Source organism: Streptomyces guryensis (assembly GCF_021261325.1).
GTDB classification, from domain to species: Bacteria; Actinomycetota; Actinomycetes; order Streptomycetales; family Streptomycetaceae; genus Streptomyces; species Streptomyces guryensis.
Genome location: NZ_JAJSBI010000012.1, coordinates 113,758 through 227,064, shown reverse-complemented (window position 1 = coordinate 227,064; position 113,307 = coordinate 113,758). Strand labels below are relative to the sequence as shown.

104 protein-coding genes and 1 pseudogene (2 of these 105 cut by a window edge) are annotated in these 113,307 nt (G+C 70.3%); 33 read left to right on the top strand and 72 right to left on the bottom strand.

All coding sequences use genetic code 11. The annotated features are described in order from the left end of the window. The 4 genes in view from LJ657_RS24690 to LJ657_RS24675 are tightly spaced (at most 50 nt apart) and all read right to left on the bottom strand, a layout consistent with a single transcriptional unit that may run on beyond the window. Window positions 1–210, bottom strand: partial view of an ABC transporter permease gene (locus tag LJ657_RS24690; protein WP_232650921.1) — the 5' end (the start) only. 714 nt of this gene lie to the left of the window's left edge; the window shows 210 of its 924 coding nt (coding positions 1–210); it begins with the start codon at window positions 208–210; its stop codon lies beyond the left edge, outside the window. Further along, on the bottom strand, window positions 210–1,361 hold the full coding sequence (locus LJ657_RS24685; RefSeq protein ID WP_232650920.1) for an ABC transporter ATP-binding protein: 1,152 nt from the start codon (window positions 1,359–1,361) through the stop codon (window positions 210–212). Before LJ657_RS24685 ends, LJ657_RS24690 begins: the two co-directional genes overlap by 1 nt. A 5-nt stretch (window positions 1,362–1,366) precedes the next feature. Continuing rightward, a complete protein-coding gene (locus tag LJ657_RS24680) occupies window positions 1,367–2,614 on the bottom strand; it encodes an ABC transporter substrate-binding protein (protein ID WP_232650919.1) in 1,248 nt (415 codons plus the stop codon). A 50-nt stretch (window positions 2,615–2,664) separates the two neighbouring features. Further along, window positions 2,665–4,200 (bottom strand): gamma-aminobutyraldehyde dehydrogenase, encoded by a 1,536-nt coding sequence (locus tag LJ657_RS24675; protein WP_232650918.1) that lies wholly within the window; start codon window positions 4,198–4,200, stop codon window positions 2,665–2,667. A gap of 211 nt (window positions 4,201–4,411) precedes the next feature. Here LJ657_RS24675 and ybiA point away from each other — a divergent pair, with 211 nt between their 5' ends. Continuing rightward, a complete protein-coding gene (gene ybiA, locus LJ657_RS24670; RefSeq protein WP_232650917.1) occupies window positions 4,412–5,017 on the top strand; it encodes a riboflavin biosynthesis intermediates N-glycosidase in 606 nt (201 codons plus the stop codon). Between the two features lie 49 nt (window positions 5,018–5,066). Here the strand turns inward: ybiA and LJ657_RS24665 are convergent, their stop codons facing one another. Beyond that, complete coding sequence (locus LJ657_RS24665) at window positions 5,067–5,813, bottom strand: DUF4190 domain-containing protein (protein ID WP_232650916.1); 747 nt, start codon at window positions 5,811–5,813, stop codon at window positions 5,067–5,069. A 112-nt stretch (window positions 5,814–5,925) separates the two neighbouring features. Here LJ657_RS24665 and LJ657_RS24660 point away from each other — a divergent pair. Together LJ657_RS24660 and LJ657_RS24655 are read left to right on the top strand one after the other, a co-directional pair. Further along, window positions 5,926–7,085: pseudogene (locus LJ657_RS24660) on the top strand (adenosine deaminase); the annotation flags it as partial. Window positions 7,086–7,119: 34 nt separating this feature from the next. Then, complete coding sequence (locus LJ657_RS24655; RefSeq protein WP_232650914.1) at window positions 7,120–7,806, top strand: glycerophosphodiester phosphodiesterase; 687 nt, start codon at window positions 7,120–7,122, stop codon at window positions 7,804–7,806. Between the two features lie 4 nt (window positions 7,807–7,810). Here LJ657_RS24655 and LJ657_RS24650 read toward each other — a convergent pair whose 3' ends face one another. From LJ657_RS24650 to LJ657_RS24625, 6 genes are all read right to left on the bottom strand, one after another. Further along, the gene (locus tag LJ657_RS24650) at window positions 7,811–9,490 is read right to left on the bottom strand and encodes an RNA polymerase sigma factor (RefSeq protein WP_232650913.1); all 1,680 of its coding nucleotides are present in this window, start codon (window positions 9,488–9,490) and stop codon (window positions 7,811–7,813) included. 246 nt (window positions 9,491–9,736) lie between these two features. Then, on the bottom strand, window positions 9,737–10,261 hold the full coding sequence (locus tag LJ657_RS24645; RefSeq protein WP_232650912.1) for a hypothetical protein: 525 nt from the start codon (window positions 10,259–10,261) through the stop codon (window positions 9,737–9,739). 47 nt (window positions 10,262–10,308) lie between these two features. Beyond that, entirely contained in the window at window positions 10,309–10,767 is a 459-nt protein-coding gene (locus LJ657_RS24640) for a hypothetical protein (RefSeq protein ID WP_232650911.1), read from the bottom strand. After that, window positions 10,751–11,242 (bottom strand): RNA polymerase sigma factor, encoded by a 492-nt coding sequence (locus LJ657_RS24635; protein WP_099931608.1) that lies wholly within the window; start codon window positions 11,240–11,242, stop codon window positions 10,751–10,753. The genes LJ657_RS24640 and LJ657_RS24635 overlap by 17 nt, the downstream gene beginning before the upstream one ends. Before the next feature lie 100 nt (window positions 11,243–11,342). Beyond that, window positions 11,343–11,963: a class F sortase gene (locus LJ657_RS24630; RefSeq protein WP_232650910.1), complete on the bottom strand. Its 621-nt coding sequence runs from the start codon at window positions 11,961–11,963 to the stop codon at window positions 11,343–11,345. Beyond that, on the bottom strand, window positions 11,960–12,337 hold the full coding sequence (locus tag LJ657_RS24625) for a Tat pathway signal sequence domain protein (RefSeq protein ID WP_232650909.1): 378 nt from the start codon (window positions 12,335–12,337) through the stop codon (window positions 11,960–11,962). Before LJ657_RS24625 ends, LJ657_RS24630 begins: the two co-directional genes overlap by 4 nt. Window positions 12,338–12,557: 220 nt before the next feature. Here LJ657_RS24625 and LJ657_RS24620 point away from each other — a divergent pair, with 220 nt between their 5' ends. The 3 genes from LJ657_RS24620 (at window position 12,558) to LJ657_RS24610 (ending at window position 15,623) form a co-directional block, all read left to right on the top strand. After that, on the top strand, window positions 12,558–13,217 hold the full coding sequence (locus LJ657_RS24620; protein ID WP_232650908.1) for a YceI family protein: 660 nt from the start codon (window positions 12,558–12,560) through the stop codon (window positions 13,215–13,217). A gap of 252 nt (window positions 13,218–13,469) precedes the next feature. Next, window positions 13,470–15,212: a hypothetical protein gene (locus LJ657_RS24615; protein ID WP_232650907.1), complete on the top strand. Its 1,743-nt coding sequence runs from the start codon at window positions 13,470–13,472 to the stop codon at window positions 15,210–15,212. 81 nt (window positions 15,213–15,293) lie between these two features. Then, window positions 15,294–15,623 (top strand): hypothetical protein, encoded by a 330-nt coding sequence (locus LJ657_RS24610; RefSeq protein WP_232650906.1) that lies wholly within the window; start codon window positions 15,294–15,296, stop codon window positions 15,621–15,623. Between the two features lie 350 nt (window positions 15,624–15,973). On the opposite strand, the gene LJ657_RS24605 is transcribed toward LJ657_RS24610, so the two are convergent. Next, a complete protein-coding gene (locus tag LJ657_RS24605; RefSeq protein ID WP_232650905.1) occupies window positions 15,974–17,650 on the bottom strand; it encodes a multicopper oxidase family protein in 1,677 nt (558 codons plus the stop codon). A gap of 802 nt (window positions 17,651–18,452) precedes the next feature. Between LJ657_RS24605 and LJ657_RS24600 the strand changes: the two genes are divergently transcribed. The 3 genes from LJ657_RS24600 to LJ657_RS49030 all read left to right on the top strand — a co-directional run bounded on the left by LJ657_RS24600 (window position 18,453) and on the right by LJ657_RS49030 (window position 21,184). Continuing rightward, complete coding sequence (locus tag LJ657_RS24600) at window positions 18,453–19,118, top strand: response regulator transcription factor (RefSeq protein WP_232650904.1); 666 nt, start codon at window positions 18,453–18,455, stop codon at window positions 19,116–19,118. Continuing rightward, complete coding sequence (locus LJ657_RS24595; protein WP_232650903.1) at window positions 19,115–20,419, top strand: sensor histidine kinase; 1,305 nt, start codon at window positions 19,115–19,117, stop codon at window positions 20,417–20,419. The genes LJ657_RS24600 and LJ657_RS24595 overlap by 4 nt, the downstream gene beginning before the upstream one ends. A 189-nt stretch (window positions 20,420–20,608) precedes the next feature. Continuing rightward, window positions 20,609–21,184: a LysR family transcriptional regulator gene (locus tag LJ657_RS49030; RefSeq protein ID WP_372487962.1), complete on the top strand. Its 576-nt coding sequence runs from the start codon at window positions 20,609–20,611 to the stop codon at window positions 21,182–21,184. A gap of 846 nt (window positions 21,185–22,030) precedes the next feature. Here LJ657_RS49030 and LJ657_RS24585 read toward each other — a convergent pair. Together LJ657_RS24585 and LJ657_RS24580 are read right to left on the bottom strand one after the other, a co-directional pair. After that, window positions 22,031–23,221 (bottom strand): polyamine ABC transporter substrate-binding protein, encoded by a 1,191-nt coding sequence (locus LJ657_RS24585; RefSeq protein WP_232650902.1) that lies wholly within the window; start codon window positions 23,219–23,221, stop codon window positions 22,031–22,033. A 208-nt stretch (window positions 23,222–23,429) separates the two neighbouring features. Continuing rightward, complete coding sequence (locus LJ657_RS24580) at window positions 23,430–24,869, bottom strand: gamma-aminobutyraldehyde dehydrogenase (protein WP_232650901.1); 1,440 nt, start codon at window positions 24,867–24,869, stop codon at window positions 23,430–23,432. A gap of 176 nt (window positions 24,870–25,045) precedes the next feature. Here LJ657_RS24580 and LJ657_RS24575 point away from each other — a divergent pair, with 176 nt between their 5' ends. From LJ657_RS24575 to LJ657_RS24545, 7 genes are all read left to right on the top strand, one after another. After that, window positions 25,046–25,564 (top strand): Lrp/AsnC family transcriptional regulator, encoded by a 519-nt coding sequence (locus LJ657_RS24575; RefSeq protein WP_232650900.1) that lies wholly within the window; start codon window positions 25,046–25,048, stop codon window positions 25,562–25,564. 19 nt (window positions 25,565–25,583) lie between these two features. Beyond that, the gene (locus LJ657_RS24570) at window positions 25,584–26,948 is read left to right on the top strand and encodes an aspartate aminotransferase family protein (RefSeq protein ID WP_308117080.1); all 1,365 of its coding nucleotides are present in this window, start codon (window positions 25,584–25,586) and stop codon (window positions 26,946–26,948) included. A 197-nt stretch (window positions 26,949–27,145) separates the two neighbouring features. Continuing rightward, window positions 27,146–27,886 (top strand): ABC transporter ATP-binding protein, encoded by a 741-nt coding sequence (locus LJ657_RS24565; protein ID WP_232650899.1) that lies wholly within the window; start codon window positions 27,146–27,148, stop codon window positions 27,884–27,886. Then, complete coding sequence (locus LJ657_RS24560) at window positions 27,868–29,229, top strand: hypothetical protein (RefSeq protein ID WP_232650898.1); 1,362 nt, start codon at window positions 27,868–27,870, stop codon at window positions 29,227–29,229. The genes LJ657_RS24565 and LJ657_RS24560 overlap by 19 nt, the downstream gene beginning before the upstream one ends. A gap of 95 nt (window positions 29,230–29,324) precedes the next feature. Then, window positions 29,325–29,732 (top strand): VOC family protein, encoded by a 408-nt coding sequence (locus tag LJ657_RS24555; protein ID WP_232650897.1) that lies wholly within the window; start codon window positions 29,325–29,327, stop codon window positions 29,730–29,732. A 38-nt stretch (window positions 29,733–29,770) separates the two neighbouring features. After that, the gene (locus LJ657_RS24550) at window positions 29,771–30,892 is read left to right on the top strand and encodes an LOG family protein (protein WP_232650896.1); all 1,122 of its coding nucleotides are present in this window, start codon (window positions 29,771–29,773) and stop codon (window positions 30,890–30,892) included. Window positions 30,893–31,053: 161 nt separating this feature from the next. Further along, a complete protein-coding gene (locus LJ657_RS24545) occupies window positions 31,054–31,734 on the top strand; it encodes an LAETG motif-containing sortase-dependent surface protein (RefSeq protein WP_232650895.1) in 681 nt (226 codons plus the stop codon). Between the two features lie 62 nt (window positions 31,735–31,796). Here the strand turns inward: LJ657_RS24545 and LJ657_RS24540 are convergent, their stop codons facing one another. The 11 genes from LJ657_RS24540 to rpsB all read right to left on the bottom strand — a co-directional run bounded on the left by LJ657_RS24540 (window position 31,797) and on the right by rpsB (window position 43,110). Further along, entirely contained in the window at window positions 31,797–32,585 is a 789-nt protein-coding gene (locus LJ657_RS24540) for a maleylpyruvate isomerase family mycothiol-dependent enzyme (RefSeq protein ID WP_232650894.1), read from the bottom strand. Window positions 32,586–32,635: 50 nt separating this feature from the next. Next, the gene (locus LJ657_RS24535; RefSeq protein WP_232650893.1) at window positions 32,636–33,655 is read right to left on the bottom strand and encodes an ABC transporter ATP-binding protein; all 1,020 of its coding nucleotides are present in this window, start codon (window positions 33,653–33,655) and stop codon (window positions 32,636–32,638) included. Next, window positions 33,656–35,257, bottom strand: coding sequence for an ABC transporter permease (locus LJ657_RS24530; RefSeq protein ID WP_232650971.1), 1,602 nt, complete (start codon window positions 35,255–35,257; stop codon window positions 33,656–33,658). A 44-nt stretch (window positions 35,258–35,301) separates the two neighbouring features. Next, on the bottom strand, window positions 35,302–36,378 hold the full coding sequence (locus LJ657_RS24525; protein WP_232650892.1) for a thiamine ABC transporter substrate-binding protein: 1,077 nt from the start codon (window positions 36,376–36,378) through the stop codon (window positions 35,302–35,304). A 218-nt stretch (window positions 36,379–36,596) separates the two neighbouring features. Beyond that, the gene (gene rlmN / locus LJ657_RS24520; RefSeq protein ID WP_232650891.1) at window positions 36,597–37,703 is read right to left on the bottom strand and encodes a dual-specificity RNA methyltransferase RlmN; all 1,107 of its coding nucleotides are present in this window, start codon (window positions 37,701–37,703) and stop codon (window positions 36,597–36,599) included. A gap of 99 nt (window positions 37,704–37,802) precedes the next feature. Beyond that, entirely contained in the window at window positions 37,803–38,252 is a 450-nt protein-coding gene (locus LJ657_RS24515; RefSeq protein ID WP_232650890.1) for an SRPBCC family protein, read from the bottom strand. A gap of 143 nt (window positions 38,253–38,395) precedes the next feature. Continuing rightward, complete coding sequence (locus LJ657_RS24510) at window positions 38,396–39,532, bottom strand: phosphatidate cytidylyltransferase (RefSeq protein ID WP_232650889.1); 1,137 nt, start codon at window positions 39,530–39,532, stop codon at window positions 38,396–38,398. Beyond that, window positions 39,532–40,089 carry a ribosome recycling factor gene (frr, locus tag LJ657_RS24505; RefSeq protein ID WP_030943211.1) on the bottom strand — a complete coding sequence of 186 codons (558 nt, stop codon included), beginning with the start codon at window positions 40,087–40,089 and terminating at the stop codon, window positions 39,532–39,534. The genes LJ657_RS24510 and frr overlap by 1 nt, the downstream gene beginning before the upstream one ends. Window positions 40,090–40,233: 144 nt before the next feature. After that, complete coding sequence (pyrH, locus tag LJ657_RS24500) at window positions 40,234–40,995, bottom strand: UMP kinase (RefSeq protein ID WP_232650888.1); 762 nt, start codon at window positions 40,993–40,995, stop codon at window positions 40,234–40,236. A 185-nt stretch (window positions 40,996–41,180) separates the two neighbouring features. Further along, a complete protein-coding gene (gene tsf, locus LJ657_RS24495; RefSeq protein ID WP_232650887.1) occupies window positions 41,181–42,017 on the bottom strand; it encodes a translation elongation factor Ts in 837 nt (278 codons plus the stop codon). Between the two features lie 157 nt (window positions 42,018–42,174). Next, window positions 42,175–43,110 carry a 30S ribosomal protein S2 gene (gene rpsB, locus LJ657_RS24490; RefSeq protein ID WP_232650886.1) on the bottom strand — a complete coding sequence of 312 codons (936 nt, stop codon included), beginning with the start codon at window positions 43,108–43,110 and terminating at the stop codon, window positions 42,175–42,177. A 269-nt stretch (window positions 43,111–43,379) separates the two neighbouring features. On the opposite strand from rpsB, the gene LJ657_RS24485 reads away from it, so the two are divergent. Then, window positions 43,380–43,958 (top strand): M23 family metallopeptidase, encoded by a 579-nt coding sequence (locus LJ657_RS24485; RefSeq protein ID WP_232650885.1) that lies wholly within the window; start codon window positions 43,380–43,382, stop codon window positions 43,956–43,958. A gap of 169 nt (window positions 43,959–44,127) precedes the next feature. Here the strand turns inward: LJ657_RS24485 and LJ657_RS24480 are convergent, their stop codons facing one another. The 18 genes from LJ657_RS24480 to proS all read right to left on the bottom strand — a co-directional run bounded on the left by LJ657_RS24480 (window position 44,128) and on the right by proS (window position 58,992). Next, window positions 44,128–44,685 (bottom strand): TetR/AcrR family transcriptional regulator, encoded by a 558-nt coding sequence (locus tag LJ657_RS24480; RefSeq protein ID WP_232650970.1) that lies wholly within the window; start codon window positions 44,683–44,685, stop codon window positions 44,128–44,130. 74 nt (window positions 44,686–44,759) lie between these two features. Next, window positions 44,760–45,602, bottom strand: a complete 843-nt coding sequence (gene whiG, locus LJ657_RS24475; RefSeq protein ID WP_232650884.1) for an RNA polymerase sigma factor WhiG — start codon at window positions 45,600–45,602, stop codon at window positions 44,760–44,762. Between the two features lie 271 nt (window positions 45,603–45,873). Continuing rightward, a complete protein-coding gene (dprA, locus tag LJ657_RS24470) occupies window positions 45,874–47,034 on the bottom strand; it encodes a DNA-processing protein DprA (RefSeq protein WP_232650883.1) in 1,161 nt (386 codons plus the stop codon). Further along, window positions 47,031–48,656 (bottom strand): YifB family Mg chelatase-like AAA ATPase, encoded by a 1,626-nt coding sequence (locus LJ657_RS24465; RefSeq protein ID WP_232650882.1) that lies wholly within the window; start codon window positions 48,654–48,656, stop codon window positions 47,031–47,033. Before LJ657_RS24465 ends, dprA begins: the two co-directional genes overlap by 4 nt. Continuing rightward, window positions 48,656–49,060, bottom strand: coding sequence for a YraN family protein (locus tag LJ657_RS24460; protein ID WP_232650881.1), 405 nt, complete (start codon window positions 49,058–49,060; stop codon window positions 48,656–48,658). The genes LJ657_RS24465 and LJ657_RS24460 overlap by 1 nt, the downstream gene beginning before the upstream one ends. 87 nt (window positions 49,061–49,147) lie before the next feature. Beyond that, complete coding sequence (locus tag LJ657_RS24455; RefSeq protein WP_003965949.1) at window positions 49,148–49,456, bottom strand: DUF2469 domain-containing protein; 309 nt, start codon at window positions 49,454–49,456, stop codon at window positions 49,148–49,150. A 56-nt stretch (window positions 49,457–49,512) separates the two neighbouring features. Further along, window positions 49,513–50,046 carry an NUDIX hydrolase gene (locus LJ657_RS24450; RefSeq protein WP_232650880.1) on the bottom strand — a complete coding sequence of 178 codons (534 nt, stop codon included), beginning with the start codon at window positions 50,044–50,046 and terminating at the stop codon, window positions 49,513–49,515. Next, on the bottom strand, window positions 50,036–50,812 hold the full coding sequence (lepB, locus tag LJ657_RS24445; RefSeq protein WP_232650879.1) for a signal peptidase I: 777 nt from the start codon (window positions 50,810–50,812) through the stop codon (window positions 50,036–50,038). Before lepB (LJ657_RS24445) ends, LJ657_RS24450 begins: the two co-directional genes overlap by 11 nt. A gap of 91 nt (window positions 50,813–50,903) precedes the next feature. Then, window positions 50,904–51,911 carry a signal peptidase I gene (gene lepB / locus LJ657_RS24440; RefSeq protein ID WP_232650878.1) on the bottom strand — a complete coding sequence of 336 codons (1,008 nt, stop codon included), beginning with the start codon at window positions 51,909–51,911 and terminating at the stop codon, window positions 50,904–50,906. Further along, window positions 51,799–52,911 carry a signal peptidase I gene (lepB, locus tag LJ657_RS24435; RefSeq protein WP_232650877.1) on the bottom strand — a complete coding sequence of 371 codons (1,113 nt, stop codon included), beginning with the start codon at window positions 52,909–52,911 and terminating at the stop codon, window positions 51,799–51,801. Before lepB (LJ657_RS24435) ends, lepB (LJ657_RS24440) begins: the two co-directional genes overlap by 113 nt. Further along, the gene (lepB, locus tag LJ657_RS24430) at window positions 52,904–53,599 is read right to left on the bottom strand and encodes a signal peptidase I (RefSeq protein WP_232650876.1); all 696 of its coding nucleotides are present in this window, start codon (window positions 53,597–53,599) and stop codon (window positions 52,904–52,906) included. Before lepB (LJ657_RS24430) ends, lepB (LJ657_RS24435) begins: the two co-directional genes overlap by 8 nt. Before the next feature lie 81 nt (window positions 53,600–53,680). Continuing rightward, window positions 53,681–54,031, bottom strand: coding sequence for a 50S ribosomal protein L19 (gene rplS, locus LJ657_RS24425; protein ID WP_030041016.1), 351 nt, complete (start codon window positions 54,029–54,031; stop codon window positions 53,681–53,683). A gap of 133 nt (window positions 54,032–54,164) precedes the next feature. Further along, entirely contained in the window at window positions 54,165–54,998 is an 834-nt protein-coding gene (gene trmD / locus LJ657_RS24420; protein WP_232650875.1) for a tRNA (guanosine(37)-N1)-methyltransferase TrmD, read from the bottom strand. Then, window positions 54,998–55,540 carry a ribosome maturation factor RimM gene (gene rimM / locus LJ657_RS24415; protein ID WP_232650874.1) on the bottom strand — a complete coding sequence of 181 codons (543 nt, stop codon included), beginning with the start codon at window positions 55,538–55,540 and terminating at the stop codon, window positions 54,998–55,000. The genes trmD and rimM overlap by 1 nt, the downstream gene beginning before the upstream one ends. 94 nt (window positions 55,541–55,634) lie before the next feature. Further along, window positions 55,635–55,874 (bottom strand): RNA-binding protein, encoded by a 240-nt coding sequence (locus LJ657_RS24410; RefSeq protein WP_003973401.1) that lies wholly within the window; start codon window positions 55,872–55,874, stop codon window positions 55,635–55,637. Window positions 55,875–55,876: 2 nt separating this feature from the next. Then, window positions 55,877–56,296, bottom strand: a complete 420-nt coding sequence (gene rpsP, locus LJ657_RS24405; RefSeq protein WP_232650873.1) for a 30S ribosomal protein S16 — start codon at window positions 56,294–56,296, stop codon at window positions 55,877–55,879. Between the two features lie 422 nt (window positions 56,297–56,718). Next, window positions 56,719–57,315, bottom strand: a complete 597-nt coding sequence (locus tag LJ657_RS24400; RefSeq protein WP_030943152.1) for a hypothetical protein — start codon at window positions 57,313–57,315, stop codon at window positions 56,719–56,721. Window positions 57,316–57,576: 261 nt separating this feature from the next. Beyond that, window positions 57,577–58,992, bottom strand: a complete 1,416-nt coding sequence (gene proS, locus LJ657_RS24395) for a proline--tRNA ligase (RefSeq protein WP_232650872.1) — start codon at window positions 58,990–58,992, stop codon at window positions 57,577–57,579. Between the two features lie 199 nt (window positions 58,993–59,191). On the opposite strand from proS, the gene LJ657_RS24390 reads away from it, so the two are divergent. After that, window positions 59,192–60,058, top strand: a complete 867-nt coding sequence (locus tag LJ657_RS24390; protein ID WP_232650871.1) for a class I SAM-dependent methyltransferase — start codon at window positions 59,192–59,194, stop codon at window positions 60,056–60,058. Between the two features lie 12 nt (window positions 60,059–60,070). On the opposite strand, the gene ftsH is transcribed toward LJ657_RS24390, so the two are convergent. The 6 genes from ftsH to nsdA all read right to left on the bottom strand — a co-directional run bounded on the left by ftsH (window position 60,071) and on the right by nsdA (window position 69,659). Continuing rightward, window positions 60,071–62,008, bottom strand: a complete 1,938-nt coding sequence (gene ftsH, locus LJ657_RS24385; protein WP_232650870.1) for an ATP-dependent zinc metalloprotease FtsH — start codon at window positions 62,006–62,008, stop codon at window positions 60,071–60,073. Between the two features lie 50 nt (window positions 62,009–62,058). After that, on the bottom strand, window positions 62,059–63,612 hold the full coding sequence (gene ffh / locus LJ657_RS24380) for a signal recognition particle protein (protein ID WP_232650869.1): 1,554 nt from the start codon (window positions 63,610–63,612) through the stop codon (window positions 62,059–62,061). Window positions 63,613–63,707: 95 nt separating this feature from the next. Next, the gene (locus LJ657_RS24375) at window positions 63,708–66,155 is read right to left on the bottom strand and encodes a [protein-PII] uridylyltransferase (protein WP_232650868.1); all 2,448 of its coding nucleotides are present in this window, start codon (window positions 66,153–66,155) and stop codon (window positions 63,708–63,710) included. 24 nt (window positions 66,156–66,179) lie between these two features. Then, the gene (locus LJ657_RS24370; RefSeq protein ID WP_232650867.1) at window positions 66,180–66,518 is read right to left on the bottom strand and encodes a P-II family nitrogen regulator; all 339 of its coding nucleotides are present in this window, start codon (window positions 66,516–66,518) and stop codon (window positions 66,180–66,182) included. Then, window positions 66,515–67,855, bottom strand: a complete 1,341-nt coding sequence (locus tag LJ657_RS24365) for an ammonium transporter (RefSeq protein WP_232650866.1) — start codon at window positions 67,853–67,855, stop codon at window positions 66,515–66,517. Before LJ657_RS24365 ends, LJ657_RS24370 begins: the two co-directional genes overlap by 4 nt. Window positions 67,856–68,168: 313 nt before the next feature. After that, window positions 68,169–69,659: a transcriptional repressor NsdA gene (gene nsdA, locus LJ657_RS24360; RefSeq protein ID WP_232650865.1), complete on the bottom strand. Its 1,491-nt coding sequence runs from the start codon at window positions 69,657–69,659 to the stop codon at window positions 68,169–68,171. Between the two features lie 447 nt (window positions 69,660–70,106). Here nsdA and LJ657_RS24355 point away from each other — a divergent pair, with 447 nt between their 5' ends. Next, the gene (locus LJ657_RS24355) at window positions 70,107–70,763 is read left to right on the top strand and encodes a bifunctional DNA primase/polymerase (RefSeq protein WP_232650864.1); all 657 of its coding nucleotides are present in this window, start codon (window positions 70,107–70,109) and stop codon (window positions 70,761–70,763) included. 264 nt (window positions 70,764–71,027) lie between these two features. On the opposite strand, the gene ftsY is transcribed toward LJ657_RS24355, so the two are convergent. Beyond that, window positions 71,028–72,230 carry a signal recognition particle-docking protein FtsY gene (ftsY, locus tag LJ657_RS24350; RefSeq protein WP_232650863.1) on the bottom strand — a complete coding sequence of 401 codons (1,203 nt, stop codon included), beginning with the start codon at window positions 72,228–72,230 and terminating at the stop codon, window positions 71,028–71,030. A gap of 106 nt (window positions 72,231–72,336) precedes the next feature. Between ftsY and LJ657_RS24345 the strand changes: the two genes are divergently transcribed. Continuing rightward, window positions 72,337–73,308 (top strand): LLM class flavin-dependent oxidoreductase, encoded by a 972-nt coding sequence (locus LJ657_RS24345; RefSeq protein WP_232650862.1) that lies wholly within the window; start codon window positions 72,337–72,339, stop codon window positions 73,306–73,308. 53 nt (window positions 73,309–73,361) lie between these two features. After that, window positions 73,362–73,739, top strand: a complete 378-nt coding sequence (locus LJ657_RS24340; RefSeq protein ID WP_232650861.1) for a hypothetical protein — start codon at window positions 73,362–73,364, stop codon at window positions 73,737–73,739. Between the two features lie 108 nt (window positions 73,740–73,847). On the opposite strand, the gene LJ657_RS24335 is transcribed toward LJ657_RS24340, so the two are convergent. The 4 genes from LJ657_RS24335 to LJ657_RS24320 form a co-directional block, all read right to left on the bottom strand. Beyond that, a complete protein-coding gene (locus LJ657_RS24335) occupies window positions 73,848–75,266 on the bottom strand; it encodes a sugar porter family MFS transporter (protein ID WP_232650860.1) in 1,419 nt (472 codons plus the stop codon). A gap of 222 nt (window positions 75,267–75,488) precedes the next feature. Beyond that, entirely contained in the window at window positions 75,489–79,088 is a 3,600-nt protein-coding gene (gene smc, locus LJ657_RS24330) for a chromosome segregation protein SMC (RefSeq protein ID WP_232650859.1), read from the bottom strand. A 213-nt stretch (window positions 79,089–79,301) separates the two neighbouring features. After that, the gene (locus LJ657_RS24325) at window positions 79,302–79,505 is read right to left on the bottom strand and encodes a hypothetical protein (protein ID WP_031041227.1); all 204 of its coding nucleotides are present in this window, start codon (window positions 79,503–79,505) and stop codon (window positions 79,302–79,304) included. 383 nt (window positions 79,506–79,888) lie between these two features. Next, entirely contained in the window at window positions 79,889–80,170 is a 282-nt protein-coding gene (locus LJ657_RS24320) for an acylphosphatase (protein WP_232650858.1), read from the bottom strand. A gap of 167 nt (window positions 80,171–80,337) precedes the next feature. Between LJ657_RS24320 and LJ657_RS24315 the strand changes: the two genes are divergently transcribed. Beyond that, complete coding sequence (locus tag LJ657_RS24315; RefSeq protein ID WP_232650857.1) at window positions 80,338–81,447, top strand: CAP domain-containing protein; 1,110 nt, start codon at window positions 80,338–80,340, stop codon at window positions 81,445–81,447. 68 nt (window positions 81,448–81,515) lie between these two features. Beyond that, entirely contained in the window at window positions 81,516–81,917 is a 402-nt protein-coding gene (locus LJ657_RS24310) for a winged helix-turn-helix transcriptional regulator (RefSeq protein ID WP_232650856.1), read from the top strand. Here LJ657_RS24310 and mutM read toward each other — a convergent pair. From mutM to LJ657_RS24270, 8 genes are all read right to left on the bottom strand, one after another. Continuing rightward, on the bottom strand, window positions 81,890–82,750 hold the full coding sequence (gene mutM / locus LJ657_RS24305; RefSeq protein ID WP_232650855.1) for a bifunctional DNA-formamidopyrimidine glycosylase/DNA-(apurinic or apyrimidinic site) lyase: 861 nt from the start codon (window positions 82,748–82,750) through the stop codon (window positions 81,890–81,892). The two genes, LJ657_RS24310 and mutM, sit on opposite strands and share 28 nt — an antisense overlap. 123 nt (window positions 82,751–82,873) lie before the next feature. Further along, on the bottom strand, window positions 82,874–83,710 hold the full coding sequence (rnc, locus tag LJ657_RS24300) for a ribonuclease III (RefSeq protein WP_232650854.1): 837 nt from the start codon (window positions 83,708–83,710) through the stop codon (window positions 82,874–82,876). 7 nt (window positions 83,711–83,717) lie between these two features. After that, window positions 83,718–83,891 carry a 50S ribosomal protein L32 gene (rpmF, locus tag LJ657_RS24295; RefSeq protein WP_007493396.1) on the bottom strand — a complete coding sequence of 58 codons (174 nt, stop codon included), beginning with the start codon at window positions 83,889–83,891 and terminating at the stop codon, window positions 83,718–83,720. Between the two features lie 2 nt (window positions 83,892–83,893). After that, a complete protein-coding gene (locus tag LJ657_RS24290) occupies window positions 83,894–84,556 on the bottom strand; it encodes a YceD family protein (RefSeq protein WP_232650853.1) in 663 nt (220 codons plus the stop codon). A 132-nt stretch (window positions 84,557–84,688) separates the two neighbouring features. Then, complete coding sequence (locus LJ657_RS24285) at window positions 84,689–85,768, bottom strand: F0F1 ATP synthase subunit B (protein ID WP_232650852.1); 1,080 nt, start codon at window positions 85,766–85,768, stop codon at window positions 84,689–84,691. 58 nt (window positions 85,769–85,826) lie between these two features. Continuing rightward, entirely contained in the window at window positions 85,827–86,306 is a 480-nt protein-coding gene (coaD, locus tag LJ657_RS24280; protein ID WP_232650851.1) for a pantetheine-phosphate adenylyltransferase, read from the bottom strand. A gap of 26 nt (window positions 86,307–86,332) precedes the next feature. Beyond that, window positions 86,333–86,920 carry a 16S rRNA (guanine(966)-N(2))-methyltransferase RsmD gene (gene rsmD, locus LJ657_RS24275; RefSeq protein ID WP_232650850.1) on the bottom strand — a complete coding sequence of 196 codons (588 nt, stop codon included), beginning with the start codon at window positions 86,918–86,920 and terminating at the stop codon, window positions 86,333–86,335. A gap of 161 nt (window positions 86,921–87,081) precedes the next feature. Continuing rightward, complete coding sequence (locus LJ657_RS24270; RefSeq protein WP_232650849.1) at window positions 87,082–90,303, bottom strand: helicase-related protein; 3,222 nt, start codon at window positions 90,301–90,303, stop codon at window positions 87,082–87,084. Window positions 90,304–90,470: 167 nt separating this feature from the next. Here LJ657_RS24270 and LJ657_RS24265 point away from each other — a divergent pair, with 167 nt between their 5' ends. Both LJ657_RS24265 and LJ657_RS24260 read left to right on the top strand, forming a co-directional pair. Then, complete coding sequence (locus LJ657_RS24265; RefSeq protein ID WP_232650848.1) at window positions 90,471–92,300, top strand: HSP90 family protein; 1,830 nt, start codon at window positions 90,471–90,473, stop codon at window positions 92,298–92,300. Continuing rightward, the gene (locus LJ657_RS24260) at window positions 92,300–95,227 is read left to right on the top strand and encodes a tetratricopeptide repeat protein (RefSeq protein WP_232650847.1); all 2,928 of its coding nucleotides are present in this window, start codon (window positions 92,300–92,302) and stop codon (window positions 95,225–95,227) included. Before LJ657_RS24265 ends, LJ657_RS24260 begins: the two co-directional genes overlap by 1 nt. A 668-nt stretch (window positions 95,228–95,895) precedes the next feature. Here LJ657_RS24260 and LJ657_RS24250 read toward each other — a convergent pair. Further along, a complete protein-coding gene (locus LJ657_RS24250) occupies window positions 95,896–97,593 on the bottom strand; it encodes a DAK2 domain-containing protein (protein WP_232650846.1) in 1,698 nt (565 codons plus the stop codon). Between the two features lie 253 nt (window positions 97,594–97,846). On the opposite strand from LJ657_RS24250, the gene rpmB reads away from it, so the two are divergent. The 3 genes from rpmB to LJ657_RS24235 all read left to right on the top strand — a co-directional run bounded on the left by rpmB (window position 97,847) and on the right by LJ657_RS24235 (window position 102,397). Then, window positions 97,847–98,032 carry a 50S ribosomal protein L28 gene (gene rpmB / locus LJ657_RS24245; protein WP_009190838.1) on the top strand — a complete coding sequence of 62 codons (186 nt, stop codon included), beginning with the start codon at window positions 97,847–97,849 and terminating at the stop codon, window positions 98,030–98,032. Window positions 98,033–98,145: 113 nt separating this feature from the next. Beyond that, window positions 98,146–101,142: an AfsR/SARP family transcriptional regulator gene (locus LJ657_RS24240; RefSeq protein WP_232650845.1), complete on the top strand. Its 2,997-nt coding sequence runs from the start codon at window positions 98,146–98,148 to the stop codon at window positions 101,140–101,142. Between the two features lie 34 nt (window positions 101,143–101,176). Continuing rightward, entirely contained in the window at window positions 101,177–102,397 is a 1,221-nt protein-coding gene (locus LJ657_RS24235; protein ID WP_232650844.1) for an FAD-dependent monooxygenase, read from the top strand. Here LJ657_RS24235 and thiD read toward each other — a convergent pair. Both thiD and LJ657_RS24225 read right to left on the bottom strand, forming a co-directional pair. Beyond that, window positions 102,372–103,178: a bifunctional hydroxymethylpyrimidine kinase/phosphomethylpyrimidine kinase gene (gene thiD, locus LJ657_RS24230; RefSeq protein WP_232650843.1), complete on the bottom strand. Its 807-nt coding sequence runs from the start codon at window positions 103,176–103,178 to the stop codon at window positions 102,372–102,374. The two genes, LJ657_RS24235 and thiD, sit on opposite strands and share 26 nt — an antisense overlap. Beyond that, a complete protein-coding gene (locus tag LJ657_RS24225) occupies window positions 103,175–104,140 on the bottom strand; it encodes a thiamine-phosphate kinase (RefSeq protein WP_232650842.1) in 966 nt (321 codons plus the stop codon). The genes thiD and LJ657_RS24225 overlap by 4 nt, the downstream gene beginning before the upstream one ends. 206 nt (window positions 104,141–104,346) lie before the next feature. Between LJ657_RS24225 and LJ657_RS24220 the strand changes: the two genes are divergently transcribed. Continuing rightward, window positions 104,347–104,580: an Lrp/AsnC family transcriptional regulator gene (locus LJ657_RS24220; RefSeq protein ID WP_003997603.1), complete on the top strand. Its 234-nt coding sequence runs from the start codon at window positions 104,347–104,349 to the stop codon at window positions 104,578–104,580. Window positions 104,581–104,600: 20 nt separating this feature from the next. Continuing rightward, window positions 104,601–105,092 (top strand): DUF3515 domain-containing protein, encoded by a 492-nt coding sequence (locus tag LJ657_RS24215; protein ID WP_232650841.1) that lies wholly within the window; start codon window positions 104,601–104,603, stop codon window positions 105,090–105,092. 106 nt (window positions 105,093–105,198) lie between these two features. Here LJ657_RS24215 and LJ657_RS24210 read toward each other — a convergent pair whose 3' ends face one another. From LJ657_RS24210 to LJ657_RS24200, 3 genes are read right to left on the bottom strand one after another with little or no spacing between them, the layout of a single operon-like run. Continuing rightward, window positions 105,199–106,356 carry a D-alanine--D-alanine ligase family protein gene (locus LJ657_RS24210; RefSeq protein WP_232650840.1) on the bottom strand — a complete coding sequence of 386 codons (1,158 nt, stop codon included), beginning with the start codon at window positions 106,354–106,356 and terminating at the stop codon, window positions 105,199–105,201. 59 nt (window positions 106,357–106,415) lie between these two features. After that, window positions 106,416–107,426: an NAD(P)H-dependent glycerol-3-phosphate dehydrogenase gene (locus LJ657_RS24205; protein ID WP_232650839.1), complete on the bottom strand. Its 1,011-nt coding sequence runs from the start codon at window positions 107,424–107,426 to the stop codon at window positions 106,416–106,418. Then, entirely contained in the window at window positions 107,423–108,187 is a 765-nt protein-coding gene (locus LJ657_RS24200; RefSeq protein ID WP_232650838.1) for a lysophospholipid acyltransferase family protein, read from the bottom strand. The genes LJ657_RS24205 and LJ657_RS24200 overlap by 4 nt, the downstream gene beginning before the upstream one ends. Window positions 108,188–108,343: 156 nt before the next feature. On the opposite strand from LJ657_RS24200, the gene cofC reads away from it, so the two are divergent. Continuing rightward, the gene (gene cofC, locus LJ657_RS24195; RefSeq protein ID WP_232650837.1) at window positions 108,344–108,982 is read left to right on the top strand and encodes a 2-phospho-L-lactate guanylyltransferase; all 639 of its coding nucleotides are present in this window, start codon (window positions 108,344–108,346) and stop codon (window positions 108,980–108,982) included. A 206-nt stretch (window positions 108,983–109,188) separates the two neighbouring features. After that, the gene (locus LJ657_RS24190) at window positions 109,189–109,392 is read left to right on the top strand and encodes a hypothetical protein (protein WP_232650836.1); all 204 of its coding nucleotides are present in this window, start codon (window positions 109,189–109,191) and stop codon (window positions 109,390–109,392) included. An 80-nt stretch (window positions 109,393–109,472) separates the two neighbouring features. On the opposite strand, the gene LJ657_RS24185 is transcribed toward LJ657_RS24190, so the two are convergent. The 4 genes from LJ657_RS24185 to leuC form a co-directional block, all read right to left on the bottom strand. After that, the gene (locus LJ657_RS24185; protein WP_232650835.1) at window positions 109,473–110,129 is read right to left on the bottom strand and encodes an HU family DNA-binding protein; all 657 of its coding nucleotides are present in this window, start codon (window positions 110,127–110,129) and stop codon (window positions 109,473–109,475) included. Between the two features lie 137 nt (window positions 110,130–110,266). Continuing rightward, window positions 110,267–110,497, bottom strand: a complete 231-nt coding sequence (locus LJ657_RS24180; RefSeq protein WP_232650834.1) for an SCO5555 family protein — start codon at window positions 110,495–110,497, stop codon at window positions 110,267–110,269. A gap of 265 nt (window positions 110,498–110,762) precedes the next feature. Then, window positions 110,763–111,356 (bottom strand): 3-isopropylmalate dehydratase small subunit, encoded by a 594-nt coding sequence (gene leuD, locus LJ657_RS24175; protein WP_232650833.1) that lies wholly within the window; start codon window positions 111,354–111,356, stop codon window positions 110,763–110,765. A 5-nt stretch (window positions 111,357–111,361) separates the two neighbouring features. Then, entirely contained in the window at window positions 111,362–112,792 is a 1,431-nt protein-coding gene (gene leuC / locus LJ657_RS24170) for a 3-isopropylmalate dehydratase large subunit (protein ID WP_232650832.1), read from the bottom strand. Between the two features lie 188 nt (window positions 112,793–112,980). On the opposite strand from leuC, the gene ndgR reads away from it, so the two are divergent. Next, on the top strand, window positions 112,981–113,307 hold the 5' portion of the coding sequence (gene ndgR / locus LJ657_RS24165; RefSeq protein WP_010984119.1) for an IclR family transcriptional regulator NdgR. Its footprint extends 390 nt past the window's final position; 327 of the gene's 717 nt are visible here — the first part of the coding sequence; it begins with the start codon at window positions 112,981–112,983; its stop codon lies beyond the right edge, outside the window.

Genomic DNA, 113,307 nt, shown 5'->3' with positions numbered 1-113,307 from the left:
GGCGAAGTGCCAGGTGACCTTGTAGCCCTCCTCCAGGGAGCCCGTCTGCACGGACGTGGAGGCCTGGTAGATCATCGGCAGCGCGAAGAAGACGATCAGCCACAGGATGCCGGGCAGCAGCAGCCAGTACGGCACCAGGCGGCCCCGCTTGCGCGGGGGCTTGGTCTCGGGGGCGGGCGCCAGGGGTGGCGCCTCGGTGACGGCGGCCATCAGGCGGCGTCCTCCTCGACCTCGGCGACACCGGCGTCGATGTCCTGGGCCGCGTCGAGGCCGAAGGTGTGCGCCGGGTTCCAGTGCAGGACGACCTCGGCGCCGGGCACCAGCCGGGCGTCGCGGTCGATGTTCTGCGCGTAGACCTCGAACTCGGGGCAGACGGGGCTGTCGATGACGTACTGCGTGGAGACGCCGATGAAACTGGAGTCGGCGATCCTGCCGGTGATGCGGTTGCGGCCCTCGGCGATCTCGCCCGCTTCGTCGGCGTGGGTGAGGGAGATCTTCTCGGGGCGGACGCCGACCAGGACCTTGCCGCCGGTCGTCGTGGGAGCGCTGCAGCGCGCCTCGGGCAGGACCAGCTTGCCGCCGCCCGCCTTCAGGACGATGTCGTCGCCGTTCTTGGTGTCGACCTCGGCCTCGATCAGGTTGGAGGTGCCGAGGAAGTTGGCGACGAAGGTGGTGTCCGGGTTCTCGTAGAGGTCGGTGGGCGAGCCGAGCTGTTCGACGCGGCCCGCGTTCATCACGGCGACGGTGTCGGCCATGGTCATGGCCTCCTCCTGGTCGTGCGTGACATGGATGAAGGTGATGCCGACCTCGGTCTGGATGCGCTTGAGCTCCAGCTGCATCTGGCGGCGCAGCTTGAGGTCGAGGGCGCCGAGGGGCTCGTCCAGGAGGAGCACCTTGGGGGTGTTGATCAGCGCGCGGGCCACGGCCACGCGCTGCTGCTGGCCGCCCGACAGCTGGTGCGGCTTCTTGCGTGCCTGCTCGCCGAGCTGGACCAGTTCCAGCATCTCCTCGACCTGCTTCTTCACCGACTTGATGCCGCGTCGGCGCAGACCGAAGGCGACGTTCTCGAAGATGTCGAGGTGCGGGAAGAGGGCGTAGGACTGGAAGACCGTGTTCACCGGCCGCTTGTACGGCGGCAGATGGGTGACCTCCTGCTCGCCGAGATGGACGGTGCCGCCGCTGGGCTCCTCCAGGCCGGCGATCATGCGCAGGGTGGTGGTCTTGCCACATCCGGAGGCGCCGAGCAGGGCGAAGAAGGACCCCTGGGGCACGGTCAGGTCGAGCGGGTGTACGGCGGTGAAGGAACCGTAGGTCTTGCTGATTCCGGAGAGGCGGACGTCGCCGCTGTGTTCTGTCGTCATCTTCGTCACGCCCCTGTGAGCTTTGCGAACTTCTGCTGGTAGGCCGTCTCTTCCTTCGAGCTCAGCGAGCGGAAGGCATGGGACTTCGCCTGCATGGCCTGGTCGGGGAGGATCAGCGGGTTGTCCGCCGCCGACTTGTCGATCTTGGCAAGGTACGGCTTCACCCCCGCGACCGGGCTCACGTAGTTGATGTACGCGGCGAGTTCGGCGGCCGGCTCCGGCTCGTAGTAGTAGTCGATGAGCCGCTCGGCGTTCGTCTTGTGGCGTGCCTTGTTGGGGATCAGCATGTTGTCGGTGGACGTCATGTAGCCGCTGGCGGGGATGACGTAGCCGACATCCGGGTTGTCCGCCTGCAGCTGGACGATGTCGCCGCCCCAGGCGACACACGCGGCGAAGTCGCCCTTGGTGAGGTCGGACGTGTAGTCGTTACCCGTGAAGCGGCGGATCTGGCCCTTGTCGACGGCCTTCTGGAGGCGGGCGATCACCGCGTCGTAGTCGTCGGTGGTGAACTTCGCCGGGTCCTTGCCCATGTCGAGCATCGTCATGCCGATGCTGTCGCGCATCTCGGTCAGGAAGCCGACGCGGCCCTTGAGCTTGGGGTTGTCGAGCAGGTCGGAGACCGACTTCACCTCGACGCCGTCGAGCGCCTTCTTGTTGTAGGCGATGACGGTCGAGATGCCCTGCCAGGGGTACGAGTAGGCACGGCCCGGGTCCCAGTCGGGGCTGCGGAACTGGTCGGACAGGTTGGCGAAGGCGTGCGGCAGGTTGGACGCGTCCAGTTTCTGGACGTAGCCGAGGCGGATCATGCGGGCGGCCAGCCAGTCGGTGAGCACGATGAGGTCGCGCCCGGTGTCCTGGCCCGCGGCGAGCTGCGGCTGGATCTTGCCGAAGAACTCGTCGTTGTCGTTGATGTCCTCGGTGTACTTGACCTGGACGCCGGTCCGCTTCGTGAACGCGTCCAGGGTCGGGCGGTGCTTGCCGCTGTCGTCCACGTCGATGTACTCGGGCCAGTTGGAGAAGTTGATCACCTTCTCCTTCGCCGAGTGGTCGTCGGCGGACACACCGCCCTGCGACTTGCCCGCTGCGGGGATGCCGCAGCCGGTCAGCGCCGCGAGGCCACCGACGGTGAGCGCGCCGCCCGCGGAGGCGCGCAACAGGGACCGCCGGGTCATCGCCGCCCTGCCGTTGCTCAGGCTGCGCCGCATCGCGGCCGCCACGGCCGGCGTCGGGCGGTCGGGCTCGTACTGCTCCATGCGCGTGGTGCCCTTTCGGAGTGTGGCCGCCGGTCGTGCGGCCGGTTCGGCTAGCGGTCCCCGAAGACGGTGCGGTGCCAGTCCTTCCTGGCCACCGCCGTGTTGTCGAACATGACGTGCTTGATCTGCGTGTACTCCTCGAAGGAGTACGCGGACATGTCCTTGCCGAAGCCGGACGCCTTGTATCCGCCGTGCGGCATCTCGCTGATGATCGGGATGTGGTCGTTGATCCACACGCAGCCCGCCTTGATCTCGCGGGTTGCGCGGTTCGCCCGGTAGACGTCGCGGCTCCAGGCGGAGGCGGCGAGGCCGTACGGGGTGTCGTTGGCGAGCCTGATTCCGTCGTCATCACCGTCGAACGGCAGCACCACCAGAACCGGCCCGAAGATCTCCGACTGGACGATCTCGCTGTCCTGGGCGGCGTCCGCGACGAGGGTGGGCCGGTAGTAGGCGCCGTTCTCCAGATCTCCCTTGGGGACCTCGCCGCCGGTCACCACGCGCGCGTAGGCGCGTGCCCGGTCGACGAAACCGGCGACGCGGTCGCGCTGGACGTGCGAGATGAGCGGGCCGAGGTCGGTGCCGGCAGCGAAGGGGTCGCCGAGCCGGACGGTCTCCATGAGGGCCGCGGTCCGCTCGACGAACGCCTCGTAGAGCGGGCGCTGCACGTACGCGCGCGTGGCGGCCGTGCAGTCCTGCCCGGTGTTGATGAGCGCGCCCGCGACCGCGCCGTTGACGGCGGCCTCCAGGTCGGCGTCGTCGAAGACGACGAAGGGGGCTTTGCCGCCGAGCTCCAGGTGCAGGCGCTTGACGGTGGCGGTGGCGATCTCGGCCACGCGCCTGCCGACGGCGGTGGACCCGGTGAAGGAGGTCATGGCCACGTCGGGATGCCCGACGAGACGCTCACCGGCCTCCCTGCCGGTCCCGGTGACGATGTTGATGACACCGTCCGGGATACCGGCGTCGGTGGCGGCCTGCGCGAACAGCAGTGAGGTGAGCGGGGTCAGCTCGGCGGGCTTCAGCACGATGGTGTTGCCCGCGGCGATCGCCGGGAGGATCTTCCAGGCGGCCATCTGGAGGGGGTAGTTCCAGGGCGCGATCGATCCGACGACACCGATGGGTTCACGGCGTACGTACGAGGTGTGGTCGCCGGAGTACTCACCGGCGGACTGCCCCTGAAGATGCCGGGCGGCGCCCGCGAAGAAGGCGGTGTTGTCGATGGTGCCGGGGACGTCGAACTCCCGCGTCAGCATCAGCGGCTTGCCGCACTGCAGGCTCTCCGCCCGGGCGAAGTCCTCGGCGCGCTCGGCGAGTACGGCGGCGAAACGGTGCAGCGCGTCGGAGCGTTCGCCGGGGGTGGTGGCGGCCCAGCCGGGGAAGGCCTCGCGCGCGGCGGCCACGGCCGCGTCGACGTCGTCGGAGCCGGCCAGTTCGTAGGTGTACACCTCCTCGCCCGTCGCCGGGTCGACGACCGCGTGCGTACGGCCGGAGGTGCCCTTCGTCAGGCGGCCCGCGATGAACTGCGCGCCCTCCGCGAAGCGGTCCTGTGCGGGGAATCGTTCCGGGGTGGCGGTGCCCGGGTTCTGCATGTCGCTCTCCTCCGCCGTCGCCCCGCGGCTCCGGGGGGCGGGTGGCGTAGCTCCAGCTCGATTTGAGTGCCGATCCTGACAGAGCTATGGCACTCCTACAAGGGATTCCGTTGTTGCCTTTCGGTTACGCAACGGAATCTGTCGACCAGGTGTCGAGTGAGCTCGGAAAAGGGGGGACGGAGTGTCAGTGGTGGCTGCGAGACTCGCATGCATGGAAAAGATCACGGGGGAGATCACGGAGGAGCCGGTGCAGGAGATCACGGGGAGGATCGACTCCCGGGAGGCGCTGGTCAGGGCCGTCCGCGCCGGAGTCCGGGTCAAGTACCTGCACTTCTGGGGTCACCGGCCGCGGACGGACGGCCTGGTGGGGCCGAGCTGTCTGAGCCAGTGGTGGCCGTCGCCGTTCGCGGTGGAGGGGTCTGCCTACGCGACCGCCGAGCACTGGATGATGGCGGCCAAGGCGCGGCTGTTCGACGACGCGGAGGCGGAGCGGCGGGTGCTGGCCGCTGAGCATCCGTCCCAGGCCAAGAAGGCGGGGCGGCTCGCGCGCGGCTTCGACGAGGAGATATGGAAGCGCGAGCGCTTCCAAATCGTGCTGGAGGGCAGCGTCCACAAGTTCGCCGCGCACCCGCAGCTGCGTCAGTTCCTGTTGAACACCGGGGACCGGGTGCTGGTCGAGGCGAGCCCCGTGGACCGGGTGTGGGGCATCGGCCTGGCGGCGGACGACGAGGCCGCCGCCGATCCGGAGCGGTGGCGGGGTCCGAATCTGCTGGGGTTCGCGTTGATGGAGGCGCGGGAGCGGTTGCGGGCGGAGTAGCGGGCCCGCCCGCGCGGGGCGGGGTGCCCCGGCGGACGGGCGGGTGGCGTCAGCCGCCGGCCACCAGCGGTGCCGCCGCGCTGGGGGCGGAGTTGTAGGACGGCTCGGTGTCCACGGTGTTCTTCTTCTCGTTCACGGCGGCCACGATGACGAAGACCATCAGGACGATCACCGCGACGCCGAGCACGATCCCGACGATGCCGGTGATGAAGCCCGCCTGGGCCTGGCCGCGGTTGGTGGCCTCGCCGCGGTCCGCCCGCTGCTTCCCCTTGACGCCGAAGACGACGGCGAGGACGCCGAGGACGAGGGAGACGATGCCGTAGACGCAGAACATGCAGCAGGACAGGATGCCCAGCACCATCGCCGCGGTGCCCATGCCGTTCTGCGGGAACGGCTGCATACCGGGCCAGCCGTAGCCCTGCGGGTAGGCCGGGTAGCCGTATCCGCCGGGGGCCGCCGGGCCCTGCGGGCCGCCCGGGCCGGTGGGCGCGATCGGTGGGGGCGGTACGGCGGACTCGGACCAGCCGCCCGGGGCAGGGGGCACACCGGGCGGGCCGTAGCCGGGTCCGGGCGGGGCGAAGCCGTCGCCCGGCAGGGACGTCACCGTGGCCTGGTCGTGCACCAGAGGCGGCTGCGCCGAGGGCTGGAGGTGTGCGGGCTGCCGGTCCTGCGGGTGGGGCTGCTGCCCGGACGCGGCAGGCTGTCCGCCCTTCTCCAGCGACGTCTTGCGCTCGGGTGGCGCCCAGGGGTCGTGGTCTGCTCCTGCGCCCCCGCGCGGCTCTGTCTGGTCCGCCACGTTCCGTGTCCCCCTCGGTCGATCGTCACGCCATCGTATAAGCCCTGCCCCGGCGGTCCCGCCGCCCGGTCGGTCAGCAGTTCCCACTCCGGCGGCACCGCCGCGTCCGGGCCCGGCCTACGATGATCCCGACCCACCGATCAGCCGATCACCCGCGTCCCGCCCGGCCGAGCCACCGCCCCGGGACGCCGCTTTGGGGAGGAACCCTTGACCGAGCACCTCGGCGCCTTCGCCGCCGCTCCGCGCGACCTGCACGCCTTCATCGCCGGACTGCCCAAGGCCGAACTGCATGTGCACCACGTCGGCTCCGCCTCCCCCCGGATCGTCGCGGAGCTCGCCGCCCGGCACCCCGACTCCAAGGTGCCCACCGACCCCGAGGCCCTGGTCGACTACTTCACCTTCACGGACTTCGCCCACTTCATCGAGGTGTACCTGTCGGTCGTCGACCTGATCCGCACCCCGGAGGACGTACGGCTGCTGACGTACGAGGTGGCCCGGGACCTGGCCCGGCAGCAGGTGCGCTACGCCGAGCTGACCATCACCCCGTGGTCCTCGACCCGGCGCAACATCGACGAGCGCGCCTTCATGGACGCCATCGAGGACGCGCGGAAGGCGGCCGAGGCCGAGTTCGGGACGGTGCTGCGCTGGTGCTTCGACATTCCCGGCGAGGCCGGTCTTGAGGCCGCCGAGGAGACCACGCGGCTCGCCACCGACGACCGGCTGCGGCCGGAGGGGCTGGTCTCGTTCGGGCTCGGCGGGCCGGAGATCGGGGTGGAGCGGCCGCAGTTCAAGCCGTACTTCGACCGGGCGATCGCGGCGGGGCTGCGCTCCGTGCCGCACGCCGGTGAGACCACCGGCCCGGAGACGGTGTGGGACGCGCTCACCCATCTGCGGGCCGAGCGCATCGGGCACGGCACGAACTCCTTCCAGGACCCGAAGCTCCTCGCGCACCTCGCCGAGCACCGGATTCCGCTGGAGGTCTGCCCGACCTCCAACATCGCCACGCGCGCGGTGCGCAGCCTCGACGAGCACCCGATCAAGGAGTTCGTGAAGGCCGGCGTCGTCATCACGATCAACTCCGACGATCCGCCGATGTTCGGCACCGATCTCAACAACGAGTACGCCGTCGCCGCGCGCCTGTTGAAGCTCGACGCACAAGGACTCGCCGACCTGGCCAAGAGCGCCGTCGACGCCTCCTTCCTCGACGAGCCCGGCAAGGCCGGGATCCGGAACGAGATCGACTCCTACACCTCGGCGTGGCTCGCCCCCTGACGTCCTCCACAAGGACGCCCTCCACAATGGGGCCATGCAGAACGTGACCGCCGTGGCCCATCGCGGCGACCCCTACCGCGTCCGCGAGAACACGATCGACTCGCTGCGTTCCGCGCTCCGACAGGGCGCGGACGCGGTCGAGATCGACGTACGGCTGACCAGGGACGGCGTCCCCGTGCTGCTGCACGACGAGACGCTGAAACGGCTGTGGGGGCACGAGCGACCCCTTCGCTCGCTGTCCGCGGCCGAGGTGCGCGGTCTCACGGACGGCGGAGTGCCGACACTCGCGGAGGCGCTGGCCGCCACCGAAGGCACCCGGCTGATGCTGGACCTGCCGGGGATGCAGGACGTTCGGGCGGCGCGCCGCATCGTGGACACCGTACGGGAGGCCGGGGCCGCCGACCGCGTCCACTACACCGCCGACGCCACCGCGATGCTCGCCGTCCGCGCCGCAGACACGTCCGCCGAGATCGCCCTGACCTGCACCAGCCTGGCACCGCCGCGCCCCGCGCTGCTCGCGGCGCTGAAGCCGCGCTGGCTCAACTACCGCTTCTCCCTGGTGGACCGGGACCTGGCCGCCCGGGTCCGCCACGACGGATATCTGCTGTCCGTCTGGACCCCGGACACCCGCCGGTCCATGCGCCGCCTCATCGCCCTCGGCGTCGACTCGATCACGACGAACCGCGTCGACGTGCTCCGCGCCCTCCGGGACGGCGGCTGACGGGCTACACCTGTGAGCGTTGGGCCACCGTCGCCGGATCGGACGGGGTGGCGCGGGTGACGTACTGCGGGACCGGGGTGTCGTCCCTGCCGGTGTCGCGGACCAGTCCGTAGCGGATCGCGCCCTGGGCGGGGCCGGTCATGATGTCCCTCTCCGCCGCGTCCCAGGTGGTCGGGAAGACGTTCAGGTTGTAGTCGGCGCCGCGTTCGTTCACGGTGAGGGTGACGCTGCCGTCCACGTAGAAGTACTCGTTCTGCCACATCTGCTGGGTGCCGGGCGGCAGGACGTCGAAGCCGGTCGCCTTGCTGCCCATGCCGGTGGCCGTGGGGTCGGTGCTGCTGACGCGGTCGTCCATGCGGCGGCCGCCGCCCGAGGCCACGTGGAAGAGCTTGCCCTTGAGGCCGGTCCAGCTCGGCGGCACCAGGCCGCCGGGCCGGTACTGCGCCTCGATCTGCCAGCGGACCAGGACATAGCCCTGGCCGGTGAGGGTCACGCCGTCGCCGCGGTGGGTCATGGTGGCGTGCGCGCCGCCGGTGCTGGTGATGCCGGACGCGGGCCGGTGCGGGAGCGCGGCGGGGCGCCTGTCCGGGGCGGGCGCCTTGTCCACGGCGTCGATGACGCTGCCGTAGAGCTCGGTCTTCTGCTTCGTCACCGAGGGGGACGGGGAGGGCGTGGGTGTGGGCGTGGCTGACGGGGGCGGCGGGCGGTGGGTGCTCGACGCCGTGGGGGCGCTGGAGGCACGCGGGGGCGGGGTGGCCGGGGTCTGTGTGACGACGTAGGCGCCGCCCGCGACGATGGTGGCGCTCGCCGTGACGGCGACGACGGGCTTGGTCAGGACGCCGAGCACCTTGGCGGACCAGCCGGCGGAGGTGCCGGCCACGGCCGTCTTGCCGCCGAAGGCCAGCGAGAGCGTGAAACCGACCGGGACCGGGACCAGCGCGATCCCGACCAGGAGCCGCTCCGCCGGTACGACCGACTCGCGTGCGTCCGAGCAGTAGGCGCAGCCCCTGAGGTGCCGGGCCAGTCGCTTGCGCCAGACCGAGTCGGGCCGCCCGTCCCAGCGGCCGGTCAGCTCCCGCAGCTCCGGGCACGCGCCGTCCAGTGCTCGCACGATCCCGCGCGAGGTCTCCAGGCGCTCCTTCATCCGCTGGACGCGTACGGCGGCGTGCTGCCGGCTGATGCCGACGGCCGCGGCCAGTTCGCGCCGGGTCAGCTCGCCCGCGACCTCCAGCCACCACAGCGACAGCAGCTGCCGGTCCTCGTCGTCCAGCCAGCGCACCGCCTCCGCGACCTCGCGCCGCTGACCCTCCAACTGGAGCCGCAGCACGGTGAGTTCCGCGAAGTCGGTGGCCTCCCGGGCGGCGCTCTCGTCCAGCTGCTGAGGGGACCTGCGGCGCGCCCGGTCCCGTATCTGCCGCATGGCGATCGCCATCAGCCAGGACCGGAAGCTGTCCGGGTCGCGGAGCGAGCCCAGGTTGCCGACGGCGCGCAGCATGGTCTCCTGGACGACGTCGTCGACGTCGGCATGACCGTTCAGGGCACGGCCGACGACGTTGTAGACGAGCGGCAGCCAGCCCGCGACCAGGTCGTCCAGCGCCTGCCGGTCACCGGCCTGTGCGGCCGCGATGGTGGAGCGCCACTGCTGCCCGGCCCTCTCGTCCACGTGCGTCCTCTCCCAGGTCATACGCCGTCCGACCGCACCTTCTCAGCCCCACCGGGGGTGGTGGCTATGTCGGAGATCACAGTGGGCGCCGGGTGCGGGCGGGGCATGGAGGGCTCCCGGGTGTGGGGGGAATGGGGGACGCGAGAGGAGACGCGGTGGAGACGAGCGGGATAACACTTTTTCGGCGAGCCCGGGCCGACGGTCGGCGCCCGCCTCCGTCGGCGGCACCGGGAGCAGGTGGTGCGGCAGCGCGGGCGGGCACCTCGCTCAAGTAGCGAGCGCCGGGGCGTTGTCCGGGACGGTGAGCGACTCCAGCTGCTTGATCCTCTTCCGTACGGCGTACAGCGGGATCACCCCGAAGACCCCGAACGACATGTCGATCACCGACCACCAGAAGGGGATCCCCCGGATCGGCCCGCAGATCAGGGCGAGCGGGATGATCCCGGCGCAGGCGATCATCGCGAACTCGACGACCCAGATGTTGCGTACGGGATCGCGGTAGGGCCCGTAGAAGGCGACGGCGATGACGAGGTGGGCGAAGGCGAGCCAGTCCGTGCCGTAGAGCAGGAAGGGGTGGTCGGCGTCGGCGGTGTCGAGTCCGTGCCGGACGCGCTCGATCCAGTCCATGAGGGCGGGGACATGGTCCGGCACGGGCAGGGACCTCAGCAGGTCCTCGGTCCAGCGCAGTTCGTGGACCAGGGGGAACGCCGTGGCGCCGCTGAGCACCAGGCAGACGACGAAGAAGACCAGCCAGGCGCGGATGCCCTTGAGCAGGGCGGCTCTGTCGCTCATGGCAGCAGCGTACGCCCGCTGTTGAACGTGTTCAAAACTGGTTTCGTTCACCTGCGTGAGGGGGTGCCGCCTCCGGCAGGGACCGCCGACTGGGCGACCGTGGGGACGGAGCCGGCCGACGGCCTGGCCGGCCGGGAGCCCGGTGCCCGGGTGGGGGTTGTGCTGGGGGTGGGACTGGCGCTGGGGGCGGGAGTGACGGGCGCCGGTGCCGTCGTCGGCGGCGGCAGCGTCGCGGGGCTGCTCGCGGGCGGCGGGGCGAGGGGGACCGCCGGGGAGGCGGGTCCGCCGGAGGCGGTCAGGTGCAGGGGCAGCACTACGAGTGCGGCAACACCGCAGGTCAGGGCCGCTCCGGCGGCCGCGCGCAGGAGACGGCGGCGGGACGCGCCGCGGCGGATCTCCTGGTACCGGCCGACGGGTGCGCCGAGGTACTCGGCAGGGGGCCGAAGGAGGACGGTGAGGGGGTCGTCGGGGTCGAAGTCCGGGCCCTCGTCAGAGTGTGTGATCAAGGCTTCTCCTCAGGTGGGCGCGGAGCAGTTCGCGGGCCGTGTGGAGGTCGGCCTTGACGGTTCCTTCCTTGCGTCCGGTCAGCACGGACACCTCCCGGATCGGCATGTCAGCGTAGTAGTGCAGCAGGATCGGGACGCGCAGTCGTTCCGGGAGGGACTGCACGAGCAGCCGTACCGAGGGGTCGGCCTGTTCGGGATGCGGGGCCACCGCGGCCTCCGTGGTCGCCCGGCGCACGGCCCTGCGTTCGCGCTCCAGCTTGCGCCAGTGGTCCCGGACGAGGTTGGCCGCGGTGACGTAGAGGAAGCCGCGCGGTTCCGCGACGGAGGTCCAGCGGGCCCAGAGCCGGGTGAACGCCTCCGAGGCGATCTCGTGGGCCGTCTCGTCGTCGTCGACCAGCCGGCGGCACCAGCCGGCGAGACGCGGATAGAGGGCGGCGAACAGCTCGGACGCGGCCTTCTCACGGGACCGTTTCAACGTTCTCCAGGGTCGTGGGGGCACTCGCAGGGGGCGCTCGTGGAGGAAGAGCCAGGGCCGACGGCGTACGTTCCGCCGGCCCGGACTCCGAGTGGCCGGGTCAGGGGCTCGCGGAGCTCAGCGCCGCGAACACGATCACGTTGTCGAGGTATCCGGCACCGGTCCGCTTGCCGCCGCAGGTGATGAGCCGCAGCTCCGGCCGGTTCACGTTCCCGTACACCTCGTCCGACGGGAAGTCGGCCTTGGCCACCGTGCGTACGTCGGTCACGGCGAACACCGCAGCCGTGCCGTTCTCCAGGCGTGTGACGATCTTCTCGCCCCGGTGCAGCTCCGCCAGGTGCCGGAAGACTCCGTCCCCGTAGGCGCCGACCGTGACATGGCCGAGGAACACCGACGGTCCTCTCCGGCCCGGCGTCGGGGAGTGCTCGTACCAGCCCGCCCGGTCGTGCGCCGCGATCGGCGGCACCTGCACGCTGCCGTCCGCGGCCAGGCCCAGCTTCATCACCGGGGTGTCGACCCCGATGGCCGGTATCCGGAGCCTGACCGGGGTCGATCGCCCCACCGCGGGCACCGACTTGGCAGCGGGCGGCACGGAGGACGACGGCGTGCGCGCGGGGGTGCCGCCCGCGGAGCTGCCGGACGTTGCGCCGGGGCCGCCGCAGGCGACGAGCAGTGCGGCCAGCGCCGCGGCGGCGAGGGCACGCCCGGAGAGCGGGCTCATGCCCCGTTCGCCTGCCGGCGGCGTACGAGGAAGACGGCGCCGCCACCCAGGACGACGGCCGCGGCGGCGCCCCCGCCGACAAGGGCACCCGTGTTCGAGGAGTCCGAAGCGGGCGGCACCACACCGGTGTTCGGCGCGCCACTCGGCACGACCGAGACCTGGCCCGAGGACGGCGCCCGGGTCGGGGCCGCGCTCGGCACGGCACTCGGGGCGGTGGAGGCGCTGGGCGTGGCGCTGGGGGCCGAGCTGGGCGCCTGGGTGGCGGTGGGGACGGGGCTCGGGGCCGTCTTCGCCCCGTCGGCGAACGCGGGCAGCGCGCCCGCCAGCACGGCGGTGCACGCAAGTGCCATGGCACTGAGGCCGGTTCGGCGCATGAATCGCTCTCCTTCATCGGTCCGCCCGGTGGTCGACCGGCGGACTGTGTCACTGATCGAGCGGAGAGACGAGGCAGCGGCGGGGCGGGTTGTAAAGAGTCGGCAAAGTCGCGCGGGCCGCGGGATCCGGCCCGTCGATCGGGGAGATTGGTGACGACCGTGTGCGCGGGTCTTGAAGGTGACTTGCGGCTGTTCTTGTCATGACGTAAGTACGTGAATCATGAACCTCTTCACCCGTGCTGCGTCTCTGCGCCGCCCGGCTCCCCCCACCGCCCCGCAACGCCCTCTCGAAGCACCGGCGTTCGCCCCCACGGCGAGCCCTCAGGATCCCGCTCTCGCGGCGCTGACCGGAGAGTGGCTGATCGACCCGGCACACAGCCGTATCGGCTTCTCCGTCCGCCATGCCCTGGTGACGACCGTGCGCGGGGCCTTCAACGAGTACCAGAGCCGGCTCTACTTCGACGGCCGCGACCCCTCTCGCTCACGGGCCGAGATCGTCCTGTCCACCGCGTCCGTCGACACCGGTGTGGAACAGCGCGACGCGCATCTGGTCGGCCGTGACTTCCTGGACGCGGCGAACCATCCGCGGATGCGCTTCGTCAGTACGACGGTGCGGCTCGTGGGCAGCGACGTCTACCGCATGGCCGGCGAGCTCACCATCAAGAACACCACCCGCCCCGTCGACCTGGAGCTGACCTACATCGGGCACGTCGTCGACGCGTTCGGGGACGAGCGGGTGGGCTTCGACGGCACGACCACGATCAACCGTTCCGAATGGGGCCTGACGTACAGCCAGAAACTGGCCGAGGGCGGCGCCATGGTGAGCGAGAAGGTGCGCCTCCAGTTCGACATCGCCGCCATCCGCACGCTGGCCGCCTGACGGGGGGCGGCACCTCGGCACCGCTGGTCGCAGAGGAGGCGCCGGGCAGCGCGTACCGGCGCCCCTTGGGCCAGGTCGGCAGCCTTGACCTCGATCATGTCGACGCCCCGCCGGATACCCGATGTATCGGTAAGTCATTTTTTGCAAAATATCCATCCAGTATTGAGCAAAGAGTCACTTCCGTCTGGTAGGGGCAGTTGATAGTTGTTCGTGCTTCAAGGGGGCGCACGATCGGGGGAAGAATTGAAAACGTTGAGTACCGCCCTTATTGCGCTGTTGGTGGTTGCGTTATTTCCGTTCGGCGCGACATACGGCTGGCATGCCGTAACCCTTAAGGTGGTCGCGTCGATGGCTATTTTCCTGCTGGTGTGCATCGCTGGGCGTAGATACGAATTAAGGAAAGTCAAGAGCACCGTCGTCGCGCGCAACTCGTATCATGCCGTTCCGGACCGGCAGGCGCGAGTGTTGCAGAATGTCGCGGGGAGAATTCAACCGCTGGACGCCTTCCAGGCCATGGTTTTTGCCCTGTCCATTGTGCAGCCAAGCGAACTCAGGCAGCGGATCGATGAGACGTATATTTCGGATCAACGAACGCTCAGACAGTCAGTGACCATCGATTTTCGCGTTCCCAGCGAATTGCGTGAGAAGCGAGAGGAGGACTTACGCAAGAAGCACAGGGGACTGGACGAGGACCAACCGCCGGATCCGTGGATCTTCGTTCCTTTCACGTTGGCACGGAAGGGGGTGTACCTTGACAACTTCAAGGTCTGCAACGGAGATGGTCAGGCACTCTCGGTCCTCTCGTATCGTGAATCCCTGCTGCTGTCGGCGAGCGCCCTACGTGTGCTGATCCACCAAGCGCTTAATATCGACAATGCGGACCAGGCCTTGCCGGAAGATGTCGCGGAAGCCGAGCGGCTTGCGCTGTCCGCGATCATTGAGCGCAATAATCCAGATGTGGAGAAAGCCGAGGGCGGCATCAAGAGTGTGACCGCCGAAGAGGCACGGATCGCACTCTGGAAGATGCAGAACATCGCTGACGCGTCCTCTCGCAACCTGCTGGTGCTGCTGGTGGAGAAACTGGCGTCGAACTACCCGCTCGTTGCCTCCATGCCTCTGTCCGCCGACGGCAGGGCGATCATTCGCTACGAGCAGACCATCATTCCGAAGCTCGATCTCGTACCCGAAAAGGTCACCAGCCGGCTGGGTGCGAGGGCCGCCGAATTGAAGCGCTGGCTCAAGGGAGCACTGAGGGTCCTCCTCGGCAGCAGGCCCGCGAGTCTTACCGTCTCCCTGGACAATGCTCACACGTGCCAGAGTTTTCACGTGCGTGTGCAAAGTCCGGAAGGCCTGTATCTCGCTCGCCAGGAGCTGAGGCGCGCCAAGGACGACGAAGGTTACCTCGAACGGCGTCAGTACAATGCGCCGACTCCTCCGCACTACAGGTTCCGCAGGCGACTCGGGCAATCGTATGCACACTTCTACGGGAGATTCTTTCCCAGTCCCAAGAATTCCGAGAGTACGCCCACGCTGGAGTTCCAGTTCTATGAGACGCCACCCGGATCTGCATTCCGGGCGGCCGTCGCGGCCGGCACCTGCTTCCTACTTGTCTGGGTCGTGGGTCTGGCCATTTCCATAAAGGGAGACCCGCATACCGATGCACCGGCCTTCCTCCTGGTCTTCCCGGGTGTCGCTGCGAGCTGGCTGGGATTCGATGCTGCCCCGCGAGGTCTTTTCGAGTCCACACTCGTGTCGCGCGTATCCCTATTCACCACGACGGTCCTGTCCATGGCTTCCAGCGGGCTCTACATGATCAACGTGTCCGGCGTTCGAATGCCCATGCATCCGAGTTTCTGGAACTTCGGCTTCCTGGGAGTCACTCGCCTCCCGTGGATAACTCTTGTCGCGATGGCGCTGATCAATGCGGCGTGGGTTTCATACAAATGGGTGATCCAGGCGGCCGCGTTTAAATATCTGGCGGGAAGGGAACAATAAAATCTGCTCCAGAGGCCTGTCACGGTAAGTGCAGATACGCAAGAAACGAGGGGGGAAGAAATGAAGGGACGATCTGTCGCCATGGAGGACGCCACAGAGGAAGAAACTGGCGACGAAGGCCAGAGGACACGCAAAGCAAGTGTGTTCCGTCGCCTGTTCGGCGACGGCGGGGAAGACAATCAGAGTGGTCGTCGAACCGGGTACTACGTGGCACCACACGGCTGGATGGCCGACGACAACAGTGTTCCCACGCCGCCGCGCGAAGAGCTTTACCGCGTGCTCACCGGTATGGCGGACTACTACGACGCAGCCATGCAGAGCCTCAAGCAGGTCGAGGTCCCGGAGGACACGGCCGATGCCGTTGCCGCAGAGGACGACACTGAGCCCACCGGAACCGCGACACCAAGCTGACGGCCTCTCACATCAGCGGCCAGGCTCGTAGGTGAGCTCTTTGACCTGGCGCACAGTGAGGGCGGTCTCGATGGAGCGGACTCCGTCGAAGGCACCGATCTTTTCGCTGGGCTCCAGCGGTGACCAGCGGACCGGCCGTGATCATGAGGCGCGCCGGGACCCGTCGCGTCAAAGGCCCGACCACCACCCCGACGAGCAGACACACCGCCGACACCGACAGCATCCGGTACGCCGCGCCGAGGGTGTCGAGGCGCTGGACCATGCCCGACGCGGCCCGAACCACGTGCATCGAGGTGATGTGCCTGACGATGATCACCGGAGGCCGCCGCCGGTCGGCGCTGACGTGCTGCTCAGCCCGTGCTGCCGGCAGCAATGACGTTCACGTAGCCCATCATTCCGTTGTCCTCGTGTCCAGTGATGTGGCAGTGAAACATCCATATCCCGGTGAAGTCCGTAAAGCGGATCCGGATCACTACTTTGCCGGCTTTTCCATTGACTGCGTGGGGAACGCTCACGGTGTCCATGTAGTCGGCGGGAGGTTGGGCAACGCCGTTCACACTGAGGACCTGGAACGGTGCGATATGGAGATGGAACGGATGATCGTGGCCACTCGTGTTGGTGAGCGTCCATTCTTCGACCGTTCCGAGTGTGGCCGGTTTCTTGAAAGTCGGCTGCTTCATGTCGAACAGCTTGCCGTTGATCCAGAAGTTGTTGCCGCCGTCGTCACTCAGGGCCACGCTTCGGGACTGGGCGATGGGTTCTTCGGACAGATCGGGTTCGGATCCGGGAAGCGGTCCGGCGATCTGGGGCGAGGTGGCCATGCCCGACGGTCCCCCAGTGGCAGCTGACCCCGCGCTCCCGCTGCCGTGTTGGACATTGACCTTCATGAGGGTGGTGTTGGGGTAGGAGTCTCCGTCGCCCTCCGGCCCGGTCTTGTGGGCGAGGGTTCTGAGCCAGGTTGATCCGGGGGCTCCGGCAGTCACCAGGACGTCGAAGCGTCCGCCGGGCGGAATCAGGAGGTGTTTCACCCGAGTCGGCGCTGCGGAGGGATTCCCGTCCTGGCCGACGACCGTGAAGCTGCCGCCGTCGAGCTGGAGGTCATAGAAGATGGCGTAACCTTCGTTGGCTATTCGCCACAACTGGGTTTCGCCGGCTTTCACGTTCAGCGTGGGTCGGTACTGCCCGTTGACCAGGCGCACCGTCGGTGATGCGGGCTCGAGTACCCCGTCCGGGTAGACGATCGAGCTGGTTCCGCTGATCTGGGCGTCCTTGAGTGCCAAGGTATGAGCGGTGATCCCGCGGTAGGCCGGCGGCAACGATGCGCGACTGTCCCCGACAATGATCGTTCCCGACAGCCCCGCCCCGATCTGGCTCTCAGTGCCATCGCAGCGAGCGTTCGCTGGAGCAGAGGACATCTGCATCCCCGGCATCGACTCGCCGTCCCTGGTGCACATTTCATGGTCGTGGTACCAGTACGTCCCGGGTGCCTGGTTTGCGGGAATGTCGAGATGGTAGGTCAGAGTCTGGCCAGGCTGAGCGGACAGCATGATGTTGTCCGCGCTTCCCCTCGGGGACAGGTGCATCCCGTGGAAGTGCAAGTTGGTCGCCGTGCCAAGTTTGTTGGTCAGTTTCAAGGTGACCCGCTGGCCAGGAACCACGTGAAGGGTCGGCCCGACGAGGCTTCCGTTGTAGGTCTCCGCGAGCACCTTCTTGCCCGAGATCATCACCTCTTTCTCAACCGTCGTCAGCCCGACCGTCAGGTCCTCAGGGGTTGCCTTGTTGAGTTCCGGCGGTTCCACCAGCGCAGCGCCGGGAACCATGCCGGCCGCCTGCTTCTGGGTAGTCGGAAGTGGCTTTCCAGTAACCGCCGAGTTCGATTTTCTGCCACCAGCCGCCGAGTTTGGGTTTGCGCCCCCGTAGCCTGCGAAGCAGGAAAACAGGAGAGTGACCCCGACGACGAGGACTCCGAGAAGGGTGATGGGCGATCGACGTACCGCCCGTAGCCTCCGTCCTTCGGCCTTCACCACGCCCGCTCCCCACCCTGCGTGCTCCACTCGTACACAAACGACCGCACGATCCGCACCCCTCCTCTGCTCCATTCCATGACGGCCCTGGAGACTTCCTGAGGAACCCTGAGGATTTGATGAGGGCGGACTGCGCGCGCCGTCCGCGGCCCGGCTGTGACGCACAGCCGCGTGCGAGCAGTGGTGGCCAGGGATGACCCGGTGCGGCTCCACGGACCTGATCCGGCCGGGCTGCGGAGCCATGCTTCGGCAGCGGCCGGGCCCCGGGCGCGTCGGGCCGGATTGCCGGCTCTCGCACTGGCGGCGACCCTGGCGGTCGGTACCGCAGCCGGGCAACGGCGGACTCGGGCGTGCGGCACCACCGGCTCACCACGCTCCCCTGCCCGGATGACGCGAGTCGCGCGATGGGCCCGGTGGGTCGGCGTCCAGGGCGGCGGCGGCAGGCGAAGGCGGCAGAGCTCACCGAAAGCTCAGGTTTCCCCTGTGATGATCGTGCGTGTCGGCAGCAGCGGCCTCCGGTCCCCCACGGGCGGAGAGTCGCGCCGCCGACACCTTCGGTCCGGAGCCGTTGGCGGTCGTGGGCCGATGAGTGGCGGTGTCTTCCGAGGAGACGTCCCCCTGGTCATCGGAGAGGCACCGCCACCCCGCCCCATGGTTCGACGTGGGCGGGGAGACCCGTCGATGGTGGAGAGGCTCGGCGGTGACGACAGGGTTCACGGGGGACGACAGGAAGCCACCGGAGCCTGTGAGCGCATTCATGTCCTCGCCGACGCCCCAGCACCTGTCGACGCCTATCCTGGCCGACATGCGCGTACTGGTGGTCGAGGACGACGATGACCTGCGGTTCGCCGTGGCCGCCGCACTGCGCGGCGGAGGGCTGGCCGTCGACGAGGCCAGGGACCTCCCCGCCGCCGACGAGGCGCTGTACATCACCGGCTACGACTGTGTCGTCTTCGACCGGATGCTGCCGTCCGGCGACTCCGCGGAGTACGTGCACCGGATGAGGGCGGACGGCAGCACCGTACCGGTCCTCTTCCTCACGGCGCGCGACTCCGTCGCCGACCGCGTCGAGGGCTTCGCCACCGGCGGCGACGACTACCTGGTCAAGCCGTTCGCCGTCCCGGAGCTGGTCGCCCGGGTGCGGAACCTGTGCCGGCGAACCACCGCGGTCCGGCCGTCGGTGGTCCGCTGTGGCGGACTGGAGGTCGACTCGGCCCGCCGCACGGTCCACCGCGACGGCGTCCTGCTGACGCTCACCGTCAAGGAGTTCGCCGTGCTGGAAGTTCTCGCCGCCCGGCCCGGCGAGGCCGTACGGCGCACCGAGCTCACAGAGCGCTGCTGGGACGAGCTGACCGAGCCGAACTCCAACGTGGTCGAGGTCCTGGTCTCCCAGCTGCGTCGCAAGCTGGGCGATCCGCCGCTGATCCACACCGTGCGCGGGATCGGGTACCGGCTGGAGCCCCCGGCATGAGACTGCGCGTGGCGGCGGGCCGGACACGCCGCCGGACGCCGCCGACGCCGACCGGCCGGATCCACCGGATGCGACGACGCATCACCCTGCTCTTCACCCTCGTGAGCGCACTCGGCCTGATCGGCATGACGGTCTTCGCGGTGCACGCTGACGGCGCGTCCTGGCGCGACCAGGTCGACTCCGACCTGCAGACGCGGACCAGCGATATCGCCGCCGGCCTCACCCCTGATGAGGACGGTGTCCTTGCATACCCGACCCCGAAGGACGGTGGGTACGACTGCCCCCCGGTGACCCTGTTCACCGCTGGTGGGGGGCACGTGTCCCGCGTGGTCTCACCGCGCCGGCCCTGCCTGGCCGTCCCCGCCGAGGCCCTGCAGGAGGCCGCTGTCGAGGCCGCCCGGGAGGAACACGGCGCCTTGAGCACCGCGACCACGCCGAAGGGCCGCCGGCTGCGCCTGTCCGCCGAGCCCGTCACCGGACCGGCCGGCACCACGGACGCCGTGGTGGTCGCGGCCGTCGACACCTCCGGGCACCTGGACAGCCACAGGCGGCTGACGCTGTTCCTCACCATCGCCTGTGCGGTCCTGGTAGCCGTTTCGGCCATGGCCGGCCGCTGGCTCGCCGGACGCGCCGTGCGGCCGGCGCTCACGGCACTCGCCCAGCAAGAGGCCTTCTTCGCCGACGCCGCCCACGACCTGCGCACCCCCGTCACCTCGATGCGGCTGCTCGCCGAGACCGGCCTGCGCGGGGAGGCGGACAGCCACGAAGTGCTGCGCCGCACACTGCGCCAGTCCACCCGGATGAGCGAGCTGGTCGACGACCTGCTCACCCGCGCCCGGCTGATGGCCGGCGCCGTCCCGCTGGAACGGGAGCCACTGCGGCTCGACCAGCTCGTCGATGCCGTCGTCGCCGACACCCCGGCGCACGGGCACCGGGTGGCCGTCCGGGCCGAAGCCGTGGTCGTCCTCGCCGACGCGGGACTGCTGCGCCGTGCCGTCGCCAACCTGCTGGGCAACGCGCTCACCCACGGCCACACTCCGGGTGAGCCCGCCGACGTCGAGATCACCGTCACCGCGGACGGCACCGTCACGGTCGACGACGCGGGCCCCGGCATACCGCCAGGCCAGGCGAAGTCCCTGTTCGAACGCTTCCACAGCGGTTCCGGTTCCAGCGGCCTCGGGCTGTCCATCGCCGCCTGGGTGGCCCACGCGCACGGCGGCTCGCTCACCGTCGTCCCCGGCGCCCGCGGCGGGTCCCGGTTCCTCCTGAGCGTGCCCGTCCGGGACCGGACGCGGCCCTGACGCGGCGTCCGTGCCCTGGTGGGGACGCCTCACCGAATCCTCAGGTTCCTCCGGGCAGACTTCCCGCGGCCCCCCGAACAGCAGGCAACGAGCAAAGGACGTGCGCCACCGGTTCTACGGGACCGGTCCGGAGGCGCGCGGAGCGGGGAATCGGTTTCCTGGCCCGGATGCGGGAACACATGGTCGGCGATGTGGTGGCCGAGCGCTTCGAACCCCTGGTGCGGCTGGGAGCCGACGGCATGGCACGGTGTGGCGGGCCCGCGACCTCGTAGGCGGGATTCCTCCCGGAGAGCATCTGCGGGGTTGGCGCACCTGAACGGGCACCGTCACGACGCCGTGATCTGGTCGCTGCTTCGGCGGTCCTGCACGACGTCGTCCACGAACCGAGCTCTCGTCAGTTCTTCGCCCCTGAGGATGATCCGGGCCATCGATGATGCCGGAAGCGTGACCAGAGCGGCGGACCGCCTGGGACTGGCGCAATCGGCGTTCTCCAGCCGGCTGAAACGGATCGAAGCCGCCGTGGGCGGGAAGCTCTTCGAGCGGGGCCGGGAAGGCGTACAGCCGACCCCGCTGGGTGTTCTGGTGCTGGAGCGGAGCCGAGTTCCGCTGCCTGCGATGCGTCAACTGCAGGAGGACGCCCTGCGGTTCGCGACCGCGGCGCGCGAGGACAGCGAACTGCACTTGGGGGCGACCCACGGTCCCTTCCTGGGCGCACTGGTCGACCGACTGGCGACAGCCCGGCCCGAGCTGGCTGGCGTCAGCTGATGTGCCGGCGTCCGCATGCCTCGGCGCGCCACGCGGACGAGTTGCTCTGCCATGCCAGAGCGGCACACGCGGGGGCGGCGGTTCCAGCCCGTCAACCCGATACTCAGGCCTACGGCCTGACCCTGGCCACCGGTTGATCCAGTACCGGCTGATACTCCAGCAGGAGTTCCCGTCGCAGGTAGTGACGGCGGCGTGCGACCGCTTGGCGTGGACGGCGCCCGCTCGACCAGCTCAGGGAGCGGTATCGCCCCCGGTGGCCACCAAGGTGAGGCGGTCGGGGACGACAAGCTGCCAGAAGCCGCCGAACCTCCGCGACTGTGAATTCGATCGCACCGGCTGTCCCACCGGTGCCGCCCCCCTTTCTCGGACCCGGCGCGCCGTGGCGGGCGGCCTCTCCCTCCTCATCCACCACGAGATCGACCGCCTCGACGACCTGCCGTGCACCGCTCGCATGCGAAACGGCGTCGATCGATCTCACCCCGGTCCGCCGACCTCGTCACGGCATGGTGGGCCCCGCTCGAACGAGACACCCGCCGCCAATTCGGTGACGCACTGCGCCACTCGTACCGCCGCGACTCACTGCCGTACGAACTCACCGGCCTCGACGTCATAGGAGAGCCCGGCCGCATCGACGCCCGGATCCGCTTCCACGCGGACCCGCCTACCCCACCCACGGCCGGCGGCCCGAGAACTTCCCGCGTGTTCACGCCAAGCCGGGAGTCCCGTCGAAGCACCGCAACAACGCCGGCGGCGACCTCTGCCTCTGGTATCCGCTCGACCCGGAAGAGCGGCGCCGGACGAGTTCTGGGACCGATCAAACGCCGCTGGAGCCGTCTGCATCCCCGCTCACAACCCCACGATCCTGTTCCACCTCTTCGCGAACTCCACCCGCTCCGTCGACGTGATGTCCCGGGCGATCACGAGCCGTTTGCGCATCTCGGCGGCCGGGAAGATCAGGGGGTTCTCGGCGAGGGCCGCGGTGTCCTTGTCCTTGGCGGCGGCGAGGACGTCCTGGGCGGCCGGGACGGGGCAGACGTAGTTCACCCAGGCGGCGAGTTCGGCGGCGACCTCGGGCGCGTAGTAGTAGTCGACGAGCCGCTCAGCGTTCCTCTTGTGGACCGCACGGTCCGGGATCATCAGGGAGTCGGCCCACAGCTCCGCGCCCTCCTCGGGCACGACGAAGCGGATGTGCGGGTTGTCGGCCTGGAGCTGGATGACGTCCCCGGAGTACGCCTGGCAGGCCAGGACGTCACCGCTGACCAGGTCCTTGGTGTAGTCGTTGCCGGTGAAGCGGCGGATCCGGCCGCCCGCGACGTACTTCTCGACCTGGTCGCAGACCTTGTGGAAGTCGGCCGCCGTCCACTTGGTGATGTCGACGCCGTTGCCCTGCATCAGCAGCGCGAACGCCTCGTCCAGGCCGGACAGCAGGGTCACCCGCCCCTTGAGGTCGTCCGCCCACAGGTCCGAGACATGGCGGATCTCGCGGCCGAGCCGGCGGCGGTCGTACGCGATGCCGGTGATGCCCGACTGCCACGGCACCGAGTACCTGCGGCCCGGGTCGAAGGCGGGCGAACGGAGCTGCGGGTCGATGTACTTGGCCACATTGGGCTGCTTGGCCCGGTCCATCTCCTGGACCCACCCCAGCCGCACGAACCGCGCGCACATCCAGTCGCTCATGACGATCAGGTCGCGGCCGGTCTGCTGGTGGTTCATCAGGGCGGGGCTGATCTTGCCGAAGAACTCGTCGTTGTCGTTGATCTCCTCGGTGTACTCGACGGAGATCCCGGTGCGCTCCTCGAAGGCGTCCAGCGTGGGCCGCCGGTTCGGGTGGGCGTCGTCGGTGTCGATGTACAGCGGCCAGTTCGCCCAGGTCAGCCGCTTGTCACTGGCGGACAGATCGGCGACGGCACGCCGGCCGGGCCGCACATACGCGGCGGGCACCCCACAGCCGGCCAGGCCGCCCAGCACCGTGCCACCACCCAGCGCGCGCAGCAGGGACCGACGGGAGGGGGCGGAGGTCTTCGGCGTGAGGGGCATTGCCGAAGCATGCCGCCCCTGCGTGTACGCCGACAATCGACGCAGCGTCGAGTACCTCCGCACCGGCCGGACACCCTGTCGATCAGCCCGGCGCGCCCGTGGCCGTCCTGACCGCCGGCGTGCGGCACCCCTGACCGTCACGGAGGAGGAACGGCGCGGCCCCGGACGGTACTTGATCCCTCCGGGGCCGCGTGTCACGTCGTAGGTGCTAGGCGTCCAGCGACGTCATCACGTGCTTGATCCGCGTGTAGTCGTCGAACCCGTACCCCGACAGGTCCTTGCCGTAGCCGGACTTCTTGAACCCGCCGTGCGGCATCTCCGCGACCAGCGGGATGTGCGTGTTGATCCACACGCAGCCGAAGTCCAGCTTCTTGGACATGCGCATCGCACGGCCGTGGTCCCTGGTCCACACCGACGAGGCGAGCGCGTACTCGACGCCGTTGGCCCACTCCACGGCCTGGTCCTCGTCCGTGAAGGACTGGACGGTGATGACGGGACCGAAGACCTCCTTCTGGATGATCTCGTCGTCCTGCTTCAGCCCGGAGACGACGGTCGGGGCGTAGAAGTAGCCCTTCTCGCCGACCTGGTGACCGCCGGCCTCGACCTTGGCGTGGGCGGGCAGCCGCTCGATGAAGCCGGTGACCTGCTTGAGCTGGTTGGGGTTGTTGAGCGGGCCGAACAGCACGTCCTCGTCGTCCGGCTGCCCGGTCTTCGTCTCGGCGGCCGCCTTGGCGAGCGCCGCCACGAACTCGTCGTGGATGCCCTCCTGGACGAGGACGCGGGTCGCCGCCGTGCAGTCCTGGCCGGCGTTGAAGAAGCCCGCGACCGAGATGTCCTCCACGGCCTTGGCGATGTCGGTGTCCTCGAAGACGACGACCGGCGCCTTGCCGCCCAGCTCCAGGTGTACCCGCTTGAGGTCCTTGGACGCCGACTCGGCGACCGACATACCGGCCCGTACCGAGCCGGTGATGGACGCCATCGCCGGGGTCGGGTGCTCGACCATCAGCCGGCCGGTGTCGCGGTCGCCGGTGATGACGTTGAAGACGCCCTCGGGCAGGATCGAGCCGATGATGTCGGCGATGAGCACCGTCGAGGCGGGGGTGGTGTCCGACGGCTTCAGGACGACCGTGTTGCCCGCCGCGATCGCCGGGGCGAACTTCCACACGGCCATCATCATCGGGTAGTTCCACGGCGCGACCTGCGCGCAGACGCCGACCGGCTCGCGGCGGACGATGGACGTCATCCCGTCCATGTACTCGCCTGCCGAGCGGCCCTCCAGCATCCGGGCGGCGCCCGCGAAGAAGCGGATCTGGTCGACCATCGGCGGGATCTCCTCGGACCGCGTGAGTCCGATCGGCTTGCCCGTGTTCTCCACCTCGGCCGCGATGAGCTCCTCGGCCCGCTCCTCGAACGCGTCGGCGATCTTCAGCAGAGCCTTCTGGCGCTCGGCGGGGGTCTTGTCGCGCCAGGCCGGGAAGGCCGCGGCCGCGGCCGCCATCGCGGCGTCCACATCCGCCTGGCCCGACAGCGGCGCGGTCGCGTACGCCTCGCCCGTCGCGGGGTTGACCACCTCGGTGGTCCGTCCGTCGGCGGCGTCCCGGAACTCACCGTTGATGTAGTTGCGCAGACGACGCAGCTCGGTGCTCACTGCCGGCCTCCTGTCAGGTCTGACCTGTTCGGGTGTCCAATGACTGAGACACCACCCTAATCCGCGTTCCCACGTTTTCAACACCCCCAGTCGTATCGAGGCTGCGAAATCCGCAGGTCTCAGTCACGCAAACAACGAATTTCATCGGTCCGCCCTTGCGGAACCGTCGAGACGTCGTGCACAGTGAGGTCGTGGCCAGTCGAAGCGCAGAGCAGAGGGACTCGTCCCGCGAGCCCAGGAACGGCACTCCCCATCTGGATGCCGTCTCCCTCGCCATCATCGAACAGCTCCAGGAGGACGGCCGCCGGCCGTACGCCGCGATCGGCAAGGCCGTGGGCCTGTCCGAGGCGGCCGTGCGCCAGCGCGTCCAGAAGCTGCTCGACCAGGGCGTGATGCAGATCGTCGCCGTCACGGACCCGCTCACCGTGGGCTTCCGCCGGCAGGCGATGGTCGGCGTCAACGTCGAGGGCGACGTGGAGAAGATCGCCGAAGCGCTGACCGCCATGTCGGAAGTCGAGTACGTGGTGATGACCGCGGGCTCGTTCGACATCCTCGCCGAGGTGGTCTGCGAGGACGACGACCACCTGCTGGACGTCATCAACAAACGCATCCGGGCGCTGCCCGGCGTGCGCTCCACCGAGAGCTTCGTCTATCTGAAGCTGAAGAAGCAGACCTACATGTGGGGAACCCGATAACCGTGAGGACCCGATAACCGTGAGCTCCAAGGACCTCAGCAAGACCGCGTACGACCACCTGTGGATGCACTTCACCCGCATGTCCTCGTACGAGAACTCCCCCGTCCCGACGATCGTGCGCGGCGAGGGCACCTACATCTACGACGACAAGGGCAAGCGCTACCTCGACGGTCTCGCGGGTCTGTTCGTGGTCCAGGCCGGTCACGGCCGCACGGAGCTCGCCGAGACCGCCTTCAAGCAGGCGCAGGAGCTGGCGTTCTTCCCGGTGTGGTCCTACGCCCACCCGAAGGCCGTGGAGCTGGCCGAGCGCCTCGCCGACGAGGCCCCGGGCGACCTGAACAAGGTCTTCTTCACCACCGGCGGCGGCGAGGCGGTCGAGACCGCCTGGAAGCTCGCCAAGCAGTACTTCAAGCTGGTCGGCAAGCCCACCAAGTACAAGGTCATCTCCCGCGCGGTCGCCTACCACGGCACCCCGCAGGGCGCCCTGTCGATCACCGGACTGCCGGGCCTGAAGGCCCCGTTCGAGCCGCTGGTCCCGGGCGCGCACAAGGTCCCGAACACCAACATCTACCGCGCCCCGCTCTTCGGCGACGACCCCGAGGCCTTCGGCCGCTGGGCCGCCGACCAGATCGAGCAGCAGATCCTCTTCGAGGGCGCGGACACGGTCGCCGCGGTCTTCCTGGAGCCGGTGCAGAACGCCGGCGGCTGCTTCCCGCCCCCGCCCGGCTACTTCCAGCGCGTGCGCGAGATCTGCGACCAGTACGACGTACTGCTCGTCTCGGACGAGGTCATCTGCGCCTTCGGCCGCCTGGGCACGACCTTCGCCTGTGACAAGTTCGGCTACGTCCCGGACATGATCACCTGCGCCAAGGGCATGACCTCGGGCTACTCCCCCATCGGCGCCTGCATCGTCTCGGACCGCCTGGCCGAGCCGTTCTACAAGGAGGACAACGTCTTCCTGCACGGCTACACCTTCGGCGGCCACCCGGTCTCGGCCGCGGTCGGCCTCGCCAACCTCGACCTGTTCGAGCGCGAGGGCCTCAACCGGCACGTGCTCGACAACGAGGGCGCCTTCCGCGCGACCCTGGAGAAGCTGCACGACCTGCCGATCGTCGGAGACGTCCGCGGCGACGGCTTCTTCTACGGCATCGAGCTGGTGAAGGACAAGGCCACCAAGGAGTCGTTCAACGACGAGGAGACCGAGCGCGTCCTGTACGGCTTCCTCTCCAAGGCCCTGTACGACAACGGCCTGTACTGCCGTGCCGACGACCGCGGCGACCCGGTCATCCAGCTCGCCCCGCCGCTGATCTCCAACCAGGAGACCTTCGACGAGATCGAGCAGATCCTGCGCGCCACCCTGACGGAGGCGTGGACGAAGCTCTAGCTTCCGGCGGTTAGACGGCTTATACGGCCCGGGGTGCACCCGTACGAGTGAGAAGGGTGCACCCCGGGCCGCGTGCTGTCCTGTGTCGGGCCCCCCGCTCCTTAGCGTGCCTGGTAACCGATCGGCCCTGTCCTCGTTCCCCCGCACGGGGGAACAAAGATCACGGGAACCACAGATCCGAACCGAGGTGTACGCCCATGGAGGCCCCGCCGGACAACGACGTGCTCTGGGCACGCTCACTGCACTTCCAGCACAGTGACGGCTCGCCCGCGCTCAGCGGCGTCTCGTTCGGGGTCCGGGAGGGCGAGATCCTCGCCGTCAGCGGCCCCCGGGGCAGCGGGAAGACGACCCTGCTGCGCTGTCTGTCCGGTCTGGTGAGCGCCCAGCGCGGCGAGGTCTGGTTCAACAGCGTGCCGGTCCACACCATGGCCCCCACGGCCCGGGAGCGGCTGCGGCGCGACCGCTTCGGCTGGATCGACCCGGCCCCCGCGCTCGTACCCGAGCTCAACGCCTGGGAGAACGCCGCCCTCCCGCTGATGCTCCGCGGCACCAGCCGCGAGCGTGCCAGGACGGCCGCCCTGGAGTGGCTCGAACGCCTTGACGTCGGCGACCTGTCCCGCCGGCGGCCGCACGAGATGAAGCAGGCCGAGCGCCAGCGCGTGTCGATCGCCCGGGCCCTCGCCCAGGGCCCCACCGTCCTCTTCGCCGACGAGCCCACGGCCCCCCTGCACCGCGCCGACCGCGCCCACGTCCTGCGCACGCTCACCACGGCGGCCCGTTCGCACGGCATCACGGTCGTGGTGGCCACCCACGACCCGGAGACCGCGGCCATCGCCGACCGCACCCTGTCGCTGCTGGACGGCAGGTGCGTGAACACGGTCCATCTGCCCCCGGTGACCGAGACGGAAGGCCGGACGGCGTGTTCGCTCTCCGTCTGACCCGCGGCGCCCACCCGGCGGTCCAGCTGCGCCGCCTCCTGGTGGCGGTGGCGTCGGCCGGCACGGGCTTCCTCCTGCTGTGCGCCCTCGGTTACGCGATGAGCCACCCGGACAACCCCGGCGGCTCGGCCCTCCGTCTCGCCTGGTGTCTGACCCCGCTGGCCGCCACCGTGCACTTCGCGGTGGCGGTGGCGCGCACCGATCCCGCCACGAAACCCCGCTCCGGCCTCTCGGCCTTCGGCCTGGGCCCGGTCCGCCTGATGGCGGTATCGGCCATGACGACGGCCCTGTCCTGCACGCTGGGCTCGCTGCTGGCCCTTCTGGTCTTCCTCGACCTCCGCGGCGACCTCACGGGCATCCCGTTCGACGGCGCGGCCTCGGTGTTCCTGGCCGCGCGCCAGCCGCTGCCCGTCCCGGCGGCCCTGACGCTGCTGGCGCTGGTCCCGGCGGTCGCTTCGGCGACGGTGGCGCTGGTCCTGCTCCCGCGGGACGCGAGGCCGGCCGCGGCACGGGCGGTGGCACGGCACTACGGCCGCTTCGGGGCCTACGGCCGGACGGTGGCACGGGAGACCTTCGGAACGTACGGCCGCTTCGGCGCACGCACGCGGGGCGCGGCGCGACCTCCTGCCGCGGCTCCTGATGCCGCACCGCCGCCCGCGGAGGTGCCCGCCCCCGCGCAGCCGACGCCGGAGCCCCCCGCGCCCGCCCCGCACCCGGTTCAGCCCCCGGCGCCGCGCAGCGCCCCCGCGGGCCTGCCCTGGGGCGTCGCCGTCCTCACCGCGGGCCTGGCCGTGCAGGCCTACGCGACCCGCGCGTCGGCCGGGCCCGCTCCCCGCCTCCCCGGTGGCCTGGCCGTCGGCACCCCCACGGTCCTCCTCGGCTGGGTCCTCACCACCCTCGGCCTCGCCGTCGCCGGCCCCGGCCTGACCCACCTCTGCGGCCGCCTCCTCCAGGCGGCGCGCCCCGGCGTCCTCCGGCTCCTGGCCGGGCGCGTCCTCATGGAGGAAGCCACCCGCATCGGCCGTCCACTGGGCATCGTCTGCGCGGTCGCCTCCGGCACGTACGCCATGGCCGCGCTGTACGACACGCACGCCCCCGTCTTCGGGCCCCTCACCACGCTCGGCACGCTCCTGGTGTCCGGCTGCACCGTCGCCACGCTGCTCACCGCCGCCGTGGAGGCCAAGCACGCCCGGGCCGACACCACGGCCGCCCTGCTGCGCCTCGGCGCCCCCGCCACGATGCTGCGCAGTGCCGCCGCCCTGCGGGCGGGCGCGCTGCTCGCCCTGTTCGGCCCGCTGACCCTGATCGTGGCGGAGCTGGCGGCCCTGCCACTGGCCCGCTGAGAACTCGTACGACCAAAGTTCCCGGGAACCGATGAGTTCCGCGCGAGCCCCCGGTCTACCCCTTCGAAGGACACACACCCGATGGGAGAGACCGCATGTACCAGCAGATGATCTTCGTGAACCTGGCCACCGCCGACGTCGACGCGTCGAAGAAGTTCTTCACGGAGCTCGGCTACACGATCAACCCGCAGTTCAGCGGCGACGACTGCACCTGTGTCGTGATCAGCGACACCATCATCGCGATGCTGCTCAGCAAGCAGCGGTACGCGGACTTCACCAAGAAGGAGATCGCGGACTCGACGAAGACCAGCGAGGTGCTGATCTGTCTGAGCGCCGAGAGCCGCGAGAAGGTCGACGAGCTGGTGAACAAGGCGGTCGCGGCCGGCGGCACCGCCAACTCCGACGTCCAGGACCACGGCTACATGTACGGCCGTTCCTTCGACGACCTCGACGGCCACAGCTGGGAGGTCGTGTGGATGGACCCGGCGGCCGTCCAGGGCTGACCGAAAGCCCCGGCGAACGGCGTGCCTAGCATGGGCCCGTGCAGACGAGCCCGGCCCATGCGGCCCACCACGACGACCGCGAGATCGAGACGCTCGAGGACTTCGACGCGACCGTCTCGGCCCGCGGCACCCTCTCCGGATACCGCGTACAGGGCGTCGATCTGACGGACCGTACAAGGGAGTTGCTCACCACCGACACCGCCGAGGCGGTCTTCCTGGGCTGCCCGATGCGGGAGGACGCGGCGGCGAAGATCCGCGCCGACGGGGCCCTGGTCTTCCCGCCCGTCCCGCATCTGCCCTTCGACCCCTACCGCGGGCACCTCTACAAGCCCGACGAGTTGTTCGCCTCGCTGGAGAAGGGGTACGAGCAGACGCCGGACGCGCTCGCCTACACCTGGTTCCAGCGCACCAAGGCCGACGGCGACATCTTCGCCTCCATGCTGCGCGCCGTCCACGACGACTCCGTCTCCGACGCCCTCGACGAACTGCTGCGCGGCGCCCGGGTGGTGGGCGTCATGGGCGGTCACGCGATGGCGCGCGGGACGGACGCGTACGCCGGGGCGGCGCGTCTCGGCCGTGAGTTGAGCCGCGCCGGGTTCACCGTGGCGACCGGCGGCGGTCCGGGCGCGATGGAGGCGGCGAACCTGGGCGCCTACGCGGCGCCGTACGACGACGACATGCTCGACGAGGCCTGCCAACTCCTCGCGAAGTCGGCCTCGTTCGTGCCCTCGGTCACCGACTGGGCGCGCGCCGCCTTCGAGGTGCGCACCCGCTGGCCGAAGGGCAACCACTCGATCGGCATCCCCACCTGGTTCTACGGCCACGAGCCGCCGAACCCCTTCGCCTCGCACATAGCCAAGTACTTCGCCAACGCCACCCGCGAGGACGGCCTGCTGGCCCGCTCCAACGCGGGTGTGGTCTTCCTGCCGGGCGCCGCCGGGACCGTGCAGGAGATCTTCGACAACGCGACGCCCAACTACTACGAGTCGCGCGGCGAGCCGACGCCCATGGTGCTGGTCGACCGCGCGCACTGGACGGAGCGCCTGCCGGCCTGGCCCCTCTTGCAGTCACTCGCCCGGGAACGGCCGATGGAGTCCCGTATCACCCTCGTTGACCGAATCGAGGAGGCTCCGGAGGCGTTGAAACGCATCGGCGGTTAATAAGAGTGCAAAGCCAACGCGCCAGGTACGCTTGCGCATTGACATTACTTATCGAACGCTTATAAACCTTTGATTCTCCTGGGGAGTGTGAGGCTTCACCTCCACTGTCGCTTCACGTCTCTCGTCACCCCCCGCAGTTGCGCATCCCGTGAAGGGCAAACGTGTCCATAACTCGCCGTACCGCACGTCGTTCCGTGCAGATCCTGGGCGTCGCCGCCGCGTCCTCCGCGCTCGCGCTGAGCGCCGCGGGCTCCGCGCTCGCCTGCAGCATCAGTGAGTTCTCCGCCGAAGCCAAGTGCGACGGCGGCAAAGGCGTCATCACCGTCACCGACAAGGACTTCTCCGGTACCAAAGCGACCGTCACCTTGTACCTGGAGGCCAACGGCGCCGACGCCAAGCAGATCGGTTCGCAGGACGTCACGGGTTCCAGTGAGGGTGTCACCATCACCTTCAACGAGGACTGGGCGCCGAAGTCCGAGTACCGCATCAACGTCACCGCGGGCAAGCGCAACGTCGGTGACACCCCGATCCTGACCACCCCGGCCGAGGGCTGCTCGAAGGGCGAGACCACGCCGCCGGCATCGCCCACGCCGACTCCGTCCGCCTCCACCCCGGCCTCGGAGTCCCCCAGCCCGACCCCGTCGGCCTCGGACAGCACCACCGCCCCGGCGACCACGTCGTCCAACGCCCCGTCCCCGGCGGCCGGTGACTCGAACCTCGCCGAGACCGGTGCGAACTCCAACACCGGCCTGATCGCCGGTATCGCGGGCGCGCTGGTCGTGGTCGGCGGCGGCGCCGTCTTCTTCGGCATGCGCCGTCGTGGGGCCAACAGCAGCCGCTGACGCCTCTCGCGGAACACCTCTGCGGCCCGTCCCCGTATCCCCGGGGGACGGGCCGCAGTCGTTCACCCGAAGGTCGCCCGCTCCAGCCAGGACTCCAGCTGCTTCCGCTCGCCGACGATCTCCAACTCCGGGCTGTCCAGGGGCAGTCGGGTGTAGAAGGCGAGGAGCAGGGAGGTGAGCGGCCCGCGCAGCGCGACGGTCGCCTTCTCGTGGCCGCGGCGCCAGCCGAAGCCCTCCTCGGTGCCCTCGATCAGCCACTCGGCATTCGCCTGTGGCGCGGCGTCGGTGGCGTGGAGGTGAATGCTCTCTCCGGCGCCGACCGGCGCCTCCTTCCCCTCCTCCTGCCCGACCCATCCCAGGATCTGCAGCCACTCGTCGATCGCGTCGACGGCGATGTCGGGGGCGACGTCGTACGGCAGCCCCGCGGCAAGCGTGGCGTCGGCGCGGTGCACGGTGATCTCGTGGGACATGCGGCGGGCCCAGAAGCCGGCGGTCTGGGGTCCCGCCCAGCCCCACACCTTCGCGTCGGGCCCGGCCTCGCGCAGCGCGCCCACGGCCAGTTCACCGGCCTCCGCCAGCCAGGCGTCGAGGGCGGCGGCGTCCCCCTGGGCCTCGGGGCCGTCACCGCGCGGCACGTCTTCGTCGGGGATGTTCTCCTGCGCCCGGGTCCGCACCAGCGTCCCCGACCAGCGCAGGACTCCGCCCATGTGCAGGACGAGCATCTCCAGGGTCCAGTCCGGGCAGGTCGGCACCTTCGCGGCCAGATCGGCGCCGCTCGTCACCACCGCCCTCAACTGCTCCACCTGATGGGCGATCTCGTCGCAGTAGCGATCATGCGTAAGTAGTGTCATCAGGCGCACCCTATGCGACGCATCCATCAGCGGCCTCCGGCCGCGGGCCCTCAGCCGAGCATCACGATTTCGGCCGGGTCGAACTCCACCCCGACCGCGTCCCCGACCTCCGGTGCCTCGCGCAGCGCCACCGCCGCCTCCAGCCGCGGCGCCTCCTCCGGCTGCACCTGCACGGCGACATGGGTGCCCTTGAAGGTGCGTGCGGCCACCGTGCAGCGCAGGCCCTCGTCGGCGGGGACGAGCCGTACACCGGCGGGCCGCACGAGCAGCGTGCGCGTTCCCTGCGGGGCGTCCTGGGGCACCGGCAGCTTGCCCCAGGGGGTGTCCGCGGCCTCCCCGCTCACCATGCCCTCCACCACGTTGTCGAAGCCGAGGAAGCGCGCCACGAACTCGTCCGCGGGACGCTGCCACACCTCCAGTGGCGTACCGGACTGGGCGATCCGCCCGTCCCGCATCACCACGACCCGGTCGGCGAGCGCGAAGGCCTCGCCCTGGTCGTGCGTCACCGCGAGGACCGTGGTCCCCAACTGCCCGAAGAGTTCCCGTAGTTCGACGACCAGGCGCTCCCGCAGCGAGCGGTCGAGCTGGCCGAGCGGCTCGTCCAGCATCAGCAGCCGGGGCCGGGGCGCGAGCGCGCGGGCCAGCGCCACGCGCTGCTGCTCACCGCCGGAGAGCGAGGCGACGGCCCGGCGTGCAGCGCCCGGCAGCCCGACCAGGTCGAGCAACTCCCGTACCCGCTCGTCCTGTTGCGGGCGCGCGGCGCCGTGCATCCGCAGCCCGAAGGCGACGTTGCCGCCCACGTCCCGCTGCGGGAACAGCTGATGGTCCTGGAACATCAGGCCCACGCCCCGCTTGTGCGCGGGCACCCCCGACTGGTCCCGCCCGTCGAGCGACACCCGCCCGCCGTTCAGGGGCTGGAGCCCCGCCACCGCCCGCAGCAGGGTCGACTTGCCGCTGCCGCTCGGCCCGAGCACGCACACGATCTCGTGTTCGGCGACATCGAGGCCGACGGCGTCGAGCACGGCCCGCCCGCCGAACCGCACGGTCGCGCCCTCAAGGCTCAGCAGCATCTAGAACTCCCCGCTCCGGTCGGTGCGCAGCCGCTCGAGGACCAGCAGCGCCACCGCGCACACCACCATCAGAATCGTCGAAAGGGCCATCGCCTGCCCGTAGTTGAGGTCGCCGGGCCGGCCGAGCAGTCGCGCCACGGCGACCGGCAGCGTCGGATTGTCCGGCCGTGCGATGAAGACGGTCGCCCCGAACTCCCCCAGCGACACCGCGAACGCGAACCCGGCCGCGACCAGCAGCGCCCGCCGCACCATCGGCAGATCGACCTCCCGCCACACCCGCCACGGCGACGCCCCGAGCACGGCCGCCGCCTCCCTGAGCCGAGCGTCCACGGCCCGCAGCACGGGCAGCATGGTCCGTACGACGAAGGGGACGCCCACCAGGGCCTGCGCGAGCGGCACCAGAATCCACGAACTCCGCAGATCCAGCGGGGGCCGGTCGAGAGCGATCAGGAAGCCGAAGCCGACGGTCACCGCGGAGACGCCCAGCGGCAGCATCAGCAGCGCGTCGAAGCCACGGACCAGCCGGCCCGCGTCCCGGCGCGCAAGCGCCGCGGCGGCCAGACCGCCGATCGCCACGGCGATGACGGTCGCGGCGAGGGCGTACTGGAGCGAGTTGCCGACGGCATGGATCGGCGGCACGAGGAAGGTTCCGCCGTCGTCGTGCGTCAGCGCCCGGTAGTAGCCGAAGCCGGAGGCACCGAGGGAGCGCTGCACCAGCACGGCCAGCGGCAGTACGAGCAGGACGGCGACGATGCCGAGGACCCCGGCCAGCAGGGCCCACTGCCCGGCCCCGCGCGGCCGCCGCGCCGTGACGTTCGCGTCCACCAGCCGCAGGGCGGTCTCCCGCCGCCGTACGGTCCAGGCGTGCACGGCGAGGATCGCGCCGACGGCGATGAACTGGACGATCGTGAGCACGGCGGCGGTCGACAGGTCGAAGATCTCCGAGGTCTGCCGGTAGATCTCGACCTCAAGGGTGGAGAAGGTCGGGCCGCCCAGGATCTGCACCACGCCGAAGGAGGTGAAGGTGAACAGGAAGACCATCAGCGCGGCGGCCGCGACGGCGGGCGCGAGAGCCGGCAGGGTCACCTTCCGCCAGGCTCTGAACGGCGACGCGCCCAGCATCCGCGCCGCCTCCTCCTGACGCGGATCGAGCTGACCCCAGAGCCCGCCCACCGTCCGCACGACGACGGCGTAGTTGAAGAAGACATGCGCCAGCAGAATGGCCCAGACGGTGGTGTCCAGCCGTACGCCCCACAGCTCGTCGAGCAGTCCCCCACGCCCCACCAGCGCCAGGAACGCCGTACCGACGACGACCGTCGGCAGCACGAAGGGGACGGTGACGACGGCCCGCAGTACCTGCTTGCCGGGGAAGTCGAGGCGCGCGAAGACATACGCGCCGGGGAGCGCGACCAGGAGCGTGAGCGCGGTGGAGGCGAGCGCCTGCCAGGTGGTGAACCACAGGACGTGCCGGATGTCGGCCTGCGTGGCGACGTCCGCGATCCGCCCGAACTGCCACTTCCCGTCGACCTTGAGCCCGCGCGCCACGATCGCGGCGACGGGCCAGGCGAAGAAGGCGGCGAAGAACGCGACGGGCACGGCCATCAGGCCGAGCCGCACCGCGCTCCCCGTCCGCCTTGCGCGGACGGCTACTTCAGTACGAGTGACGTCCACGACTTGACCCACTGGTCACGGTTGGCGGCGATCTTGTTCGGGGCCATGGTCTCGGGGTCCTTGGCCGGCTGCCCGTACTTCACGAACTCCGGCGGCACCTGGGCGCCCTCGATCACCGGGTAGACGAACATGTTGAGCGGCATGTCCTCCTGGAACTCCTTGCCGACCAGGAAGTCGATGAACGCCTTCCCGCCCTTGGAGTTCCCGGCGTTGCTGAGCAGCCCGGCGTACTCGATCTGCCGGAAGCAGGTGCCGTACGACGTCCCGATCGGCGCGGTCTTCGGCTTCGGGCTGCCGTAGATGACCTCGGCGGGCGGCGAGGAGGCGTAGGACGTGACGAGCGGCCGGTCCGCCTTGGCCTTCTTGCCTCCAGCCGACCCGGAGAACTCCTCGTTGTAGGCCTGCTCCCAGCCGTCGACGACCTTCACACCGTTCGCCTTGAGCTTCTTCCAGTAGCCCTGCCAGCCGGTGTCGCCGTACTTGGCGGCGGTGCCGAGCACGAAGCCGAGGCCGGGCGAGGAGGTGGAGGCGTTCTCGGTGACGAGGAGGTTCTTGTAGGCGGGCTTGACGAGGTCGTCGAACGACTGGGGCGGTGCCAGCTTGTGCTTGCTGAAGTACGCCTTGTCGTAGTTGACACAGATGTCACCGGAGTCGATCGGCGTGACCCGGTGCTTGGCCTGGTCGACCCGGTACCGCGCCTGGATCCGGTCCGCGCCCTTCGCCTCGTACGACTGGAACAGCCCGTTGTCGAGCGCCCGCGAGAGCAGGGTGTTGTCGACGCCGAAGAAGACGTCGCCCTGCGGGTTGTCCTTGGTGAGGATGGCCTTGTTGACGGCCTGCCCGGCGTCGCCGGTCTTGAGGACCCTGACCTTGTATCCGGACTGCTTCTCGAAGTCCGCGAGGACGTTCTTCGAGACGGCCCACGAGTCGTGGCTGACGAGGGTGACGGTCTTGGAGTCCGCCGAGCCCCCGCTGCCGGACGAGGACCCGCACGCGGACAGCGTGATCAGGCCGAGGCCGACCGCGGCGGCCACGAACGTCTTGGTGTGCACTGAATTCCTCCTGGCTGACCAGGAAGAGACGCGGCCCTGCCCGGGAGCGCCGGAGCATTCCACCGGCTCCCGGGCAGGGCGCAACAGCTCGAGTGAAGACCGAACTTCCTACCCAGAATGACCTGGGCAAGGTTCAGAGGGTCTGCGGCCCGGTTGCCGCACTCTCAGCGCTGTGGCGCTCCCCTGTCGGAATATGAAGATGTACGTACGGGCTCAGGTTACCGCTCGGTGGCCGCGAGCTGGCCGCAGGCCCCGTCGATCTCCTGACCCCGGGTGTCCCGGACGGTGACCGGCACACCATGCGCGGCGATGGCCTCGACGAAGGCCTTCTCGTCCTCGGGCCGGGACGCCGTCCACTTCGATCCGGGGGTCGGGTTCAGCGGGATGAGGTTGACGTGCACGGGCTTGCCGCGCAGCAGCCGCCCGAGCCGGTCACCGCGCCACGCTTGATCGTTGATGTCGCGAATGAGCGCGTATTCGATGCTCAGCCGCCGCCCGCTCTTCTCGACGTACTCGAACCCGGCGTCGAGGACCTCGCGCACCTTCCACCGCGTGTTGACGGGGACGAGGGTGTCGCGCAGCTCGTCGTCCGGCGCGTGCAGCGAGATGGCGAGCCGGCACTTGAAGCCCTCGTCGGCGAACCGGTGGATGGCCGGGACGAGTCCGACGGTCGAGACGGTGATGCCGCGCTGTGAGAGCCCGAGCCCGTCGGGCGCGGGGTCGGTGAGCGCCCGTACGGCCTGCACAACCCTGTTGTAGTTGGCGAGCGGCTCCCCCATCCCCATGAAGACGATGTTGGAGAGCCGCGCGGGCCCGCCCGGCACCTCGCCGTCCCGCAGCGCCCGCATCCCGTCGACGATCTGGTGCACGATCTCGGCGGTGGACAGATTCCGGTCGAGCCCGGCCTGCCCGGTGGCGCAGAAGGGACAGTTCATCCCGCACCCCGCCTGCGAGCTGATGCACATGGTCACCCGGTCCGGGTACCGCATCAGCACCGACTCGACGAGCGTCCCGTCGAACAGCTTCCACAGCGTCTTGCGCGTCGTCCCCTGGTCGGTCGACAGATGCCGTACGACCGTCATCAGCTCGGGAAGCAGCGCCTCCTGCAGCCTGCCGCGCGAACCGGCCGGGATGTCGGTCCACTCCGCCGGGTCGTGCGCGTACCGCGCGAAGTAGTGCTGCGAGAGCTGCTTGGCACGAAACGGCTTCTCCCCGATCTCGGCCACCGCTTCTTTACGCTCGGCGGGCGTGAGGTCGGCAAGGTGCCGCGGCGGCTTCTTGGCTCCGCGGGGGGCGACGAAAGTGAGTTCTCCGGGCTTAGGCATGGCTGTACCAGTGTCGCAGATCCCGCGGAGTGGCCCGCTCCACCATGAATGCGAGGGAAAGCGAGCCCTCCAGGAGGCCTGCGACGGCTACAGGGCTGCCTAGGCAGTGGTGTGCTCCAGCTTGTCCTTGAGCAGCTGCTCGTTGCGCGGCATCTCCTTGCGGACCTGGGGGCGGACGACGAGGGGCAGCAGGAGCTTGCCGAGGCCGTGTCCCTCGAAGTCGAGGTCCATGGTCACGTGGGTACGGCGGCCGTCGTCGATGGGCGTGATCTCGCCGTGGAAGTTGCCCCTGACGGGGCCGTCGATCCCACGCACGGTCCAGGAGCGCTGCGGTTCGTACTGGGTGCACTCCATGGTCATCGGAATGTCGCGGCGGCCCACGTGCCGGGTGACCCGGACCCGGGATCCGAGTCCGAAGGGGCGGTCGTCGAGCTGCTCGGTGGCGACCGCGCTCAGCTGCCACTCCGGCATGTGGGAGGGGTCGATGATGTACGCCCAGGCGTCCTCGGGACGGCAGTCCACGTCGAACTCCTCGTGGATGGTGGACATGGCGCCTCCTCTTCGGGTTCGGGAGATCCCCTCTGCGGGCTTACACCGGAATCGTCCCACTCGGCCGACGGGTGCGCCATCGTCCGGGAACGCGTGGAGCCCCCGCCCTCGGAAGGGCGGGGGCTCCACGCGTCACGGGCCGGTCAGCCGGACCCCACGAACAGCACCATCAGCAGCCACACCACAGGCGCCGTGGGCAGCAACGAGTCCAGCCGGTCCATGATGCCGCCATGACCCGGCAGCAGGGTGCCCATGTCCTTGATGCCCAGGTCACGCTTGATCATCGATTCGCCGAGGTCGCCCAGCGTGGCGCTGGCCGCGACCGCGAGGCCCAGGAGCAGGCCCTGCCACCAGGCGCCGTCGTCGATCAGGAACTGCATGCACAGCGCCCCCGCCACCATCGCGAACGCGACCGCGCCGAGCAGGCCCTCGCGGGTCTTGCCGGGACTGATGCGCGGGGCCAGCTTGTGGCTGCCGAAGCGCCAGCCGACGGCGTACGCGCCCGTGTCGCTGACCACGGTGAGGAGCAGGAAGGTCAGCACGCGCCACGGGCCGTCTTCGGCCGTCAGCATCAGCGCCACGAACGTCGCCAGGAAGGGAACGTAGAAGGCCGCGAAGACGCCCGCCGTGACGTCCTTGAGGTAGCCCTCCGGCGGCTCCGTCATGCGCCATACGAGGACGGCGAGCGCGGTGAGCGCCATGGCGACCCACGCGCCCTCGGTGCCCCGGACGTAACCGGCGACGACCATCGCTCCGCCGCCGAGCGCCAGCGGGACCAGGGGCGCCTTGATGCCCTTGCGCTCCTGGAGTCGGCTGGTCAGCTCCCACAGGCCGACCACGACGGCGACCGCGATCACACCGACGAAGACCGCCTTGACGACGAACAACGACGCGATGATCACCACGCCGAGCGCCACGCCGACCCCTATGGCCGCGCCCAGGTCGCGGCCCGCGCTCTTCTTCTGCGGGCGGGGCGCCGGCTGGGGGGCGTCGGGCATGGGCTCCGGATTCTGCTGCGCCACCGGATAGGGCGGCGACTGAAGGGGTTCGTCGCGGAACAAGGGGCCGCTCAGCCGAGCGGCCCCCCGGTCGTCATCCTGGTCACCGCCGTACGCGGGTACCTCGGGCACGATGGGCATGGGGCGAGTCTGCTGCGCCTTGGGCGCATCGTACGCCGGACCCGCCGGGGCAGCCCCCTGGACAGGTCCCTGGTCGGACGGCCCCCAGTAACCCGCCTGCGACCCGGTGTGGGGCGGCGCTCCCCAGGAAGAGTCGTTCATCAGACCTCGAGCAGCTCCGCTTCCTTGTGCTTCAGGAGCTCGTCCACCTGGGCCACGTACTTGTGGGTGGAGTCGTCGAGTTCCTTCTCCGCGCGGCGGCCCTCGTCCTCGCCGACCTCGCCGTCCTTGATCAGCTTGTCGATGGCGTCCTTGGCCTTGCGGCGCACGGAGCGGATGGAGACCCGGGCGTCCTCGGCCTTGCCCTTGGCGACCTTGATGTAGTCGCGACGACGCTCCTCGGTGAGCTCGGGGAACACCACCCGGATGATGTTGCCGTCGTTGCTCGGATTGACGCCCAGGTCGGAGTCGCGGATCGCCTGCTCGATGTTGCGCAGCGCCGTCTTGTCGAACGGGGTCACCACCGCCATGCGCGGCTCCGGCACGGAGAACGAAGCCAGCTGGTTGATCGGCGTCGGCGCGCCGTAGTAGTCGGCCACGATCTTGTTGAACATCGCCGGGTGCGCACGACCGGTGCGGATCGCGGCGAAGTCCTCCTTGGCGACCACGACGGCCTTCTCCATCTTCTCCTCGGCCTCGAGGAGGGTCTCTTCGATCACCACTTGCTCCTGCGTGTCTTGAGTAAGGCCCGGCTGCGGTTCCTTGGTGGGGCGGCGGCCGGCTGCGTCGCGTCTTCTTCCTGCACGGTTCCCGACCTGCGGGACATTGTCCATCCCCCGGTCAGGGTCCGTGGGTGTTGCTGGTCAGTCCCGGCTGTCCTGGTCACCCACAAGCGTGCCGATCTTCTCACCCTTGACGGCGCGGGCGATATTGCCCTCGGCCAGGAGCTCGAAGACGAGGATCGGGAGCTTGTTGTCGCGGCACAGCGTGACGGCGGTGGCGTCGGCGACCTTGAGGTCGCGGGTGATGACCTCGCCGTAGCCGAGGGCGTCGAACTTGACCGCGTCGGGGTTGGTCTTCGGGTCGGAGTCGTAGACCCCGTCCACGCCGTTCTTGCCCATCAGCAGCGCCTCGGCGTCGATCTCCAGGGCGCGCTGCGCGGCGGTGGTGTCGGTGGAGAAGTACGGCATGCCCATACCGGCGCCGAAGATGACCACACGGCCCTTCTGCAGGTGGCGCACGGCGCGCAGCGGGATGTACGGCTCGGCGACCTGGCCCATGGTGATGGCGGTCTGCACCCGGCTGTCGATGCCCTCCTTCTCCAGGAAGTCCTGGAGGGCGAGGCAGTTCATCACTGTGCCGAGCATGCCCATGTAGTCGGAGCGGGCCCGGTCCATGCCGCGCTGCTGGAGCTCGGCGCCGCGGAAGAAGTTGCCGCCGCCGATGACCACCGCGATCTCCGAGCCGTCCCGGACGACGGCGGCGATCTCACGAGCGATCTTGTGCACCACGTCCGGGTCCACACCCAGGCCCCCGCCACCGGAGAAGGCCTCACCGGACAGCTTCAGCAGAAACCGGCCGCGTACTTTGCCGTCGTCGCTCTTCTGGGGCTTGGTGGTGGTCATGGAGATCCCGCCTCTTTCACGTGTTGCACATACGAAGAAGGCCATTGCCGCTGGGGTGTTGGCATCCCATGCTCGGCAATGGCCTCCTCGTCAGATCTGCTGTCGTCCCTCACGCGCGTGCGTGAGGGACGGCCGGACGGCTGCACTCGACCCTATCGGGCCGGGACACCGATCGCGGCACGGACTCAGATGCCGACCTTGATACGCGTGAAGCGCTTCAGGGTGACACCGGCCTCGTCCAGAACCTTCTGGACCGACTTCTTGTTGTCGAGCGCGTACGGCTGACCGAGCAGCGTGGCGTCCTTGAAGAAGCCGTTGAGGCGACCCTCGACGATCTTCGGGAGGGCGGCCTCGGGCTTGCCCTCGGCGCGGGTGGTCTCCTCGGCGACGCGACGCTCGGACTCGACGACCTCGGCCGGCACGTCCTCCTTGGCGAGGTACTTCGGCGCGAAGGCGGCGATGTGCTGCGCGACACCCTTGGCGATCTCGGCGTTGGGCTTGTCGAGCTCGACCAGGACACCGATCTGCGGGGGCAGGTCGGGCATCGTGCGGTGCATGTACGCGAGAACGAAGCCGTCGCCGTACTGCGCGAAGCGGTCCAGGACGATCTTCTCGCCCAGGTTGGCGTTGGCCTCGTCCACGAACGCCTGGACGGTCTTGCCGGCCTCGATCTCGGAGGCGAGCAGCGCCTGGAGGTCGGCCGGGGAGGTCTTGGCGACGTGCTCGGCGATCGCGGTGGCGACGGCCTGGAACTTCTCGCCCTTGGCGACGAAGTCCGTCTCGCACTTCAGCTCGACCAGGACACCGGAGGAGTTGTCGTCAGCGATGATCGAGACCACGGCGCCGTTCTCGGCGGAGCGGCCCTCGCGCTTGGCGACGCCCTTCTGGCCCTTGATCCGGAGCGCCTCGACGGCCTTGTCGACGTTGCCCTCGGCCTCGTCCAGCGCCTTCTTGCAGTCCATCATGCCGGCGCCGGTGAGCTCACGAAGCTTCTTGACGTCGGCGGCGGTGTAGTTCGCCATGAGTCTGTGAATCTTTCTCGAAGTCTGGAAGATCGAAGATCTACGGGGTCTACGGCCCCCAATACAGCCGGGGACGGCTGACTCGCCGCTGACCTACGGGTGAACGGCGGGGGCGGATTTCACACCGCCCCCGCCGTCAACCTCTGACGCTGACGGGTCAGGCCTGCTCGGCGTCCGCGGCCGGAGCCTCGGCGGCCGGAGCCTCGGCCTCGGGGGCCTCAGCGGCCGGAGCCTCGGCCTCGGGGGCCTCAGCGGCGGGAGCCTCGGCGGGGGCCTCGGCCGGCTTCTCGGCCTCGGCGGCCGGAGCCTCGTCGGCCTTCTTCTCGCCCTCGAGCAGGTCGCGCTCCCACTCGGCGAGCGGCTCGCCGGCGGCCTTCTCGCCCTTGTCACCGGTGGCGACGCGCGAGCGGCTGATGAGGCCCTCGGCGACGGCGTCGGCGATCACACGGGTGAGCAGGGTGACGGAGCGGATCGCGTCGTCGTTGCCCGGGATCTTGTAGTCGACCTCGTCGGGGTCGCAGTTGGTGTCGAGGATGGCGACGACCGGGATGTTGAGCTTCCGGGCCTCGCCGACCGCGATGTGCTCCTTCTTGGTGTCCACGATCCAGACGGCGCTGGGCACCTTCTGCATCTCGCGGATACCGCCGAGGGTCTTCTCCAGCTTGGCCTTCTCACGCGAGAGGACCAGGAGCTCCTTCTTGGTCAGACCCGAAGCGGCGACGTCCTCGAAGTCGATCTGCTCGAGCTCCTTGAGGCGCTGCAGACGCTTGTAGACGGTGGAGAAGTTGGTGAGCATGCCGCCCAGCCAGCGCTGGTTGACGAAGGGCATGCCGACGCGGGTGGCCTGCTCGGCGATGGCCTCCTGCGCCTGCTTCTTCGTGCCGACGAACATGACCGTGCCGCCGTGGGCGACGGTCTCCTTGACGAACTCGTAGGCGCGGTCGATGTACGACAGCGACTGGAGCAGGTCGATGATGTAGATGCCGTTGCGCTCGGTGAAGATGAAGCGCTTCATCTTCGGGTTCCAGCGACGGGTCTGGTGACCGAAGTGGACGCCGCTCTCCAGCAGCTCCCGCATCGTGACGACGGCCATGGCCGTTCTCCTTGAGTTTCTCGGTTGTGCCGCGGGGGCCGGACGGCTCCCGCGCCTGACGCCCACGTGCGCCGTGCCACGAAGGACCGAGGGGCGCTGACACCGGCTTTTGATGACCAGGTGTCGGGGCGTGCGAAGTCGACCCGGTGACCCGGATCGCCAGAAGAAGTGTACGGGACCGCCGGGGCACCGGGTGACGCCGCTGTCCACAACCGGGGAGTAGTCCACAGCTCCCGGCTCGATCGGCGGCGGCGCGGCAGGGTTCTCGCATGCGAGCGAGGCGATACGTGCGGATGACATGGGTGGCGCTGCTGGGACTGATGTTGACCGTCCTGGCCCCCTGGGCCTGGGCGGACGACCCGCCGCCGGCACCGGCACCGGCACCGGGCGCACCGGTCCCTGCCGTCGGCCGCGTCTGGCCCGTGGGAACCCACCCCGCGGTCCTACGAGGCTGGGAACCTCCGGCGACGGTCTACGGACGCGGCCACCGGGGCGTGGACCTGGCAGCACCGGCCGGAACACCGGTGAGAGCGGTCGCAGCCGGCCGCGTGTCCTTCGCGGGCCGGGTGGCCGGCCGGGGCGTGATCTCCGTACAGCTGACGGACACGGACCTGCGCACGACCTACGAACCGGTGAAGGCGTCGGTACGGAAGGGCGACGAGGTGGCGCCGGGCGAGGTCGTCGGCACGGTGGAGCCGACGGGCAACCACTGCACGGTCACGTGCGTGCACTGGGGCTTGCTGAGGGGTGAGACCTACCTGGACCCACTGTCCCTGCTGCCACCGTGGCTACTGCACCAGGGCCCGTCGAGGCTGTTGCCGGTCCTGGGCGTGCCGCTGCCCTCTTGAGCCCCGTCGGAGCCTGCGAGAGCTCGCGCGGCCGCCGTGGCCTGCGGGCAGTCGTGCCGCCTCGGTGGCACCCGACCCGAAGAAACTCGGGTGGCACCCGACCCGAAGAAAGGCGGCACCCCGTCAGCGCGGGCCGGCGACCCGGCACCGACAGCAGCCCCCACCGCCCTCAGCCGCGCACCCCCCGCAAAGCCATGGCCACCGCAGCCTCGGTGATCGCCGAGGGATCCTCGGCCGCCCCCAGCTCGATCCTCCGCACAGCGGCGTCCACAACCCCCTGCAGCAACATCGCGGCCAACCGAGGCGAGGAGTGCCCCATCTCCCCCAAGGCCTCGACGATCATCGCGACAAGCCCGCCGTGCGCGGCCCTGATCTTCTCCCGCGCCCCCGCATCCAGCTCACTCGCCGAAATCGCCACAACAGCCCGATGCCGCCGGTCCCCGACCAGCACCAACTGCTGCCGCACATACGCCTCGACCTTGCCCTCGGCCGACCCCGCCCGCTCCATCGCCGCCGAGACCTCGGCGGCCCACACCGGGAAGTCGACCTCGCACAGTTCCTGGACCACAGCCGCCCGGGAGCGGAAGTACTCGTAGACGGACGACCGGGCGAGCCCCGTCCGCTCGGCGAGGGCGGGGAACGTCAGCGCCTCCGTCCCCCCCTCGGACAGCAGAGACCGGGCCGCGTCCAGCAGGGCGGCACGCTGCATCGACCGGTGTTCGGCCACGGAGGCCGCTCGAATCCTTGGCACGTCAACCACTTTACGGACGGACCACTCCCGAGGGGAGTGAGTCGGGCCGCTCAACGTCCGAAGCTCGCCAGCTTCGCCCGCAACTGCAGCACGGACTTGGTGTGGATCTGACTCACCCGGCTCTCGGTCACGCCGAGTACGTTCCCGATCTCGGCGAGCGTGAGCCCCTCGTAGTAGTACAGCGTCACGACGGTCTTCTCCCGCTCGGGCAGGGTGTTGATCGCCCGGGCCAGGAACCGCCTGAGCTCGCGGTCCTCGGCCACCTCCACGGGGTTGTCGGCGGCGGTGTCCTCCAGCGTGTCCATGAGACTGAGCCGGTCGCCGCCGTCACCCCCCACATGCAGCAGCTCTTCCAGGGCCACCACGTTGGCCAGCGACAACTGGCTGAACACCGCGTGGAGTTCATCCACGGCGATGCCCATCTCGCCGGCCACCTCGCCCTCGGACGGTGTCCGCCTCAGGCGCGCCTCCAGCGTCGCGTACGCCCGCTCCACGTTCCGTGCCTTCTGCCGCACCGATCGCGGAATCCAGTCCAGCGCTCTGAGCTCGTCGATCATCGCGCCCCGGATCCGGGTGATCGCGTACGTCTCGAACTTGATCTCCCGGTCGATGTCGAACTTCTCGATCGCGTCGATGAGTCCGAACACCCCGGAGGAGACGAAGTCGGCCTGCTCCACGTTCGGCGGCAGACCGACGCTCACCCGTCCCGCCACGTACTTCACCAGCGGCGAGTAGTGCAGGATCAGCTGCTCCCGCAGCCGCTCGTCCCCCGTGTCCTTGTACGACCGCCACAGCTCGTCGAGTGTCGAGGGAGCGGGCGGCCGCACGCTGCCACCGTCACGGGCGGCTGGGGGGATCGCCGCCCGGTCGGACCCGGAGGTGTGCTGGGGCATTCGTCGCCTTGTGCCGTTCTGCCGTGAAGTGGGGGTGCCTGGGTGAGCTGTCGGTCTGATGTCGAGATGCCGGGCTGTGCCGGAATCCACGTGAGCGTAGCGTGACTGAAGTGTCGCGGTGCGCGAAGGTCGGCGCGGATCGGATGCGCAGATACGTTCCGCAGGGCGCCCCACGGAGTCGTGGAGATTGCTGTGCGTGACCGCCGGGGAACGCCAACTGCGGGTATTTCCACAGGTGTCAGGCTTCCCCCGGACGGCCGAACACGCTCGGTCAACATCGACTGCGACCCCCGCGGACGGAGATCATCGCCTGGCGTGTCAACTTCCAGCCGTCGCCGTGTCGTTCGACGTAACCGAGTGATCGGAGTTCGTACAGTCTCGCGATCGCGTCGTCCTGCGTGGTCTGCGCGCCCCGAGCGATGTCGCCGGGCGGTGCCGTCCCGCGGCCGGGCAGTGCGGCCAGGACGCGCCGGGCGCCGGGCTCCAGAAGATCGCGGGGCAGCACGGGTCCGCGCCGCTCCGGGGCCAGCTCGCCCATGTCGCCGACCAGCTCGACGACTTCCGCGGCGTCGGTGACGAGCACGGCGTCGTCCCGCAGGAGCTCGTGCACTCCCGCGGAGAGGCCGCTGGTGGCCGGCCCGGGCACCCCCATCGTGTGGCGGCCCAGCCGCTGCGCCGCCCGTGCCGTGACCAGCGAGCCGCTGCGACGGGCGGCCTCGACGACCACGGTGCCCCTGGTGAGGGCGGCGATCACCCGGTTCCGGACGATGAATCTGCTCGGGGTCGGATGATCGCCGGGGGGCAATTCCCCGATCACCAGTCCCTGTTCCGCGATCCTGCCGAGCAACTCGGTGTGCCCCCGCGGGTAGGCCCGGTCGGCCCCGCAGGCCAGCACCGCGACGGTGGCTCCGCCGGCGCCGAGCGCGCCCCGGTGTGCGGCCCCGTCGACCCCGTAGGCACCGCCGGAGACGACCACCCAGCCGTGCTCGGCGAGCCCGGCGCCGAGCGTGCCCGCCATGTGCGCCCCGTACTCGGTGCACGCCCGAGCCCCGACCACGGCGACGGATCTGAGCGCCCACATCCGCAGACTGGGCCGCCCCCGCACCCACAGCCCCACCGGGCGCGCGTCCCCCAGGTCGTCGAGCTGCCCGGGCCACTCGCCGTTCCCGGGCGTCACGAACCGCATGCCGGCCTCCTGGGCTACGGCGAGATCCCGCTCGGGCTCGGCCTGCTCCGCGCGGTCCAGCAGCCCGGCCCACCGCTTGTCGGTGATCCCGACGAGCTGCGGCCCGCCGTCGCGCAGCCGCCGCGCCACCTCCACCGCCCCGAGCTCCCGCAGCCACCGCCCGCCGGCCTCGTCCCCCGGTTCGAGCACACGGCTGAGAAGGACCCGGGCCCGCAGTTCGCCGGCCGGGTCGTCATCGAGCCTCATGTCAGCGCCCCGATGGCCATGGGCACGCCGCGCGGCACGCCGGTACGCAGTTGCAGCGCCAGGGCGACGTCCGTCGCGTCGGGCCGGTCGTGTCCCACGAGGTCCGCGACGGTCCAGGCGACGCGCAGGACGCGGTCCAGCCCGCGGGCGGTCAGCACACCCCGCTCCAGATTCCGTTCCGCCTCGTCCATCGCCCCGGTCGCGGCGTGCCAGCGGCTGCGCAGCTCCCGCCCGGGGACTTCGCTGTTGGTCCGCCAGGGCGTGCCCGCAAGGCGTGCAGCCGCGCGCTCCCTGGCCGCCCGTACCCGGTCGGCGACCGTCGTGGTGGACTCGCCCCCGGCGCCGCGTTGGGTCAGCTGGGCGCGGGTGACCCGGTCGACCTCGACGCGCAGGTCGACCCGGTCGAGCAGCGGGCCGGACAGCCGCGCCTGGTAGCGGCGGATCGACGAGGGCGGGCACTCGCAGAGGTCGTCGGCCAGCGAGAAGCGGCCACAGGGACAGGGGTTCGCAGCGAGCACCATCAGGAATCTCGCCGGGAACCGCACGACACCCGCACTGCGCGCGATCACCACGTGCCCGGACTCCAGCGGCTGCCGCAGCGCGTCGAGGGCGTGGCTGCTGAACTCTGGCGTCTCGTCGAGGAAGAGGACCCCCCGGTGGGAGAGCGAGACGGCGCCGGGCCGCGCGACGCCAGGGCCGCCGCCCACGAGCGCCTGCATGGTGGCCGAATGGTGCGGGGCGCAGTACGGAGCGACGTCGATCAGGGGTTTGCCAGGGGGCAGCAGACCCGCCACCGAGTGCACCGCCGTGACCTCCAGCGACTCCTGCCGGCTGAGCAGCGGGAGGATCGCGGGGAGCCGCTCCGCGAGCATCGTCTTCCCGGCACCTGGCGGGCCCTCCAGGAACAGGTGGTGGCCTCCCGCCGCGGCGACCTCGACCGCCGTCCGCGCCGAGATCTGGCCCACCACGTCGGCGAGGTCATGGCCCTGGTCGTGCTGTGCGGAGCCCAGGCTGCGCATCCCCGTGGCCGCGCCCGTGCCGGGCACCCGCAGTCCGGCGAGCAGCGGATCGGGACGGCCCTGGTCGTCCGGTTCCTCGTCGGGTACGGGCTCGTCCGCCAGGACGGCGATCAGCTGGCGCAGGCTGCGCACCCCCAGGACGGACACGCCGGGCACCAGCGAGGCCTCGGCGGCCGCGCAGTCGGGCACGACCACCTGCTCGTAGCCGGCGTCCGCCGCGGCCAGCACCGCCGGCAGGATGCCCCGGACGGGCCGGACCCGGCCGTCCAGGCCCAGTTCCCCGATCATCACGATGTCGGCGAGCACCCGCGGGTCGATCCGCTCGCAGGCGCCGAGCACGGCGCAGGCGACCGCCAGGTCGAAGCCGCTGCCGCCCTTCGGCACCGATGCCGGGCTCAGCCCCACGGTCAGCTTCTTCTGCGGCCATTCGGCGCCCGAGTTGACGACCGCCGCCCTCACCCGGTCCCGACTCTCGCTCAGGCTCTTGTCCGGCAGCCCGACCAGCGTGAACGCCGCCACCCCCGGCTCCAGATCCGCCTGGACCTCCACCACCACGCCCTCGACGCCCACGAGCGCCACCGAGCACGTACGCGCGAACCCCATCAGGCCACCCCCCGCGCGTGTTCGACCACGGGTGCGCCGCGATCGGGGAGCAGGATGCCCACCAGGTCGATGCGGATGCCCCCCGGCGGGGCTCCGCCGTGTTCCTGCGCCCAGCGTTCCGCCAGACCGCGCAGACGTTCCGCCTTCGTCGGCGGGACCGCGGCCATCGGGTGCTGGAAGGTGCCCGCCCTGCGGGTCTTCACCTCGCAGACCACCAGGACGTCCCCGTCCCGGGCCACGATGTCGATCTCACCCGTCCTGCCGGAGCGCCAGTTGCGCTCCAGGACCGTCATACCGGCGTCCGCCAGCCGCCGCGCGGCCAGATCCTCGCCGTACCTGCCCATGGCACTGCGTTGTGCGTTGCGTGTACTCATGTCGGCACCACCTCCGGCGCCAACCGTCACGCATCCGGCCCGACCAAGTGGATCTTGGTGGACTACTCACCGGTTGTGGACAAACCCGTCACCCGGACGAGCGGCCGACCCTGAGCGTCAGCCGCCCGGCAGTTCGAGATCGCTCTTGTTCAGCTCCTCGATGTTCACGTCCTTGAACGTGAGTACCCGCACCTGCTTCACGAAGCGAGCCGGCCGGTACATGTCCCAGACCCAGGCGTCCGCCATCGACACCTCGAAGAACACCTCGCCCTGGACCGAGTGCACCTGCATCTCGTAGTCGTTGGTCAGGTAGAAGCGCCGCTCGGTCTCGATCACGTATTTGAACAGACCGACGACATCGCGGTACTCCCGGTAGAGCTTCAGCTCCATCTCGGTCTCGTACTTCTCGAGGTCCTCGGCGCTCATGGCAGCTTCCCCTTCACCCGTGCGATCCCACCATTGTGCGCCAGTCCCGTGAGCCCCTAGACGATTTCGGGGTCAAGGGTCACAGGCCTGGCCGGGGGACCTTCGTCGAGCAGCCTGCACAGCAGCTCGGCGAGTCTGGTCGGATACACGGTCTCATGCGCCCGGGCAAGTTCCCGACACGTCCACCAGCGTGCTCCTGCGACGCTGCGCCGCTCCAGTTCCGTGAGGCCCGTGGCCTCGGGCACCGCCGCGGACGTATCCGTCGTACGGGCCAGGTAGTACCACTCGTCCTGGTCCCAGCGGCGGCCCGCGAACGGGAAGGAACACATCCGCCGCCACAGCACCGGGCCGAGTTCGACATCGGTGATGCCGGTCTCCTCGGCGAGTTCCCGGAGCGCGGCCTCCTCGCGGCTCTCGTCGCCCTCCAGACCGCCGCCGGGCGTGAACCACCAGTCGTCGGCCGTGTCGTCCGGCTCATGGCCGTGCAGGAGAAGAATGCGGTCCTCGGGATCGAGCAGGACCACCCGGGCCACCCTGCGCAGCCCTCCCCGGTACGAGTCCTCGTACCCGCCCGCGGCCTCAGCGGGCACCCACGGGCTCCGTCCGCGCACGGGTGCGGCGCCCGCCCGTCCGCTTGGCGATCGGGCCGTACGCGCCGCCGCCGAGGACGAGGACGGCCCCGGCCACGATCAGCGTGACGATGATCCGCAGCGGGCCGGGCTGGGAGAGCACGCCGAGGGTCTGGAAGCCGGTGGGGCGCTCCAGCATGCCTTTCATGGGCCAGACGACGGCGTCCACGCGAGCCGTCACGGCCGAGCGCGCGACGGTGCCCTGGGCCGCGTCGCTGAGGTGGGCGGAGGAGTCCAGCGACCCCTGGCGCTCGTCACCGAGCAGGAACAGGCGCCCCTGGGGGACCTTCACGGTCGGGATGTTCTTGTCCTCGACGACGCTGCCCTTGAGGTAGCCCTCGTCGATCTGCTTGCCGTTGACGGTCAGCTTGCCGTTCGTGCAGCAGGAGACCGTGTCGCCGCCGACCGCGACCACGCGCTTGACCACGGATGCGTTGGTCACCCAGGACTTGTCGTTGAAGACGACGACATCGCCCCGGCGGATCTCACTGCCGTCGACGCGCTGGGCCAGGACCCGGTCGCCGGCGTCGATCGTCGGCGTCATCGAGGTGGTCGGTACGGTGTACGGCCGGTAGACCACCGCTCCCCAGCCGAATCCGCCGAGGAACAGCACAATGCCCAGTGCGATGGCCAGTCCGGACAGTCGCTCTCCGGTCCTGCTGCCCACCGGGCCCGTGCTCTTGCCGCCGCTGCGCGGGGCCGTACGCGTAGTGCTCTCGCCACCCATGGGTCCGCACCCTACCCGGCGGTACCTGCCCCGGTCAGCCCTTGACGGCCGACCGAGGTCACAGCTGCACCAGGGCTTCACCAAGCCATGGTCAGGCGGAGTTCTCCGCGCCCGCTTTGCGCGTCTCGGCCACGGCGATCCGCCTACGGCGCCACAGGGCCACCGGCACCACACCGGTGAGGGCGAGCGCGTTCGGGGCGGCCGACAGGGCGGCGGACGCCGAGGACTTGTCATTCAGTCCCGGCTGGTCGAAGGTGTCCGGGATCGGGAGGGTGTCCCAGCGGGTGATCGGCCAGGCGATGACGATGGCGCGGCCGACGACCTTGTTCACGGGAACCATGCCGTTGTGCTTGTCGCTCTGGTTGTAGCGCGAGTCGCGCGAGTTCTGCCGGTGGTCGCCCATGACCCAGATGTAGCCCTTGGGGACCTTCACCGTGAACTGGCCGCCCTGGTCGTCGACGCTGCACGGGGTGTTGCCGGCGTACACGAACGACGCGTCGTTGAGCGCTTTGCCGTTGACCCTGAGCGGGCCGGAGCCCTTGCAGGAGACGGTGTCGCCGCCGACGCCGATGACGCGCTTGATGAGGTCCTTCTCCTCGGCGGACGGCATCAGACCGATCCAGCTGAGGGCCTTCTGCAGTGGGTTCGGATTGGCCGTGGGCTCGCCCGCCAGCCAGTTGTCCGGGTCGTGGAAGACGACGACCTCGCCGCGCTCCGGCTTCGAACCGAACCAGGGGGTGAGCTTGTCGACCAGGACCCGGTCGCCCTGCTGAAGGGTGTTCTGCATCGAGTCCGAAGGGATCGAGAACGCCTGCACCAGGAACGTCTTGATCAGCAGCGCCAGCACGAGCGCGATACCGATCAGGATGGGCAGCTCCTTCCAGAAGGAGCGTTGTTTCTTGGACCTGGGGGGTGTACCGCCCGAGCCCTCTTCCTCGGTCCGGTTCCGCTCGCCCGGCGCCCTGCCGTCGTCGGTCGCCCCGGAGTCACTCCCGGAGGTCACGGCGCTGTCCGCGGCCGGGACGGCTGCGGAAACCCCTTGCGCGGGCTGTCCGCGGTGCTCCTCGCCGTCGTGTCCGGACCGTGCGCCAACCGCCACATCCCCCACGCCAACTCCTTACTCTGTGCCGCTGCCTGCCCCAGACGCGGTGCAGGCCCACCACTCCCATAACGAGCGGGAGTTCCGCAGGGCTCGGGAGCTGGACCGTTCCGTTGAAATAGTCAGGAGCAACCCTATGCGACAGCTGCGGGGACGCGGTCGTCCCCGACACGGAGTTGGAAACGGAGGAGAAAGTTTTAGGTTCCTTCAAGGAGGTCCAGTGACCGAAGGGCCATGCGATCACCATCGCCCGTCCCACCACGGAGTCCTCGGAGACCGTGCCGCCGTAAGGGGTGTTCTGGTGGGCGCGGGAGTCCGCGGAGTTGCCCCGGTGATCGCCCATCACCCACAACCGCCCCTTCGGGACAGTGATCTCGAACGGCTGCGTGGAGGGGGCGTTTCCGGGATACAGATAGCCGCCCTCGGTCAGCGGAACGCCGTTGACGGTCACCCGCCCCTGCGCGTCACAGCACTTGACATGGTCACCGCCGACGCCGATGACCCGCTTGATGAGGTCCTTCTCGTTGTCGGACGGCAGCAGGCCGATGAAGGTGAGCCCCTCCTTGACCTGCTTGACGACGACGGGGTCGTTCTTCTTGGTCGTGGTCTGCTCGTCCGCGAGCCAGCCGCCGGGGTCCTTGAAGACGACGACGTCCCCGCGCTTGGGCTTGGAGCCGAACCACGGGGTGAACTTGTCGACCAGGACCCGGTCGCCGATCCGGATCGTCTGCTCCATGGAGCCGGACGGGATCACGAACGCCTGGACGAGGAACGTCTTGAGGACCAGGGCTATGAGAACCGCGACGCCGACGAGGAGAGGTATCTCCTTGACCGCGCTGCGCCTGCGCTTTCGTTTGACCTTGCGCTGCAGCTTGCGCCGCTCGGCGCGGGTGCGGCCGGCGCCCCCGGCCACCGGGCCGGAGGCGCGGCGGGACCCGGTGGGCAGCAGACCCTCGGCCGGGCCGTCGGCGGCACCGCGCGGTTTGCCACGGTTACCCATGCGCACCGTCCGCGGCGGGCACGCGCGCGTAGGCGCCGGGACGCTGCAGGCGGGTCCAGTGGGCGGTGGGCCAGACGATCCAGTCGGCCCGTCCGATGACGTCCGATACGGGGATCATGCCTCCGCCGGGCGAGCCCAGGTGGTCGCGGGAGTCGCTGGAGTCGCTGCGGTGGTCGCCGAGGACGAAGAGGGTGCCGTCGGGCACGACGGCGGTGAAGGGCACCGTGGACGGGCTGTCACCGGGGTAGAGGAACGTCGACTCGTCGACCGACCGGCCGTTCACCTTGATCCTCCCCTCCTTGTCACAGCAGACCACCCGGTCTCCCCCCACGCCCACGACGCGTTTGACGTAGTCGGCGTTCCCGAAGTACCCGCTGCCGTCGAACACGACGACATCGCCGCGCCGCGGCTCGGCACCGAAACGGTACGCCAACTTATTTACGAGGACCCGGTCGCCGATCCTCAATCCGTTTTCCATGGATCCGCTGGGAATTTGGAATGGTTGGACCACGAAAGTGTTCAGGAGCAGCAAAAACACCAGGCAGGCCAGCAGGATCGGAGCGGTCCAGCCACCGGGCAGCCAGTCGGTGATTCTCGACACCAACGCGAAACGCGACCGTTCCTCCGCAGCCACTGGTCCAGGGCGGGAGGAGCGGTCGCGCTCCGTCGGCTGTGCTTCGGTGTCCATCGGGGCCAGATGCTATCCGGCCCCGCTGTGGCACCTTCTTGTCGGCTCGCTCGCCTACGGCTCACGAGCGACGGCGCGAGCTCAGTTGTCGCGCTTCTCCTTGATCTTCGCGGCCTTGCCGCGCAGCTCGCGCAGGTAGTACAGCTTGGCGCGACGCACGTCACCGCGGGTGACGAGCTCGATCTTCTCGACGATCGGGGTGTGCACCGGGAAGGTGCGCTCGACGCCGACGGAGAAGGAGACCTTGCGGACCGTGAAGGTCTCGCGGACACCGGCGCCCTGGCGGCGGATCACAACGCCCTTGAACTGCTGCACACGGGAGCGGTTGCCCTCGATGACGCGGACGTGGACGTTGACGGTGTCACCCGGGCGGAAGGCCGGGACGTCGCTGCGCAGCGACGCGCTGTCGACGGAGTCGAGCAGGTGAGACATTTCGTCTGCTTTCTTCGCCCATGCCACAGGTCATAGGCGGTAACTAGGTTTCCTGGAGGATGCTGTCCGGGTCGGGGCGGGCGTCGTGTCCCCCTGTGGCAGGGGCGCACGCCGGACGACGCACAACAGCGGCCTATTCTTCCACGCCCTCTGTCCTGCGCCAAAATCGGCCGTACGGCTCCCCCTCCGGATCCGGGGCCCAGCCCAGGATGGAGAGCATCTCCCGGTCCTTCTTGTCGAAGGCCTTGGGGTCGCAACGCTCGATCAGGTCGGGCCGGTTGGCCGTCGTACGCCTCAGTGCCTCGTCGCGGCGCCAGCGGGCGATCTTGCCGTGATGGCCGCTGAGCAGCACGTCGGGGATGTCGCGGCCGCGCCACTCGGGGGGCTTGGTGTAGACGGGGCCTTCGAGGAGGTTGGCCATGGCGCCGGGTGCGAAGGAGTCGTCGCGGTGCGACTCGGCGTTGCCGAGGACGCCGGGCAGCAGGCGGGCGACGGCCTCCGTGATCACCAGGACGGCAGCCTCGCCGCCGGCGAGGACGTAGTCGCCGATGGACACCTCGTGGACCGGCATCCGGGTCGCGTACTCGTCGATCACCCGGCGGTCGATGCCCTCGTAGCGGGCGGGCGTGAAGATCAGCCACGGGCGCTCGGAGAGCTCGACGGCGAGTTCCTGGGTGAAGGGGCGGCCGCTGGGGGTGGGGACGATCAGCGCGGGTGCGTGCGAGCCCGTCTCGTACCCGTCGGCCAGCGCGGAGTCCAGGGCGTCGCCCCAGGGGTCGGTCTTCATGACCATGCCGGGGCCGCCGCCGTACGGGGTGTCGTCGACGGTGTTGTGGCGGTCGTACGTCCACGCGCGCAGGTCGTGTACATGGACGTTGAGCTGTCCACGCGCGCGTGCCTTGCCGACGAGGGAGACGTTCAGGGGCTCCAGGTACTCGGGGAAGATCGTGACGACGTCGAGGCGCATCACGACTCGTCCCGCGACGAAGCGATCTCGGCGTGGTCGTCGATCAGCCCGGGCGGCGGGTCGATGACCGCCTTCTGCTCCTCGAGGTCGATCTCCGTGACGATCTCCTCGACGAAGGGGATCAGGACCTCGCTGCCGTCCGGGCGCTCCACGATGAACAGGTCCTGGGAGGGCAGGTGCGAGATCTCGGTGATGCGCCCGACCTCGACGCCGTCCTTGGTGACCACGTCCAGGTCCATCAGCTGGTGGTCGTAGTACTCGTCCTCCTCCTCGGGGAGCACCTCCGGGTCCACCTCGGCGATCAGGAGGGTGTTGCGCAGCGCCTCGGCCGCGTTGCGGTCGCGTACGCCCTCGAAGCGCAGGAGCAGACGGCCGCTGTGGACGCGGCCCGTCTCGATGGTGAGCGGGCCCGTCGAGGCGGGATCGGTGGCCAGTACGGCGCCGGGTGCGAGCCGCAGTTCGGGCTCGTCGGTACGGACCTCGACGGTGACCTCGCCCTTGATGCCATGGGCACGGCCGATCCGTGCGACTACGAGCTGCACTTCCCAGGATCTCCTGTCGTAACGGCTGGTAACGACTACGGGCCGGGGACGGCGCAGTGGCCCTCCCCGGCCCGAGCCGGTGTTGCGTTTGGCGTCAGCGGACGTGGTCCACGTCGACGAGGTCGACGCGGACACCGCGGCCGCCGATGGCGCCCACGACGGTACGCAGAGCGCGCGCGGTGCGGCCGTTGCGGCCGATCACCTTGCCGAGGTCGTCGGGATGCACCCGGACCTCGAGGACGCGCCCACGGCGCAGGTTGCGCGAGGCGACCTGCACATCGTCAGGATTGTCGACGATGCCCTTCACGAGGTGCTCGAGAGCCTCCTCGAGCATGCTCAGGCCTCGGTCGACGCGGACTCGGCGGGAGCCTCGTCCTTCTTCTCAGCCTTCTTCTTCTGGGTGATGGCCTCACCCTTGCCCTCGTCGTCGCCACCGAGGGCGTCGAACACCGGGCGGGCAGCCTTCGGCTCGGCCACGAGCAGCGGAGCCGGGGCGGGCAGGCCCTTGAACTTCTGCCAGTCGCCGGTCAGCTTCAGGATGGCGAGAACGGGCTCGGTCGGCTGCGCGCCGACACCCAGCCAGTACTGCGCGCGCTCCGAGTCGACCTCGATGCGCGAGGGGTTCTGCACCGGGTGGTACAGACCGATCTCCTCGATCGCACGGCCGTCACGACGGGTGCGGGAGTCGGCGACGACGATGCGGTAGTGAGGCGAACGGATCTTGCCCAGACGCTTCAGCTTGATCTTGACTGCCACGGGAGTGGGTTCTCCTGGTTTTGACGTGGTTGGGCACGGCGAGATTGCCGCGTGGGGTTGCGGTACCCGAGTGCCCGATGGACGCGTCAGCCGGAGGCGAGAGGGTTCCTGTGCGGCTGTCGAGTACAGCTAGCCATTGTGCCATACCCTGCGGGTCGCTTTTGGCCGAGGGGTGGCGAGCCGCACCTGGGCATGACTGAGAGGCACCCGTCGCTGCAGGTGCCCTCGGGGTGGGTAGCGCGGCCCGGCGCACGGGGTGTCCCCCCACTCTCGACTTCGCTCGAGCGGGGGGACCCCCAGCGCCCACCCGTGCCGCCCCAAGCGGCACGACTGCCCGCAGGCTCGGCGGGTTACGGCGGCGCTCCCCGGCGCAATGCGTTCCGACCGGCAGCCACGAGATGCCGGTACCGAGCGCCGTGCGCCTACGCCGCGCCCACCACCTCGGGAATGCGGAACGGCTTCCCGCACCCCCCGCAGACGATCGGCGCCTGCGCCAGCACCGACGGGACGACCCGTACGTTACGGCCGCAGTCGCACACCGCCTTCACTCGCACCCCGCCCCCGGAGGAGCCGTGCCGCGCCGCCGGGCCGCGGAAGCTCTTCGGGGTGTCGGCGGAGGTGGCAGCCGTATGGGCCTTCAGGGCGCGCTGCAGCCGCTCGATGGTCGGGCGGTAGCGGCGCTTTGCCTCGGGGTTGAGCGTGACCAGCGAGAAGCCGCTACTGGGATGCGGTTCCTCGGGGTGGTCCAGGCCCAGCTCCTCGGCGATCGCGAGGAATCTGCGGTTGTGGTACCGGCCGGCGCGGGACGTGTCGCGCACGCCGCGCGCGGCGGCGATGCCATGGACTGCCTCATGGAGCAGTCGCTCGAAGGAGAGCTCGTGACCGCACGCGGACGACGACTCTCCGATCAGGGACTCTGGCGCGGCAAGGTCGGGCAGCTCGGGGTGGTACCGCTGGATGTCGGCCCACGCCTCTGCCAGCTCTGCGGCGAGAACAGGTGGTGTCTGTGTCGTGCTCACGTAATGACAACGAGCGGGGCCTCGAATGTGTTCCTATTCCGGGCCATCCCAAATAATTTGCACGTACCCGTCAGTTGCCGCTGATGCGTCCCGACGAGGGCGGGTGCGCTGATCTGCGGAGAAACCTCACAGCTCATCCCAAGCCGGTACGTAGCCTGCTCTACGACCCGGCGCGTAGACGATGTCCACGCGCCGGTGCGGTTGTGATCCGCAGGTGCGCAAGAGGCGTTTCGGTCGCGCTCGCGGCGGAAGGGCTCTGTATCAGTAAGCGCGCGCGACGACCGCGACGTTACCGGGCGCGTCCTCGGCGTCGGGCACCGACCCGTCGGCAGCGACCAGACACCGTACGGTCACCGCGTGCCCGGCCAGTGCGGCCTCGCCTTCCTCGCCGAGCTCCGCCCAGGGGATGCGCGCCCACCCGCCGGCTCCGACCGCCTCGACGGCTTCCCCGATCGTCGACACGTCGGCCGTACGGGACTCGCGGCGCTCGCGGGACTGGGCGAGCAGAAGCGCCTGATCCTCCTCGAGGATCGCGGGCAGGAGCCCCACGAGGGCGCCGAGCGGCATCGGCTCCTTGCCCCCGGGGATGCGGCGGGCCAGCATCGCCGTGCCGTTCTCCAGGTCACGGGGCCCGACCTCGACGCGTACCGGCACGCCCTTCAGCTCCCAGTCGACGGCGCGGCGCCCGAAAGGGGTGTCGGTGCGGTCGTCGACGTGGACACGGAGGCCCGCCGCCGTCAACCGGTCACCGATCTCGCGGACCTTGGCCAAAACCGCCTCGTCGCCCTTGATCGCGAGGACGACGACCTGGATCTGCGCCAGCCGCGGCGGGACCCTGAGCCCGTTGTCATCTCCGTGAGTCATCACCAGGGCGCCGATCATGCGGGTGGTCGAGCCCCAGGAGGTCTGCCAGACGAGTTCCTGCGTTCCCTCCCTGGACAGGTACCGGGTGTTGAAGGCCCGGGCGAAGTTCTGGCCCAGTTCGTGGCTGGTGACCATCTGGAGGGCCTTGCCGTCGCCCATCATGCTTTCGAGCGTGAGGGTGTTGACGGCGCCCGCGAAGCGCTCCTTGGCCGTCTTGCGGCCGGAGACGAAGTCCATGGCGAGGACGTTCTCGACGAAGTCCCCGTAGACGTGCCGCTGGATGTGTGCGGCGAAGTCGCGCGCCTCCTCGTAGGTGGCGTGCGCGGTGTGGCCCTCCTGCCACAGGAATTCGGTCGTACGGAGGAAGAGACGGGGCCTGAGCTCCCAACGGACCACGTTCGCCCACTGGTTGATCTTCAGAGGCAGGTCGCGGTAGCTCTGCACCCACTTCGAGAAGTAGTCGTTGACGATCATCTCGGAGGTGGGGCGGACGACCGCGGGCTCCTCCAGTTCCCTGCCGCCGCCATGGGTGACCACGGCCAGCTCCGGCGCGAAGCCCTCGACGTGGTCGGCCTCCTTGGCGAAGTACGACTGCGGGATGAGCAGCGGGAAGTACGCGTTCTGGGTGCCCGTCTCCTTGATCCGGGCGTCCATGTCGGCCTGCATCCGCTCCCACAGCCCGTACCCGTACGGTCGGATCACCATGGTGCCGCGCACCGGGCCGTTGTCGGCCAGCTCGGCCTTGGTGATCAGGTCCTGGTACCAGCGCGGGAAGTCGTCCGCGCGCGCCGTGAGAACGGGAGCCTTTGCCATGGGCGCGATGGTAGGGGCCCACGTTGCCGGGACGTGAATTCTTTTCGCCCGCATATGCAACCCACAAGCGGGGCCCCACTACCCCTGGACGAGCGGTCGAGTGCGGAGTTATCTGGCATACGGGGGGAGCGCGGGCGCACGTCACGGGGGCCATGGAATCGGGTACAGGGGCAACTCTCGTCGGATTGGGGCGCTTTACATGACACCTACGCTCGTGCGGCAGCACCCGCCCCATACGGGCGAGGCGCCCCGTGTGGACCTGTGTGCACGCGCGCGTGACTGGTCCGAGATCCAGGAGCGGATGCTGGTCCCGCTCTACGAGGCCGTCTACGAGCGACTCGAAGTGGGCCCCGGCACACGGCTGCTGGGCCTCGGCTGCGGCAGCGGGCTGGCCCTTCTGACGGCGGCCCGCAGAGGCGCGGCGGTCACCGGCGTCGACCGATCCTCCCCCGAACGACTGGCTCTCGCGCGGGAGCGGCTGCTCCCGCAGGCGTGGGCCACGCGCGCGCGTGCCGACGCCCGGATCGTCGACGGCTCACCCGAAGACATCGTGGCCGCGGGCGACGCGGAGACGCCCGCGTTCACCCTGGTGACGGCCTTCGAGCCGATCGGGTGTCTGGCGGGCGACTCGGAGGGGCTCCGCGGGCTGTTGCAGGCAGCGACCCCGCTCGTCGGGCGCGGGGCGCCCGTGGTGCTCGCCGGCTGGGGTCCGCCGGAACGCTGCACCACCTCGTCCGTGCTGCGGGTGGCCACCCGGCTGGCGGATCCGCTGCGCGGCACGGGCAGTTGGCGCCCCGCCCTCCGCGACGACCTGGAGGAGGTCGCCCAGCGGGCGTGCCTGAAGCCCGACGGCTCCGGACGGGTCGCCTGTCCGTTCGGGTACGCCGGCATGGACAGCGCGGTACGGGGCCTGCTGTCGACGGGCCTGTTCGACGCGGCGATCTCGGCGACGGACCAGGCACAGGTCGACAAGGAGCTGGCGGAGGCCCTGCACCCGTATCAGCGCCGGGACGGCACGGTGTGGATGCCGAACGTGTTCCGGTACCTGATCGCTCGTACACCCTAGGCCCCGCGCACCTCAGGAACCGTCGACCTTCGCCAGCCTCGTGATCCCCGCGATCCGGTACGCGTCCGCCTCCTCCAGGGTCTCCCGCTCCAGCAACGCCTGGGCGAGGGCGTCCAGTTGACCGCGGTGGTCGCTCAGCTTGCGGCACGCCTCCGCGTAGCACTCGTCGACGATCCGGCGCATCTCGCCGTCGATCACGTCGAGGGTCTGCGGGGCGGCCGCGAGGCCGTACGCCTGCTGGGCGTCGCTGGGGAGGGCGGACAGCCGGCCGACGCGCTCGCTCATGCCCCACCGGGCGACCATGCCGCGCGCGATGTTGGTGACCTGCTCCAGGTCGTTCTCCGCGCCGGTCGTGACGACCCCGTAGACGACCTGTTCCGCCGCCATGCCGCCGAGGGCGCCGATGATCCGGCCGCGCAGGTACTCCTCGGTGTACGCGTACTTGTCGGACTCCGGCGTGGAGAGCGTGACGCCGAGGGCCCGGCCGCGCGGGACGATGGTGATCTTGCGGACGGGGTCGGCGCCGGGCTGGAGCATGCCGAGCAGGGCGTGGCCGCTCTCGTGGTAGGCGGTGCGGCGGCGCTCCTCCTCAGGCATGACCAGGGGCCGTTCGGCGCCCAGTTGGACCTTCTCCAGGGCCTCGGAGAGGTCGGACTGCGTCACCCGCTCCTGTTTGCGCTTGACGGCGAGCAGGGCCGCCTCGTTGGCGAGGTTGGCCAGTTCGGCGCCGGTCATGCCCGGGGTCGTACGGGCCACCTGACCGAGGTCGACGTCCTTCGAGAGCGGGATCTCGCGGGTGTGGATCTGCAGGATGGCCTCGCGGCCGCCGCGGTCCGGGGGCGAGACCATGACCACCCGGTCGAAGCGGCCCGGACGGGTCAGGGCCGGGTCCAGGACGTCGGCGCGGTTGGTGGCCGCGATGACGATGACTCCCTCCGAACCCGAGAAGCCGTCCATCTCGGTCAGGATCTGGTTCAGCGTCTGTTCGCGCTCGTCGTGGCCGCCCATGCCGGAGCCGCCGCCGCGGGCCCGCCCGATGGTGTCGATCTCGTCGATGAAGATGATCGACGGGGCCACCTTGCGGGCCTCCGCGAACAGTTCACGCACCCGTGAGGCGCCGACGCCCACGATCATCTCGATGAACTCGGAGGCGGACGCCGAGAAGAACGGCACACCCGCCTCGCCGGCGACGGCGCGCGCCAGGAGGGTCTTGCCGGTGCCGGGCGGGCCCGCGAGCAGCACGCCCCGCGGCATCTTGGCGCCCATCCTGCGGTAGGCGTCCGGGTTCTTCAGGAAGTCGACGACGTCGTTGAGCTCGCCCTCGACCTCGTCGATGCCCGCCACGTCCTCGAAGGTCGTGCGCGTGGCGCCCGGCTCCAGCTCCACCGGCTTGGGCGGCGCCTTGCGGCCGAGCATCCCGCCCGCGCCGCCCAGCCCGGTGCTCATCCGCCGCGCGATGAAGACCCACACCGCGATCAGCAGCAGCATCGGGGCCAGCGAGATCAGCAGATTGGCCAGAAAGCTGCGGTGCTGGACGACCGGCGCCGCCGTGACCGTGACGTTGTGCTTGGTCAGGTCGTCCCAGATCTTGTCGCTCGCGAACGTAGGCCGCTCGGTGCTGAACTTGGTGTACTTGCCGCCACCGTCCGGGTTGCTCTGCTGCTTCTTGAGCTGGCCCTGGATCGCGTTGCCCTTGGCGTAGATCTTCTTGACGTTGCCCGCGTCGACCTGCTTGCTGAACTCGGTGTACGAGATCGTCGGCTCGTTGCCCTCGTTGAAGAACGACAGGATCAGATTCGCGATCAGGTACACGACCAGCGCGGTCAGGATCAGGCTCCACCAGCCGCCGCGCATCTTCCGCCCACCCGGCGGCCTGGGCGGCTCCTCGGGAGTGCCCTCGGAACGCCAGGGCTGGTCGGGCGACTTGCGCGGCGGGGCGGGATTGGTCATAAACGGACGTTACGACAAGGCCCCACCCCTGGCACGCGCACCGGGTGAACTCAGCCCATGAACTTCTTGAACTCGTCCGGGAGCTCGAAGTCCTGCGTCGCCTGCTGGCCCGGCACACCGAAGGCGTTGCCGCCCTGAGCGGCGGCGGCCCGGCGTGCGGCCTCCTCCTGCTCCTGCTGCTTGCGCTTCATCGGGTTGCCCGAACGCTGCTTGCCCTTGGCCTGCTTGGGCTGCTTCTTGGTACGGCCCGGACCGCCGCCCATGCCCGGAATCCCGGGCATTCCCGGCATGCCGCCGCCCTGGGCCATGCGGGACATCATCTTGCGGGCCTCGAAGAACCGCTCGACGAGGTTCTTCACCGCGCTGACCTCGACGCCGGAGCCCTTGGCGATACGGGCGCGGCGGGAGCCGTTGATGATCGTGGCGTCGGCGCGCTCGGCCGGGGTCATCGACTTGATGATGGCGGCCGTGCGGTCGACGTCCCGCTCGTCGATGTTGTTGATCTGCTCCTTGATCTGACCCATGCCGGGCATCATGCCGAGCAGCTTGGAGATGCTGCCCATCTTCCTGACCTGCTCCATCTGGGCCAGGAAGTCGTCCAGGGTGAAGTCCTGGCCCTTCTTGGAGGCGAGCTTGGAGGCCATCTTGGCGGCCTCTTCCTCGCTGAACTCCTTCCCCGCCTTCTCGAACAGGGTGGCGAGGTCACCCATGTCGAGGATGCGGGAGGCCATCCGGTCCGGGTGGAAGACGTCGAAGTCGTCCAGCTTCTCGCCGCTCGAGGCGAACATGATCGGCTTGCCGGTCACCGAGGCGATCGACAGGGCCGCACCACCGCGGGCGTCACCGTCGAGCTTGGAGAGGACCACACCGTCGAAGCCGACGCCGTCGCGGAAGGCCTCCGCCGTGTTGACGGCGTCCTGGCCGATCATCGCGTCGACGACGAAGAGGATCTCGTCCGGCGAGACCGCGTCCCGGATGTCCGCGGCCTGCTGCATCATCTCCTGGTCGATGCCGAGGCGGCCGGCGGTGTCGACGATGACGATGTCGTGGACCTTGGTCCTGGCGTGCTGGACGGAGTCCTTGGCGACCTGGACGGGGTCGCCCACGCCGTTGCCCGGTTCCGGGGCGAAGACGGCCACGCCCGCCCGCTCGGCGACGACGCTCAGCTGGGTGACCGCGTTCGGGCGCTGGAGGTCGGCGGCGACCAGGAGCGGCGAGTGGCCCTCTTCCTTGAGGTGCTTGGCGAGCTTGCCCGCGAGGGTGGTCTTACCTGCACCCTGCAGACCCGCGAGCATGATCACGGTCGGCGGCTGCTTGGCGAACCGCAGGCGGCGGGTCTGGCCGCCCAGGACGGTGACCAGCTCGTCGTTGACGATGTCCAGGACCCGCTGGGCGGGGTACCGCGTACCGGAGACCTCGGGACCGAGGGCGCGCTCCTTGACGTTCTTGATGAACGCCCGGACGACGGGCAGGGCCACGTCCGCCTCGAGGAGGGCGATGCGGATCTCGCGCGCGGTGGCGTCGATGTCCGCCTCGCTCAGACGCCCCTTGCCGCGCAGATTCTTGAAGGTCGCTGACAGGCGATCGGAGAGAGTGTCGAACACGGCGGCGTCGGTCCTCGGAGTCGGGGGCAGTATGAGCGTCTTCCAGGGTATCGGGCCGCGCAAGACAATCGTCCCCGCCCGCACCTACATCGCGGTCACCCCCGCAATGTCTCCTCCAGTTTCCGGGCCAGGGAGGCCGCCTCGTCGCCCGGCAGCGGCGCTCCCTCGGGCCCGGTCACGTAGAAGGCGTCCACGGCGTTCGCGCCCAGTGTGGAGACGTGCGCGCTGCGCACCCGGACGCTCGCGTCCTCCAGGGCCCGCCCGATCCGGAACAGCAGACCCGGGGCGTCCTGCGCCCGCACCTCGATCACAGTGGCCAGCCGGGACGCGGCCGACGCGACCGCCACCCGCGGCGGTGGCGCCACGACACCCCGGCGGCGCGGATACGCCGCGTCGCGCTCGGCGAGGCGTCCGGCGATGTCCAGGGATCCGTCCAGCGCCCGTACGAGATCGGCGCGCAGCCGGGCCGCCTGGGGCAGTGAGCCGTACTCGGCGGCCACCCGCCAGTCCAGCAGCAGGATGGAGCCCTCGACGCCGTCCGGCAGGTCCAGGGCGCGCAGCTCGGCGGTGCGCACCGTCAGGCGGTGCATGGCGAGGACACCGGCCACCGCGGGCAGCACACCCGCCTGGTCCGGTACGGCGATGAGCAGCTCGACGCCGAGCGGCTCCGGGTCGCCGGACGGCTGGTCCTCCGCCGGCGGCTCGGTCTGGGCACGCAGGGACAGCACCGGACTGCCCGTGGCGACCGCCTCGATGGCGAGCCGCTCCTGCTCGGCGGTGGGCGCGGCGGCCTCGGGCTCGTCGAGCACGTCCCCGGCGAGTACGGCGGCGACCCGCTTCACCAGGTCGGCGACGAGCGAACCGCGCCAGGACGACCAGGCGGCCGGGCCTGTGGCCAGGGCGTCCGCCTCGGTCAGCGCGTGCAGCAGCTCCAGGGTGTGCTGCGAGCCGACCGCCTCCGCGACCGAACGGACGGTGGCCGGGTCCTCCAGATCGCGGCGGGTGGCCGTCTCGACCAGCAGCAGATGGTGACGTACGAGGGTGGAGAGAACGGCCACGTCGTCGCGGTCGAAGCCGATACGGGCGGCCACGTCCTTGGCGATGATCTCGCCGGCCACCGAGTGGTCGCCGGGCCAGCCCTTGCCGATGTCGTGCAGCAGTGCGGCGACCAGGAGCAGGTCGGGCCGGTGCACGCGGCGGGTGAACTCGGAGGCCCGTACGGCCGTCTCGATCAGGTGCCGGTCGACGGTCCAGATGTGCACGGCGTTGCGCTGCGGGCGGCAGCGCACCCGCTCCCAGTCCGGCAGCAGCTGTGTGATCAGGCCCTCCGCCTCCAGCGCCTCCCAGACGTCGATGGTGGGGTGCCCGGAGCCGAGCAGGGTGACCAGCTGTTCACGGGCCTCGGCGGGCCAGGGCGTGGGCAGGGGGCGTACGGTCGCCGCCATGCGCCGTACGGCGTGCAGGGAGAGCGGGAGGCCGGCCTGTGCGGCGGCGGCCGCGGCGCGCAGCGGCAGGACGGGGTCGCGCTCGGGGCGCGCGGCCCGGGCGAGCACCACCTCGCCGTCCTGCTCGACCACGCCCTCGGCGAGCGGGGAGCGCTCGGGGACCGGCTTTCCGCCGCCCAGCATGGCGCGCAGCCGCGGCCGTACGGCGCGCGACCGCAGCACGCGCGCCACTTCGCGCCAGGTGACGTCACTGGCGTACGAGATGACCCGTGCCGCCTCGTACACCTGCCGCAGCAGCGTGTCGGCGTCCAGCAGGCCGAGCTCGGCGGCGACCTGGTCCTGCTCCTGCAGCGCGAGCCGGTCGGTCGCCCGGCCGGTGGTCAGGTGCAGGGCGTCACGGACGTCGAGGAGCCGGCGGCGGGCGTCGTCGAGGCCCTCGCGCGGGGCGTCGGCCAGCCAGGAGGCGGCGACGGCACGCAGGGCGGTGGCGTCGCGCAGACCCCCGCGGGCTTCCTTCAGGTCCGGTTCCAGCAGGTACTGCAGCTCGCCCTGGCGCTCGGCGCGTTCTGCGCACAGCTCCTGGAGTTCGGGGAGACGTTTCGGCGCCTGGTTGCGCCAGTCGGCGAGGACGGCCGTCCGCAGACCGGCCGTCAGGCCCAGGTCGCCGGCGATGTGTCGGGCGTCCAGGAGGCCGAGCTGGACTTTCAGATCCTCGCCCGCCGTCTTGCGGGCCTCGGCGGGGGTACGGACCGAGTGGTCCAGGGCGAGGCCGAGATCCCAGACGGGGTACCAGATGCGGTCGGCCAGGGCGGCGACCGCCTTGGGGTCGCCGCCGTCGTGGAGGAGGAGCAGGTCCAGGTCGCTGCGTGGGGAGAGCTCACCGCGCCCGTAGCCGCCGACGGCGACCAGGGACGCGCCGCGCAGGTCCTCGGCGCCCGCGGCGAAGAGGCCCGTCAGCCAGTCGTCGGTCAGTTCCGACAGCGCCTTACGGCGCGGCGGCCCGGACTGCGCCCCCTCGGTGAGGAGACGCAGCCGGGCCGCCGCATAGCCGCTGGGTCCCGAGTCTTCAGCTTCCTTGTGCACGTCCGTGCTCGACACCCAGCAGCTCCTGTTCTTCTTCTGTTAGAGCGCGTCCGGGCCGCGCTCGCCGGTCCGGACCCGTACGGCCGTCTCGACCGGGACGGACCAGACCTTGCCGTCACCGATCTTGCCGGTTCGGGCCGCCTTGACGATGACCTCGATCAGCTGCTCGGCGTCGTCGTCCTCGGCCAGTACCTCGATACGGATCTTGGGAACCAGGTCGACGGTGTACTCGGCACCGCGGTAGACCTCGGTGTGGCCCCGCTGACGACCGTAGCCGCTCGCCTCGGTGACCGTCAGGCCGTGGACTCCGAAGGCCTGCAGGGCCTCCTTGATCTCGTCGAGCCGGTGGGGCTTCACGACGGCGGTGATGAGCTTCATGCGTCCACCTTCTTCGACTCGGCGCCCGCCAGGGCGGAAACGGCGGTTCCGACGACGCCGCCACCGGCGCCGCTGAAGTCGTATGCGGTCTCGGCGTGCTCGGCCTGGTCGATACCGGAGATCTCCTCGTCCTCGGTGACCCGCATTCCGATGGTCTTGTCGAGGAGGAAGGCGAGGACCGCGGAGGCGATCAGGGAGTAGGCGAGGACCGCCCCGACACCGGCGCACTGCTTCCACAGCTGGGTGAAGGAGTGGTCGCCGTAGAAGACGCCCGTCGCGGTGGACTGGCCCTTGCCGGTGGCGAAGAAGCCGATGAGCAGGGAGCCGATGATGCCGCCGACCATGTGGACGCCGACGACGTCGAGGGAGTCGTCGAAGCCGAACTTGTACTTCAGGCCCACGGCCGCGGCGCAGGCGACACCGGCGATGGCGCCGACGGCGATCGCGCCGATCGGGGAGACCGCACCGCCGGACGGGGTGATCGCGACCAGACCGGCGACCGCGCCGGAGGCGGCACCCAGCGTGGTGAACGCGCCGTGCCGGATCTTCTCGTAGGCGAGCCAGGCCAGCATCGCGGCAGCGGTGGCGACCTGCGTGTTGACGAACATCAGCGCGCCGACGCCGTCGTCGTTGCCGAGCCACGAGCCGGCGTTGAAGCCGAACCAGCCGAACCACAGCAGACCGGCGCCGAGCATGACCAGCGGGAGGCTGTGCGGGCGCATCGGGTCCTTCTTGAAGCCGACGCGCTTGCCGATGACCAGGATGACGCCGAGTGCGCCGGCACCGGCGTTGATGTGGACCGCGGTACCACCGGCGAAGTCGATCACGCCGAGCTTGAAGGCCCAGCCGTCGGCGCCCCACACCCAGTGGGCGATCGGGACGTAGACGACCGTGAGCCACAGGGCGACGAACAGCGCCCAGGCCGAGAACTTGACGCGGTCCGCGAGGGCGCCGCTTATCAGGGCCGGAGTGATGATGGCGAACATCATCTGGAAGATCATGAAGACGAAGATCGGGATGGTGTAGCCGGGCCACAGCTCCGTCAGCCCGATCTTGCGGAGGCCGAACCAGTCGGAGTCCCAGCCGATGAGGCTGTTGTTCGTGCCGAAGGCGAGGGAGAAGCCGTAGAGCACCCACAGAATGGTGACGATGCCCATGCTGATGAAGCTCATCATCAGCATGTTGAGAGTGCTCTTGACGCGGACCATGCCTCCGTAGAAGAAGGCGAGGCCCGGCGTCATGATCAGTACCAGGGCGGATGCAATAAGCATGAAGCCTGTGTTCGCGGAGGACAGCTTGGGTGCCTCCGCGGCAAGCGTGATGGCGGCTGATGCCATCGGCGTCTCCTCGTCATTGGTACGGCCCCGTGCGGGCGAAGCCTGAAGCGGTCATGAGGGGTGGGCCGGTTATGCGCCATGAGATTGGCGCAGCGCGGTTTCGTTGGAAGCCCCTCGTTGTTTCGCCGCCGTGACGAAGGCGCCCTGCGTGTTACGCCTCGATGAACTGCCGGATGCCGGGCGTGCTCATCGTTATCGTGGCGCAACCTTCACCGAAGGTGAAAACCGGCCACGGGCGGCCTTCCGATGACCTGGCATGGGGGAGCCGAGTCGGGCTGTTCGGGAGGGCCGGCCGTGGCCGGGGACAGGGGTTTCAGACCGCCTCGGCGGTCTCCGGGAGTTCGACCGCGAGCTTCTCGGTGAGGTCCACGACCTCGGCGAGGTCCCCGAAATCGCGTACGGCCGTGTCGACCGTCTTTCGGATACGAGTGTTCACGCGCTCGGAGCGGACCTTCTTGGCGATGTGCATGGCCTTCTCGGCCAGCACCGTGCTCCGCTCCGGCTCACGCTGCAGCAGGTGCACCGTGGCCATGCCGATCAGGTTCAGTGCATACGAGCGCTGGTGCTCGGCGTCCCGGGAGAACAGCTCGACGGCCCGCTGCATCACCGGCTCGGCCAGGGACGCGTAGGTGGGGCTGCGGCCCGCGACGTAGGCGAGGTCACGGTAGGAGTGGGAGTTCTCGCCGTGCAGCTCGGCCTCGGAGAAGAAGCGGATCCAGTCGGGGTCCGGCTCGTCCCACTCGTCCACGTCCGCGAAGGTGTCCTCGGCCATTCGGACCGCCCGCTTGCACTTGCCGGGCTGCCCCATGTTGGCGTAGGCGCGGGCCTCCATCGCATACAGCATCGACTGGGTGCGGGGGCTGGCGCAGTCCCGGCTGCCGTACTGCGCGAGGTGGATCAGTTCCAGCGCGTCGTCGGGCCGGCCGAGGTGGATCATCTGGCGGCTCATGCTGGACAGGACATACGAGCCGAGCGGCTTGTCGCCCGCCTCCTTGGCGGCGTGCAGGGCGAGGACGAAGTACTTCTGGGCGGTCGGCTGGAGCCCGACGTCGTACGACATCCAGCCCGCGAGCTCCGCCAGCTCCCCGGCGACCTTGAACAGCTTCCGGGTGGTGGCCGCGGGCTGGGGCTCCTGGAGGAGGTCCGTCACCTCGTGCAGCTGGCCGACGACCGCCTTGCGGCGCAGGCCACCGCCGCACTGGGCGTCCCACTGCCGGAACATCACCGTCGTGGACTCCAGGAGGTCCAGCTCGGGCTTGGAGAGCCGGCCGGGCCGACGGGACGCAGCCGGCGGCTCCGGCTCCGGCTCGGGCTGCGGGGCCTGGGGCGAGGGCACCAGCCAGCGCTGCATGGGCTCGATGAGGGACGGGCCCGCGGACAGGGCCAGCGAGGTCCCGAGGAAGCCGCGCCGCGCCAGCATGAGGTCGCTGCGCGAGAACTCGCTGAGCAGGGCCACCGCCTGCGGGCCCGTCCAGGGCAGGTCGACGCCGGACACGGACGGTGACTGACGGGCGGCGCGCAGGCCGAGGTCCTCGACGGAGACCACGCAGCCGAAGCGCTCGGAGAACAGCTCGGACAGGATCCTGGGGATGGGTTCGCGGGGGTTCTCGCCGTCCAGCCAGCGGCGCACCCGGGAGGTGTCCGTGGAGATGTGATTGGCGCCCAACTGGCGTGCCCTGCGGTTGACTTGACGGGCGAGTTCGCCCTTCGACCAGCCGCTGCGCACGAACCAGGACGCGAGCAGCTCGTTGGGGCGCTTGTCCGTGCTGGTCGCGGTCGTCCCGCTTCCGCCGTTGCCGCTCACTGGAACGCCCCCATCCCTGAGACCACTTGTCGCTGAGTGCGCCAAGCCCTATCAGAATGCCGGTAAGTACAGCCGCCCGTCCGCCGGTTCTCACCCTTCGAACGGGATACCTACTTGCCTCCGGCATACCCACGAGCGCATGTGCCCCCAGGACTCGTGCACTCACAGTAATCCTACGATCACCCGTCCAGCCATGGCGATCCCGGAAACGCCACCATTCGCCACCCCTTCGAATGAACTCAGCGTCGCCTCGGCGCGATTCACTTGACATAGACCAACCGGGAGTAGGCGGAGCGATGCACTCAGGGGCGTGCGCCGCCGAGTTCACCACCCGGGGCACTTCGAGCGCCGCCCGGACCTCGCGCGGGGCCGATGCATCCGGAAACACAGGGTCACGATCCGCATCCGCGTCGTAACCACCGACGCGTGGGACCCGTTGGAGGGGGCATGGGCTTCACGATCGGCGGCATCCGGGAGATCCGCTCCGGCTCGCGTCGGCGCGGCCGCTCCTCGGAGTGCACCGCCGTCGCCGAGTTCACGGGGCTCTGGGGCTGGGACGCGGTCCCGGGAGCCCGGGCCGCGGCGGGCGACTGTTCCTGCGGCCGGGCGGACTGCAGCGCACCGGGGGCGCATCCCCTGGAGTTCGCGCCCCAGGTGCAGGCCGGCGCCACGCTCGACGAAGTGACCAAGGCGTGGGGCGAGTTCCCCGGAGCGTCGGTGATGCTCGCGGTCGGCCGGGCGTTCGACGTGATCGAGGTGGCCGAGCCCGCCGGCCGCCGCGCCCTGGTCCGCCTGGAGCGCATGGGGCTCCCCCTCGGCCCGGTCACCGCGACCCCCGAGGGCCGCGCCCAGTTCTTCGTCGCCCCCGGAGCCGCCGCCGAACTTCCCGAGCTGCTCTACCGCATGGGCTGGGACGATCCGACCTCCCTGGACCTGCGCGGCCTGGGCCTCGGCGCCCACATCACCGCGCCGCCGTCCGACCGGGGCGGCCTGGGCCCGGTCCGCTGGCTGCGCCCCCCCGCCCTGGATTCGGCCACGAAGCCACCGGCGGCACGGCTGCTGCTGGGGACGCTGGCTTATGTGGCACATCGGTCGCGGGCGTAGGCCCCGAGTCGTACCCCAGTCGTACACAGCGAAGCGCCCGTCTCCCAACTGCACCTTGGGAAACGGGCGCTTTTTCACCGTGGGTGCCTTCAAGCAGCCCGGGCGAAGACCGCGGCGGTTCGGCAGCGCCCCAAAGGCCCGCGGGACTCTTTCGATATGCGGCTCCGCCGCGCGGGCGTGACCAGCCACGACGATGCCGCAGACGAAAGACGGCACATCGCCGCCCCGCGGCGGAGCCGCACATCGGCACATCCCGCGGAGCACTCAGTCACCGATAAGCGCATCCACGAACGCCTCCGGCTCGAACGGCGCCAGATCGTCGGGGCCCTCGCCGAGACCCACCAGCTTGACGGGTACGCCCAGCTCGCGCTGGACCGCGACCACGATGCCGCCCTTCGCCGTGCCGTCGAGCTTGGTGAGCACGATGCCGGTGATGTCGACGACCTCGGCGAAGACACGGGCCTGGACGAGGCCGTTCTGCCCGGTCGTCGCGTCGAGGACGAGGAGGATCTCGTCCAGCGGGGCGTGCTTCTCGACGACGCGCTTGACCTTGCCGAGCTCGTCCATGAGCCCGGTCTTGGTGTGCAGACGCCCGGCGGTGTCGATGAGGACGACGTCGGAGCCCATCTCCTTGCCTTCCTTCACCGCGTCGAAGGCGACGGAGGCGGGGTCGCCGCCCTCCGGCCCGCGCACGGTGTGGGCGCCGACCCGCTCGCCCCAGGTCTGGAGCTGGTCCGCGGCGGCGGCACGGAAGGTGTCGGCGGCACCGAGCACGACACTGCGGCCGTCGGCGACCAGGACCCGGGCGAGCTTGCCGGTGGTGGTGGTCTTGCCGGTGCCGTTGACGCCGACGACCATCACGATGCCGGGCTTGCTGGTCTCGGGCTCCGTCCTCACCGTGCGGTCGAAGTCGGTGCCGACCAGCTTGAGGAGCTCCTCGCGCAGCAGGCCGCGCAGTTCGACGGGGGTGCGGGTGCCGAGGACCTTCACCCGCTCGCGCAGGCCCTCGACCAGCTCCTGGGTGGGGGCCACGCCGACGTCGGCGGTGAGCAGCGTGTCCTCGATCTCCTCCCAGGTCTCGTCGTCGAGGTGCTCGCGCGACAGGAGCGCGAGCAGCCCCTTGCCGAGCGCGTTCTGGGAGCGGGAGAGGCGGGCGCGCAGCCGGACCAGACGGCCGGCCGTCGGCTCGGGTACCTCGATCTCGGGGATTTCGAGGACGGGCGGCTCCTCGACGGCGACCGGGGCCGAGCCGTCCGGAAGATCCACCTCCTCTATTGTCCGGCGCGGTTCGTCGCGGGGTGTCTCGGCCTCGTCGCCGACGTGCGGCTCGGCCGGAGGGGCGGTGATGTCGGGCGCGGCGGGCGGCGGCGGGGGCAGCGACTTCTTCCGTCGGCTGCCGATGACGAGCCCGCCGAGCGCGCCGAGCACGACCACGGCGATGACTACAGCAAGGATGACGGTTTCCATAACCCGTCCAGTATCAGTCATGGAGTCCTGTGACACCCCTCTGGATGTCTGACACACCGTCAGCTAACGTCCCCCTCCACACCCGCCCGGCGAAGGGGGACCCCCCATGCCCGTCTCGGTCGTACGTTTCAACCTCGTCGAACCCGGCGCCACCCCCGCCTCGCTCCGCGCCCGCTACCAGGCCGCCCTGGAGATGGCCGGGTACGCCGACGAACACGGGATCACCACCGTCCAGACGGAGGAGCACCATGGCGTCGGCAACAACTGGCTGCCGTCGCCGTTCGCCTTCGCGGGTGCGGTCTTCGGGGCGACCCGGCGGATCGCGGTCACCGTCTCGGCGGTGATCGGCCCGCTGCACGACCCGCTGCGACTGGCCGAGGACATCGCCGTGCTGGATCTGCTGAGCGCCGGCCGGCTGGTGACCGTCGCCGGGATCGGGTACCGGCCCGAGGAGTACGCCCAGTTCGGGGTGGAGTGGAAGCGGCGCGGCAGGATCCAGGACGAGCTGCTGGAGGCGGTGCTCAAGGCCTGGACCGGGGAGGAGTTCGAGTACCGGGGCCGTACGGTACGGGTCACCCCGCGCCCCTTCACCGAGCCGCACCCCCTGCTCCTGGTGGGCGGCTCCTCGAAGGCCGCCGCCCGCCGCGCGGCCCGCCTCGGTCTCCCCTTCTTCCCCAGCGCGCATCTGCCGGAGCTGGAGGCGTACTACAAGGAGCGGCTCGTCGAGTACGGCACGGAGGGCTGGACGATGATGCCCGCCGCCGAGACCCCCTTGCTGCACCTCGCCGAGGATCCCGACCGGGCGTGGGCCGAGCACGGCGAGCACTTCCTGCACGAGGCGCGGACTTACGCCTCCTGGCAGTCCGGGGACATCCGGTCGGCGGTGAAGTCGGCGGCCACGAGCGTGGCGGAGCTGCGCGCGGAGGGCGTCTACCGGATCCTCACGCCGGACCAGTGCGTGGAGCAGGGGCAGGACAACCTCGTACTGCATCCGCTGGCCGGCGGGATGCCGGTGGACGAGGGGTGGCGGAGTCTGCGGCTGTTCGCCGAGGAGGTGCTCCCGGCGCTGGAGGGCTGATGCGGAGCGATATCCGCTGGTCCGGTCGGGTGCGCGGTTGATCCACTGGCGCCATGAGCCTGTTGGTGGAGGTCTTCGTCCGCGAGCCGGACGGCGGCATACGGATCCTCGACGTGCCGGACGACGTGTACCGGTCCGGCGGGTTCGAGTCCTGGCGTACGACGGTGTGGGGGTCGGCGTTCGTACGCTCGCTGGGGGCCCGCTTCCTGCCGGTACCGGCAGATGACGACCTCTACGTCGAGGCCGAGGAAGTGCCGCAGTTCCGGCGCGAGGTCGCCCTGCTGCGCTCCCGTCTCGACGAGCTCGCCCGTGGAACCGAGCGGCCGCGGACGGTGGAGGAGCACCGGCACCAGATCGAAACCCGGCTGCGGATCGTCGAGGAGAGCATCCGCAAAGCCCTGGAGATCGGCGGTGGCGTCCTCATCTGGTGAGACGGGAAGCCGCCGCCCCCGCCCGGGCAGTGCCGGGCGGGGGCGGCGGACGATACGGGGAGAGGGGCAGCGGGGACTTGGCCCTTCTCCCCGAGTGTGCGGGGCGGCTCAGCCCATCTCCTCCAGCGCCTTGCCCTTCGTCTCCTTCACGAACTTCAGGACGAACGGGACGGAGAGCGCCGCGAAGACCGTGTAGATCACGTAGGTCGCGGAGAGGTTCCAGTCGGACAGGGACGGGAAGCTCGCGGTGATGGCCCAGTTGGCGATCCACTGCGCGGAGGCGGCCACGCCCAGGGCGGCGGCGCGGATCTTGTTGGGGAACATCTCGCCGAGCATCACCCAGACGACCACACCCCAGGACAGGGCGAAGAAGAGGACGAAGACGTGCGCGGCGATCAGGGCGGTCCAGCCCTGCGCGGCCGGCAGCTTGCCGTCGACCAGGTGGTACGAGAAGGCCCAGGCCTCCAGCGCGAGACCGACGACCATGCCGATCGAGCCGATCAGGGCCAGCGGCTTACGGCCGACGCGGTCCACGAAGACCATGGCGATCACGGTGCCGACGATGTTGATGATCGACGTCGTGAAGGAGTAGAAGAACGAGTCCGTCGGGTCGACGCCGACCGACTGCCACAGGGTCGAGGAGTAGTAGAACGCGACGTTGATGCCGACGAACTGCTGGAAGACCGAGAGGCCGATGCCGATCCAGACGACCGGCTTGAAGAAGAAGCCGCCGCCGAGCAGATCCTTGAAGGCGGACTTGTGCTCGCTCTTCATCGCGTGCTCGATCTCGTTCACGCGGGCGTCCAGGTCGCCGTGCTCGCCCTCGACCTCGGCGAGGATCTCGCGGGCGCGCTCATGCCTGCCGACGGAGATCAGGAAGCGGGGGGACTCGGGGATGACGAAGGACAGCAGGCCGTAGAGGACGGCCGGGACCACCATCACGCCGAGCATGACCTGCCAGGCCTCCAGGCCCATCAGCTTGCCGCGCTGGTCGCCGCCGGCGCCGTTCAGCAGGGCCCAGTTGACCAGCTGTGAGATCGCGATGCCGATGACGATCGCGGCCTGCTGGAAGGAGCCGAGACGGCCGCGGTAGGCGGGCGGGGCGACCTCGGCGATATAGGCGGGGCCGATGACGGAGGCCATGCCGATGGCGAAGCCGCCGACAACGCGCCAGAGGGCGAAGTCCCACAGCGCGAAGGGCAGCGCCGAGCCGACGGCGCTGACGGTGAACAGCACGGCGGCGATCTGCATGACCCGGATACGGCCGATCCGGTCGGCGATGCGGCCGGCGGTCGCGGCACCGATGGCGCAGCCGATCAGGGCGATGGCGATGACCTGGGCCAGGCCCGCGGAGCCGATGCCGTAACGGTCCCGGATGGCCTCGACGGCGCCGTTGATCACGGAGCTGTCGTAGCCGAACAGGAAACCGCCCATCGCGGCCGCCGCCGCGATGAAGGTGACCCGCCCGAGGTGCTCGGGACGAGCCGCTCTGGCTCCTGACTTCTGTGCCTGCACTGTGCTGGTCACGTTCAACTCCTCGGGCCACCGGCAGCGCTGCCGGGTGGGGGACCCTTCCCGGTAGGTAATACCTGAAGGTAAAAGCAACGTTGCCGAGACTATGCCTTCAAGTTTCGAAGTCAAGGGGTCATGCCTGTGACTTTTTAGCGCACTCGTGACGGGAATGTGTTCAACTCTTGAAGAGATTGCTCAGTACAGCCGTAGGCTGAGGTCAGCGCAGCCGTTGACTGGTCAGCGCAGCCGCTGGCTGATGACCTTCGACACGCCGTCGCCCTGCATGGAGACGCCGTACAGCGCGTCGGCGACCTCCATGGTCCGCTTCTGGTGCGTGATCACGATCAGCTGCGAGGCTTCCTGCAGCTCCTGCATGATGCGGATCAGCCGCTGCAGATTGGTGTCGTCGAGCGCGGCCTCGACCTCGTCCATGACGTAGAACGGGCTCGGCCGCGCCTTGAAGATGGACACCAGCAGCGCGACCGCGGTCAGCGAGCGCTCACCACCCGAGAGCAACGACAGCCGCTTGACCTTCTTGCCCGGGGGGCGGGCCTCGACATCGACACCGGTGGTGAGCATGTTGTCGGGATCGGTCAGGATCAGCCGTCCCTCGCCGCCCGGGAACAGCCGGCTGAACACGCCCTCGAACTGCCGGGCCGTGTCCCGGTAGGCCTCGGTGAAGACCTGCTCGACGCGCTCGTCGACCTCCTTGACGACCTGGAGCAGGTCGGCGCGGGTCTTCTTCAGGTCTTCCAACTGCTCGCTGAGGAACTTGTGGCGTTCCTCCAGCGCGGCGAACTCCTCCAGGGCGAGCGGATTGACCTTGCCGAGCTGCTGGTACGCCCGCTCGGCGGCCTTGAGCCGCTTCTCCTGCTCGGCGCGGTGGAAGGTCCTGGGCTGGTTGCGCGGGTGCTCGGGGTCCTCGGGCAGTTCTTCGCCCTCGGCGGGCGGGGAGGGCGGTACGAGCTGGTGCGGGCCGTACTCGGAGACAAGCCCGGCCGGCTCCACGCCCAGCTCCTCCAGCGCCTTGGCCTCCAGCTGCTCGATCCGCATGCGTTTCTCGGCGCCCAGCACCTCGCCGCGGTGCACGGAGTCGGTGAGCTTGTCCAACTCGGACTTGAGATCGCGGCCGGTGTTACGGGCACCGGCCAGCTCCTGCTCGCGCCGGGCCTTGGCGGCGTCGGCCGCGGTGCGTTCCTCCTCGGCCCGGGCGAGGGAGACCTCGACGTGTGCGAGCAACTGGCGTGCACCTGAGGCGACGGCTTCCGCCACGGACGCCTCGTGCCGCAGCCGCGCCCGGCGCTGCTCGGCACGCGCGCGTGCGTCACGCTCGGCTCGGGCCGCGCGGTCGAGGGAGTCGGCGCGGCCGGCGAGTCCCTTGACGCGCTCTTCGTGCGTACGGACCTGGAGCCGGGCCTCCATCTCGGTCTGGCGGGCGTTGGCGCCGTCGGCGGCGAGACGGTCCCGTACCGAGGCGTCGGGCTCCTCCTCGACCGGCAACTCCTCGGCGACGGCGAGGCGTTCGGCGAGGACCTCGACCTCTTCGAGGGCCTTGTCCAGCGCGTCCTGCGCCCGCGCGGCAGCGGCGACGGTGCGCTCCGCCTCGCCCGCCGCGCCCCGTGCCTGGCCGGCCAGCCGTCCGAGCTGCTGGGCGACGGCCGACTTCTCGCGGTCGGCGGCACGGCGTCGCTCCCCCAGCTCCTCGACCGTCGCGGCACATTCCTTGCGCCGCTCCCCCGCCGCGTGTTGTGCGTCGGTGAGTTCCTCGCAGCGTACGGCCAGCTCTTCGAGCTCGGCGGCGGCCTCGTCGACGGAGGCCTGCACCTCCAGCAGGCTGGGTGCGCCGGCGGAACCGCCGTGCGCGAAGTGCGCCCCCAGGAGGTCGCCTTCGGCGGTTACGGCCGTGAGGTGGGGGTTCGTGTATACGACGTCTTCGGCGGCTTCGAGGGTGTCGACCACGACGATGCCGTGCAGTAGGCGGCGGATGGCAGGCATGAGGTCGGAAGGCGCGCGAACGAAATCTGCCGCGTGCGGCTGTTGGGCGTCTGCGGGTCCGTCGTGGCTGGTCGCGCCGTTCCCCGCGCCCCTGAGGCCCGCTGTCGGACCGCTTTCTTCCGGCGCCCCCGCCAACAGCAGTGACGCCCGGCCGCCGTCCTGCTTTCGCAGCAACCGGATCGCCTCCGCTGCGGCGGACGGCGAGGTCACCGCCAGGGCGTCCGCCGCCGCGCCGAAAGCCGCCGCCAGCGGGACCTCGTAGCCGGGAGTGACCGTCAGTAGTTCGGCAGCCGGACCGAGCAGCCCGGAGAGACGATCCTTCGCGCCGAGGAGCGCGCCCGTGCCGTCCTTGCGCCGCAACCCCATCGCCAGCGCTTCATGCCTGGCCTGCGTCGCGGCCCGTTTCCGTTCCGCCGCGGTGGCCGCCTCACGGGCCGTGGTCAGGGCGGCCTCGGCGTCGGCCAGCTGCAGTTTCGCCGCCGCGTGCTGCTCGCCCAGTTCCGCGTCGCCGGCGTCGAGGCCGTCGACCTCGGCCTTGAGCGCCTCGTACTCCTCCTGCGCTGCGACGGCCCGCTCCTGCGCCTCATCACGGGCCGCCGCCAGCCGGTCGATCTCCGCCTGGGCGGAGGCGGCGCGCGAACGGGCGGCGCCCACCTGCCCGTTCAGCCGGGCGAGGCCCTCTCGGCGGTCGGCGATGGCGCGGGCGACGTCCTTCAGACGCCGTTCTTCCTGCGTGAGTTCGCGCTCCAGCTCGGCGCGGTGCGCGACCGTGTCCTCCAGGGCCCGCTCGGCCGCCTCCAGGGCCGCTTCGAGCTCGGCCTCCTGCTCGCGGATCCGCGCGGCCTCGCGCTCCATGTCCTCGGGGTCGCGACCGCGCCGCTCCTCGGGCGGCGCCGACGTCGCGCTCTTCACCCGCGCGTCGGCCAGCGAGACCGTGCCGCGCACCCGTTCGGCCAGCTGCGACAGCTCGTACCAGGTCTGCTGGGCGCGCTGGAGCCGCGGAGCGAGCTGCCGCACCTCGTCCTCCAGGAGCGCCTCGCGCTGCAGCGCCTTCTTCAGCTCCTGCTCGGCGGCTTCCTTGCGTTCCTTGAGGGCGGCCTCGTCCGCGACCTCGGTCTTCAGTGCCTGCCTCAGCCGTACGAGATCGTCGGCCAGCAGCCGCAGACGCGCGTCCCGGAGATCCGCCTGGATCACGGCCGCCCGCCGGGCCACCGCGGCCTGCCGGCCCAGCGGCTTGAGCTGTCTGCGCAGCTCGTCGGTCAGGTCCTGCACGCGCGCGAGGTTGGCCTGCATCGCGTCGAGCTTGCGGAGCGCCTTCTCCTTGCGCTTGCGGTGCTTGAGGACACCGGCCGCCTCCTCGATGAAGGCCCGGCGGCCCATCGGGTCGGCGTGCAGTACGGAGTCCAGCTGGCCCTGGCCGACGATGACGTGCATCTCGCGGCCGATGCCGGAGTCGGAGAGGAGTTCCTGGATGTCCAGGAGGCGGCAGGTGTCACCGTTGATCTGGTACTCGCTGCCGCCGTTGCGGAACATGATCCGCGTGATGGTGACCTCGGCGTACTCGATGGGCAGGGCGCCGTCGGAGTTGTCGATGGTCAGGGACACCTCGGCGCGGCCCAGCGGTGGGCGCCCGGTGGTGCCGGCGAAGATGACGTCCTCCATCTTGCCGCCGCGCAGCGACTTGGCACCCTGCTCGCCCATCACCCAGCTCAGGGCGTCCACGACATTGGACTTGCCCGAGCCGTTCGGCCCCACGACACACGTGATGCCCGGTTCGAACCGGAGCGTGGTCGCCGAGGCGAACGACTTGAACCCGCGGAGGGTCAGGGCCTTGAGGTGCACGCCGCTGGACTCTACCTTCCGCCGGTATCCCACTCCATGAACCCGCGGTTTCACCCTTGAACGTGCAGGGCACACCAAACGTTAAAGAGGGTGAAAGGATGCGCGGGGAAAGAAAGAAGGGACGCCGAAGCGTCCCTTGCAAACTCTGAACTCTGACAACTTAGCGGTTGATACGGGCGGCCCAACCACTGCTGTCGTGGTGCGATGCAGTGATCAGGTGAGCGCAGGCTCCGCCTGGTGTGCGTCGATGCTCTCCATGATCCTGTCGTGAGAAGCGGCAGCCGCGAGCGCGTCGTTCTCCGCCTGGATCCGTCCGAGCTCGGATTCCAGGTCCTGGACGCGCTGCTGGAGCCGTCGCATCTCGGCGAGGAGTCGAGGGTCGGAGCCGCCGACGTAACCGAGAAGCGCCTTTGCCATGATGGATGGTCCTCCACACTGAGTGACCGACCGAAGCGGTGTGGGTCGTGAGGGAATCGCACCCGCGGTGCTTGACACTCTTGAGTTTGTGCTGCCGTTCATCCATGCCAAACAGCTAAGGTGCGCGGGGTGCTTTCAGCGTCTCACCAAAAAGTTTGACGGTCAACACGATCACGCCCTGTATTGGCGGGCAACCCGGGGGCGCGCGGCCCAGAAGCGGCGGCGCTGCGACTCCTGCGGGGCCCTCAGTGCGTGGCGATCATTCTTGGGTGCGCAGCCTGCCACGACAAGCGGTTCTTGGCAACCACCAGGCAACTTCTGCTCCGGGCACCTGCCGGTGGCATGTCCGTCCGCTTGCACCCGGGCCTCTTTACAGAATCGGCTCAGCGGATGGCGAAGCCGTCGTACCCCCCGCGAGGTGTGTCCCAGATCTCGGTGACACCGTCGACGCGGCCGGGCGTGTCGTCTCCCTGGAGCCAGCCGAGGAGTCCCTCGCAGCGCTCCCGCGGGCCCTCGGCGACCACCTGGACCCGTCCGTCGCCCAAATTGAGAGCAAAACCACTCAGGCTGCCGAGTTCGAGGGCCTTGGCCCGCGTGAACCAGCGGAAACCCACACCTTGGACGCGTCCCCGCACCCAGGCGACCAGTCGCACATCCTCGCTCATGGGTGCAACCTAACGGGCCAATGTCTCTTGGGACACTTCCTCCTCTGACGCCATGCGGTACCGTCCCCACCCAATGAATCTCATATGAAACCCACTCGATCGAGTGAGTTGGGTCACCCGCAAGATCGTATGGGACACGTTGATCGCAAGACGAGGAAGGCCAAGACATGGGACGCCACCGACGCTCCGCCGCCGGCCGCGCCGCCACGGGCCGCGCCACGGGGGTCACAGGTAGGGACGGCTCGTACACGAGCAGCTACGACCCCCAGCAGTACTCGTACAGCTATGACCCTCCGGAGGCCGGCGCGGGCGACGAGCGGCCCACCCTGGGCACCGCCCCGTATCTGCACTCCACGGAGTACTCCGAGGTCTCCGCACGGAGTGCCGCGTACCTGTTCGCGACCGAGGACGACTACACGACGGTGTTCCCGGAGCACGGGTTCGCGCCCGACAAGGGCTCCCGGCGCGGGGGGTCGCGCCGCCGGAAGAGGGCCGTGACGCCGGTGCGCACCGGTCTGCTCGGTGTCTCCGCCGCCGTCGCCATCGGTACGGTCGCGGTCGCCACGGGTGCGATGCCCGGCCTCGGCAACTACAGGCTGGGCGGCAGCGGCAGCGGCAGCTCCGACAACGTGCAGGCCGCGAGCACGCCGAGCAACTCGGCGACCGGGCAGGGCGGCACGTCCGGCAGCGCCGACGGCCGCGAACAGGGCTCTTCGACGAGCCGCGGCGCCCATCGCTCGGCCTCGCCCTCGCCGAGCCCGTCCGTCTCCTCGTCCGCGCCGACCCAGGCGCCGCCGAAGCAGCCGGAGGCCACGCCCACCAAGAAGCCGAAGACAACGCCTCCGAAGCAGGAGGCCAAGCCGCCCAAGGAGACCACCGCCCCGGTGGCTGTCTCCGCGGAGGCCGCCGCCGAGGCGGAGGTGCTCAAGCTGGTCAACGAGGAGCGGGCCAAGGTCGGCTGCAGCGCGGTCTCCGCCAACAGCACCCTCTCGGAGCTGGCCGAGAAGTTCAGCGCTGCCATGGCCGCCGACGGCTTCTTCGACCACACCGACCCCAGCGGCGCCTCACCGTGGGACCGGGCCGCGAAGCTCGGCATAACCAACCTCGGCGGCGAGAACATAGCCCGGGGCCAGGCCGACGCAGCCGCTGTGATGGACGCCTGGATGAACAGCCCCGGCCACCGGGCCAACATCCTGAACTGCGACTTCAAGACGCTGGGTGTCGGTGCGCACTTCGGGTCGGGTGGCCCCTGGTGGACGCAGGACTTCGGGTACTAGACGCGAACTCGCTAACTCCTGGTTAGTGCAACCTGTCGGTTAGCGCTATGCTCAAGTACGCTTGAGGAATGGACACCACGCAGGAGCTCACGGAGGCGGACGACCTCCCGTACAACGTGTTCGCCAAGGCCTGTCCCTCGCGCGGCACGCTGGAGCACGTCACGGGACGCTGGGGCGGCCTGACGCTCTGCGCCCTGTTCGAGGGCTCCCTGCGCTTCAACGAGCTGCGCCGCCGCGTCGACGGCGTGAGCGAGAAGATGCTGTCCCAGACCCTGCACGCGCTGGAGCGCGACGGCCTGGTACACCGCGAGGCCCAGCCGACCAACCCGCCCCGCGTGGACTACGAGCTCACTCCTCTCGGCCACGCGGTCGCCGAGCGGCTGCTGGCCCTCGTCCATCTGTTGGAGGGCCGCATGGACGACGTCCTCGCAGCTCGCGAGCGTTACGACGGGATGCGCGGCGGCCTCTGACACTTCGGGCAGAAGTAGCTGGACCGGTTCATCCAGGGCCGCCGCCGCATCGGGGTGGCGCACCTCTTGCAGGGCAGGCCCTCCCGGCCGTACGCGTCCAGCGACCGGTCGAAGTAGCCCGACTCCCCGTTGACGTTGACGTACAGGCTGTCGAAGCTGGTGCCGCCCACGGCGAGCGCCTGGTTCATCACGTCCCTTACGTGGCCGAGGAGTTCGGCGGTGCGCGGGCGGGTGAAGGTCGCGGTGGGGCGTTCGTAGTGGATGCGGGCGCGCCAGAGGGCCTCGTCCGCATAGATGTTGCCGACCCCGCTGATGGACGACTGGTCCAGCAGGGCCCGTTTGATGGTGCTGCGCTTGCGGCGCAGCGCCTGGTGGAAGGCCTCGTCGTCGAACAGCGGGTCGAGAGGGTCGCGCGCGATGTGCGCGATGACCTCGGGCAGGCCCTCGGGGGTGGAGTCGTGCAACGACAGGCCGCCGAAGGTGCGTTGGTCGACGAAGCGGAGTTCCGTTCTCAGGTCGTCGGCGAAGCGGACGCGGATCCTGAGGTGCTTCTCGTCCGGGGCTGCGTTCGGCTGGACCAGCAGCTGGCCGCTCATGCCGAGGTGCGCGAGGACCGACTGGCGGGTGTCCTCCAGGGGCAGCCACAGGTACTTGCCGCGGCGGCTGGGGACTCCGATGCGGTGGCCCTTGAGACGGTGTGCGAAGTCGTCGGCGCCCGCCACATGACGGCGTACGGCACGCGGGTGCAGCACCTCGGCGTCGGCGACGACGCGGTGGGCGACCCACCGTTCCAGGCCGCGCCGGACGACCTCGACCTCGGGCAACTCGGGCATCGGAACCCCCGTAACGGACCGGTATGAGCCGAGCGCCCGCCCCGGGGAGGGACGGGCGCTCGGGTGCGCTGTTCGTCAGAGACTCAAGGACTCTGGGAGACTTGTCGCTCTCAGAGACTCTCGTCAGGCGGAGACGGCTGACGGGCCTTCCCCGTCCTCGGCGGCCTTCTCGGCCGCTGCCTTCCTGGCGCGCTCGTCCGCCTCGGCCCGGATGGACCGCCACGCGGATTCCGCGGCCTGCTGCTCCGCCTCTTTCTTGCTGCGGCCGGTGCCGGTGCCGTACGAGACGCCTCCGACGCGGGCGGCAGCAGTGAACGTCTTCTCGTGGTCGGGGCCGGTCTCCGTGACCAGGTACTCGGGCACGCCGAGGCTCTCGGTCGCGGTGAGCTCCTGGAGGCTGGTCTTCCAGTCCAGGCCGGCTCCGAGGTTGGAGGACTTCTCGATGAGCGGGTCGAAGAGCCGGTGGACGAGCTCGCTCGCCGCATCGAGACCCTGGTCGAGATAGACCGCGCCGATCACCGCTTCGAGGGTGTCGGCGAGGATGGACGCCTTGTCCCGGCCGCCCGTGCCCTCTTCACCCCGGCCGAGCCGGATGAAGGAGCCCAGGTCGAGCCCACGGCCGACCTCCGCCAGCGCACGCGAGTTGACCACCGCGGCCCGCAACTTGGCCAGCTGGCCTTCGGGCAGGTCGGGGTGGGTGGTGTACAGCGTGTCCGTGACCACGAGGCCGAGCACGGAGTCCCCGAGGAACTCCAGCCGCTCGTTGGTCGGCAGACCGCCGTTCTCGTACGCGTACGAACGGTGGGTCAGCGCGCGCACCAGAAGGGCGGACTCGAGCTTGTACCCGAGCCGCCCTTCCAGAAGCGTGTGGGACGAGGCTGTGTTGTCCGACTTTTTCCTGGCGGTTGGGTCCGCCTTGGCGTCATCCGCCTTCTTGGCAGTGGACACGGTGCCTCTCACCAGCCGCTCAGACCTCGAGGACCTGGCGCTTGTTGTAGGTGCCGCAAGAAGGGCACGCGATGTGCTGCAGCTTGGGCTCGTGGCAGCGCTCGCACGCAACCAGGGTGGGGACCGCAGCCTTCCACTGCGACCGGCGGTGGCGCGTGTTGCTGCGCGACATCTTCCGCTTCGGAACAGCCACGGCTACTTCTCCTGCTTCTCGTCGGCGTGCGCTGATGGAAGCGCGCCGCCGCTCATCTCGTCCTTCTCGCCGTCTCCGAGTGAACCGGCGAGTCCCTGCAGTGCCGCCCAACGGATGTCGACGGCGTCATGGTGGTGGTCCGGGTCGTCCGTGAGCCGCGCTCCGCACTCGGAGCACAGGCCCAGACAGTCGTCCTGGCACACCGGCTGCATCGGCAGTGCGAGCACCACCGCATCCCGCAGCACGGGCTCGAGGTCGAACAAGCCGTCCTCGATGAAGAGCCTGTCCTCGTTTTCTGCGGATTCCCCGGCGTCGTCGGTCGGCTCCGCCTTGGGGCGGCCCCGATCGTCGGCGTCAGGGTACGAGAACATCTCCTGGAATTCCGCGTCGAGCTCCAGCTCGAGCGGCTCCAGACACCTTACGCACTCCCCCTCGGCCTGTGCACGGGCGGTGCCTGTGACAAGCACACCTTCCATGACCGACTCGAGTCGGAGTTCGAGCTCCAACGGGGCGCCTTCCGGCACTCCGATGACTCCCGCGATCCCGAGATCCCGGGGAGCGTCGATCTCGCGGGTCAGGCGCTGCAGCGCACCGGGCCGCCGCCCCAGCTCGTGTGTGTCGAACACGAGAGGCTTGCGGTGGTCGAGGCGGGCGTTCAGAGCCATTCCTGCTTTCGATCTTCCAGCTCAGGGGGACGCTGCCCCTCGGTGTCCCTGGGCAGCGCTGATCGCGGACGTACACGCGACCGAAGAGCCAGGATACTGGACCTTTCGCTGACGGCCCAATCCGGTGGCTGCTTACTGGCCGCGCCCCTGTTCGTAGGCTCTCAGCTGCTCGGGCGTGATCATGCCGGTGTCGAAGAGGCTGGTCTCGTCGAGTGCGTACGACTGGTGCGCCTGCTGCGTCTGCTGCGCCTGGCTCGGGTCGTACGCCGCCTGCTGGGCGTCGTAGCCCTGGAAGGGGGCACCTCCCGCCGGAGCGTAGCCGGAGGTGGGGGCGTACGGATCGGCCTGTTGGTAGCCGTAGGCGTCCTGCTGACCGTAGGCCTGCTGCTGGTACGCGCCGCCGTACGGGTCGGGCTGCTGCTGGTAGCCGTACGCCGGCTGCGGCTGGCCGTAGTCCTGCTGCTGGGCGGGCTGCTCGGCCGGGGGCTTCTGCTCGGCGACGGCGGCGAGGTCGGCCAGGTAGTCGGCGTCGCTGGAGTGCTGGAAGGACGTCTGGTCGTCGGCGAGGGAGCTCAGGTCGTCGGTGGCGATACGGCCGTGCAGCTTCTGGCGGCCGCGGCCGACGGCCTCCAGGGTCTTGGCGAGGACCGCCTCGAAGGCGCCGAGCTTGACGTCGACGTAGGCGTCGGCGTCCTTGCGCAGGGTCTCGGGGTCGTGGCTGCGCTCGGGGGCGTCCTCGTCCTCATAGCCCTGCTCGTCGACGCCCGGGCCGGTCCCGAGGAGCTTCTCGCGGCCGCGGCCGACGGAACCGAGGGTCTTGGTGAGGACGACCTCGAAGTTGGCGAGCTTGGAGTCGACGTAGTCGTCGGCCTCGGCACGCACCTCCTCGGCCTCCTGGCGGGCCTCGGTGAGGATGCGGTCGGCCTCGGCCCGGGAGCGGCGGGCGATCTCGGTGTCGGAGATCAGGGAGCCGCGCTCCGCGTGCGCCTGCCCGATGATCCGGTCGGCCTCCTGGCGGGCCTGTTCCACCATCTGCTCGCGGTCGCCGATCAGCTCCTGGGCCTGCGCGAGGGAGCCGGGCAGTGCCTCGCGCACCTCTTCGAGCATCGAGAGCAGGTCGGCGCGGTTGACCACGCACGAGGCCGACATGGGCATCGACCGGGCGCCGGAGACCGCGGCGACGATCTCGTCGAGCTTCTTCTGCACGTCCACCGTGTGCTCGCCACTCTCTACAGCTGTGTTGGAGACGGACGGGACGACTGTAGCCCCATCAGTCCTTGCGCAGGCGCTTGTTGAGGGCCTCCAGGACCATCGGCGGCACCAGGTGGGAGACGTCTCCGCCCCAGGTCGCGACCTCCTTGACGAGCGAGGAGGAGAGGAAGCTGTAGGTGGGGTTGGTCGGCACGAAGAGGGTCTCGACGCCCGAGAGGCCGTTGTTCATCTGGGCCATCTGCAGCTCGTAGTCGAAGTCGCTGACCGCCCGCAGGCCCTTGACGATGGCCGGGATGTCGCGTTCCTTGCAGTAGTCGACGAGGAGGCCGTGGAAGGCCTCGACGATCACGTTGCCGTACTCGGCGGTGACCCGACGGATCAGGTCGATCCGCTCGTCGATCTCGAACAGGCCCTTCTTGGACTTGTTGATCATGACCGCGACATAGACCTCGTCGTACAGACGAGAGGCACGGGAAATGATGTCGAGGTGTCCGTTGGTGATCGGGTCGAACGACCCGGGACAGACGGCGCGGCGCACTAGTGATCCCTCGCTCTCCGGTCCGGTCATCGTGCGTCTTCGCACGTAGAGGCGGCGCGACCGTACCAAAACGTTCCCTCGCCGTAGCGACGGGCCTTGACCGCGTCGAAACCCTCGGGCCACCTGAATTCGCCGCCTCTGGTGCTGCGCTCCACGGTGACGATCGCCTCCGGCGCGAGCCAGCCTCCCGAGCGGAGTGTGAGGAGAATCTCGCGAAGATCGTGATCTGTGACTCGGTACGGGGGATCGAGGAACACGAGGTCGTACGGCGGTGTCGGCGCCGGCGTCTGGATGATCTGTTCGGCTTTGCCCGCCCTCACCTCGGCGCCGGGGAGTCCGAGAGTTCTGACGTTCTCGCGGATGACGCGTGCGGCGCGGGCGTCCGCCTCGACGAGGAGGGTGTGGCCCGCGCCCCGGGACAGGGCCTCCAGGCCCACGGCGCCGGAGCCTGCGTAGAGGTCGAGGACGCGTTCGCCTTCCAGGGGGCTGCCCAGGAGGGACTGCCAGGTGGAGAAGAGACCTTCGCGGGCGCGGTCTGATGTCGGGCGGGTGCCGGTCCCTGGCGGGACTGCCAGGCGGCGTCCGCCGGCTGCGCCGGCGATCACGCGGGTCATCTCTGGTCCTTGTTCGCGGGGCGGTTACGTGTCCAGTCTGGCAGGCGGAGGTGGGGGCTGGTTCGGGTCGTGCGCGACTGCGGGCCGGTGGGGGCTGATCGCGCCCGCGCGGCGGAGCCGCATATCGACACAGCCCCGCGCCCCTGTAGGCCAGCTCCCCTCTAGCCCTTTTCCAGGTACTGCTCCCTCTCCTCGTCCAAAAGGGCATCCAGGGCCGTCCGTAGGCCTGGAAGCCCCGCCAGCTCCGGATCCGCCGCCACCACCGCCGCGGCCTCCTGCCTCGCCTCCGCGATGACCTCCTCGTCCTCGATGACCGCCAGGACCCGCAGGCTGGTGCGGGCTCCCGACTGGGCCTGGCCCAGGACGTCGCCCTCCCGGCGCTGCTCCAGGTCGATACGGGAGAGTTCGAAGCCGTCGAGGGTGGCGGCGACCGCGGTCAGGCGCTGGCGGGCTGCGCTCGCCTCGGGCATCTCGGAGACCAGGAGACAGAGGCCAGGTGCCGAGCCTCGGCCCACTCGGCCGCGCAACTGGTGGAGCTGGGAGACGCCGAAGCGGTCGGCGTCCATGATCACCATGGCGGTGGCGTTCGGGACGTTGACGCCGACCTCGATGACCGTGGTGGCCACCAGGACGTCCGTGTCCCCGGCGGCGAAGCGGCGCATGACCGCGTCCTTGTCATCGGGGTGCATACGGCCGTGCAGGACCTCGACGCGGAGGCCCTGGAGAGGGCCCTTGGCGAGCTGGTCGGCCACTTCGAGGACGGCGAGCGGGGGGCGCTTCTCGGCCTCGTCCTCGGGGGATTTCTTCTTGCCGGACTTCTTCGGGTCCTCCTCCTCGTCGCCGATGCGGGGGCAGACGACGTACGCCTGATGGCCCTTGCCGACCTCCTCGCGGACCCGCTCCCAGGCGCGGGCCAGGAAGTGGGGCTTGTCGGCGGCCGGGACGACATGGCTGGCGATCGGGGAGCGGCCGGCGGGGAGTTGGTCGAGGACCGAGGTCTCCAGGTCGCCGAAGACGGTCATGGCGACCGTGCGCGGGATGGGTGTGGCCGTCATGACGAGGAGGTGCGGGGGCTGCTTGCCCTTGCCGCGCAGGGCGTCGCGCTGCTCGACGCCGAAGCGGTGCTGTTCGTCGACGACGACCAGCCCCAGGTCGTGGAACTGGACCTTGTCCTCGATGAGCGCGTGCGTGCCGATCACGAGGCCGGCCTCGCCTGTGACCAGGTCGAGCAGGGCCTGACGGCGGGCGGCGGCGCCCATGGAACCGGTCAGCAGCACCACCTTGGTTGAGTGCTCGGCACCGCCCAGCATCCCGCCCTCGGCCAGCTCGCCCATCATCTCGACGATGGAGCGGTGGTGCTGCTGGGCGAGGACCTCGGTGGGGGCGAGCATGGCCGCCTGACCACCGGCGTCGACCGTGGCGAGCATGGCGCGGAGCGCCACCATCGTGTTGTGGGTGACCGTGAAGTTGTCGGTGACGTAGGCGTGGCTCGGATGGTCGACGCTGATGCACTGCACCGGCTTGCGTCCCACGTATTCGACCGCGCGAATCCCACGGCGGAAGGTGTTGTGCTTCGGGCGGGGCCGCACGCGGTCCGCCTTGCGGGTCAGCCGAAATGGAGGGTACTCGTCTGGCAGTGCGACGGAGACCTCGAAAGCGGCTCGCTTCGGCAGGACTCGCGCTCGGCCTCCCAGCGAGCGTACGAGCCAGGCGACATCATCTGCGAGCCGTCGTGAAGCCGAACAGAACGAGACGCTCAGGCCGTTCGCCTGGATGGTGCCATCCGTGTCCAGGAGCCCTTGCAGCAAAGCGAGACGGTCCTTGACCGAGGTGTCCTTGAACTCGTCTGGCACGAACTTGCCGTGCGATGTCTCGCCCCAGAGGTCCAGATCCCGCAGGACTTGGATCACCGGGTTCCGGGCTCCGCCGACGCGCTGTGCGAGCTGGATGGTGTGATCACAGCGGGAGCCCTTCACGGGAACGAGTCGGCATTCAGGCGCCACAGCGGATGCCACGGCATCCCGGATCTCGTCGTCGATCGTGGAGAGCCGCAGGTTGTGCCGGAACGAGCCGTCCCCGAGAAGGAGACCGAAGAGGTAGGGATCCAGTGGGAGTCCCCAGTCGCCCCCGAGGTCGACAGGTGCCGCTGCCGGGATGTACCACTTGGAAGACCCGTTTGCCTTCAACGTGTCGAGACGGATCTCTCGAGTTGTCATGATCTTGGGAACCTGCCCCCGGTGCCGGGCACAGCTCGTGCCGACAATCCAGAGGTGTTCGTCGTCGCACTCCACGGAACTTCCGTCGGAAAGGACCAAGCGCCAGACGTCTCGCTCTCCTTGCGGGAACAGTCCGTCGACCAACGCGACCTCTCCGTCGGGCACGACCACTTCGTCACCCACGCTCAAGTCCCCCATCCGACGGAAACCGGCGGGTGTGAGCACGAGCGAGTCGAGGGGCTGCGCCTTGCCCGATCCGACCTCCCCCTGCAGCAGCCGGTGCATCGGATGCTCGGTCGCCAGGTCGTCGAAGATCTCCTTGGAGACCTTCTGCTGACCCTCGGTGAGGGTGAAGGGGAGGCGGTCGTCGAATGCTGTGAGGAGGCCGTCGGGTTTGGGTTTGCGGGCTACCGCCGGGAGTTGGGCGTCGGCGTACCTGCGGCGGGCGAGGGCCACCTGGAGGACGAAGGCCTCGTCCCACTTGAGGCGGGAGCGGGCGTCCTCGACGTCGGCCTTGGTGTGCGGGCGGTGGATCTTGAGCAGGGCCTCGGGGAGGCTGATCAGGCCGCGGCCCTCGCGGAGTCCCTCCGGCAGGGGGTCGACGGCCTCCTGGGCATGGGGCAGGACCGTCTGGAGGGCCTTGCCGATCTTCCAGGACTCCAGTTTGGCCGTAGCGGGGTAGATGGGGATGAGCGCGCCGGCCCAGGTCTCGACCGTCTCGTCGCTGTCGCCCCGTAGCAACTCGTAGGCGGGGTGGGCGAGTTGCAGGCGGCGGTTGAAGACGGAGACCTTGCCCGCGAACATCGCGCGTGTGCCCGGCAGGAGTTCCTTGTGGGGCTTGTGGACGCCGTGGCCGAAGAAGACCAGCTGGAGGCGGCCGCTGCCGTCGGTGATGGTGACCTCCAGGCGCTGGCCCTTGCCGCGGGGGGCCTTGGCGGAGGCGAAGGTGTGCAGGCGGGCGTCGGCGACCATCGCGACCACGGTGACGTGCTCGTCCAGGGGGAGGTCGGCCAGGTGGGTGAGCTGGCCGCGCTCCTCGTATCTGCGCGGGTAGTGGTGCAGGAGGTCGCCGACGGTGTGCAGGCCGAGGTTCTCGGCCATCACCTTCGCGGTGGGTGGTCCGAGCACCTTCTTCAGTGGTTCTTCCAGTGCGGGCACGAGATCCATTGCACACCACGCCACTGACATTCCCGTTTACGTCTCGGGAAAGTCCTGGTCAGGCGGACTGTTCCGGCTCTAGGATGACGCGCTCCGGCCATCCCCCGCGGTCACCGCCCCACCAGGGACCGCCCGACCCCGCGCCGCCCTCAAGTCCCCCCTCCGGCGCTGCGACGATGGACTCCCAGACCTCACAGTCATCCCAGACACCTCATACGTTCCAGGTCGACCTGCGTGGCCTGGTGGACCTCCTCTCGCACCACCTCTATTCCAGCCCCAAGGTCTATCTGCGCGAACTGCTGCAGAACTCCGTGGACGCCATCACCGCCCGGCGCGCCGAGCAGCCCGACGCCCCGGCCCGGGTGCGGCTGTACCCGGAGGCCGGCTCGCTGCGTGTCGAGGACTCGGGGATCGGGCTCACCGAGGCGGACGTGCACAACCTGCTCGCGACCATCGGGCGCAGTTCCAAGCGGACCGAAGGGATCGCCGACGGCATCCAGGAGGTCCGCTCCGACTTCCTCGGGCAGTTCGGCATCGGTCTGCTGGCCTGCTTCGTGGTCGCTGAGCGGATCCGGGTCGTCAGCCGCAGCGCCCGTACGCCGGACGCGGCGCCCGTCGAGTGGACGGCGAGCGACGACGGTTCGTACACCGTGCGGACGCTGCCGCACGAGGCCCGGCCCGAACCCGGCACCACCGTGCACCTGGTGGCCCGGGCGGGGGCCGGCGAGTGGCTCACGCCGGAGCGGGTGCTCACGCTGGCGCGGGACTTCGGGTCGCTGCTGCCGTACGACGTCCGGGTCGGCGACGAGGCGGTCACCGACCTCCCGGCGCCCTGGAACCGGTCGTACCCTTCCCCCGCCAACCGGCGGGTGGCTCTGGCGCGGCACTGTCACGAGTTGTTCGGCTTCACCCCGCTGGACTCGATCGAGCTGGATGTGCCGCTGGCCGGGATCCGGGGCGTGGCGTACGTCCTGCCCTCGGCGGTCAGTCCGGCCCAGCGGGCGACGCACCGCGTGCACCTCAAGGGCATGCTGCTGACCGAGCGGGCCGAACAGCTGCTGCCGGACTGGGCGTTCTTCGTGCGGTGCGTGCTGGACACCGACAGTCTGCGGCCCACGGCCTCGCGCGAGTCGCTGTACGAGGACGAGACGCTGGCGGCCGTACGGGACGCGCTGGGGACAAGGATTCGGTCCTGGCTTACGGGGCTCGCGGCCGGAGATCCGGAACGGCTGGCGGCCTTCCTGTCCGTGCACCACCTCGGGGTGAAGTCCCTGGCGCGGCACGACACGGAGATGCTGCGCACGATGCTGCCGTGGCTGCCCTTCGAGACCACCGACGGGCAGCTTTCGCTGGAGGAGTTCGCGCAGCGGCACCCGGTGGTGCACTTCACCCGGACCGTGGAGGAGTACCGGCAGGTCGCGCCGATCGCGTCCGCGCAGGGCGTCGGGGTGATCAACGGCGGTTACACGTACGACAGTGAGCTGGTCGAGGCGCTGCCGTCGGTGCTGCCCGGGACGGTGGTCGCGGAACTGGACGCCGACACGGTGACCGCGCATCTGGACGCGGTGGACCCGGCCGAGGAGCTGGCCCTGTCGGGCTTCCTGGCGGCCGCGCGGGCGAAACTCGATCCCCTGGGGTGCGATGTGGTCCTGCGGGCCTTCCATCCGCTCTCCGTTCCCGCGCTGCACCTGGACGACCGGGCGGCCCGCCACGAACAGGCCCGTGCCGAGGCAGAGGAGCAGGCCGACGACCTCTGGGCGGGCATCCTGGGGTCGCTCCGCGGGAGCGCCCCACGCGCACGTCTCGTGCTCAACCACCTCAGCCCGCTGATCCGGCGGATCAGTTCGCTCGGCGACCCGGAACTGATCGGCACCGCCACCGAGTCCCTGTACGGGCAGGCACTGCTGATGGCGCAGCGCCCGCTGCGGCCGGCGGACACGGCGCTGCTGAACCGGGCGTTCATCGGCCTGCTGGAATGGGCGACCCACGGGGAGGACGGCAACTGATGAGCGGGATCACGGACTTCGACTCCCTGCGCCGTGCGATGGCGGAGAACTCCGAGCGGCCGGAGGGCCCGGCGCGCAACGCGCGCGCGGAGCAGCTGCTGGCCGAGGCCGAGAAGCTGGGCATCCCGCTCGCCGTGATCGAGGCGCTCGGGCACCAGCTGAAGGTCTACAACTACAGCTCCGAGAAGGACAAGATGTTCGTCCCCTTCGCGCGTCTGCTGCGCATGTGGGACGAGCGGCCCGGGGACTTCGACGAGTACGAGACGCACTCGTTGCACTGGGTCTTCAAGTGGATGTCGTCCGGCATGCTCGACCAGCCGCACGTGCCGCTCGCCTCGATCGAGAAGTGGCTTGGCGAGATGGAGCACCGCTACCGGCTCGCCGGGCACTCCGAACGGGCCGTGCGCAGTGCCGAGTTCAGCGTGGCCGCGCACATCGGGGACATCGCGCGCGCGGATCGGGCGTACGCCGCGTGGCTGGCCGCCGACCGGGACAGCATGGCCGACTGCCACGCCTGCGAGCTGCACGGGCAGGGCTGGTGGCAGGCGGAGCGGGGACGGGACGCGGAGGCGCTGCTGCTGTGGCGGCCGGTGCTGGAGGGCGGGTTCACGTGCGCGCACGAGCCGCACTCGGTGCTCGCGTCGTCGCTGACGCCCCTGCTGCGGCTCGGCCGCACGGACGAGGCGCGGGCCCACCATCTGCGGGGCTTCCGGCTGGTACGGGGCATGGAGAGCATGCGGGGCGCGTACGCGGACCACGTCGAGTTCTGCGCGCTGACGGGCAACGAGGCACGAGGTCTGGAACTGCTCGCGGAGCGGCCGGCGTACTTCACGGACACCGGGCAGCCGCGCAGCAGGGTGGACTTCCTGAGCGTGGTGGCGCTGCTCATGGAGCGACTGGGCGAGGCGGGGCTGGGCCACCGTCAGGTCCCCGGTCCGGCCGGCCGGACCTGGACGGCGCGCGAGCTCGCCACGCACGCGCGTGCGGAGGCCCTCTCCCTGGCCGCGCGTTTCGACGAGCGCAACGGCACCTCGTACGTCACCGACCGGGCACGCGCGCGTATGGCGCAGCGCCCGCTGGTCGAGCGGCTGCCGCTCGGGGTGCGGGCGACGCGCCCGGTCTCCGCGCCCCCGGTGGCGGCGCCGGCCGCCGTGACCGCGGACGTGCCGGACCTGCCCGCCCTGCTGGCCGAGGCACGCCGGCTCTCGCACACGCTGCAACCGAACGCCATGGACGCCTGGGCGGCGGTCTCGCGCGCCGCCGAGGGCGTCGAACTGGACGCCCGCGACCGTGCGGAGATCGCCGACCACGAGGCGATGGACCGGGGCCCCGAGGGCGCCGTGCTCTTCGAGACGGCCGCCGAGCTGTACGCCGAGGCCGGCGACCCCGGTGAGGCGCTGGCGGCACGCACGCGTGCGGCGTACGTACGCGCCCTGTCGGGCCGGGTGGACGACGCGCTCGCGGCGGTCGCCGAGCCGTACGACCAGGTCCTGGCGCTGTACGCCGACGACGCCACCGGCGTGCGGCAGACGGCGTCCGTCCTGATGGGACGGGCGCGGATCCTGATGCGGCGGGTGCTGGAGGCGGGCGAGGCGGCCGAGGAAACGGTTCTCGTCGACGGGGAGAGCGCCGTACGTGAACTGCTCGCGCTGGTCGGCGGTTATACCGGGGACGACGTGCGGATCGCCGCACGGGAGGCCGAGGCTCAGGCCATGCTCGCGGAGCTGGCGGTGCGCGGCGGCGACCTGGAGACGGCCGTGGAGCTGTTCGGGCGGGCCACGGCCGGGTTCGTCGGGGCCGGGCTCCCGTGGTTCGCGGCGGAGTACGAGGCACGGCTGGCCGGGCTGGCACATCACCTGGGTGACATCTCGGGGGCGGAGCGGGCGCTGCGGGCCGCCCTGGAGCACGGCGGGGCGCATCTGGAGGCCATCGGGCGGGCCCAGTTGCACCTGCAGCTCGCCGAGGTGCTCGGTGGCCGCGGACTGTCCGTGGAGGCCGCCGAACACGCCCTGGAGGCGGCGCACTGGGCCGACGCGGCGGGCGAGGGCCCGACGCTCGGCGCCTGGGCACGGCACCAGCTCGGCGGGTTCCTGCTGCGCCAGGAGCGCTGGGCCGAGGCCGCGGAGGTGCTGGAGTCGGCGCTGCCCGACCTGAGCGACGAGACGCACGGCGACGGCGCGGTCGTCCAGACGCAGTGGTGGCTCGGCGACTGTCTGAGCGAACTCGGCGAGCATCGCGAGGCGGCCGAACGACGCCTGCAGGCCGCCGAGATCGCCCGCCACTGGCCCGAGCAGCACGACCACGCCACGCTCGCCCATCTCGCCGCCGAGTCGCTCGGAGCTGCGGGACTGCCCGGCGAGGCGGACCAGGCGTACGCGCGCGCCGGCGAGCTGTGGCGCTCGCTCGGCAACGTCCACGGCCTCGTGCGCTCCCTGCGCGCCCGGGCGTGGCTGGCGCTGGGCGCGGAGGACGGGACGGACGCGGCACGGGAGTTGATGGCGGCCGCGGTCCGGGAGTGCGAGGCGGCGCTGAGTACCGCCGGAACCGACGAGGAGGCAGGCCGGCGGCTCGTCGCCGAACTCGGGCACACCCACCGCCAGTTCGGCGACCTGCTCGCCCGTTCCGCCACGGAGGACGCCGACGACGACTCGATCCGGGCCGCGCTCGAGGACGCCCTGTCCCAGGTCACCCATGCGATCACGGTGTTCGCCTCCCTCGGCGACGCCGCCCTGGGCAGCCGCACCGGAGCCGAACTCGCCGCAGGCTGGCTGGAGTCCGACCTCGGCCGCCCCTCCCGAGCAGCGGCACACGCGCGTGCGGTCCTCGCCGCCTACGACGGCGCCGACAACACGGACGAGACGGCACAGGGACGACAGGCAGAGGCGGAGCAGCTGCTCCAGGTGACGGAGGAAGAGAAGGCCGGCTGAGGCGGGGGCGGGACTGCCAGGGCCGCAGGCCCGGGGTCGGCCAGGACCGGGGACCTGGCTCGGCCAGGACCAGGGGGTCGAGGTCGGCCAGGTTTAGGAGCCTAGGGTCCTCCGGGTCCAGCAGCCGCGGACCGACAGGGGCCAGCAGGCTCGCGCCCGCCAGAAAGCAGGAGCCTCGGACCCGCCAGGACCGGCAGCCTCGCACCCACCGGGACCAGACTCCCGCCCACCAGGAACAACAGGCTCGGCCAACCAGGACCGCCAACAGCCTCGCCCGGCAGGGCCAGGTGCCTCGCGCCCGTCACGCCCAGCAGAACCACAGAGGCCGGCAGCTCCCGCCCGACAGGCACCACGGCCCCCGCGCCTACCAGGACCGGCAGCGGAGGAAGCGCACAGATCGGGCGCTCCGGGACCGGCTGAGGCCGGAAACCCCGGCCCAGTCGCCATCCGAGACAGACGAACCACAAAGACCAGCCGTCCCAGCGCCAAGCAAAGCCCCAGACCCGAACCAGCCGCGACCAGGAACGGACGGACCGCAGAGACCGGAGGCCCCGCCGCCGACCAAGGCCAGAAGCCCGCCCGAGCCAGGGCCGAAGCGGAAGGCGGAAGGCCGTGAAGATCACGAGCCCCGGCCCCGGGAGAGGCCAGGTGTGGAGGGGGTGTGGGTGCTACTCGACGCCGATCAGTAGCAGTGCTCCCTGGCGGCCGCCGCGGTACACCACCGTGTCGACGGCCAGGTAGGACTCGCGCACGCGTGCCTCCAGGCGGTCGGCCACCGACTCCGGGGCCTCGTCGCCGAGGACGAGGGTGACCAGTTCGCCGCCGGCCTGGAGCATGCGGTCGAGGACGCCTTCGGCGGTGACGATGACGTCGGAGCCGATCACGGCCACGTCGCCGTCGATGAGGCCGAGGACGTCCCCGGCCTGGCAGATTCCGGCCATGGTCCAGGACTGGCGCTCGGCCACGGCGATCTCGGCGTAGCGGGTGGCGCCGGCCGCCGAGGTCATCGACACGACGTCCTCGTCGAAGCGGCGCTCCGATTCGTGCACGGCGAGGGCGGCGATCCCCTGGACCGCGGAGCGGGTCGGGATCAGGGCCACCCGGATGCCCTCGGCCCGTGCCTGCTCGGCCGCCGCGGCGGCGGTGTGGCGCAGGTCGGCGTCGTTGGGCAGCAGCACGACCTCGCGCGCGTGGGCCCGCCGTACGGCGTCGACGAGTTCCCCGCTCGCGGGCGGCTCCCCTGGGCGCGCGAGCACGGTGGTCGCGCCGGCCTGGCTGTACAGCCCGGCCAGTCCCTCGCCCGGCACGACGGCCACGACCGCCCGCTGGACCTGCTCCCGATGCGGTCGCTGCCCGCCGGTGGTGTGCACGTCACCGAGACCGAAGTGGGTGATCCGGATCCGGTAGGGCCGCCCGGCCTCGACGCCCGCCTCCACGGCGGCGCCCGCGTCGTCCACATGCACATGGACGTTCCACAGGCCGTCGCCGCCGACCACGACCAGCGAGTCCCCCAAGGTGTCGAGGCGGGCCCGCAGCCGCTCCACGGCGGCGTCCTCGGCCTCTAGGAGGTAGATCACCTCGAAGGCAGGGCCGCCCTCCTCCGGAAGGGAGACGCAGTCCTCGGCAACGAGGGCACCCTCGGCCGCGGCCGCATCGATGACCTGCACACGCGCGTGCCCGCCGGAGACCCCGATGGCCGCCTGTGCCTCCCCCGTGAACGTCTCCACCAGCGCCGCGAGCACCGCCACCAGCCCGCGCCCGCCGGCGTCGACCACCCCGGCCCGCCCCAGCACGGCCAGCTGCCCCGGAGTCGCGGCCAGCGCGGCGCGCGCTCCCTCGTGGGCCGCCCGTGCCACCACCGCGCAGTCGCCCTCGGCTCCTGCGGCCGCGTCCGCGGCGGCGGAGGCGACCGACAGGACCGTGCCCTCGACGGGGTGTGCCACGGCCTGGCGGGCGGAGTCGGCCGCGTGCCGCAGCGCGAGCCGGAGGCCGGAGCCGTCGGTGTGAGGCGTCTCACCGTCGCCGGCCAGCACCTGCGCCATGCCGCGCAGCAACTGGGCGAGGATCGTCCCGGAGTTGCCCTGGGCGCCTATCAGCGCCCCGTGCGCCATCGCACGCGCTGCGTCGGCGAGCGAAGGCTTCCCGGCCGCGTCGGCGCCCACCTCGTGGGCCGCGAAGACCGCCTCCACCGCCCCGACGGCGGACTCCACGGTCAGATAGAGGTTGGTGCCCGTGTCACCGTCCGCCACGGGGTAGACGTTGATCGCGTCGATCTCCTCGCGCGCGCGGCCGAGCGCCTCCAGCGCGAGGCCGCACCAGGTGCGCACCGCGAGAGCATCGAAGAATGTCTGCGGCACCTGCGCCACCTGCGCCTCCTTGAACTTCCGGACTGGACGCAGCGTAGACCCAGGGCCGGTGCCCGCCGGAAGAGGGCCGGGAAGAGCCCTGATCAGGCATGGTAGTTTCGTTGTACTGGCGCAGTCGTTGTATGCTGCTCCGGTTGCCCGATCCTGATCGGGCCATCCCCTGGCACCGCCACTCAGATCTCTGATCCTACGATCTTGATCCCGGCATGCCGGGATCCAACCGTAAGTGCATCTGAAGTCTTTGGAGTGACCCGTGGCTGCCAACTGCGACGTCTGCGGCAAGGGGCCGGGCTTCGGCAACAACATCTCGTTTTCGCACCGCCGTACGTCCCGTCGCTGGAACCCGAACATCCAGCGCGTCCGTACCGTGGTCGGCGGGACGCCGAAGCGCGTGAACGCTTGCACCTCGTGCATCAAGGCCGGCAAGGTCTCGCGCTGACGCACAGCTAAGCGCGCGGCCACTGCTGGTTCGCTGCACTGAGCCGGTCCACCTCAGGGTGGACCGGCTTTTTGCTGTACCTGACAAGGCGGCGGGCCTGACAAGCTGGTCGCATGCGCTTCGGCATCCTGGGCCCCCTGGAGGCACGCACCGACGACGGCGCCCCCGTCGACCCCGGCGGTCCCCGCCCCCGGGCCCTGTTGACCCTCCTGCTGCTCGACGCGGGCCGGTCCGTCTCCACGCATCGGCTGATCGACGGCCTGTACGGTGCCGAGCCGCCCACCAGGGCCGCCAACGCCCTCCAGTCACAGATCTCCCGTCTGCGCAGGCGTCTGGCCCCGCACGCGGAGATCGAGGCGACCTCGACCGGATACCGCATCGTCACCCCTCCCGACACGGTCGACGCCCTCCGGTTCGAGCAGCTGGCCGCGCAGGCACGCACCGTTGCCGGCGATCACCGGCTGGCCGCCGCACAACTGAGGGAGGCCCTCGCCCTGTGGCGCGGCCCCGCGCTGCCCGACCTCCCGGACGCGCACGCCGAGGCCGCCCGGCTCGACGAGATCAGGCTGGCCGCCGTACAGGACCGGATCGAGGCGGACCTGGCACTCGGCGGCGGCCCAGAACTCGTACCTGAGCTGCGGGCGCTGCTGTCGGCCCACCCGCTGAGCGAGCGGATGTACGGGCAGCTGATGCGGGCGCTGCACGCGGGCGGGCGGCCCGCCGAGGCGCTCACGGTGTACGAGGACGCCCGGCGCACCCTCGCCGACGAACTGGGCGCCGATCCCTCGCGCGAACTGTCCGCGCTGCACCTGGAGCTGCTCCAGGGCTGCGAGCCCGAGCGGCGCCGCCTCCCGGTCCAGCTCACCCGTTTCGTGGGCCGCGAGAGCGAACTCCACCGGATCGCCGACCTCTTGGCGGACGCCCGGCTGGCCACGATCACGGGCCCGGGCGGTGCGGGCAAGACCCGGCTGGCGATCGAGGCGGCGAACCGGCACACCGACGTCTGCTTCGTCGAGCTGGCCCCGCTCACCGACGGCAAACAGATCCCGTACGCCGTCCTCACGGCGCTCGGCGTGCGTGAGGGGTTCCGCACGGCCACGGCCGACAGTACGGACCGGCTGCTGGCCGCCCTGGAGGAGCGCCGGCTGCTTGTCGTGCTCGACAACTGCGAGCACCTGGTCGAGGAGGCCGCCCGGACCGCCGCGCTGCTGCTCGCCTCTTGTCCCGGCGTGCGCGTCCTCGCCACCAGCCGCGAGTCTCTCGGGATCACGGGGGAGGTCCTCGTCCCGGTGCCGCCGCTGCCGCCGGAACTCGCGGTGCGGCTCTTCGCCGACCGGGCCCGGGCCGTACGCCCCGGGTTCGAGGCCCACGCGCGCGTGCCCGGCATCTGCGCCGCCCTCGACGGGCTCCCGCTCGCCATCGAGCTGGCGGCGGCCCGGCTGCGCACCCTGACCCCGGACGAGCTGGCGGACCGCCTGGACGACCGGTTCCGCGTGCTGTCCCGGGGCGACCGCTCCAAGGCACCCCGGCACCGCACCCTGCGCGCCGTCGTGGAGTGGAGCTGGGACCTGCTGGACGAGGAGGAGCGGGAGCTCGCGCGGCGGCTGACGGTGTTCTCCGGGGGCGCGACCCTGGAGGCGGTCGAGGCGGTGTGCGCGCTGCCGTACCCCGAGGACGTCCTGGCCTCTCTGGTCGAGAAGTCGTTCCTGGAGGTGTCCGAGGGGCGCTACCGGATGCTGGAGACGATCAGGGCGTTCGCCGCCGAGGACGTGCCGGACCCGGACCACCTGAAGGACGCGCACGCCGGGTACTTCCTTCGGCTGGCCGAGCAGGCCGAGCCGTACCTCCGCGGCGGCGGCCAACTGCCCTGGCTGGCCCGGCTGGCCGCCGAGCGCGGCGACCTGGACGCGGCACTGCGCCATCTCGTCCGGGCCGACCCCGCGGACGCGCTGCGTCTGATGGGCCTCCTGTCCTGGTTCTGGCGGCTGCGCGGGCTGCACGGCGAACAGGTGCCGACGGCCCGCGAGCTGCTGGCCGCCGTGGGGGACGCGCCGCCGCCGGGCCTGGAGGAGGAGTACGTGCTGTGTGCCATCAACGCGCTCTCCGCCGATGGCGGCCATCCTGTCGGCCAGGACGGTCTCCTCGCGCGCGTGGACGCCGTCCTGAGCGCGTACGAGGGGCCGCTGCGGCTACCGTACGTCTTCGTTTTGTGGTCGCTCGCGGCCGGCCCCCGGCCGGCCACCAACGACCGGGCCCTGGCCCTGGCCGGCGGCGCCCCCTGGGTCCGGGCGCTGCTGGACGTGGGGCTCGGCTTCCAGGATCAGTTCGCGGGGCGGGCGCGGGAGGCCGAGGAGCGCTTCGCCCGTGCGCTGGCCGGGTTCCGCACCACCGGTGACCGGTGGGGCATGGCCAACTGCCTGGATCCGCTCGGGATGTTCGTCCACGCGCGCGGGGAGTCGGCCCGCGCGCTGGAGTTCCTGGACGAGGGGCTGGCGTACGTGCGGGAGCTGGCCGCGCCGGAGGAGACCGCCGATCTGCTGCGCAGCCGCGGGACCGTACTGCTGCACCAGGGGGACACGTCCGGCGCGGCGGCCCACTTCGAGCAGGCGATGGCACTCGCGCGTGGCGCCGGTCTGCCCGACAAGGTGGCGAGCGCACGGCGCGGCCTCGGCGACACGGCCCGTCTGTCCGGGGACACGGCACGCGCGCGCGTGCACTACGAAGACGCCCTGGCGGCGTGCGCGGCCAACTGGTTCAGCGTCGGCGAGACGGTACGGATCATCGTGGGACTCGGCCGTACGGCTGCCGCCGAGGGTCACACCGGGCAGGCCCGCGACTGGTTCCGGCAGGCCGCCGAACTCGCCGCCGAGGGCCCGGGCGACCTCGAACTCGCCGACTGCGCCGAGGCCTTGGCATCGGTCGCCGGGTCCCCGGAGCGGGCCGCCGTCCTGCTCGGCGCGGCGACCGGCCTGCGCGGCATGCGCGTCGAGGGCGACCCCGATGTCGTACGCACCGAGCAGGACGTACGCGCGCGGCTGTCACCCGAGGCGTACGTCAAGGCCTTCGAGCAGGGCCGGAGCCTGCGGTCAGCGGCGGTCAGCGGACGGTAGGAGGACGGTCAGCGCCGCCGTCGAAGCTCACCCCATGACGAAGACACGGAGCACGACGAACACACAGAGCCTCAGCCACCTGAACGTCCTCATCTCCGGCGCCAGCGTCGCCGGCCCGGCCCTCGCCCTCAACCTGCTCCGCCACGGCGCCCGCGTCACCGTCGTCGAGAAGGCGCCGGAACTGCGCGGCGGCGGCTTCGCGGTCGACTTCCGCGGTCACGTCCACCGAACCGTCCTCACCGCCATGGGCATCTGGGACGAGATCCACGCCCGCCAGACCCACATGGGCCGTCAGATCGTCGTCGACGCGGACGGCTCCCCGAAGGTGGACCTGCCCGCGGAGATGATGAGTGGCGACGTCGAGATCTTCCGGGGCGAGCTCGCACGGATCATGTACGAGCGCACCAGCGACCGCGTCGAGTACGTGTTCGGCGACTCGATCGCCACGCTCACCGACACGGCCGACGGTGTCGACGTCACCTTCGAGCAGGGTCCCGCCCGCCGCTTCGACCTGGTGATCGGCGCGGACGGCCTGCACTCGAACACCCGCGCCCTCGTCTTCGGCGACGAGTCCCACCACCTGCGCTTCTTCGACCACTATGTGGCGGGCTTCGAGGTCCCCAACCACCTGGGCCTGGACCGCACCGGCCGAACCTACAGCGAGCCCGGCCGCGCGATCATGATCGGCAACTACGACGGCGCCCCGGACCGGGCGGGCGCCCTGCTGGTCTTCCGGTCGGAACCGCTGTCGTACGACCGCCGGGACGTCGCAGGGCAGAAGCGGATCCTCGCCGAGCGGTTCGCGGGGACGGGCTGGGAGGGGCCGAACGTCCTCAAGGCCCTCGAACAGACCGACGACCTCTACTTCGACGCGATCGCCCAGATCCATGTCGACCGGCTCACCAAGGGGCGCGTGGCACTCCTCGGAGACGCGGGCTACGGGGCGACCATGGGCGGCATGGGGACGGGCGTGGCGATCGTCGGCTCGTACGTCCTCGCCGGTGAACTGGCGCTCGCGGGCGGGGACCACCGTACGGCGTTCGCCGCGTACGAGGCCCGGATCACCGGCTTCGCGAAGGGCTGCCAGAAGACCTCGGGCAACGCGGGCCCGTTCTTCGCGCCGCCCACCGAGCGGCGCATCCGCAGCCGGGACCGCATGTACCGGCTGCTGGCCTCCCGCCCGCTGGCCGCCTTCTTCAAGAAGATCACCGAGAAGTCGGCGACCGACATCAAGCTCCCCGACTATCCCGCGTAAGGGCCCACCCGTGGTCCACGGGCCCGATCCCCCCGCCGAGCGCGAACCCCGCGGCGATCGCCCCGGTGACGTACTCCTTGGCCGCCACTACCGCCTCCGGCACGGACTGCCCCTTCGCGAGCTGCGACGCGATCGCCGACGCGAGGGTGCAGCCCGTGCCGTGCGTGTGCCGGTTGTCGTGCCGGGGGGCGCGCAGCCAGTGCTCCTCGGAGCCGTCGGTGAGCAGATCGACGGCGTCTGCGGGCAGATGGCCGCCCTTGACGAGCACCCAGCGCGGACCGTACGACAGCACGGCCGCGGCGGCGGCGCGCAGATCCGACTCCGACTCGACGTGCACACCGGCGAGTTGGGCCACCTCGTCGAGGTTCGGCGTCGCGACGGTCGCCGCGGGCAGCAGCTTCGTCCGTACGGACTCCAGCGCGGAGGCCGCCAGCAGCGGGTCCCCGTGCTTCGAGATGCCGACCGGGTCGACGACCACGGGGGCGTCGGTCGCCGCGATCAACCCGGCGACCGTCTCGACGAGTTCGGCCGAGGCCAGCATCCCGGTCTTGACCGCCTGTACGCCGATGTCATCGACCACACTCCGGTACTGGGCCCGCACGGCCTCCACCGGGAGCTCCCAAGCCCCCTGCACGCCGCGGGAGTTCTGCGCGGTGACCGCGGTGACGACGCTCATGCCGTGCACGCCGAGCGCGAGCATCGTCTTCAGGTCGGCCTGGATCCCGGCCCCTCCGCCGGAATCGGAGCCCGCGACCGTCAGCACCCTGGGCGGGGCGCTCATGACTCGATGTTTCCGAAGTGGTCCCAGCCGCCCTTGCTGGTCCACGGCGCCCCGTCCACCGTCACCTGGGGCAGCGCCGAGGGGTTGAGGACCTCGCCGATCACCTTCCAGCGGGCGGGCAGCTTCACGTCCGGCGGGAAGGTCGCCACGATCGCGTGGTCCTCTCCCCCGGTCAGCACCCACTGCATGGGGTCGACGCCGACTGCCTGCCCGATGTCGTTCATCTGGGACGGGATGTCGATCGCACCGGAGCGGATGTCGATACGGACCTTGCTGGCCTCGGCGATGTGCCCCAGGTCGGCGATGAGTCCGTCGCTGACGTCGCACATCGCGGTCGCGCCGAGCCCCGCGGCCGCCGGGCCCGCGTGGTAAGGCGGCTCGGGTCGCCGGTGCGCCTCCACGAACGCGCGCGGCGAACGGAAGCCCCGGGAGAGCACCGCGTAACCGGCGGCGGACCAGCCCAGCCAGCCGGTCACCGCGACCAGGTCGCCGGGCTGGGCGCCGCCCCGGGTGATCGGCTCCTGGTTACGCAGATCGCCGAGCGCGGTGATCGACACCACGATCGTGTCGCCCCGTACGACATCGCCGCCGACCACGGACGCGCCCGCGACCTGGCACTCGTCGCGGATGCCGTCCATCAGCTCGCTCGGCCAGGTCACCGGGAGTTCGGCGGGCACCACCAGGCCGAGCAGCACTGCGGTCGGTACGGCACCCATGGCGGCGATGTCCGCGAGGTTCTGCGCAGCGGCCTTACGTCCGACGTCGTAGGCGGTGGACCAGTCGCGGCGGAAGTGCCGTCCCTCCAGGAGGATGTCGGTGCTGGCCACGACCCGTCGGTCGGGCGCGGCCACCACCGCGGCGTCGTCGCCGGGGCCGACCCGGACCGCCGGGGTGGTGGTGAGACGGGAGGTGAGCTCCCTGATGAGCCCGAACTCCCCGAGCTCACCAACAGTGCCCTTCATTGCCCTTGCTCCCCTTCTGTCCCTTGCCGTGCCCGGTCGCGCGTCATCAGTGTCCTCGATACGGTCGAGGTGACCGTCAGCCTCTGCCGTGCCCGCACCCCGGCGCGCAAGCCCCGGCCCCCGCGGGTCTCCCCGCGGCGAGCAACGACGCGATACCGTGGCGTTCCTTTTCCCCACATGATCCTCGTGGCCGCCCTGGAGGTTCCGTGGTACAGGCGTACATCCTGATCCAGACGGAGGTCGGCAAGGCGTCGACCGTCGCCGAGACGATCAGCAAGATCCCTGGAGTCATCCAGGCCGAGGACGTGACAGGACCTTATGACGTGATCGTGCGGGCCCAGGCCGACACCGTGGACGACCTCGGCCGCATGGTGGTCGCGAAGGTCCAGCAAGTGGACGGCATCACCCGCACCCTGACCTGCCCGGTCGTCCATCTGTAGCCCCCGTCTACCCTGGGCCGGTGAAGTTCTTCCGTCACCGGCGCCGCATCCTTGTCGGGCCGCCCGTCCTCACCCTGCTGATCACCGCCGCGGGCTGCTCATCAGCAGACGACGCCGCCCGGGCCGCGGTTCCCAGCCCGGGCACGAAGGTCGCCGAGTTGTGCCGAAACCTGGACAAGGTGCTGCCGTCCAGGGCCGACGGTCAGAGTCGCCGGGATCCCGAGCCCGCGTCCGCGCTGACCGCGGGCTGGGGGAACCCGGCGATCATACTGCGCTGCGGTGTTCCGCGGCCCGCGGAGATGAGTGATCCGGAGGCCGACGGGGTCGAGGTGGACGGCGTGGGCTGGCTGCTGCAGAAGCAGGACGACGGGTCGTTCCGCTTCACCACGACCCTGCGCAAGGTTTATGTCGAGGTGAGGATCCCGGCGGGGCGGGCCGGGGATGGCATGGCGCCACTGGTTGATCTGGCGCCTGCCATCAAGAAGGCGATACCGGCGGGTGTTGCCGACTGATCGCCGTGGGCGTACCGGTCATACGTCGACTGCGGGTCGTGTGTGGTTGCTCGCACCCACGCGGCGGTAGCCGCATGCGATACAGCCCCGCGCCCCTTCGGGGCGCTCAGCGCAGGCCCGTTGACCTGCGCAGTGCCGCCTGGATCAGCTTGTCCACCAGCTCGGGGTAGCTGACGCCGGTCGCCTGCCACATCTGGGGGTACATCGAGATCGGGGTCATGCCGGGCATCGTGTTGATCTCGTTGATCACGAACTCGCCGTCCTCGGTGAGGAAGAAGTCCGCGCGCACCAGGCCCTCGCAGGACGCGGCCTCGAAGGCGTCGACCGCGAGCCGCTGCACCTCGGCGGTCTCCTCGGGCGTCAGCGGCGCCGGCACGATACCCGGCGTCGAGTCGATGTACTTCGCCTCGAAGTCGTAGTACGCGTGCGCGTCCGGCGGCGGGATCTCGGAGGGCACGCTCGCCCGCGGACCGTCCTCGAACTCCAGCACCCCGCACTCGATCTCGCGGCCGCGCAGCGCCGCCTCCACGAGGATCTTCGGGTCGTGCCGCTGCGCCTGAGCGATCGCGTCGCCGAGGCCGGCGATGTCGTCGACCTTGGTGATGCCGATCGACGAACCCGCGCGCGCGGGCTTCACGAAGAGCGGCCAGCCGTGCTCGCCGGCGAAGTCGACGATCTTCTTGCGGGCGGCCGGCTCGTCCTGCTCCCACTCGCGCGGCCGGATCACCACGTACGGGCCGACCCTGAGCCCGAAGGAGGTGAACACCCGCTTCATGTACTCCTTGTCCTGGCCGACGGCCGAGGCGAGCACGCCCGACCCCACGTACGGGACGCCGGAGAGCTCCAGCAGGCCCTGCAGGGTGCCGTCCTCGCCGTACGGGCCGTGCAGGACGGGGAAGACGACGTCGACCTCCCCGAGCGCCTTGGGCACCGATCCGGGCTCGCTCACGACGACTTCGCGGTTGCCGGGGTCGAGGGGGAGCACCACGCCGCCCTCGCCCGACTCGGCCACGTCGTCGACCTCGGGCGTACGGCGGTCGGTGATCGCCATGCGTTCGGGCTCGTCGGCGGTGAGGGCCCAGCGGCCTTCGCGCGTGATGCCGATCGGCAGGACGTCGTACTTGGTCCGGTCGATGGCCTTGAGGACGGCGCCGGCGGTGACCACGGAGATCCCGTGTTCGGAGCTGCGTCCGCCGAACACGACGGCCACGCGCGGCTTGCGAGGCGGCTGCTCAGGGCTCTGGGGGAGGTTCTCGGTGCTCATATCGCGTTGAGAGTACCCGTTGGTAGAGCCCCGATACAGCGTCGACTCAGCAGGTTCGCTCAGCGTCGTTCGGGCTTCGCGCTGCGCGACATCAGCTCCTTGAGCGCGACCACTGGAGGCTTGCCCTCGTGCACGATGTCCACGACGGTCTCGGTGATGGGCATCTCCACGCCGTGCCGGCGGGCCAGATCCGCAACGGACTCACAGGACTTGACGCCCTCGGCGGTCTGCTTGGTGACCGCGATGGTCTCCTGCAGCGTCATGCCCTTGCCGAGGTTGGTGCCGAAGGTGTGGTTGCGCGACAGCGGCGAGGAACAGGTCGCCACCAGGTCGCCCAGGCCCGCGAGTCCGGAGAAGGTCAGCGGGTCGGCGCCCAGCGCGATGCCGAGCCGGGTGGTCTCGGCGAGACCGCGCGTGATGAGTGAGCCCTTGGCGTTGTCGCCGAGGCCCATGCCGTCCGCGATGCCGACGGCGAGGCCGATCACGTTCTTGACGGCACCGCCCAGTTCGCAGCCGACCACGTCCGTGTTCGTGTACGGCCGGAAGTACGGCGTGTGGCAGGCGGCCTGGAGCCGCTTGGCGACCGCCTCGTCGGTGCAGGCGACGACGGCGGCGGCCGGCCTCCGGGCGGCGATCTCACGCGCGAGGTTGGGCCCGGTGACGACGGCGATCCGGTCGGCGCCCACCTTGGCGACGTCCTCGATGACCTCGCTCATCCGCATGGCGGAGCCGAGTTCGACGCCCTTCATGAGGGAGACGAGGATCGTGTCGGGCGCGAGCAGCGGCGCCCATTCGGCGAGGTTGGCGCGCATCGTCTGGGACGGCAACGACAGGACCGTGAAGTCGGCGCCCGCGGCGGCCTCGGCGGGGTCGGTGGTGGCCCGCAGGTTCTCCGGAAGCTCGACACCGGCCAGGTAGTCGGGGTTGGCCCGGGTGGAGTTGATCGCGTCCACGACCTCCGGCCGGCGGCCCCAGAGGGTGACCTCGCAGCCGGCGTCGGCGAGCACCATCCCGAAGGCCGTGCCCCATGAACCGGCGCTGAAGACAGCCGCCTTGACCGACTTGCTCACTTGGCGCTCTCCTCTTCCTGACCGCTCTGCGTCTGCGTCCTGCGCCGCTGCTCGATCCGCTCACGGCGCGGGTCGTACGGCGTCTCGGGCGCCTTCTCGCCGCGGATCTCCTCCAGCTGGCGGGTGATGGCGGCCATGATGACCGCGGTCGCCTCCTTCAGGAGGTCCGGGGTCATCTCCTTGTCGTAGAAGCGCGAGAGGTCGACGGGCGGGCCGGCGAGCACGTGGTGGGTCTTGCGCGGGCGGATGTTGGGCTTCTTGGCGTACGGCGGCAGCAGTTCGTTGGCGCCCCACTGAGCGACGGGGATCACCGGGCACTTGGTGGTGAGGGCGACGCGCGCGGCACCCGTCTTGCCGGTCATGGGCCACTGTGCGGGGTCCCGGGTGATGGTGCCCTCGGGGTAGAAAGCGACGCACTCGCCGCGCTGCACCGCGTCGATCGCGGCGCGGAACGCGCTCAGCGCGTCCGTGGTCTCGCGGTAGACGGGGATCTGTCCGGTGCCGCGCATCGCGGCACCGACGAATCCCTTCTTGAAAAGGCCGCTCTTCGCCAGGAATCGCGGAACCCGTCCGGTGTTGTACTGATAGTGCGCATACGCGAAGGGGTCCGCATGGGAATTGTGGTTCACCGCGGTGATAAATCCGCCGTCGGCCGGAATGTGCTCCATTCCGCGCCAGTCCCGCTTGATCAGAACCACCAGTGGCGGTTTGCAGAGCACCGCTGCGAAGCGGTACCAGAAGCCGATTCTGCGGCGGGGCACGCGGACACCTTCCTCTAGGGCCTTCGGGGGCCGCACAAGTGTCGCCCCAGGCCGCCGGTCTGTCGAGAACACCGTACGCCCCGACGACGCGACTGCCAGATGGTCCAGGTGACGGCTGAGTGACAATGGCCGCGACAAGAGAGGGACGGAACACCGGTGCAGTGGACCTTGGTCATACCCCTGAAACCCCTGACTCGCGCCAAGAGCAGGCTCTCGGACACCGCGGCCGAAGCGCTGCGCCCCGGGCTCGCCCTCGCCTTCGCCCAGGACACCGTGGTGGCGGCCCTGGCCTGCCCGGCAGTCAGGGATGTGGCGGTCGTCACGGACGACGCCCTGGCGGGCCGCGAGCTCACCGCGCTGGGCGCGCGGATCGTCCCGGACGAGCCCCAGGGCGGCCTCAACGCGGCCCTGACGCACGGCGTGACCGCAGTACGCGCCATACGCCCCGGAAGTCCCGTTGCCGCCCTGAACGCCGATCTCCCGGCGCTGCGGCCCCTGGAATTGTCCCGGGTCCTGGACGCGGCCGAACAATTCCCCCGCGCTTTCCTCGCGGACGCGGCTGCAATCGGCACGACCTTGCTGGCCGCAACCCCCGCCCACGAATTGCTCCCGGCATTCGGCCCGGATTCCCGCGCCCGGCACCGGGCGTCCGGCGCCGCGGAGCTCACCCTCGGGGACGTGGATTCCGTACGCCAGGACGTGGACACGGGTGACGACTTGCGCGCCGCTCTGGCGCTGGGGGTGGGGCGGTACACCGCGGCCGTTTCGGCGGGTTTACTGATTCCCGGAACCTGAGGTACCGGTGCCGGTGCGGGAGGGGTGGGGCGCTGCTCGTTCAGAGGTGCCGCCCGCCCCCACCCGTGCCGCCCAAGCGGCACGACTGCCGCAGGCTGAGCGCCCGAAGGGGCGCCGGGAACTGCGCGACCAGCCACAACGCACCCGCAGTCGGCAGGACGGTCGCACCCCGGCGACGAGGCGCCGCAGGCACTACGCTGGCCGCCATGCAAGCCACCGCCTACACGTACGACGCCGCCACCCGAACCGGCAGCGTGCTGCTGGACGACGGCACCCCCGTCCCCTTCGACGCACCCGCGTTCGACGCAGGCGGCCTGCGGCTGCTCCGCCCCGGACAACGGGTCCGCATCGAGACCGACGGTGAGGGCGAGGCTCGCCGGATCACCCTGGTGACACTGCAAACCCTCTGACGGGGCCCCCGAACACGCCGCGGGCCGGACTCCGACACGGAGTCCGGCCCGGCGCGTGAGTGCCCCTGTGCCCTTACCTCTTACCTCTTGCGGGCCGTGGCCGTCTTGGCGGTGGTGGTCTTGCGAGCCGTCGACTTCTTGGCGGGGGCCTTCTTGGCCGTCGCCTTCTTCGCCGGGGCCTTCTTGGCGGTCGCCTTCTTGGCCGTCGTCTTCTTCGCCGCGGACGTCTTGGCGGCGCCCGTCGTCTTCTTGGCCGTCGTCTTCTTCGCCGCGGACGTCTTGGCGGTGGCCGTCGTCTTCTTGGCCGTCGTCTTCCGCGCCGTGGTCTTCTTCGCGGCGGCGGTCGCCTTCTTGGCGGTGGTCTTCTTCGCCGCGGCCTTCTTGACCGTTGCGGCCGCCCCACCGGTCAGGCTGCCCTTGGGCGCCTTCTTGACGGCGACCTCGCCACCGCGCGGGAGCTTCTTGGAGCCGCTCACCAGGTCCTTGAAGCCCTGGCCCGCGCGGAAGCGCGGAACGGAGGTCTTCTTGACCCGAACCCGCTCGCCCGTCTGCGGGTTGCGGGTGTAGCGGGCCGGACGGTCGACCTTCTCGAACGAGCCGAAGCCGGTGACCGAGACCCGGTCCCCGGCGACGGTCGCGCGGACGATGGCGTCCAGGACCGCGTCGACAGCCTCGGCGGCCTGCTGTCGGCCGCCCAGCTTGTCGGCAATCGCTTCTACGAGCTGCGCCTTGTTCACGTCTTCCCCTTCGGAGACATTGCCAGAACGAAAGTGTTCAAGCTTTTTCGCACGTTAGGCAGATATATACCGCAAATCAAACACGAAACGGGCTAATCACCCGTGCGCCGCAACGAACTCGGCTGCCTCGAACGCGTTCAGCGGCCCTCTTCGGGGAATCGACCCTCGTCGAGGTCCGTGGTGAACGCCTCCAGACGCCTTGCCGCGTCGGCGAGATCGTGCTTGGCCGCGGCCGTAATGACCAGCAGCTTCCGGGTCAGCGCCATCCGTACGCCCTCCGGGACTTGCAGTGCGCGCACCCTTGAGTGCGCTTCCTTCAGTTGGTCCGCGACTGCCGCATAGAGCTCGAGTTGGCCGTCGTGTTCCATGCACAGATTGTGCCATCTGGGGCGAGTTGTCGCCTGCGGGGGTCGCAACTGATGCCTCAAACGGCCTTCCGGGCTCCGGCGGAAGTCGCGCCTACAAAGCTCGGCTACCCCGGCAACAACCGTCGTAACGTGGGAAGTTGGGAAGAAGTGCGAGCGCCGTCAAGGCTGTTCGGGCCCAGACACAGCTGTACCCCCGATCGGGCTGATCGGGGGTACAACGGGGGTGTTCAGCTGGCCGAAACCCGACCTGCGGAGGGGCTCCGGATCAGACCTTGAGCGTCCGCGGCTTGTACGACGGACGCTTGGCCTCGTACGCGGCGATGTCGGCCTCGTTCTGGAGGGTGATGGAGATGTCGTCCAGCCCGTTCAGCAGCCGCCAGCGGGAGTTCTCGTCCAGCTCGAAGGAGGCCGTGATGCCCTCGGCGCGCACCTCGCGGGCCTCCAGGTCGACGGTGATCTCCGCCTGCGGGTCGTTCTCGGAGAGCTCCTGCAGCGCTTCCACGATCTTCTGGTCCAGGACCACCGTGAGCAGGCCGTTCTTCAGCGAGTTGCCACGGAAGATATCGGCGAAGCGGGAGGAGATCACGGTCTTGAAGCCGTAGTTCTGCAGCGCCCAGACGGCGTGCTCACGGGAGGAACCGGTGCCGAAGTCGGGGCCGGCGACCAGGACCGTGGCGCCCTGCCGCTCGGGGCGGTTGAGGATGAAGTTCTCGTCCTTGCGCCAGGCCTCGAACAGCCCGTCCTCGAAACCGTCCCGCGTGACCTTCTTGAGCCAGTGAGCAGGGATGATCTGGTCGGTGTCGACGTTCGAGCGGCGCAGCGGGACGGCCCGGCCGGTGTGCGTGATGAATGCTTCCATGACTCTCAGACTCCAGCGGGCGTACGGGTCTCGGCGTCGGACAGGTCGGCCGGGGAGGCCAGGTGGCCCAGGACCGCCGTCGCGGCGGCCACCTGCGGCGACACCAGGTGCGTACGACCGCCCTTGCCCTGCCGGCCCTCGAAGTTGCGGTTGGAGGTCGAGGCGGAGCGCTCACCCGGGGCCAGCTGGTCCGGGTTCATGCCGAGGCACATCGAGCAGCCTGCGTGCCGCCATTCGGCGCCGGCCTCCTTGAAGACGACGTCCAGGCCCTCGGAGACGGCCTGCAGGCCCACCCGCGCGGAGCCCGGGACGACCAGCATCCGTACGCCGTCGGCGACTTTGCGGCCCTCGACGATCGCGGCCGCGGCGCGTAGGTCCTCGATCCGGCCGTTGGTGCAAGAGCCTACGAAGACGGTGTCCACCTTGATGGAGCGCAGCGCCTGTCCGGCCTCCAACCCCATGTATTCCAGGGCCTTTTCGGCGGCGTGGCGCTCCGAAGCGTCTTCGTACGAAGCAGGGTCGGGGACGTCCGCCGAAAGCGGCGCGCCCTGGCCCGGGTTGGTGCCCCAGGTGACGAACGGCGACAGCGACGCGGCGTCGATGACGACCTCGGCGTCGAACTCGGCGTCCTCGTCCGTCCTCAGCGTCTTCCAGTACGCGACGGCGGCGTCCCAGTCCTCGCCCTCGGGGGCGTGGGCGCGGCCCTTGATGTACTCGAAGGTCGTCTCGTCGGGGGCGATCATGCCCGCGCGGGCACCGGCCTCGATCGACATGTTGCAGATGGTCATGCGGGCCTCCATCGAGAGCTTCTCGATGGCGGAGCCGCGGTACTCCAGGATGTAGCCCTGGCCGCCGCCCGTACCGATCTTGGCGATGATCGCCAGGATCAGGTCCTTGGCCGTGACGCCCTCGGGCAGTTCGCCGTCGACCGTGATCGCCATGGTCTTCGGACGGGCCAGCGGCAGCGTCTGGGTGGCCAGCACGTGCTCGACCTGCGAGGTGCCGATGCCGAACGCGAGCGCGCCGAAGGCACCGTGCGTGGAGGTGTGGGAGTCACCGCACACCACCGTCGTGCCGGGCTGGGTCAGACCCAGCTGCGGGCCCACGACGTGCACGACACCCTGCTCGACGTCACCGAGCGGGTGCAGCCGGACACCGAAATCGGCGCAGTTCTTGCGCAGCGTCTCCAGCTGGGCCCGGGAGACCGGGTCCGCGATCGGCTTGTCGATGTCGAGGGTCGGGGTGTTGTGGTCCTCGGTCGCGATGGTGAGGTCGAGACGGCGCACCGGGCGGCCGTTCTGACGCAGACCGTCGAAGGCCTGCGGGCTGGTCACCTCGTGCAGGAGGTGGAGATCGATGAAGAGGAGGTCGGGCTCGCCCTCGGCGCGCCGGACGACGTGGTCGTCCCAGACCTTCTCCGCGAGTGTCCTACCCATCGCTTTCCCTCCGGCCGGCAAACGTCCACCGGCCCAACTAGAGATCTTGAGGAGACGGCACCCGGCCCCAATTCACGGGCATCCGTCATCCGGCCCGTTCGGTCAGCGGGCCGCTGTGCATACAAGGGTTGCGCGTCTCACGAAAAAAGGAACTTGCGTTTCACAGAGTGAGACGTGAGTATCGTTTCATGGACAACAGTAGCGGCGTGGGCGTTCTGGACAAGGCAGCCCTTGTCCTCAGCGCCCTGGAGTCCGGGCCGGCCACCCTCGCGGGACTGGTGGCGGCCACCGGACTGGCACGACCGACGGCCCACAGACTGGCCGTGGCCCTGGAGCACCACCGTATGGTGGCACGCGACATGCAGGGCCGTTTCATCCTCGGCCCCCGGCTTGCAGAGCTGGCGGCGGCGGCGGGCGAGGACCGCCTCCTCGCCACGGCGGGCCCGGTGCTGACCCACCTCCGGGACGTCACGGGCGAGAGCGCCCAGCTCTACCGCCGCCAGGGCGACATGCGC

Excerpts from the sequence above, each read along its gene's own strand:
- LJ657_RS24600 (WP_232650904.1), top strand. The coding sequence starts at position 18,453 with ATGCGCGTACTGGTGGTCGAGGACGACGATGACCTGCGGTTCGCCGTG.
- whiG (WP_232650884.1), bottom strand. The coding sequence starts at position 45,602 with ATGCCCCAGCACACCTCCGGGTCCGACCGGGCGGCGATCCCCCCAGCC.
- mutM (WP_232650855.1), bottom strand. The coding sequence starts at position 82,750 with ATGCCCGAGTTGCCCGAGGTCGAGGTCGTCCGGCGCGGCCTGGAACGG.
- LJ657_RS24225 (WP_232650842.1), bottom strand. The coding sequence starts at position 104,140 with ATGAAGGGCACTGTTGGTGAGCTCGGGGAGTTCGGGCTCATCAGGGAG.
- thiD (WP_232650843.1), bottom strand. The coding sequence starts at position 103,178 with ATGAGCGCCCCGCCCAGGGTGCTGACGGTCGCGGGCTCCGATTCCGGC.
- LJ657_RS24685 (WP_232650920.1), bottom strand. The coding sequence starts at position 1,361 with ATGACGACAGAACACAGCGGCGACGTCCGCCTCTCCGGAATCAGCAAG.
- ftsY (WP_232650863.1), bottom strand. The coding sequence starts at position 72,230 with ATGGAAACCGTCATCCTTGCTGTAGTCATCGCCGTGGTCGTGCTCGGC.
- trmD (WP_232650875.1), bottom strand. The coding sequence starts at position 54,998 with ATGCGCCTCGACGTCGTCACGATCTTCCCCGAGTACCTGGAGCCCCTG.
- ftsH (WP_232650870.1), bottom strand. The coding sequence starts at position 62,008 with ATGACCAATCCCGCCCCGCCGCGCAAGTCGCCCGACCAGCCCTGGCGT.
- LJ657_RS24680 (WP_232650919.1), bottom strand. The coding sequence starts at position 2,614 with ATGGAGCAGTACGAGCCCGACCGCCCGACGCCGGCCGTGGCGGCCGCG.
- LJ657_RS24410 (WP_003973401.1), bottom strand. The coding sequence starts at position 55,874 with ATGCTCGAGGAGGCTCTCGAGCACCTCGTGAAGGGCATCGTCGACAAT.
- LJ657_RS24290 (WP_232650853.1), bottom strand. The coding sequence starts at position 84,556 with ATGGCTCTGAACGCCCGCCTCGACCACCGCAAGCCTCTCGTGTTCGAC.
- LJ657_RS24265 (WP_232650848.1), top strand. The coding sequence starts at position 90,471 with ATGGACTCCCAGACCTCACAGTCATCCCAGACACCTCATACGTTCCAG.
- LJ657_RS24530 (WP_232650971.1), bottom strand. The coding sequence starts at position 35,257 with ATGGCCGTGCCCGTCGCGTTCTTCGCCGCCTTCTTCGCCTGGCCCGTC.
- LJ657_RS24535 (WP_232650893.1), bottom strand. The coding sequence starts at position 33,655 with ATGCTGCTGAGCCTTGAGGGCGCGACCGTGCGGTTCGGCGGGCGGGCC.
- LJ657_RS24650 (WP_232650913.1), bottom strand. The coding sequence starts at position 9,490 with ATGACCTGGGAGAGGACGCACGTGGACGAGAGGGCCGGGCAGCAGTGG.
- LJ657_RS24325 (WP_031041227.1), bottom strand. The coding sequence starts at position 79,505 with ATGGCAAAGGCGCTTCTCGGTTACGTCGGCGGCTCCGACCCTCGACTC.
- LJ657_RS24310 (WP_232650856.1), top strand. The coding sequence starts at position 81,516 with ATGGACACCACGCAGGAGCTCACGGAGGCGGACGACCTCCCGTACAAC.
- pyrH (WP_232650888.1), bottom strand. The coding sequence starts at position 40,995 with ATGACCACCACCAAGCCCCAGAAGAGCGACGACGGCAAAGTACGCGGC.
- LJ657_RS24455 (WP_003965949.1), bottom strand. The coding sequence starts at position 49,456 with ATGAGCGCCGAGGACCTCGAGAAGTACGAGACCGAGATGGAGCTGAAG.
- LJ657_RS24235 (WP_232650844.1), top strand. The coding sequence starts at position 101,177 with ATGACGAAGACACGGAGCACGACGAACACACAGAGCCTCAGCCACCTG.
- LJ657_RS24270 (WP_232650849.1), bottom strand. The coding sequence starts at position 90,303 with ATGGATCTCGTGCCCGCACTGGAAGAACCACTGAAGAAGGTGCTCGGA.
- LJ657_RS24365 (WP_232650866.1), bottom strand. The coding sequence starts at position 67,855 with ATGGCATCAGCCGCCATCACGCTTGCCGCGGAGGCACCCAAGCTGTCC.
- rlmN (WP_232650891.1), bottom strand. The coding sequence starts at position 37,703 with ATGCCTAAGCCCGGAGAACTCACTTTCGTCGCCCCCCGCGGAGCCAAG.
- rplS (WP_030041016.1), bottom strand. The coding sequence starts at position 54,031 with ATGTCTCACCTGCTCGACTCCGTCGACAGCGCGTCGCTGCGCAGCGAC.
- LJ657_RS24655 (WP_232650914.1), top strand. The coding sequence starts at position 7,120 with ATGCAGAACGTGACCGCCGTGGCCCATCGCGGCGACCCCTACCGCGTC.
- LJ657_RS24320 (WP_232650858.1), bottom strand. The coding sequence starts at position 80,170 with ATGAGCGAGGATGTGCGACTGGTCGCCTGGGTGCGGGGACGCGTCCAA.
- LJ657_RS24595 (WP_232650903.1), top strand. The coding sequence starts at position 19,115 with ATGAGACTGCGCGTGGCGGCGGGCCGGACACGCCGCCGGACGCCGCCG.
- LJ657_RS24260 (WP_232650847.1), top strand. The coding sequence starts at position 92,300 with ATGAGCGGGATCACGGACTTCGACTCCCTGCGCCGTGCGATGGCGGAG.
- LJ657_RS24390 (WP_232650871.1), top strand. The coding sequence starts at position 59,192 with ATGACACCTACGCTCGTGCGGCAGCACCCGCCCCATACGGGCGAGGCG.
- ybiA (WP_232650917.1), top strand. The coding sequence starts at position 4,412 with ATGGAAAAGATCACGGGGGAGATCACGGAGGAGCCGGTGCAGGAGATC.
- LJ657_RS24625 (WP_232650909.1), bottom strand. The coding sequence starts at position 12,337 with ATGCGCCGAACCGGCCTCAGTGCCATGGCACTTGCGTGCACCGCCGTG.
- LJ657_RS24190 (WP_232650836.1), top strand. The coding sequence starts at position 109,189 with ATGCAAGCCACCGCCTACACGTACGACGCCGCCACCCGAACCGGCAGC.
- LJ657_RS24340 (WP_232650861.1), top strand. The coding sequence starts at position 73,362 with ATGAGCCTGTTGGTGGAGGTCTTCGTCCGCGAGCCGGACGGCGGCATA.
- LJ657_RS24540 (WP_232650894.1), bottom strand. The coding sequence starts at position 32,585 with ATGACACTACTTACGCATGATCGCTACTGCGACGAGATCGCCCATCAG.
- LJ657_RS24345 (WP_232650862.1), top strand. The coding sequence starts at position 72,337 with ATGCCCGTCTCGGTCGTACGTTTCAACCTCGTCGAACCCGGCGCCACC.
- LJ657_RS24180 (WP_232650834.1), bottom strand. The coding sequence starts at position 110,497 with ATGGAACACGACGGCCAACTCGAGCTCTATGCGGCAGTCGCGGACCAA.
- LJ657_RS24355 (WP_232650864.1), top strand. The coding sequence starts at position 70,107 with ATGGGCTTCACGATCGGCGGCATCCGGGAGATCCGCTCCGGCTCGCGT.
- LJ657_RS24675 (WP_232650918.1), bottom strand. The coding sequence starts at position 4,200 with ATGCAGAACCCGGGCACCGCCACCCCGGAACGATTCCCCGCACAGGAC.
- LJ657_RS24585 (WP_232650902.1), bottom strand. The coding sequence starts at position 23,221 with ATGCCCCTCACGCCGAAGACCTCCGCCCCCTCCCGTCGGTCCCTGCTG.
- dprA (WP_232650883.1), bottom strand. The coding sequence starts at position 47,034 with ATGAGGCTCGATGACGACCCGGCCGGCGAACTGCGGGCCCGGGTCCTT.
- LJ657_RS24210 (WP_232650840.1), bottom strand. The coding sequence starts at position 106,356 with ATGAGCACCGAGAACCTCCCCCAGAGCCCTGAGCAGCCGCCTCGCAAG.
- tsf (WP_232650887.1), bottom strand. The coding sequence starts at position 42,017 with ATGGCGAACTACACCGCCGCCGACGTCAAGAAGCTTCGTGAGCTCACC.
- proS (WP_232650872.1), bottom strand. The coding sequence starts at position 58,992 with ATGGCAAAGGCTCCCGTTCTCACGGCGCGCGCGGACGACTTCCCGCGC.
- LJ657_RS24610 (WP_232650906.1), top strand. The coding sequence starts at position 15,294 with ATGGAGGACGCCACAGAGGAAGAAACTGGCGACGAAGGCCAGAGGACA.
- rpsB (WP_232650886.1), bottom strand. The coding sequence starts at position 43,110 with ATGGCCGTCGTCACGATGCGGGAGCTGCTGGAGAGCGGCGTCCACTTC.
- leuD (WP_232650833.1), bottom strand. The coding sequence starts at position 111,356 with ATGGAAGCATTCATCACGCACACCGGCCGGGCCGTCCCGCTGCGCCGC.
- LJ657_RS24515 (WP_232650890.1), bottom strand. The coding sequence starts at position 38,252 with ATGTCCACCATCCACGAGGAGTTCGACGTGGACTGCCGTCCCGAGGAC.
- lepB (WP_232650877.1), bottom strand. The coding sequence starts at position 52,911 with ATGGGTAACCGTGGCAAACCGCGCGGTGCCGCCGACGGCCCGGCCGAG.
- LJ657_RS24645 (WP_232650912.1), bottom strand. The coding sequence starts at position 10,261 with ATGAGCGACAGAGCCGCCCTGCTCAAGGGCATCCGCGCCTGGCTGGTC.
- LJ657_RS24315 (WP_232650857.1), top strand. The coding sequence starts at position 80,338 with ATGGGACGCCACCGACGCTCCGCCGCCGGCCGCGCCGCCACGGGCCGC.
- LJ657_RS24240 (WP_232650845.1), top strand. The coding sequence starts at position 98,146 with ATGCGCTTCGGCATCCTGGGCCCCCTGGAGGCACGCACCGACGACGGC.
- LJ657_RS24485 (WP_232650885.1), top strand. The coding sequence starts at position 43,380 with ATGCGAGCGAGGCGATACGTGCGGATGACATGGGTGGCGCTGCTGGGA.
- LJ657_RS24555 (WP_232650897.1), top strand. The coding sequence starts at position 29,325 with ATGTACCAGCAGATGATCTTCGTGAACCTGGCCACCGCCGACGTCGAC.
- lepB (WP_232650879.1), bottom strand. The coding sequence starts at position 50,812 with ATGGGTGGCGAGAGCACTACGCGTACGGCCCCGCGCAGCGGCGGCAAG.
- LJ657_RS24630 (WP_232650910.1), bottom strand. The coding sequence starts at position 11,963 with ATGAGCCCGCTCTCCGGGCGTGCCCTCGCCGCCGCGGCGCTGGCCGCA.
- LJ657_RS24510 (WP_232650889.1), bottom strand. The coding sequence starts at position 39,532 with ATGAACGACTCTTCCTGGGGAGCGCCGCCCCACACCGGGTCGCAGGCG.
- LJ657_RS24565 (WP_232650899.1), top strand. The coding sequence starts at position 27,146 with ATGGAGGCCCCGCCGGACAACGACGTGCTCTGGGCACGCTCACTGCAC.
- leuC (WP_232650832.1), bottom strand. The coding sequence starts at position 112,792 with ATGGGTAGGACACTCGCGGAGAAGGTCTGGGACGACCACGTCGTCCGG.
- LJ657_RS24620 (WP_232650908.1), top strand. The coding sequence starts at position 12,558 with ATGAACCTCTTCACCCGTGCTGCGTCTCTGCGCCGCCCGGCTCCCCCC.
- LJ657_RS24465 (WP_232650882.1), bottom strand. The coding sequence starts at position 48,656 with ATGGGGTTCGCGCGTACGTGCTCGGTGGCGCTCGTGGGCGTCGAGGGC.
- LJ657_RS49030 (WP_372487962.1), top strand. The coding sequence starts at position 20,609 with ATGTGGTGGCCGAGCGCTTCGAACCCCTGGTGCGGCTGGGAGCCGACG.
- rsmD (WP_232650850.1), bottom strand. The coding sequence starts at position 86,920 with ATGACCCGCGTGATCGCCGGCGCAGCCGGCGGACGCCGCCTGGCAGTC.
- lepB (WP_232650876.1), bottom strand. The coding sequence starts at position 53,599 with ATGGACACCGAAGCACAGCCGACGGAGCGCGACCGCTCCTCCCGCCCT.
- LJ657_RS24370 (WP_232650867.1), bottom strand. The coding sequence starts at position 66,518 with ATGAAGCTCATCACCGCCGTCGTGAAGCCCCACCGGCTCGACGAGATC.